Annotated in this window: 102 protein-coding genes and 2 pseudogenes; 38 read left to right on the top strand and 66 right to left on the bottom strand. The window is 72.3% G+C overall.

From position 1 onward, the window contains the following. Nucleotides 1–23: 23 nt before the first annotated feature. Nucleotides 24–821, bottom strand: coding sequence for a trypsin-like serine protease (locus tag M5362_RS18615; protein WP_260228706.1), 798 nt, complete (start codon nucleotides 819–821; stop codon nucleotides 24–26). Between the two features lie 142 nt (nucleotides 822–963). On the opposite strand from M5362_RS18615, the gene M5362_RS18620 reads away from it, so the two are divergent. Further along, nucleotides 964–1,848: a hypothetical protein gene (locus M5362_RS18620; RefSeq protein ID WP_260228707.1), complete on the top strand. Its 885-nt coding sequence runs from the start codon at nucleotides 964–966 to the stop codon at nucleotides 1,846–1,848. A gap of 71 nt (nucleotides 1,849–1,919) precedes the next feature. Next, nucleotides 1,920–3,389: an ankyrin repeat domain-containing protein gene (locus M5362_RS18625; RefSeq protein WP_260228708.1), complete on the top strand. Its 1,470-nt coding sequence runs from the start codon at nucleotides 1,920–1,922 to the stop codon at nucleotides 3,387–3,389. 105 nt (nucleotides 3,390–3,494) lie between these two features. On the opposite strand, the gene M5362_RS18630 is transcribed toward M5362_RS18625, so the two are convergent. Together M5362_RS18630 and M5362_RS18635 are read right to left on the bottom strand one after the other, a co-directional pair. Next, entirely contained in the window at nucleotides 3,495–4,376 is an 882-nt protein-coding gene (locus tag M5362_RS18630) for an SDR family oxidoreductase (protein WP_260228709.1), read from the bottom strand. A 1-nt stretch (nucleotide 4,377) separates the two neighbouring features. Beyond that, on the bottom strand, nucleotides 4,378–5,142 hold the full coding sequence (locus M5362_RS18635) for an SDR family oxidoreductase (protein WP_260228710.1): 765 nt from the start codon (nucleotides 5,140–5,142) through the stop codon (nucleotides 4,378–4,380). Nucleotides 5,143–5,210: 68 nt separating this feature from the next. Between M5362_RS18635 and M5362_RS18640 the strand changes: the two genes are divergently transcribed. The 5 genes from M5362_RS18640 to M5362_RS18660 are packed head-to-tail and all read left to right on the top strand — an operon-like array spanning nucleotide 5,211 to nucleotide 9,511. Beyond that, nucleotides 5,211–5,960 (top strand): enoyl-CoA hydratase family protein, encoded by a 750-nt coding sequence (locus tag M5362_RS18640; protein WP_260228711.1) that lies wholly within the window; start codon nucleotides 5,211–5,213, stop codon nucleotides 5,958–5,960. Then, nucleotides 5,957–6,802 (top strand): CoA transferase subunit A, encoded by an 846-nt coding sequence (locus tag M5362_RS18645; RefSeq protein WP_260228712.1) that lies wholly within the window; start codon nucleotides 5,957–5,959, stop codon nucleotides 6,800–6,802. Before M5362_RS18640 ends, M5362_RS18645 begins: the two co-directional genes overlap by 4 nt. Continuing rightward, complete coding sequence (locus tag M5362_RS18650) at nucleotides 6,799–7,536, top strand: CoA-transferase subunit beta (protein ID WP_260228713.1); 738 nt, start codon at nucleotides 6,799–6,801, stop codon at nucleotides 7,534–7,536. Before M5362_RS18645 ends, M5362_RS18650 begins: the two co-directional genes overlap by 4 nt. After that, the gene (locus M5362_RS18655; protein ID WP_260228714.1) at nucleotides 7,536–8,585 is read left to right on the top strand and encodes a nitronate monooxygenase family protein; all 1,050 of its coding nucleotides are present in this window, start codon (nucleotides 7,536–7,538) and stop codon (nucleotides 8,583–8,585) included. The genes M5362_RS18650 and M5362_RS18655 overlap by 1 nt, the downstream gene beginning before the upstream one ends. Nucleotides 8,586–8,614: 29 nt before the next feature. Then, on the top strand, nucleotides 8,615–9,511 hold the full coding sequence (locus M5362_RS18660; RefSeq protein ID WP_260228715.1) for a tyrosine-protein phosphatase: 897 nt from the start codon (nucleotides 8,615–8,617) through the stop codon (nucleotides 9,509–9,511). 2 nt (nucleotides 9,512–9,513) lie between these two features. On the opposite strand, the gene M5362_RS18665 is transcribed toward M5362_RS18660, so the two are convergent. The 6 genes from M5362_RS18665 to M5362_RS18690 all read right to left on the bottom strand — a co-directional run bounded on the left by M5362_RS18665 (nucleotide 9,514) and on the right by M5362_RS18690 (nucleotide 15,446). After that, complete coding sequence (locus M5362_RS18665; RefSeq protein ID WP_260228716.1) at nucleotides 9,514–11,199, bottom strand: DEAD/DEAH box helicase; 1,686 nt, start codon at nucleotides 11,197–11,199, stop codon at nucleotides 9,514–9,516. An 89-nt stretch (nucleotides 11,200–11,288) separates the two neighbouring features. Then, complete coding sequence (locus M5362_RS18670; RefSeq protein ID WP_005318814.1) at nucleotides 11,289–11,492, bottom strand: cold-shock protein; 204 nt, start codon at nucleotides 11,490–11,492, stop codon at nucleotides 11,289–11,291. Nucleotides 11,493–11,712: 220 nt separating this feature from the next. Then, nucleotides 11,713–12,870, bottom strand: a complete 1,158-nt coding sequence (locus tag M5362_RS18675) for an acetyl-CoA C-acetyltransferase (protein ID WP_260228717.1) — start codon at nucleotides 12,868–12,870, stop codon at nucleotides 11,713–11,715. Nucleotides 12,871–12,888: 18 nt separating this feature from the next. After that, entirely contained in the window at nucleotides 12,889–13,503 is a 615-nt protein-coding gene (locus M5362_RS18680) for a TetR/AcrR family transcriptional regulator (protein ID WP_260228718.1), read from the bottom strand. Nucleotides 13,504–13,518: 15 nt separating this feature from the next. After that, nucleotides 13,519–14,313, bottom strand: coding sequence for an SDR family oxidoreductase (locus tag M5362_RS18685; RefSeq protein WP_260228719.1), 795 nt, complete (start codon nucleotides 14,311–14,313; stop codon nucleotides 13,519–13,521). Next, on the bottom strand, nucleotides 14,310–15,446 hold the full coding sequence (locus M5362_RS18690) for an acyl-CoA dehydrogenase family protein (protein WP_374214494.1): 1,137 nt from the start codon (nucleotides 15,444–15,446) through the stop codon (nucleotides 14,310–14,312). Before M5362_RS18690 ends, M5362_RS18685 begins: the two co-directional genes overlap by 4 nt. A 56-nt stretch (nucleotides 15,447–15,502) precedes the next feature. Here M5362_RS18690 and M5362_RS18695 point away from each other — a divergent pair, with 56 nt between their 5' ends. From M5362_RS18695 to M5362_RS18705, 3 genes are read left to right on the top strand one after another with little or no spacing between them, the layout of a single operon-like run. Beyond that, entirely contained in the window at nucleotides 15,503–16,333 is an 831-nt protein-coding gene (locus tag M5362_RS18695; RefSeq protein ID WP_260228721.1) for an enoyl-CoA hydratase, read from the top strand. After that, a complete protein-coding gene (locus tag M5362_RS18700) occupies nucleotides 16,333–17,478 on the top strand; it encodes an acyl-CoA dehydrogenase family protein (RefSeq protein WP_260228722.1) in 1,146 nt (381 codons plus the stop codon). Before M5362_RS18695 ends, M5362_RS18700 begins: the two co-directional genes overlap by 1 nt. Next, complete coding sequence (locus M5362_RS18705; protein ID WP_260228723.1) at nucleotides 17,478–18,476, top strand: acyl-CoA dehydrogenase family protein; 999 nt, start codon at nucleotides 17,478–17,480, stop codon at nucleotides 18,474–18,476. The genes M5362_RS18700 and M5362_RS18705 overlap by 1 nt, the downstream gene beginning before the upstream one ends. Here the strand turns inward: M5362_RS18705 and M5362_RS18710 are convergent. The 5 genes and pseudogenes from M5362_RS18710 to M5362_RS33320 form a co-directional block, all read right to left on the bottom strand. Continuing rightward, nucleotides 18,471–18,986 carry a pyridoxamine 5'-phosphate oxidase family protein gene (locus M5362_RS18710; protein WP_260228724.1) on the bottom strand — a complete coding sequence of 172 codons (516 nt, stop codon included), beginning with the start codon at nucleotides 18,984–18,986 and terminating at the stop codon, nucleotides 18,471–18,473. The genes M5362_RS18705 and M5362_RS18710 overlap by 6 nt on opposite strands. A 41-nt stretch (nucleotides 18,987–19,027) precedes the next feature. Next, nucleotides 19,028–19,402, bottom strand: coding sequence for a VOC family protein (locus tag M5362_RS18715; protein WP_260228725.1), 375 nt, complete (start codon nucleotides 19,400–19,402; stop codon nucleotides 19,028–19,030). 51 nt (nucleotides 19,403–19,453) lie between these two features. Continuing rightward, on the bottom strand, nucleotides 19,454–20,170 hold the full coding sequence (locus tag M5362_RS18720) for a VWA domain-containing protein (RefSeq protein ID WP_260228726.1): 717 nt from the start codon (nucleotides 20,168–20,170) through the stop codon (nucleotides 19,454–19,456). Nucleotides 20,171–20,232: 62 nt separating this feature from the next. After that, on the bottom strand, nucleotides 20,233–21,294 hold the full coding sequence (locus M5362_RS18725) for an acyl-CoA dehydrogenase family protein (protein WP_260228727.1): 1,062 nt from the start codon (nucleotides 21,292–21,294) through the stop codon (nucleotides 20,233–20,235). A 55-nt stretch (nucleotides 21,295–21,349) separates the two neighbouring features. Next, nucleotides 21,350–21,682, bottom strand: a pseudogene (locus M5362_RS33320) (hypothetical protein); the annotation flags it as partial. Between the two features lie 50 nt (nucleotides 21,683–21,732). Between M5362_RS33320 and M5362_RS33325 the strand changes: the two are divergent. Continuing rightward, a pseudogene (locus tag M5362_RS33325) lies at nucleotides 21,733–21,921 on the top strand (flavin reductase family protein); the annotation flags it as partial. Between the two features lie 38 nt (nucleotides 21,922–21,959). Here M5362_RS33325 and M5362_RS18730 read toward each other — a convergent pair. Next, a complete protein-coding gene (locus M5362_RS18730) occupies nucleotides 21,960–22,676 on the bottom strand; it encodes a PadR family transcriptional regulator (RefSeq protein ID WP_308354887.1) in 717 nt (238 codons plus the stop codon). Between the two features lie 88 nt (nucleotides 22,677–22,764). Here M5362_RS18730 and M5362_RS18735 point away from each other — a divergent pair, with 88 nt between their 5' ends. The 3 genes from M5362_RS18735 to M5362_RS18745 are packed head-to-tail and all read left to right on the top strand — an operon-like array spanning nucleotide 22,765 to nucleotide 25,507. Next, nucleotides 22,765–23,889 (top strand): LLM class flavin-dependent oxidoreductase, encoded by a 1,125-nt coding sequence (locus M5362_RS18735; RefSeq protein WP_260228728.1) that lies wholly within the window; start codon nucleotides 22,765–22,767, stop codon nucleotides 23,887–23,889. Continuing rightward, the gene (locus M5362_RS18740; RefSeq protein WP_260228729.1) at nucleotides 23,886–24,611 is read left to right on the top strand and encodes an SDR family NAD(P)-dependent oxidoreductase; all 726 of its coding nucleotides are present in this window, start codon (nucleotides 23,886–23,888) and stop codon (nucleotides 24,609–24,611) included. The genes M5362_RS18735 and M5362_RS18740 overlap by 4 nt, the downstream gene beginning before the upstream one ends. Continuing rightward, nucleotides 24,608–25,507: an alpha/beta hydrolase gene (locus M5362_RS18745; RefSeq protein ID WP_260228730.1), complete on the top strand. Its 900-nt coding sequence runs from the start codon at nucleotides 24,608–24,610 to the stop codon at nucleotides 25,505–25,507. The genes M5362_RS18740 and M5362_RS18745 overlap by 4 nt, the downstream gene beginning before the upstream one ends. Before the next feature lie 139 nt (nucleotides 25,508–25,646). Here the strand turns inward: M5362_RS18745 and M5362_RS18750 are convergent, their stop codons facing one another. From M5362_RS18750 to M5362_RS18760, 3 genes are all read right to left on the bottom strand, one after another. Next, the gene (locus M5362_RS18750) at nucleotides 25,647–27,107 is read right to left on the bottom strand and encodes a glutamate synthase subunit beta (protein WP_260228731.1); all 1,461 of its coding nucleotides are present in this window, start codon (nucleotides 27,105–27,107) and stop codon (nucleotides 25,647–25,649) included. Beyond that, on the bottom strand, nucleotides 27,100–31,659 hold the full coding sequence (gene gltB, locus M5362_RS18755; RefSeq protein WP_260228732.1) for a glutamate synthase large subunit: 4,560 nt from the start codon (nucleotides 31,657–31,659) through the stop codon (nucleotides 27,100–27,102). The genes M5362_RS18750 and gltB overlap by 8 nt, the downstream gene beginning before the upstream one ends. A 407-nt stretch (nucleotides 31,660–32,066) precedes the next feature. Next, nucleotides 32,067–32,795 (bottom strand): VIT1/CCC1 transporter family protein, encoded by a 729-nt coding sequence (locus tag M5362_RS18760; protein ID WP_260228733.1) that lies wholly within the window; start codon nucleotides 32,793–32,795, stop codon nucleotides 32,067–32,069. 244 nt (nucleotides 32,796–33,039) lie between these two features. Here M5362_RS18760 and M5362_RS18765 point away from each other — a divergent pair, with 244 nt between their 5' ends. Genes M5362_RS18765 through M5362_RS18795 form a run of 7 tightly spaced genes read left to right on the top strand, consistent with a single transcriptional unit; the run spans nucleotide 33,040 to nucleotide 41,096 of the window. Continuing rightward, nucleotides 33,040–34,047, top strand: coding sequence for an ADP-ribosylglycohydrolase family protein (locus tag M5362_RS18765; protein ID WP_260228734.1), 1,008 nt, complete (start codon nucleotides 33,040–33,042; stop codon nucleotides 34,045–34,047). Next, nucleotides 34,044–35,528, top strand: a complete 1,485-nt coding sequence (locus tag M5362_RS18770) for an ADP-ribosylglycohydrolase family protein (RefSeq protein ID WP_260228735.1) — start codon at nucleotides 34,044–34,046, stop codon at nucleotides 35,526–35,528. The genes M5362_RS18765 and M5362_RS18770 overlap by 4 nt, the downstream gene beginning before the upstream one ends. Continuing rightward, nucleotides 35,509–36,663 (top strand): ADP-ribosylglycohydrolase family protein, encoded by a 1,155-nt coding sequence (locus M5362_RS18775; protein ID WP_260228736.1) that lies wholly within the window; start codon nucleotides 35,509–35,511, stop codon nucleotides 36,661–36,663. Before M5362_RS18770 ends, M5362_RS18775 begins: the two co-directional genes overlap by 20 nt. Next, entirely contained in the window at nucleotides 36,660–38,174 is a 1,515-nt protein-coding gene (locus tag M5362_RS18780) for an ADP-ribosylglycohydrolase family protein (protein WP_260228737.1), read from the top strand. Before M5362_RS18775 ends, M5362_RS18780 begins: the two co-directional genes overlap by 4 nt. Next, nucleotides 38,171–39,091 (top strand): ribokinase, encoded by a 921-nt coding sequence (gene rbsK, locus M5362_RS18785; RefSeq protein ID WP_260228738.1) that lies wholly within the window; start codon nucleotides 38,171–38,173, stop codon nucleotides 39,089–39,091. Before M5362_RS18780 ends, rbsK begins: the two co-directional genes overlap by 4 nt. After that, nucleotides 39,088–40,293 (top strand): CaiB/BaiF CoA-transferase family protein, encoded by a 1,206-nt coding sequence (locus tag M5362_RS18790; protein WP_260228739.1) that lies wholly within the window; start codon nucleotides 39,088–39,090, stop codon nucleotides 40,291–40,293. Before rbsK ends, M5362_RS18790 begins: the two co-directional genes overlap by 4 nt. Beyond that, nucleotides 40,290–41,096: a CoA ester lyase gene (locus tag M5362_RS18795; protein WP_260228740.1), complete on the top strand. Its 807-nt coding sequence runs from the start codon at nucleotides 40,290–40,292 to the stop codon at nucleotides 41,094–41,096. The genes M5362_RS18790 and M5362_RS18795 overlap by 4 nt, the downstream gene beginning before the upstream one ends. Before the next feature lie 99 nt (nucleotides 41,097–41,195). Here the strand turns inward: M5362_RS18795 and lgt are convergent, their stop codons facing one another. From lgt to hisI, 11 genes are all read right to left on the bottom strand, one after another. Next, complete coding sequence (gene lgt, locus M5362_RS18800; RefSeq protein WP_260228741.1) at nucleotides 41,196–42,209, bottom strand: prolipoprotein diacylglyceryl transferase; 1,014 nt, start codon at nucleotides 42,207–42,209, stop codon at nucleotides 41,196–41,198. Nucleotides 42,210–42,297: 88 nt separating this feature from the next. Continuing rightward, nucleotides 42,298–43,119 (bottom strand): DsbA family protein, encoded by an 822-nt coding sequence (locus M5362_RS18805; RefSeq protein ID WP_260228742.1) that lies wholly within the window; start codon nucleotides 43,117–43,119, stop codon nucleotides 42,298–42,300. A gap of 64 nt (nucleotides 43,120–43,183) precedes the next feature. After that, nucleotides 43,184–43,999: a tryptophan synthase subunit alpha gene (gene trpA, locus M5362_RS18810; RefSeq protein ID WP_260228743.1), complete on the bottom strand. Its 816-nt coding sequence runs from the start codon at nucleotides 43,997–43,999 to the stop codon at nucleotides 43,184–43,186. Beyond that, a complete protein-coding gene (trpB, locus tag M5362_RS18815) occupies nucleotides 43,996–45,291 on the bottom strand; it encodes a tryptophan synthase subunit beta (protein ID WP_260228744.1) in 1,296 nt (431 codons plus the stop codon). The genes trpA and trpB overlap by 4 nt, the downstream gene beginning before the upstream one ends. 323 nt (nucleotides 45,292–45,614) lie before the next feature. Beyond that, on the bottom strand, nucleotides 45,615–45,812 hold the full coding sequence (gene trpM / locus M5362_RS18820; protein ID WP_260228905.1) for a tryptophan biosynthesis modulator TrpM: 198 nt from the start codon (nucleotides 45,810–45,812) through the stop codon (nucleotides 45,615–45,617). Nucleotides 45,813–45,903: 91 nt separating this feature from the next. Then, on the bottom strand, nucleotides 45,904–46,713 hold the full coding sequence (gene trpC / locus M5362_RS18825) for an indole-3-glycerol phosphate synthase TrpC (protein WP_260228745.1): 810 nt from the start codon (nucleotides 46,711–46,713) through the stop codon (nucleotides 45,904–45,906). A gap of 141 nt (nucleotides 46,714–46,854) precedes the next feature. After that, nucleotides 46,855–47,244, bottom strand: a complete 390-nt coding sequence (locus tag M5362_RS18830; protein ID WP_260228746.1) for a DUF2752 domain-containing protein — start codon at nucleotides 47,242–47,244, stop codon at nucleotides 46,855–46,857. A gap of 506 nt (nucleotides 47,245–47,750) precedes the next feature. Then, nucleotides 47,751–47,999 carry an HGxxPAAW family protein gene (locus tag M5362_RS18835; RefSeq protein WP_260228747.1) on the bottom strand — a complete coding sequence of 83 codons (249 nt, stop codon included), beginning with the start codon at nucleotides 47,997–47,999 and terminating at the stop codon, nucleotides 47,751–47,753. 147 nt (nucleotides 48,000–48,146) lie between these two features. Beyond that, a complete protein-coding gene (locus tag M5362_RS18840; protein ID WP_260228748.1) occupies nucleotides 48,147–48,806 on the bottom strand; it encodes a TIGR02234 family membrane protein in 660 nt (219 codons plus the stop codon). A gap of 14 nt (nucleotides 48,807–48,820) precedes the next feature. Next, the gene (locus tag M5362_RS18845; RefSeq protein ID WP_260228749.1) at nucleotides 48,821–50,311 is read right to left on the bottom strand and encodes an anthranilate synthase component I; all 1,491 of its coding nucleotides are present in this window, start codon (nucleotides 50,309–50,311) and stop codon (nucleotides 48,821–48,823) included. Nucleotides 50,312–50,322: 11 nt separating this feature from the next. Continuing rightward, on the bottom strand, nucleotides 50,323–50,673 hold the full coding sequence (gene hisI / locus M5362_RS18850; RefSeq protein WP_260228750.1) for a phosphoribosyl-AMP cyclohydrolase: 351 nt from the start codon (nucleotides 50,671–50,673) through the stop codon (nucleotides 50,323–50,325). Between the two features lie 84 nt (nucleotides 50,674–50,757). On the opposite strand from hisI, the gene M5362_RS18855 reads away from it, so the two are divergent. Beyond that, nucleotides 50,758–51,393 (top strand): TIGR03085 family metal-binding protein, encoded by a 636-nt coding sequence (locus M5362_RS18855; RefSeq protein WP_260228751.1) that lies wholly within the window; start codon nucleotides 50,758–50,760, stop codon nucleotides 51,391–51,393. A gap of 106 nt (nucleotides 51,394–51,499) precedes the next feature. Here M5362_RS18855 and M5362_RS18860 read toward each other — a convergent pair whose 3' ends face one another. From M5362_RS18860 to hisD, 10 genes are all read right to left on the bottom strand, one after another. Beyond that, a complete protein-coding gene (locus tag M5362_RS18860; protein WP_260228752.1) occupies nucleotides 51,500–52,744 on the bottom strand; it encodes an MFS transporter in 1,245 nt (414 codons plus the stop codon). Next, nucleotides 52,741–53,328 carry a transcriptional regulator gene (locus M5362_RS18865; protein ID WP_260228753.1) on the bottom strand — a complete coding sequence of 196 codons (588 nt, stop codon included), beginning with the start codon at nucleotides 53,326–53,328 and terminating at the stop codon, nucleotides 52,741–52,743. The genes M5362_RS18860 and M5362_RS18865 overlap by 4 nt, the downstream gene beginning before the upstream one ends. Nucleotides 53,329–53,438: 110 nt before the next feature. Next, nucleotides 53,439–54,194: an imidazole glycerol phosphate synthase subunit HisF gene (hisF, locus tag M5362_RS18870; RefSeq protein WP_260228754.1), complete on the bottom strand. Its 756-nt coding sequence runs from the start codon at nucleotides 54,192–54,194 to the stop codon at nucleotides 53,439–53,441. Next, a complete protein-coding gene (locus M5362_RS18875) occupies nucleotides 54,191–54,589 on the bottom strand; it encodes a RidA family protein (RefSeq protein WP_260228755.1) in 399 nt (132 codons plus the stop codon). Before M5362_RS18875 ends, hisF begins: the two co-directional genes overlap by 4 nt. Continuing rightward, nucleotides 54,586–55,329: a bifunctional 1-(5-phosphoribosyl)-5-((5-phosphoribosylamino)methylideneamino)imidazole-4-carboxamide isomerase/phosphoribosylanthranilate isomerase PriA gene (gene priA / locus M5362_RS18880; protein WP_260228756.1), complete on the bottom strand. Its 744-nt coding sequence runs from the start codon at nucleotides 55,327–55,329 to the stop codon at nucleotides 54,586–54,588. Before priA ends, M5362_RS18875 begins: the two co-directional genes overlap by 4 nt. Beyond that, nucleotides 55,326–55,973, bottom strand: coding sequence for an imidazole glycerol phosphate synthase subunit HisH (gene hisH / locus M5362_RS18885; RefSeq protein ID WP_260228757.1), 648 nt, complete (start codon nucleotides 55,971–55,973; stop codon nucleotides 55,326–55,328). The genes priA and hisH overlap by 4 nt, the downstream gene beginning before the upstream one ends. Next, entirely contained in the window at nucleotides 55,970–56,137 is a 168-nt protein-coding gene (locus M5362_RS18890) for a hypothetical protein (RefSeq protein ID WP_260228758.1), read from the bottom strand. Before M5362_RS18890 ends, hisH begins: the two co-directional genes overlap by 4 nt. A 4-nt stretch (nucleotides 56,138–56,141) precedes the next feature. Continuing rightward, the gene (hisB, locus tag M5362_RS18895; RefSeq protein ID WP_058941846.1) at nucleotides 56,142–56,735 is read right to left on the bottom strand and encodes an imidazoleglycerol-phosphate dehydratase HisB; all 594 of its coding nucleotides are present in this window, start codon (nucleotides 56,733–56,735) and stop codon (nucleotides 56,142–56,144) included. Then, nucleotides 56,732–57,853, bottom strand: a complete 1,122-nt coding sequence (locus M5362_RS18900) for a histidinol-phosphate transaminase (protein ID WP_260228759.1) — start codon at nucleotides 57,851–57,853, stop codon at nucleotides 56,732–56,734. The genes hisB and M5362_RS18900 overlap by 4 nt, the downstream gene beginning before the upstream one ends. Continuing rightward, entirely contained in the window at nucleotides 57,850–59,172 is a 1,323-nt protein-coding gene (gene hisD, locus M5362_RS18905; protein ID WP_260228760.1) for a histidinol dehydrogenase, read from the bottom strand. The genes M5362_RS18900 and hisD overlap by 4 nt, the downstream gene beginning before the upstream one ends. Nucleotides 59,173–59,346: 174 nt before the next feature. Between hisD and M5362_RS18910 the strand changes: the two genes are divergently transcribed. The 4 genes from M5362_RS18910 (at nucleotide 59,347) to ybaK (ending at nucleotide 63,497) form a co-directional block, all read left to right on the top strand. Further along, nucleotides 59,347–60,948: an oxidoreductase gene (locus tag M5362_RS18910; RefSeq protein WP_260228761.1), complete on the top strand. Its 1,602-nt coding sequence runs from the start codon at nucleotides 59,347–59,349 to the stop codon at nucleotides 60,946–60,948. Between the two features lie 258 nt (nucleotides 60,949–61,206). After that, complete coding sequence (locus M5362_RS18915; protein WP_260228762.1) at nucleotides 61,207–62,244, top strand: hypothetical protein; 1,038 nt, start codon at nucleotides 61,207–61,209, stop codon at nucleotides 62,242–62,244. Between the two features lie 5 nt (nucleotides 62,245–62,249). Then, complete coding sequence (locus M5362_RS18920) at nucleotides 62,250–62,987, top strand: LON peptidase substrate-binding domain-containing protein (RefSeq protein ID WP_260228763.1); 738 nt, start codon at nucleotides 62,250–62,252, stop codon at nucleotides 62,985–62,987. A gap of 12 nt (nucleotides 62,988–62,999) precedes the next feature. Continuing rightward, nucleotides 63,000–63,497 (top strand): Cys-tRNA(Pro) deacylase, encoded by a 498-nt coding sequence (gene ybaK / locus M5362_RS18925; RefSeq protein ID WP_260228764.1) that lies wholly within the window; start codon nucleotides 63,000–63,002, stop codon nucleotides 63,495–63,497. 24 nt (nucleotides 63,498–63,521) lie between these two features. On the opposite strand, the gene M5362_RS18930 is transcribed toward ybaK, so the two are convergent. Genes M5362_RS18930 through M5362_RS18945 form a run of 4 tightly spaced genes read right to left on the bottom strand, consistent with a single transcriptional unit; the run spans nucleotide 63,522 to nucleotide 67,346 of the window. Further along, nucleotides 63,522–64,160, bottom strand: a complete 639-nt coding sequence (locus M5362_RS18930) for a DUF2567 domain-containing protein (RefSeq protein ID WP_260228765.1) — start codon at nucleotides 64,158–64,160, stop codon at nucleotides 63,522–63,524. Nucleotides 64,161–64,194: 34 nt separating this feature from the next. After that, nucleotides 64,195–65,043 (bottom strand): ABC transporter permease, encoded by an 849-nt coding sequence (locus tag M5362_RS18935; protein WP_260228766.1) that lies wholly within the window; start codon nucleotides 65,041–65,043, stop codon nucleotides 64,195–64,197. A 13-nt stretch (nucleotides 65,044–65,056) separates the two neighbouring features. Then, the gene (locus M5362_RS18940; RefSeq protein ID WP_260228906.1) at nucleotides 65,057–66,028 is read right to left on the bottom strand and encodes an ABC transporter ATP-binding protein; all 972 of its coding nucleotides are present in this window, start codon (nucleotides 66,026–66,028) and stop codon (nucleotides 65,057–65,059) included. 37 nt (nucleotides 66,029–66,065) lie between these two features. Further along, on the bottom strand, nucleotides 66,066–67,346 hold the full coding sequence (locus M5362_RS18945; RefSeq protein WP_260228767.1) for an NYN domain-containing protein: 1,281 nt from the start codon (nucleotides 67,344–67,346) through the stop codon (nucleotides 66,066–66,068). Nucleotides 67,347–67,561: 215 nt separating this feature from the next. Between M5362_RS18945 and M5362_RS18950 the strand changes: the two genes are divergently transcribed. Next, nucleotides 67,562–67,735 (top strand): hypothetical protein, encoded by a 174-nt coding sequence (locus M5362_RS18950; RefSeq protein ID WP_260228768.1) that lies wholly within the window; start codon nucleotides 67,562–67,564, stop codon nucleotides 67,733–67,735. Nucleotides 67,736–67,869: 134 nt separating this feature from the next. Here the strand turns inward: M5362_RS18950 and dnaE are convergent, their stop codons facing one another. Then, nucleotides 67,870–71,409 (bottom strand): DNA polymerase III subunit alpha, encoded by a 3,540-nt coding sequence (gene dnaE / locus M5362_RS18955; protein WP_260228769.1) that lies wholly within the window; start codon nucleotides 71,407–71,409, stop codon nucleotides 67,870–67,872. A 188-nt stretch (nucleotides 71,410–71,597) separates the two neighbouring features. Between dnaE and M5362_RS18960 the strand changes: the two genes are divergently transcribed. The 5 genes from M5362_RS18960 to M5362_RS18980 all read left to right on the top strand — a co-directional run bounded on the left by M5362_RS18960 (nucleotide 71,598) and on the right by M5362_RS18980 (nucleotide 77,680). Continuing rightward, the gene (locus M5362_RS18960) at nucleotides 71,598–72,947 is read left to right on the top strand and encodes a DUF2252 domain-containing protein (protein WP_260228770.1); all 1,350 of its coding nucleotides are present in this window, start codon (nucleotides 71,598–71,600) and stop codon (nucleotides 72,945–72,947) included. Between the two features lie 63 nt (nucleotides 72,948–73,010). Further along, a complete protein-coding gene (locus tag M5362_RS18965; protein WP_260228771.1) occupies nucleotides 73,011–73,697 on the top strand; it encodes a hypothetical protein in 687 nt (228 codons plus the stop codon). 62 nt (nucleotides 73,698–73,759) lie between these two features. Continuing rightward, the gene (locus M5362_RS18970; RefSeq protein WP_260228772.1) at nucleotides 73,760–74,575 is read left to right on the top strand and encodes a DsbA family protein; all 816 of its coding nucleotides are present in this window, start codon (nucleotides 73,760–73,762) and stop codon (nucleotides 74,573–74,575) included. Nucleotides 74,576–74,737: 162 nt separating this feature from the next. Next, complete coding sequence (locus tag M5362_RS18975; RefSeq protein WP_260228773.1) at nucleotides 74,738–76,387, top strand: alkaline phosphatase; 1,650 nt, start codon at nucleotides 74,738–74,740, stop codon at nucleotides 76,385–76,387. 327 nt (nucleotides 76,388–76,714) lie between these two features. Continuing rightward, a complete protein-coding gene (locus M5362_RS18980) occupies nucleotides 76,715–77,680 on the top strand; it encodes a zinc metalloprotease (protein ID WP_260228774.1) in 966 nt (321 codons plus the stop codon). Nucleotides 77,681–77,801: 121 nt separating this feature from the next. Here M5362_RS18980 and M5362_RS18985 read toward each other — a convergent pair whose 3' ends face one another. Then, nucleotides 77,802–78,380, bottom strand: a complete 579-nt coding sequence (locus tag M5362_RS18985) for a dienelactone hydrolase family protein (protein WP_260228775.1) — start codon at nucleotides 78,378–78,380, stop codon at nucleotides 77,802–77,804. A gap of 46 nt (nucleotides 78,381–78,426) precedes the next feature. Here M5362_RS18985 and M5362_RS18990 point away from each other — a divergent pair, with 46 nt between their 5' ends. Next, nucleotides 78,427–79,563 carry a mechanosensitive ion channel family protein gene (locus M5362_RS18990; protein ID WP_260228776.1) on the top strand — a complete coding sequence of 379 codons (1,137 nt, stop codon included), beginning with the start codon at nucleotides 78,427–78,429 and terminating at the stop codon, nucleotides 79,561–79,563. Nucleotides 79,564–79,698: 135 nt separating this feature from the next. Here the strand turns inward: M5362_RS18990 and M5362_RS18995 are convergent, their stop codons facing one another. The 5 genes from M5362_RS18995 to M5362_RS19015 all read right to left on the bottom strand — a co-directional run bounded on the left by M5362_RS18995 (nucleotide 79,699) and on the right by M5362_RS19015 (nucleotide 84,303). Continuing rightward, complete coding sequence (locus tag M5362_RS18995; RefSeq protein WP_260228777.1) at nucleotides 79,699–81,285, bottom strand: Na+/H+ antiporter; 1,587 nt, start codon at nucleotides 81,283–81,285, stop codon at nucleotides 79,699–79,701. A 152-nt stretch (nucleotides 81,286–81,437) separates the two neighbouring features. Next, nucleotides 81,438–81,905, bottom strand: coding sequence for a GNAT family N-acetyltransferase (locus M5362_RS19000; protein WP_260228778.1), 468 nt, complete (start codon nucleotides 81,903–81,905; stop codon nucleotides 81,438–81,440). Then, the gene (locus M5362_RS19005; RefSeq protein WP_260228779.1) at nucleotides 81,902–82,843 is read right to left on the bottom strand and encodes an RluA family pseudouridine synthase; all 942 of its coding nucleotides are present in this window, start codon (nucleotides 82,841–82,843) and stop codon (nucleotides 81,902–81,904) included. The genes M5362_RS19000 and M5362_RS19005 overlap by 4 nt, the downstream gene beginning before the upstream one ends. A 17-nt stretch (nucleotides 82,844–82,860) precedes the next feature. Next, entirely contained in the window at nucleotides 82,861–83,442 is a 582-nt protein-coding gene (gene lspA, locus M5362_RS19010; RefSeq protein ID WP_260228780.1) for a signal peptidase II, read from the bottom strand. Between the two features lie 63 nt (nucleotides 83,443–83,505). Then, a complete protein-coding gene (locus tag M5362_RS19015; RefSeq protein WP_260228781.1) occupies nucleotides 83,506–84,303 on the bottom strand; it encodes a TraR/DksA family transcriptional regulator in 798 nt (265 codons plus the stop codon). A gap of 560 nt (nucleotides 84,304–84,863) precedes the next feature. Between M5362_RS19015 and ileS the strand changes: the two genes are divergently transcribed. Further along, nucleotides 84,864–88,001, top strand: a complete 3,138-nt coding sequence (gene ileS / locus M5362_RS19020; RefSeq protein ID WP_260228782.1) for an isoleucine--tRNA ligase — start codon at nucleotides 84,864–84,866, stop codon at nucleotides 87,999–88,001. A gap of 174 nt (nucleotides 88,002–88,175) precedes the next feature. Here the strand turns inward: ileS and M5362_RS19025 are convergent, their stop codons facing one another. From M5362_RS19025 to rsmH, 16 genes are all read right to left on the bottom strand, one after another. Next, nucleotides 88,176–89,273 (bottom strand): DivIVA domain-containing protein, encoded by a 1,098-nt coding sequence (locus tag M5362_RS19025; RefSeq protein ID WP_260228783.1) that lies wholly within the window; start codon nucleotides 89,271–89,273, stop codon nucleotides 88,176–88,178. A gap of 55 nt (nucleotides 89,274–89,328) precedes the next feature. After that, nucleotides 89,329–89,619 carry a YggT family protein gene (locus tag M5362_RS19030; protein WP_260228784.1) on the bottom strand — a complete coding sequence of 97 codons (291 nt, stop codon included), beginning with the start codon at nucleotides 89,617–89,619 and terminating at the stop codon, nucleotides 89,329–89,331. Between the two features lie 77 nt (nucleotides 89,620–89,696). Continuing rightward, complete coding sequence (locus M5362_RS19035; RefSeq protein ID WP_260228785.1) at nucleotides 89,697–90,317, bottom strand: cell division protein SepF; 621 nt, start codon at nucleotides 90,315–90,317, stop codon at nucleotides 89,697–89,699. Nucleotides 90,318–90,441: 124 nt separating this feature from the next. Further along, the gene (locus M5362_RS19040) at nucleotides 90,442–91,161 is read right to left on the bottom strand and encodes a YggS family pyridoxal phosphate-dependent enzyme (protein ID WP_260228786.1); all 720 of its coding nucleotides are present in this window, start codon (nucleotides 91,159–91,161) and stop codon (nucleotides 90,442–90,444) included. A 1-nt stretch (nucleotide 91,162) separates the two neighbouring features. Further along, complete coding sequence (gene pgeF, locus M5362_RS19045) at nucleotides 91,163–91,891, bottom strand: peptidoglycan editing factor PgeF (protein ID WP_260228787.1); 729 nt, start codon at nucleotides 91,889–91,891, stop codon at nucleotides 91,163–91,165. Next, nucleotides 91,888–93,102: a cell division protein FtsZ gene (ftsZ, locus tag M5362_RS19050; RefSeq protein WP_260228788.1), complete on the bottom strand. Its 1,215-nt coding sequence runs from the start codon at nucleotides 93,100–93,102 to the stop codon at nucleotides 91,888–91,890. The genes pgeF and ftsZ overlap by 4 nt, the downstream gene beginning before the upstream one ends. Nucleotides 93,103–93,381: 279 nt before the next feature. After that, the gene (locus tag M5362_RS19055; protein WP_260228789.1) at nucleotides 93,382–94,182 is read right to left on the bottom strand and encodes an FtsQ-type POTRA domain-containing protein; all 801 of its coding nucleotides are present in this window, start codon (nucleotides 94,180–94,182) and stop codon (nucleotides 93,382–93,384) included. A gap of 26 nt (nucleotides 94,183–94,208) precedes the next feature. Then, on the bottom strand, nucleotides 94,209–95,294 hold the full coding sequence (gene murG / locus M5362_RS19060) for an undecaprenyldiphospho-muramoylpentapeptide beta-N-acetylglucosaminyltransferase (protein WP_260228790.1): 1,086 nt from the start codon (nucleotides 95,292–95,294) through the stop codon (nucleotides 94,209–94,211). Between the two features lie 6 nt (nucleotides 95,295–95,300). Further along, complete coding sequence (gene ftsW / locus M5362_RS19065) at nucleotides 95,301–96,641, bottom strand: putative lipid II flippase FtsW (protein WP_260228791.1); 1,341 nt, start codon at nucleotides 96,639–96,641, stop codon at nucleotides 95,301–95,303. Between the two features lie 55 nt (nucleotides 96,642–96,696). After that, complete coding sequence (gene murD / locus M5362_RS19070; RefSeq protein WP_260228792.1) at nucleotides 96,697–98,124, bottom strand: UDP-N-acetylmuramoyl-L-alanine--D-glutamate ligase; 1,428 nt, start codon at nucleotides 98,122–98,124, stop codon at nucleotides 96,697–96,699. Then, the gene (gene mraY, locus M5362_RS19075; protein ID WP_260228793.1) at nucleotides 98,106–99,176 is read right to left on the bottom strand and encodes a phospho-N-acetylmuramoyl-pentapeptide-transferase; all 1,071 of its coding nucleotides are present in this window, start codon (nucleotides 99,174–99,176) and stop codon (nucleotides 98,106–98,108) included. The genes murD and mraY overlap by 19 nt, the downstream gene beginning before the upstream one ends. Beyond that, on the bottom strand, nucleotides 99,173–100,597 hold the full coding sequence (gene murF, locus M5362_RS19080; RefSeq protein ID WP_260228794.1) for a UDP-N-acetylmuramoyl-tripeptide--D-alanyl-D-alanine ligase: 1,425 nt from the start codon (nucleotides 100,595–100,597) through the stop codon (nucleotides 99,173–99,175). Before murF ends, mraY begins: the two co-directional genes overlap by 4 nt. A gap of 3 nt (nucleotides 100,598–100,600) precedes the next feature. After that, nucleotides 100,601–102,250, bottom strand: a complete 1,650-nt coding sequence (locus tag M5362_RS19085) for a UDP-N-acetylmuramoyl-L-alanyl-D-glutamate--2,6-diaminopimelate ligase (RefSeq protein WP_260228795.1) — start codon at nucleotides 102,248–102,250, stop codon at nucleotides 100,601–100,603. A gap of 16 nt (nucleotides 102,251–102,266) precedes the next feature. Then, nucleotides 102,267–104,240, bottom strand: a complete 1,974-nt coding sequence (locus tag M5362_RS19090) for a penicillin-binding protein 2 (protein WP_308354888.1) — start codon at nucleotides 104,238–104,240, stop codon at nucleotides 102,267–102,269. A gap of 5 nt (nucleotides 104,241–104,245) precedes the next feature. After that, nucleotides 104,246–104,785 carry a septum formation initiator family protein gene (locus M5362_RS19095; RefSeq protein WP_260228797.1) on the bottom strand — a complete coding sequence of 180 codons (540 nt, stop codon included), beginning with the start codon at nucleotides 104,783–104,785 and terminating at the stop codon, nucleotides 104,246–104,248. Continuing rightward, complete coding sequence (gene rsmH / locus M5362_RS19100; RefSeq protein ID WP_260228798.1) at nucleotides 104,782–105,741, bottom strand: 16S rRNA (cytosine(1402)-N(4))-methyltransferase RsmH; 960 nt, start codon at nucleotides 105,739–105,741, stop codon at nucleotides 104,782–104,784. The genes M5362_RS19095 and rsmH overlap by 4 nt, the downstream gene beginning before the upstream one ends. Before the next feature lie 313 nt (nucleotides 105,742–106,054). On the opposite strand from rsmH, the gene M5362_RS19105 reads away from it, so the two are divergent. From M5362_RS19105 to M5362_RS19120, 4 genes are all read left to right on the top strand, one after another. Further along, nucleotides 106,055–106,594, top strand: a complete 540-nt coding sequence (locus M5362_RS19105) for a carbonic anhydrase (RefSeq protein WP_260228799.1) — start codon at nucleotides 106,055–106,057, stop codon at nucleotides 106,592–106,594. A gap of 159 nt (nucleotides 106,595–106,753) precedes the next feature. Beyond that, nucleotides 106,754–107,773: a MoxR family ATPase gene (locus M5362_RS19110; protein ID WP_260228800.1), complete on the top strand. Its 1,020-nt coding sequence runs from the start codon at nucleotides 106,754–106,756 to the stop codon at nucleotides 107,771–107,773. Continuing rightward, nucleotides 107,773–109,146, top strand: coding sequence for a DUF58 domain-containing protein (locus M5362_RS19115; RefSeq protein ID WP_260228801.1), 1,374 nt, complete (start codon nucleotides 107,773–107,775; stop codon nucleotides 109,144–109,146). The genes M5362_RS19110 and M5362_RS19115 overlap by 1 nt, the downstream gene beginning before the upstream one ends. Beyond that, nucleotides 109,143–111,563 (top strand): DUF3488 and transglutaminase-like domain-containing protein, encoded by a 2,421-nt coding sequence (locus M5362_RS19120; protein ID WP_260228802.1) that lies wholly within the window; start codon nucleotides 109,143–109,145, stop codon nucleotides 111,561–111,563. Before M5362_RS19115 ends, M5362_RS19120 begins: the two co-directional genes overlap by 4 nt. Nucleotides 111,564–111,843 lie beyond the last annotated feature (280 nt).

A 111,843-nucleotide genomic window follows, 5' to 3' on the forward strand; every position in this document is an offset into this window, starting at 1 on the left:
CCCCGTACACGCCCGGGGTCGTACTAGAGGGTCGCCGCGGCGGACTTGATCGCGGTGGCGAAGGTGGAGACCTCGGTGTAGACGCCGGGGTAGTTCGGGCGGGCGCAGCCCTGGCCCCAGCTCACGATGCCGACCTGGATCCAGGCGCCGGCGTTGTCGCGGCGGAACATCGGGCCGCCGGAGTCACCCTGGCAGGTGTCGACGCCGCCCTGGGGGAAGCCGGCGCAGATCTCCTCGCCGGCGATCAGGGAGCTGCCGTAGGCCTTCTTGCAGTCGGTGTCGGAGACGAAGGGGACGGTCGCCTTGAGGAGGTAGCGCTGCTGGCCCCCGCCTTCGCGGGCGGCGCCCCAGCCGGCGACGGTGAAGGTGCCGCTGTTGTACGCGGTGGTGTCGGCGATCTTGAGGGTGGGGACCGAGGTGATCGGCGACGCGAGCTTGATCAGGGCCCAGTCCTTGCCGTTGCCGTTGTAGCCCGGGGCCTGGAGCACCTTGGTGGAGCGGACCTTGACGGCGCTGCTGGACTGGAGGTCCACGACGCCGACGGTGGCGGTGATGCTGGTGTTGTTGCCGGAGCCGCTCACACAGTGGGCGGCGGTGAGGACGATCTGCGGGGTCAGCATGGAGCCGCCACAGCCCATGGAGAGGCGGACCATCCAGGGGAACTCGCCCTGGGCGGCGCGGGTTCCGCCGACGACGGGGGCGGGCGCGGCGGAGGCGCTGGTGGTCGGCTGGAGGCTGACGGCGGCGAGGACGACGGCGCCGGCGGCGGCGAGTCTCTGCAGGGCGCGAACGATGTTCTTCTTCAAGTGACTGCCTTTCATGGGGGGTTGAGCCTTGATGGCATGTGCCCGTCAAGGCTTGGTCCGGATTATGGACAGCGCCCGCAGGGGGCCACAAGGGCGCGTTTTCGGCCAGTGCCGCGCTCCCACACGGCCTCGTACAGTGGAGGAAAGGGGGTACTGCGTGCCGAACGGAAACGAAGCCGGCGGAGTCCTTCACGGCTTTCCGCACCTCGCCACGGTCCGGGCCGCGATCACCGCGCTGTACCGGCGGATGTCGGCGGACGGGGTGCGGCAGTACGCCGCGAGCGTGCCCGCGGCGGACGTCGCCTTCACCGACGAGGAGGACCTCCACCTCGGCGCGCAGCGCGTGGCCAAGGCCCTCGTGCACCACCTGAGGCTGCCGGAGGCCCGGGTGATCGTGAGCTTCCGGGAGATGGAGCACGCGGCGAGCGTCGAACTGGCGGCCGGTCCCGAGTACTTCGTCGAACTGAACGACCGCTTCCGCGGCCACCGGAAGGACGTGGGCGCGGCGCTCGCCCATGAGATCACCCACGTCCTGCTCCACCGCCTCGACCTCGGCTTTCCCGGCACCAGGGACAACGAGATCCTCACCGATGTGGTGACCGCCTATCTGGGGGCAGGCTGGCTGCTGCTCGACGCGTTCCGCGAGGACGGGATGTCCAGCCAGAAGCTGGGGTACCTGACGCCGGAGGAGTTCGGATACGTGCTGGCCAAGCGGGCCGCGGCGTTCGGGGAGGACCCCTCGCCGTGGTTCACCAGCCCGCGGGCGTACGACGCGTGGGTCCTGGGCCGGGGGGAGGCGGCGCGGGACGCCCGGCGGCCCCCGCTGACGGCGGCCGGCTGGGCCGCGCGGCACCGGTACGCGAAGGACCGCCGCTACGGGCGGGCCGCGGAGGGCGCTCCGTACGCGTTCGAGGGCAGCGGGGCCTCGGCCCGGGTCTCCTTCCCGTGCCCGGTGTGCCGCCAGCGGCTGCGGGTCCCGACGGGCCGGCGGGTGCGCGCCAGGTGCGGGGTGTGCGGGTCGGTCCTGGAGTGCGACGCATAGGCGCGGCTGGGAGGCTTGGGAGGGGTCTTACTCGTTTGCGCCGTCCGTGCCCCGCGGGTGAAGGTCGGTGGATGAGCACGTTGTTCGAGGCGATTCACGAAGGGGACGACGCCGTGGTGCGCGTCCTGCGGGGCGGGGTCTCCCCCGAGACCGACGACGAGGGAGAGACCCCGCTGTACCGGGCGGCTGTCGCGAACGAGCCCGGGATCGTACGGCTCCTGCTGGCCGCGGGGGCGGATCCCGGGCGGGGCAGCGGCGAGGAGGCGGGAGACCTGCCGCTGTGCGGGGCGGCCTGCGGCGGGCACGCGGAGGCGGTGCGGGCACTGCTCGCGGGCGGGGCGCGGGCCGACCAGGCCGAGGCGTACGGCTTCACGGCCCTGGACTGGGCGGTGCGGCTCGGCCACGCGGAGACCGTACGGATCCTGCTGGAACACGGGGCCGCACCCAGCCGGCCCGGGCCCGACGGGCTTCCGCCGCTGGTGGCGGCGGCGCGACGCGGCTCGGCCGCGAGCGTGCGGGCGCTCCTGGAGTACGGCGCGGGGCCGGCCGAGGACGCCCTGCGGGAGGCGCGGCGCTGGATCGGCGTCGACATCGCCGAGGAGCTGCGGCGCGGGCTGCTCGCCCCGGGCGGACCCGAGGGCTCCGAGGAGACCGTGGTGCGCCGGGTGCGCGAGGACGGCGGGGTGACCGTCGTCGTCGACGTGCTCCGCGCGGACGGCGCGCCGAGCCGGGGCAACGAGCAGCAGACCGGGCACGCGGCGATCGCCACGCTCCTGGAGGGCGCGCTGGGTGTGCGGGTGCCGCCCGAGGAGCTCGCCGGCCGGGCCCTGCGTTGCGGGGACCCCGACCTGGACGACTGGAAGGAGTCGGTCCGCGCCCTGGCCCACCGCGACGACGAGGAGACCTTCCGGACGGCGACTGCCTGGTGCGCGGGCGCGGACCCCTTGCGCCGGGCGCTGGGCGCCCGGGTCCTGGGCGCCCTCGGCCGTTTCACGGCGCAGGCCGTGCCGGTGCTGCGCCGGCTGGCGGCCCAGGCGGCGGCGGACGCCGCCCGGGAGCCCGCGCTCTCCGTCGTGATCGCGCTCGGGCGGTGCGGGGAGCCGCAGGCGCTGCCCGAACTGCTGGCGCTGGCCTCGCATCCCGATGCCGAGGTGCGGCGGGCGCTCGGGTCCGCGCTCACCGGGCCGGTGCCCGCCGGGCACTCCGAGGCCGTGGCGACGCTGATCGCGCTGAGCCGGGACCACGACCACGGCGTGCGGGACTGGGCGACGCTCGCGCTCGCGGAGGTGCCCGAGGACACCCCCGTCCTGCGGGAGGCGCTCGCCGCGCGGCTCGCGGACGACGACGAGGACGCGGTGGCCGAGGCGGCCCGTGGACTGGCGATGCGTCAGGATCCCCGCGCGGTGGAGGTGTTGGCGGGGCTCCTCGCCGACGGGGATCCGGAGGGGACCGCCCGCGACACCGCGCTGGCCGCCGTGGAGTACATCGCGGACCCCCGGGTCAGGACCCGGCTGGAGTGGACGACCCCGCGATGTCGTTGACCGCCGTCCTCCCGCAGCACGCGCGCGTCGCCGTCGGTGACCAGGCCGCCCTTGGTGCCGATGTCGCCGGGGTGCACCGGCACGGGTGTGCCGCGACGAGGAGGCTCAGCCCGTGGACCCGTACGCCGGTCGTGGTGTCTCCGCCTCGGCCAGTAGCTTCCTCGTCGTCTCCCCCGCCTCCCGTGGCGTCCATCGCGAGCCCTTGTCGGCCGTCGGACCCGGGCGCCATCCCTCCATGACGGTGATCCGGCCGCCCTCCGCCTCGAAGACGCGGCCGGACACCCCCTCGGAGTGCGCCGAGCCCAGCCAGACGACCAGCGGGGAGACGTCCTCCGGCGCGCCCTCCAGACCGGCGAAGGCCTGCTCCGTCATCCGGGTCCTGGCCGCCGGGGCGATCGCGTTGACCTGGACCCCGTAGCGGCCCATCTCCGCCGCCGCGACCAGGGTCAGACCGACGATCCCGGCCTTGGCCGCCGCGTAGTTCCCCTGCCCGACGCTCCCCAGCAGGCCCGCCCCCGACGTGGTGTTGACCACGCGGGCCACCGGCTCACGCCCCGCCTTCGCCTCCGCGCGCCAGTACGCGGCCGCGTGCCGCAGCGGCAGGAAGTGGCCCTTCACATGGACGCGCATCACGGCGTCCCAGTCGTCCTCGCCGAGGTTCACCAGCATCCGGTCCCGCAGGAAGCCCGCGTTGTTGACCAGGGTGTCGAGACTGCCGTAGGCGTCCAGGGCGGCCGCCACCAGCGAGGCCGCCCCCTCCTCCGTGGCGATGTCGCCGCCGTGCGCGACCGCCTCGCCGCCCGCCGAGCGGATCTCCTCCACCACCTGCCCGGCGGGCGAGCCCGACCCGGCGGAGCCGTCGAGGCCCACCCCGAGGTCGTTGACCACGACCCTCGCCCCCTCGGCGGCGAAGGCGCGCGCGTGCGCCCGCCCGAGCCCCCGTCCCGCGCCCGTCACGATCACGACCCGACCCTCGCACAGACCCATCTCAGCTCTCCTTGTTGGCAGTTGCGGCATCCAGGAACGCGGGGCGCTCTCCGCCCCCGTGCACCAGCAGCGAGGCCCCCGAGACGTACCCGGCCCGGTCGGAGGCGAGGAAGACGGCCGCCTCCCCCACGTCCGAGGGTTCGGCGAGCCGGCCGAGCGGCACGGTCCGGCCGACGGCCGCGATCCCGTCCTCGTCCCCGTAGTGCAGATGGGAGAGTTCGGTCCGCACCATCCCGAGGACCAGGGTGTTCACCCGTACGTACGGAGCCCACTCCACGGCCATCGAGCGCGCGAGGTTCTCCAGTCCGGCCTTCGCCGCGCCGTAGGCGGCCGTGCCCGGCGAGGGCCGGGTCGCGCTGACGCTGCCGATCATGACGACGGTGCCGCGCGAGGCGCGCAGCAGCCCGTGGGCGGCGAGCGACACCCTCAGCGGGACGGTCAGGTTCAGCTCGACGACCCGCGCGTGCCGTTCGGCGTCCCCCTCCCCCAGGAGCCGGTACGGCGTTCCGCCGGCGTTGTTGACCAGCGTGTCCAGCCGCCCGTACCGCTCGCCGACGTCGGCGAGGAAAGTGTCGACGGCGGCGGGATCCCGCAGGTCGAGGGAGACGAAGACGGCCTCGCGGCCCCCGTCCCGCACGGGTTCGTCGGGTGGTCTGCGCGCGCAGACGATCACCCGCGCCCCCGCCCCGAGGAAGGCGCGCGCGATGCCCGCCCCGACCCCTCGTGTGCCGCCGGTGACGACGGCGACCCTCCCGTCCAGCTCCATCGGCTGCTACCTTTCCTCACCAAGCAGTCACCTAACAAATGTTTGGTGGAAAGGTAGCTGATCCGCTCATGGGTGTCTCCACCGCAAGCCCCGGCAAGGGCATCGCCCTCGTCACCGTCGACTTCCCACCCGTCAACGCCCTTCCCGTACAGGGCTGGTACGACCTCGCCGACGCCGTCCGCGCGGCGGGCCGGGACCCCGGGACCCGCTGTGTCGTCCTGGCCGCCGCGGGCCGCGGCTTCAACGCCGGCGTCGACATCAAGGAGATGCAGCGGGACCCGGGGCACGGCAGCCTCATCGGCGCCAACCACGGCTGCGCGGAGGCGTTCGCGGCGGTCTACGACTGCGAGGTGCCGGTCGTCGCGGCCGTCGGCGGCTTCTGCCTGGGCGGCGGCATCGGGCTCGTGGGCAACGCGGACGCGATCGTCGCCTCCGAGGACGCGACCTTCGGCCTGCCCGAGCTGGACCGCGGTGCGCTCGGCGCCGCCACCCATCTCGCCCGCCTCGTCCCGCAGCATCTGATGCGGGCGCTGTACTACACCTCGCGCACCGCCACCGCCGCCGAACTGCACGCCCACGGATCGGTCTGGAAGGTCGTGCCACGCGGGGAACTCCTCGACGCGGCGCTCGATCTCGCGGGCGAGATCGCCCGCAAGGACGGCTCTCTGATCCGGCTCGCCAAGGCCGCCATCAACGGCATCGACCCCGTGGACGTGCGCCGCAGCTACCGCTTCGAGCAGGGCTTCACCTTCGAGGCCAACCTCAGCGGCGTCGCCGACCGCGTCCGCGACACCTTCGGCAAGGAGGGCACCTCGTGACCGACAAGACGATGACCCCCGACGAGGTGGTGGGCCGCCTCCGCTCCGGCATGACCCTCGGCATCGGCGGCTGGGGCTCGCGCCGCAAGCCCATGGCCCTGGTCAGAGCGCTGCTCCGGTCGGAGATCACCGATCTCACCGTGATCTCCTACGGCGGCCCCGACGTCGGCCTGCTGGCCGCCGCCGGCCGGATCCGCCGGCTCGTGGCCGCCTTCACCACCCTGGACTCCATCCCCCTCGAACCGCACTTCCGCGCCGCCCGCGAGCGCGGCGGACTCGCCATGACCGAGCTCGACGAGGCCATGTTCATGTGGGGCCTGCACGCCGCCGCCAACCGGCTGCCCTTCATGCCGGTCAGGGCCGGCCTCGGCTCGGACGTGATGACGGTCAACCCCGAGCTGCGGACGGTCACCTCGCCGTACGAGGACGGGGAGACCTTCGTCGCCGTGCCCGCCCTGCGCATGGACGCCGCCTTCGTCCACCTCAACCGCGCGGACCGGCTCGGCAACGGCCAGTACCTGGGCCCCGACCCGTACTTCGACGACCTCTTCTGCGAGGCCGCCGACACCGCGTACGTCTCGTGCGAACGGATCGTCGAGCGGTTCGACGCCGACACCGCCCCGCAGTCCCTGCTCGTCAGCCGGCACAGCGTCACCGGCGTCGTCGAGACCCCGAACGGCGCCCACTTCACCTCCTGCGTCCCCGACCACGGCCGCGACGAGCCCTTCCAGAAGCTGTACGCGACCACCCCCTGGCCCGAGTTCTCCGCACGCTTCCTCTCCGGCAAGAGCGAGGACGACTACCAGCAGGCCGTCCGCGCCTGGCACGAGGAGCAGCAGTGACCACGACCACGACCGTCACCCGCGCCGAGTACTGCGTCCTCGCCTGCGCCGAGGCCTGGCGGGACGGCGGCGAGGTCCTCGCCGCCGCCATGGCCCCGGTCTCCTCGTTCGGCGCCCGGCTCGCCAAGCGCTCCTTCGCCCCCGACCTGCTCCTGACCGACGGCGAGGCGATGCTCGTGGGCCTCGACGGGGAGCCCGAGGGCTGGCTGCCGTACCGCCGCCATCTGACGATGGTCACCGGCGGCAGGCGGCACGTCATGATGGGCGCGAGCCAGATCGACCGGTACGGCAACCAGAACATCTCCTGCATCGGCGACTGGTCCCGGCCCGCCCGCCAGCTCCTCGGCGTACGCGGCGCTCCCGTCAACACCCTCAACAACCCGGTCAGTTACTGGATCCCCAAGCACTCGCCCCGGGTCTTCGTCGAGCGCGTCGACATGGTCAGCGGTGTCGGCTACGACCGGGCGGCCGCCGTCGGTGCCGAGCGTTTCCACCGGATCCCCCGGGTCGTCTCCGACCTCGGCGTCTTCGACTTCGAGACACCCGACCGCTCGATGCGGCTCGCCTCCCTGCACCCGGGCGTCACCGTGGACCAGGTCCGGCAGGCCACCGGCTTCGGCCTCGTGATCGGCGGCGAAGTCCCGTACACCCGCGAGCCGAGCGCCGAGGAGCTGCGGCTGATCCGCGAGGTGATCGACCCCGACGGGCTGCGGAACCGGGAGGTCCGGGGCTGATGGAGACGGCGCTCACCCAGCTCACCGGCGTCCGCCACCCGATCGTCCAGACCGGCATGGGCTGGGTCGCCGGTCCCCGGCTCGTCTCGGCCACCGCGAACGCGGGCGCCCTCGGCATCCTCGCCTCGGCGACGATGACCGTGGACGAGCTGCGTGCGGCGGTCCGCGAGGTGAAGTCCCGTACGGACCGGCCGTTCGGCGTCAATCTGCGCGCGGACGCGGGCGACGCCCGCGAACGGGTCCGGATCATCATCGACGAGGGCGTACGGGTCGCCTCCTTCGCGCTCGCCCCCTCCCGCGAGCTGATGGCGGAGCTGAAGGACGCGGGCGTGGTCGTCGTCCCCTCGGTCGGGGCCCGGCGGCACGCCGAGAAGGTCGCGGCCTGGGGCGCGGACGCGGTGATCGTGCAGGGCGGCGAGGGCGGCGGGCACACCGGCGAGGTGGCCACGACGGTCCTGTTGCCGCAGGTCGTCGACGCGGTCGACGTCCCGGTGGTCGCGGCCGGCGGCTTCCACGACGGGCGCGGTCTGGTGGCCGCGCTCTCGTACGGCGCGGCGGGCATCGCCATGGGCACCCGCTTCCTCCTCACCTCCGACTCCACCGTCCCCGACGCCGTGAAGGCGAAGTACCTCGCCGCCACGGTCAAGGACGTGACGGTGACGACCGCCGTCGACGGGCTGCCGCACCGGATGCTCCGTACGGAGATGGTCGACGCCCTCGAACGGGCGGGCCGGGTACGGGCGTTGGCGCAGGCGGTCCGCCGCGCGAGAGGCTTCCGGAGGATCTCGGGGCTCTCGTGGCCGCGGATGGTCCGTGACGGCCTCGCGATGAAGCACGGCAAGGACCTGTCGTGGAGCCAGGTCCTGCTCGCCGCGAACACCCCCATGCTCCTCAAGGCGTCCATGGTCGAGGGCCGCACCGACCTCGGCGTCATGGCGTCCGGACAGGTCGCGGGGATCATCGAGGACCTCCCGAGCTGCGAGGAACTCGTCCTGCGGGTCATGTCCGAGGCCGAGCACGTGCTCCGCGCCCTGCCATCCGCAGGGTGAAACCCTCATCCCCTCACGGGAGTTCAGTCATGCCTCTGTCGAGACGCGCCCTGCTGAGCACCGCCACCGCCGCGGCCTTCGCGGCGGTCACCTCCCCGGCCGTCGCGGCGCCCCGAAGCCGCCCCCGCGCCACGGGCGTCCGCCACATCCCGCTCCAGGGCGCGGTCAACGTACGCGACCTGGGCGGATACCGGACCTACACGGGCGGACGGGTCCGGCACGGCCTGGTCTACCGGGCCGACGCCCTGAACAAACTGACGGACGCCGATGTGTCGACCCTCGCGGGGCTGCGTCTGGGGCGGGCCGTCGACTTCCGGATCCCGCTGGAGGTCCAGTACGACGGCGCCGACCGGCTCCCGGCCGGGGTGGTCCCGGTGGCGCGGCCGGTCACCGACAACGGCCTCTTCGGGCAGCTGCTCGCGGCCATCGGCTCGCGCGACCCGGTGCGCCAGGAGGAGATGCTCGGCGGCGGGCGGGCGGCCGCCTTCATGCGCGAGGTGTACCGCTCGTTCGTCACGAGCCCGGCGAACCGCGCCCAGCTCGGCCTCACCCTCCGCGAGCTGGCGGGCCTCGGCCCGACGCCCTCGCTCTACCACTGCACCTCGGGCAAGGACCGTACGGGCTGGACGAGTTATCTCCTGCTGACGGTCCTGGGCGTGCCGGAGACGACGGCCGTCGGCGACTACCTGGCCTCCAACACCTTCCGGGCCGCGTACGACGCGAAGGTGCGCGAGGGGCTGAAGCAGGGTGGGCTGATGCAGAACCCGGATCTGATCATCCCCCTCCAGGAGGTGCGGACCGAGTATCTGCGGACCGCGCTGGCCGAGACCGAGGCGGCGTACGGAAGTCTCTTCCGCTATCTGACCGACGGCTTGGGCCTGGAGCTGCGCACACTGGCGAAACTCCAGGACCGGCTCGTCGACTAGCTCTACGCCTGCGCCGAGGCTCCGCCGCCACGGCGGCCGCCACGGCCGCCGCCGGAGCCGTTGCCGCCGTTGCGGGTGCGGGTGGCCGAACCGCCCGTGCCCGTGCGGGCCGCGCCGGCTCCCGAGCCCGTCCGGGCTCCGCTCGTACCCGTACGCGCGCCGGTTCCCGAACCCGTGCGGGCGCCGGCTCCCGTACCCGTACCCGTGCGGGCCGCGCCGGCTCCCGCGCGGGAACGGCCGGTGCCGCCACCGCCACCGCCGCGGCGCGAGCGCTGTCCGCCGTTGCGGGCGCTCGCGGGCGGGGTCGGCTGCGGGACCTCGATGACGACCGGGACGCCGGAGGGCTCGCGGGCGCCGGTGAGGCGGGTCAGCTCCTCGTCGCTGGACTTGATCTGCGCCGTGCGCGGGCTGATGCCGGCGTTCGTCATCAGCCGGCCCATATCGCGCTTCTGCTCGGGCAGGACGAGGGTGACGACGCTGCCGGACTCGCCGGCCCGGGCGGTGCGGCCGCCGCGGTGCAGGTAGTCCTTGTGGTCGATCGGCGGGTCGACGTTCACGACCAGGTCGAGGTCGTCGACGTGGATGCCGCGGGCCGCCACGTTGGTCGCCACGAGCGCGGTGACCTGTCCGTTCTTGAACTGGTCCAGGGTCCGGTTGCGCTGCGGCTGCGAGCGGCCGCCGTGCAGGCCCGAGGCCCGTACGCCGCTGGCGAGCAGCCGCTTGACCAGCCGGTCCACGGCGCGCTTGGTGTCGAGGAAGAGGATCGTGCGGCCGTCGCGGGCGGCGATCCGCAGGGTGACGGCCTTCTTGTCGGTCTCGTCGGCGATGTAGAGCAGGTGGTGCTCCATCGTCGTGACGGCGCCGGCGGAGGGGTCGACGGAGTGCACGACCGGGTCGTCGAGGAACATCTTCACGAGCCGGTCGATGTTCTGGTCGAGGGTGGCCGAGAACAGCATCCGCTGGCCGTTCGGCTCGACCTGCTTGAGCAGCGCCGTGACCTGGGGCATGAAGCCCATGTCGGCCATCTGGTCGGCCTCGTCCAGGACCGTGATCGCGACCTGGTCGAGCCGGCAGTCGCCCCGCTCGATGAGGTCCTTCAGGCGGCCGGGCGTGGCGACGACGACCTCGGCGCCACGGCGCAGGGAGTTCGCCTGCTTGGTGATCGACAGTCCGCCGACGACGGTCGCGAGCCGCAGCTGCACCGAGGTGGCGTACGGGGCGAGGGCGTCGGTGACCTGCTGGGCGAGCTCGCGCGTGGGCACCAGGACCAGGGCGAGCGGCGCCTTGGGCTCGGCGCGGCGGCCCGCGGTGCGGGCGAGCAGGGCGAGGCCGAAGGCGAGGGTCTTGCCGGAGCCGGTACGGCCGCGGCCGAGGATGTCCCGGCCGGCGAGCGAGTTCGGGAGGGTCGCGCCCTGGATCGGGAAGGGCTCGGTCACGCCCTGGGCGTTGAGCGTCTTCACCAGGGCCGCGGGCATGTCGAGCGCGTCGAAGGACTCGACGGAGGGAAGCGCGGGCGTCAGCGTCTCGGGCAGGGTGAACTCACGCGGCGGCGGAGGCGTGGCGGGGCCACGGCCGCGGCCGGCGCCCTTGCCCCTGGGGGCGGCGGCGGAGCCACGGCGGGTATTTCCGGACGGGTTTCCGGAGCGGGATTCCGCGGCCCGGCGGGGCCGCCTTTCGGAGCGGGTCATGGGAAATGCCTTCCTGGCCTGAGCACAGCACAAGCCGGGACCCGCACCTGCGCGGTGCGGGTCCCGGCTGCGAGAAACGCGTCCGGCAATTAGGCCGGGAGGATGTTCTCCGCCTGCGGGCCCTTCTGGCCCTGCGTGACGTCGAAGGTGACCTTCTGGCCTTCCTGCAGCTCACGGAAGCCGGAGGTCGCGATGTTGGAGTAGTGGGCGAAGACGTCGGCGCCGCCGCCGTCCTGCTCGATGAAGCCGAAGCCCTTTTCCGAGTTGAACCACTTCACGGTTCCGGTAGCCATAATTTTCTCCTGAATAGGTAAGGGTCCCATCCCGGAGAGTCCGGAAAACAAAATTGCGCCTGAGGAACATTCCCGTCAGGCGCACATAAAGTTCATGGGTACCAACTAGCAACACTGGAACCTTAGCACGCCGCCCCACCCGAAGGGCGGGACGGCGACGAGCATCACACCAAGGCCGCTACGAAGATCAGAGTCGCGTTCGTCGTGCGCGTGCTGCCCGTCAGAGCCGCTCGATGATCGTCACGTTGGCCTGGCCTCCGCCTTCGCACATCGTCTGGAGGCCGAAGCGGCCGCCCGTGCGTTCCAGTTCGTGGAGGAGGGTCGTCATCAGCTTCACGCCCGTCGCGCCCAGCGGGTGGCCCAGGGCGATCGCGCCGCCGTTGACGTTCACCCGCTCCGGGTCGGCGCCCGTCTCCTTCAGCCAGGCGAGGACGACCGGGGCGAAGGCCTCGTTGATCTCGACGAGGTCCATGTCGTCGATGGACATGCCGGTCTTCTTGAGGGCGTACGCGGTCGCCGGTATCGGGGCGGAGAGCATCCGGATCGGGTCCTCGCCCCGCACCGAGAGGTGGTGGACGCGGGCGCGCGGGGTGAGCCCGTGCTCCCGTACGGCCCGCTCGCTCGCCAGCAGCATGGCCGCGGCGCCGTCGGAGACCTGGGAGGAGCAGGCGGCCGTGATCGTGCCGCCCTCGACGACGGGCTTCAGGCCGGCCATCTTCTCCAGGCTGGTGTCCCGGCGCGGGCCCTCGTCCATGGTCACGTCCCCGTAGGCCACGGTCTCCCGCTCGAAGCGGCCCTCGTCGATCGCGCGCAGGGCCCGCTCGTGGGAGCGGAGGGCGAACTCCTCCTGGTCACGGCGGGTGATGCCCCACTTCTCGGCGATCAGTTCAGCGCCGTGGAACTGGTTGACGGGCGCGTCGCCGTACCGGGCCCGCCAGCCCTCGGAGCCGGCGTAGGGGCCCTCGGTGAGGCCGAGGGGTTCGGCGGCCTGCCGGGAGGCGAAGGCGATCGGGATCATCGACATGTTCTGGGTGCCGCCGGCCACGACCAGGTCCTGGGTGCCGGACAGGACGCCCTGGGCGGCGAAGTGCACGGCCTGCTGGGAGGAGCCGCACTGGCGGTCGATCGTGACGCCGGGGACCTCCTCGGGGAGGCCGGCCGCCAGCCAGGCCGTACGGGCGATGTCGCCGGCCTGCGGGCCCACGGTGTCGAGGCAGCCGAAGACGACGTCCTCGACGGCGGAGGGGTCGATGCCCGACCGCGCGACGAGGGCCTTCAGGACGTGTGCGCCGAGGTCCGCCGGGTGGGCGGAGGCCAGGCCTCCCTTGCGGCGGCCCACCGGGGTGCGGACCGCTTCGACGATGTAGGCCTCGGCCATGACAACTCCTCCAGACGTCTATGTACGTACGGCGATACCGTCCAGGACCATCGACAGGTACTGGCGGGCGATCTCGTCCGGGCTGTGCTGTCCGCCCGGCCGGTACCAGGACGCGGCGACCCAGACGGTGTCGCGCACGAAGCGGTAGGTGAGCCGGATGTCGAGGTCGGCACGGAACGTGCCGGCCTCCACCCCGCGCTCCAGCGTGCCCAGCCACGCCTTCTCGAACTTCTGCTGCGAGTCCGAGAGGTAGTGGAAGCGGGGCTGGTCGGTGAGGTGCCTGGACTCCTTCTGGTAGATGGCGACGGCGGCGCGGTGCCGGTCGATCTCCCGGAAGGACTCGGTGACGAGGGCCTCGATGGTCTCCCTGGGTCCGAGTCCGGCGGCGAGGACGGCGTCGTACCCCTCCCACAGCTCGGTCAGGAAGGTGGAGAGGATCTCGTCGAGCATCGATTCCTTGGAATCGAAGTGGTAGTAGAGGCTGCCGGCGAGCATGCCGGCGGCGTCGGCGATCTTGCGTACGGTCGTGGCGTTGTACCCCTGGGCGGCGAACACCTCGGCCGCGGTGTCCAGGAGTTCTCGGCGCCGCTCGGGCGAGGCGGTCACCTGGGTCTTCTTCTTGGTGGTCGGCACACGTCCATTCTGGTCCTACGCGTGCTGGCTGCTGACCGAGACGGTCTCGCCGGTCATGTAGGAGGAGTAGCCGCTGGTGAGGAAGACGATGACGTTGGCGATCTCCCAGGGTTCGGCGTACCGCCCGAAGGCCTCGCGTTCGGTGAGGTCGGCGAGCAGCTCGGCGGAGGTGACCTTGACCAGGTGCGGGTGCATGGCGAGGGACGGGGAGACGGCGTTGACCCGGACGCCGTGCTCCGCCGCCTCGACGGCGGCGCAGCGGGTGAGCGCCATGACGCCGGCCTTGGCGGCGGCGTAGTGGGCCTGGCCGGCCTGGGCGCGCCAGCCGACGACGGAGGCGTTGTTGACGATGACGCCTCCGTGGCCGGCTTCCGCGAAGTGGCGCAGGGCGGCGCGGGTGCAGCGGAAGGTGCCGTTCAGGGTGACGTCGAGGACGCGGGTCCACTGGGCGTCGGTCATGTCGACGAGCGTGGCGGTGCCGCCGAGGCCGGCGTTGTTGACGACGGCGTCGAGGCGGCCGTGGAGCCGTACGGCGGTGTCGAAGAGGGCCTGGACCTGGGTCTCGTCGGTGACGTCGCAGGGGAGGGCGTCGACCCGGTCCGCTCCGAACTCGGCGGCGAGGGCGGCCTCGGTCTCCTTGAGGCGGCGCGCGTGGGCGTCGCTGACGAGGACGCGGGCACCCTCCTCCAGGAAGCGGCGGGCGGTGGCCCCGCCGATGCCCGCTCCGGCGGCGGCGGTGACGACGGCGGTACGACCGGTCAGCAGACCGTGCCCGGGGACGTACGCGGGCGGGGTCGCGGGGGTGGTCATGGGCGCGGCTCCTTGGGGAGGCCGAGCACCCGCTCGGCGATGACGTTGCGCTGGATCTCGCTCGATCCGGCGTAGATGGTGTCGGCGCGGGAGAAGAGGAACAGCCGCTGCCACTCGTCGAGTTCGTACGGTTCGGCGGCGACGAGGGTGGAGGCGGCGCCGCAGATGTCCATGGCGAGTTCGCCGAGGTCGCGGTGCCAGTGCGACCAGTAGAGCTTGGCCACGGAGGGGTCGGTGGAGCGCAGGGCGTTGGCCCGCATGGCCTGGAGTCCGGTCCACGCCCGGACGAGCCGGTCGCGGATCAGCGGGTCGGCGAGGGCTCCGTTGCGCCGGGCGAGCGCGATGAGGCCGTCCAGCTCGCGCCGGAATCCGACCTGCTGGCCGAGGGTGGAGACACCGCGTTCGTAGCCGAGGGTGGCCATGGCGATCCGCCATCCGTCGCCGGGTGCGCCGACGACGTTCGTGGCGGCGGTCCTGGCCCCGTCGAAGAAGACCTCGTTGAACTCGCTGGTGCCGGTGAGCTGGACGATCGGCCGGACCTCGACGCCGGGCCGGTCCAGTGGGACGAGCAGGTACGAGAGTCCGGCGTGCCGCCGCGATCCGGGCTCGGTGCGGGCGACGACGAAGCACCACTGCGACTCGTGGGCGAGCGAGGTCCAGATCTTCTGGCCGGTGACCACCCACTCGTCGCCCTCGCGGAAGGCGCGGGTGCGGACGGCGGCGAGGTCGGAGCCGGCGTCGGGTTCGCTGTAGCCCTGGCACCACAGCTCCTCGACGGCGCGGATCGGCGGCAGGAAGCGGGCCTTCTGCTCCTCCGTGCCGTGGTCGATGAGGGTGGGGCCGAGGAGCTGTTCTCCGATGTGGTTGACGCGGGCGGGGGCGTCGGCGAGGGCGTACTCCTCGTGGAAGGCGATCTGCTCCTCGATGCTCGCGCCGCGACCGCCGTACTCCTTCGGCCAGCCGACGCAGGTCCAGCCGTGGGCCGCCAGGTGCCGTTCCCAGGCGAGGCGTTCGGCGAACGCCTCGTGTTCGCGGCCCGGTCCGCCGAGGCCCTTCAGGCCGGCGAACTCACCCCCGAGGTGGGCCTGCAGCCAGGTGCGTATCTCGGCGCGGAACTCCTCGACGCTGCTCATGGCGCTGCTCATGGCCGTACGTTAACCTACCAAACACTTGTTAGGGAAGGAGCGAGATGCCCGTGCTGTACGAGCGTCGCGGCCCGGTCGCGTACGTGACGATGAACCGCCCCCGCTACCGCAACGCCCAGAACTCCGCGATGACCTACGCCCTGGACGAGGCCTTCTACCGGGCGGCGGACGACTCCGAGGTCAAGGTGATCGTGCTCGCCGGAGCGGGCGGGCACTTCTCCGCGGGCCACGACATCGGCACTCCGGAACGCGACGCCCATCTCCCCTTCGCCCGCCGCGCCGGACTCTGGTGGGACCACTCCGACAAGCCGGGGGCCGAGTCCCGCTTCGCCCGCGAGTCCGAGGTCCATCTGGGCATGTGCCGGCGCTGGCGCGAACTACCGAAGCCGGTCGTCGCCTCCGTCCAGGGCGCCTGTGTGGCGGGCGGGTTGATGCTGGCCTGGATCTGCGACCTGATCGTGGCGAGCGAGGACGCCTTCTTCGCCGACCCGGTGGTGCGGATGGGGATCCCCGGCGTCGAGTACTTCGCGCACCCCTGGGTCATGCCGCCGCGGATCGCCAAGGAGTTCCTCTACACCGGTGACCGGATGACCGCCCGGCGGGCGTACGAGATCGGCATGGTCAACCGCGTCGTGGCGCGCGAGGAACTCTCCCGCGCGACGGAGGAGCTGGCGCTGCGGATCTCCGAGATGCCCCGGCTCGGCCTCGCCCTGACCAAGCGGGCGGTGAACCAGGCGGAGGACCTCCAGGGTCTGCACGCCGGCATGGACTCCGTCTTCGGACTCCACCATCTCGCCCACGCGCACAACGCGGAGACCGCCGCGGACGCGCTCGGCGGGATGGACGTGGCCGCGATGAAGGAGGCGGGGGTCTGATGGACCTCTCGTACACGCCCGAGGAGCGGGCCTTCCGCGCGGAGGCCCGGGAGTGGCTGCGGGCCCACGTCCCCGCCGAGCCGCTGCCGTCCCTGGAGACCGAGGAGGGCTTCGCCGCGCACCGCGACTGGGAGGCCGAGCTGGCCGCCGGCCGCTGGTCGGTGGTCTCGTGGCCCGAGCGGTACGGGGGCCGGGGCGCCGACATCTTCCGGTGGCTGCTCTTCGAGGAGGAGTACTACGCGGCGGGGGCGCCCGGCCGGGTCTCGCAGAACGGCATCAACCTGCTCGCCCCGACGCTCTTCGACCACGCGACCGAGGAGCAGCGGGCCCGGGTGCTGCCGTCGATGGCGACCGGTGAGGTGATCTGGGCACAGGCCTGGTCGGAGCCCGGGTCCGGCTCCGACCTCGCCTCGCTGACCTCGCGCGCGGTACGGACGTCAGGGGGCTGGCTGCTGTCCGGGCAGAAGACCTGGTCCTCGCGGGCGGCCTTCGCGGACCGGGCCTTCGGCATCTTCCGCACCGGCCCGGAGACGGACCCCGCGCGGCCGCACCGGGGGCTGACGTATCTGATGTTCGACCTGCGGGCGCCCGGGGTGACGGTCCGGCCGATCGGACGGCTCGACGGGAAGCCGGCGTTCGCGGAGCTCTTCCTGGACGAGGTCTTCGTGCCGGACGAGGACGTGATCGGGGAGCCCGGCCAGGGCTGGCGGATCGCGATGTCCACGACCGGCAACGAGCGCGGTCTGATGCTCCGCTCCCCCGGCCGCTTCCTGGCCGCCGCCGACCGGCTCGTCCGGCTGTGGCGCGCGGGCGGCGAGGACCGCGGACTGCGGGACCGGGTCGCGGACGCGGTGGTCGGGGCGCGGGCGTACCAGCTCTTCACGGCGGGCGGCGCCGCGCGGTTCGCGTCGGGGGCGGCGATCGGGGCGGAGTCGAGCCTGAACAAGGTCTTCTGGTCGGAGTACGACATCGCGCTGCACGAGACGGCGCTCGATCTGCTGGGCGACGAGGCGGAGTCGGCGGACGGCGAGTGGGGCGAGGGGTACGTCTTCTCGCTCGCGGGCCCGATCTACGCGGGCACCAACGAGATCCAGCGCGACATCATCGCCGAGCGGCTGCTCGGCCTGCCGAAGGGGCGGCGCTGATGCGATTCCTGGCGACGCGGGAGCAGCGCGACTTCGCGCGCTCGCTGGACGCGATGCTGACGGCGGCGCGGACGCCGACGGCGATACGGGCGTGGGCGGCGGGCGACCCGTCCCCGGGCCGCGCCCTGTGGTCCCGGCTCGCGGAGGTGGGCGTCTTCGCCCTCGCCGTCCCGGAGCCGTACGAGGGCATGGGCCCGCTCCCGGTCGAACTGGCCACGGCGTTCGTGGAGTTGGGCAGGCACGGGATGCCCGGTCCGGTGGTCGAGACGGTGGCGGCGTCGGCGCTCCTCGCGGAGCTGGCGCGCCGGGGCGAGGACGGCCCGGCGAAGCGGCTGCTCCCGGGCATCGCCATGGGAGGGACGATCGCGACACTGCCCCCCGCCGTGGGCGGTCCCGGGTACGCGCTGGACGCCGACGTCGCCGACCTGGTCCTCGCCGTCCGGGGCGACGAGCTGTGGCTCGCGCCCGGGCACGAGGGCGTACGGGCCTCCGCCGATCCGGCGCGACGGCTCGCGCTCCCCGCGCCCGGCGGGGAGCTGCTGGCCGCCGGGCCCGCCGTGACGGCGGCCGTCGCGCAGGCCGGGGGATGGGCGGTGCTCGCCACCGCCGCGCAGTCGCTCGGCGTCGGCCTCACCCTGCTCGACCGGACCGTGGCGTATGCCAAGGAGCGCCGGCAGTTCGGTACGGAGATCGGCTCCTTCCAGGCGGTCAAGCACCGGCTGGCCGACACCCTGATCGCCCTGGAGTTCGCCCGGCCCCTCCTCTTCGGAGCGGCGCTCACCTTCGAGAGCGCCGATCTCGCCGCGGCCAAGGTCACCGCGGGCGAGGCCGCCTGCACCGCCGCCCGCACGGCTCTCCAGATCCACGGCGCCATCGGCTACACCGAGGAGCTGGACCTCTCGCTCTGGCTCCGCAAGGCCCGCCCGCTCCGGGACGCCTGGGGCACCCCGTCCTGGTGCCGGGCCCGTGTCCTCGACGCGTACGACGGGGGTTCATGACTCCTCGCGCGGCGGGCTGTCACCCGTACCGCGCCGGATCGTCCGCACCCGCCGCCCCGGCGTCCAGGTGCGGACGACCAGGTCGTCCCCCTCGACGAAGGTGCGGACCACGTCCGTCAGCTCCACCCGGAAGACGTGGAACGGCAGCGGCATGCCCACCGCCTCCGCGTACCGCTCCAGCGCGGCCGTGTCCGTGACCTCGACGGCCCGGCCCGAGATCCGGACGTCGCCGCCGCCCATGTCCGTCCCCGCGCCCGGGTTGGCCAGCAGCGAGAAGCGGCCGTCGCGGCGCAGGTCCAGCGCCTTGCGGGAGTTCGGCATCATGCCGAGCCACAGCTCGTCCCAGCGGAAGTCCGCCTCGATGCCGCTGAGTCGCGGCGAGCCGTCCTTCCGCAGGGTGGCGAGCGCGTGGTGGGTGTACTGCCCGAAGCGCTCGCGCACGGTCGCGGCGAGTACGGGCTCGGCGGCCTCGAAGGCCGCCCAGGTGGTTCCGGTTCCGGTGTCTCCCATGACTCCAGGAAACACCGGATTCCCGACACCTTCTGTCTGGATTACTCCGCGCGCTCGGCGGACGCCCGCTCGACGCAGAACTCGTTGCCCTCCGGGTCGGCCAGCGTCGCCCATCCCGTCCCGTCCGCGTTCCGGTGGTCGCCGACGAGCGTGGCGCCGAGGGCCAGGAGCCGTTCGACCTCCTCGTCCCGGCCGCGGTCCTGCGGCTGGAGGTCGAGGTGCACCCGGTTCTTGGCCGACTTCGGCTCCGGCACCCTGACGAAGAGCAGGCCGCTGCCGGCCGTCTCGACCAGCGCCTCCTCGTCACCGGGCCGGTCCTCGTCCGAGACCTTGGAGTCCAAGGCGGCCGCCCAGAAGGTCGCCAGGGTGTACGGGTCGGAACAGTCGATCGTCACATGTCGCACGAGAGATGCCATGGAGCCACCCTCGCCCACCCGGCGTGGGCCCCGCCAGCCATTACTTCCGGCCTAGCGGACGATGGCCTGTCCCCGGGCAGCGGCGAGCCAGGCGGGGAACTCGGAGACGATCCGGTCGTACAGCTCCGCGTCCGGGACCGTGCGCGGGTCCGCCCCGGCGTGGAAGAAGCCGGCGTTGTCGACGGGCCGCTTGCCGGGGACCGCCAACTCGTCCAGCTTGCGCAGGAACTCGAACTGACGGCTGCCCGGGTCGCCGAAGCCGATGAACTGCCAGAAGAGCGGCAGCTTCGCCGCCTTGCACAGATACCGCTCGGCGGCGAGCTTGTTGATCGGTCCGCCGTCCGTCTGGAAGACGACGAGCGCGGGCGCGGTGGCGCCGCTGTCGAGGTAGTGGTCGATGACCGCGTCCATCGCCAGGTGGTAGCTGGTCTTGCCCATGTGGCCGAGCCCGGTGACGATCCGGTCGATCCGCCCCTGGTGGTCGGCGAGTTCGATGTCGGTCTCGGCGTCGACGTCGGTGGAGAAGAACACCACGGGCACCCGGCCGTCGTCGTCCAGGTTGGCCGAGAGCCCCAACACCCGGTCGGCCAGCGCCTGGACACTGCCATTCTGGTAGTACGGCTTCATCGAACCCGAGTAGTCGAGCACCAGATAGACGGCGACGCGCTGCCCGTCCATCCCGTGCTTCCGCAGGGAGACCCCCGCCGACTTGTAGAGACTCACCAGCGCCGGTGCGGCTTCCTCGACCTTGCGCAGACTCAGGGCCACGGACGGCTCCCCCTCCCCATGTCCGTACGGACTCTCCCGTACGGACTCCCGAGCGTACGTGATCAGCCGGCGTCGACGGCGAGTCCGAGCGCCGTCGCGATACGGCTGCGGTGCGCGGCGGGAGGGCCGAGGAGGCGGGCGGATCCGTGGGCGCGCTTGAGGTGCTCGTGCGCCGGGTGTTCCCAGGTCACGCCGATTCCGCCGTGGAGCTGGATCATCTCGCCCGCCACCGTCTCGTACGTCTCCGAGCAGACCGCGGCGGCCGCGGCGGCCAGGGGTTCGGCGTCCGCGTGCGCGGCGGCCAGGGCGAGGGAACGCGCGGACTCGACGGCGGTGTACAGATCGGCCAGGCGGTGCTTGACGGCCTGGAAGGAGCCGACCGGCCGGCCGAACTGGACGCGCCCGCCGACGTACCGGCCCGTGTCCTCCAGGGCGCGCTCGGCGCCCCCGACCTGCTCGGCGGCGAGCACGGTCGCGGCCACGTCGCGTACGCGCGCGAGGACGCCCTCCCCGTCTGCGGCGAGGAGACGGGCCGGGGCCCGGTCGAGCACCAGCCGGGCGAGGGGGCGCGTGCGGTCGAGGGTGGGGACGGGGGTGAACGTGCCCTCGCGGTGCTTGAGTTCGTACAGGCCGAGGCGGCCACGGTCGTCGCGGGCGAAGACCAGGCACACGTCCGGCCGTCCGGGCCCGGCGAGGACGAACTCCTTGCGGCCGGAGAGGACGTCCTCGTCCGCTGCCGGTCGCCGGGGCTCCGCCCTCGTCGTGATCGCTCCCGCGTCCCAGCCGCCGTCCTCGGCCCATGCCAGCGCCCCGGTCCGCGTCCCCTCGGCGAGGCCGGGCAGGAGCCGGGCGCAGGCGTCCCAGTCGCCCGAGGCGAGGAGAGCCGTGACGGGCAGGACGGCCGATCCGAGGTACGGGACCGAGCTGAGCGCCCGGCCCAGCTCCTCGGCCACCACGCCGACGTCCGGGAGCCCGCAGCCCAGTCCGCCGTACGCCATCGGCACGGATGGCGCGGCGACACCGATCTGCCGGGTGAGCGGCTCCCAGGCCGCCCCGCCCTCGTGGCGGGCGAGGACGGACCGTACCGACGCCCGCAGTTCGTCCTGTTCGCGCGTCGGCCTCACGCGACTCCCCTCTCGCGGCGCGCCGCAGTTCGTCCTTGAGGAGCTTGCCGCCCGCGTTGCGCGGCAGCCGCGGTACGGCGACGAAGCGGCGCGGGACCTTGAAGTTGGCGAGCCGCTCGCGGGCCCAGGCGGTCAACTCGCCCCCGTCGAGGGCGCGGTCGGTCACCACGAACGCGACGCCGACCTCGCCGAGGCGGGCGTCCGGCGTACCGACCACGGCGGCGTCGAGCACGGACTCGTGGCGCAGCAGGACGCGCTCGACCTCGGCCGGGTAGGCGTTGAAGCCGCCGACCACGGACCTGGATCTCGCCCGGCTCCCCCGGGCCGAGCACCTCGCCGAGCGGCTCGTCGAGGACCCGCCGCTGGTCTGCTTCTGCCCCGCGCACACCTCGACGAGCTGGCCGAGGATCCGCGCGGCGGGGCAGGTTCGCGGTCAACGTGCTCGCCGCCGATCAGGAGGAGCTCTGCCGGCGCTTCGCGGTGACGGGCGGCGACAAGTTCACCGGCACGCCCTGGCGGCCCGGCACCGGCGGGGCCCCGCTGATCGAGGGGTCGCTCGCGACGGTCGAGTGCACCCTGGAGGCGGTACTGGACGGCGGTGACCACGCCATCGCGCTGGCCCGGGTCGACGCGCTGACCGCGCACCGGGACACCGGCCCGCTGCTCTACTTCCGGCGCGCCTCCGGGCGCTTGCCATCCCCCGCACCCGACTCGGAGGCCGGGTCAGGAGCCGGGTCCGCCGCCCCGGACGCCGGGTCCGGAGCCGGGTCCGCCGTCCCGGACGCCTTGGCCGCGCGGGCCTTCTCCAGCTCCTCGATGTCGGCGAGCATGGCGTCCGCCAGGTCCCGCTCGGAGGCGTAGTACCGCTCGGCCCACTTGAGGGTGAGCGTGGGGTACGCCCACGCCTCCTCGGCCTTCGACCCGTCCACGTCGGTCTGCGCGCGCAGGCGCATGGTCTCGGCGAACTCCCGGTGGCGGGCGAGGACGTCCCGCATCTGCTCGGGTTCGAGGAGATGCCCGAGCCAGAGCCGCAGCATCGGCCCGTGCTTGAGCACGGGCGGGTCGACGGGCGCCGTACGGGCCCAGGTGCGGACGGCGGCCATCCCCTCGTCCGTGATCCGGTAGACCCGCTTGTCGCGGCTCCCCGTCTCCTGGGCGACCATCCGCGAGGTGGCGAAGCCCGCCTTCTCCAGGCGCTTCAGCTCGCTGTAGATCTGACTGAACGACGGGCTCCAGTAGAAGAAGCGCAGCGACCAGTCGGACCACTTCTTGAGGTCGTAGCCGGACAGCTCCTCGCCGAAGGAGAGCAGTCCGAGCACCGCCCAGCTCGTCGCCGGGAGCCCCGGGATCTCCGGAAGCTCTTCCCGCCCCGCCGTCGTCATGTCCGCCACGGGGCGAAGTCTACGACTCCCCTTCCCCACCCCCGTATGCCTGCTAGAAGTATTCCTATTCGAAATAGAGGAGTTCACCGTGAAGTTCTCGATGATCTTCGAGGCCCAGCTCGTCGACCCGACCCCCGAACGTGAGCGGCAGGTCCTCCACGACTGCGTCGAACAGGCCGTCCACGCGGAGCAGATGGGCTTCGACCGGATCTGGGCCGTCGAGCACCACTCCCTCACCCAGTACGCGCACATGAGCGCGTCCGAGATCTTCCTGACCTGGGTCGCCGCCCGCACCGAGCGCATCCGGATCGGCCACGGCGTCGTCACCATGCCCTTCGGCTACCAGCACCCGGTGCGGGTGGCCGAGCGCGCCGCCATGCTCGACGTCCTCAGCGGCGGCCGCGTGGACATCGGCGCCGGCCGGGGCGCCACCCGCCAGGAGATGCGGATGTACGGGGTGCGCCCCGAGGACACGTATCCGCAGATGGAGGAGGCGCTGCGGATCTTCTCGCACGCCTGGCGCGAGGAGCTGTTCGAGTGGCACGGCTCGATCGACATCGGCCCCGGCGCGATCCTGCCCCGCCCCGTGCAGGACCCGCACCCGCCGCTCTTCATGGCCTGCTCGAAGCACGACACCCTCAAGCTCGCCGCGGAACTCGGCATCGGCGCCCTGGTGATGGGCTTCGCGGGCGCCGACGACGTGCGCGCGATGCGCAAGGTCTACGACGAGGCCATCGCCGTACGCGACGGCTCCCGGCTCGTCTCCTCCGAGGTCAACGACCACTTCTCGGCGCTCTGCCCGACCATCGTCCTCGACGACGCCGAGCGCGCGCTGCGCCTCGGCACGCGCGGTCAGCGCTTCTTCGCCGAGTCGATCGCCCACTGGTACGGCAACTCCCCCGCCCCGACCGGCTACGCGGAGGACGAGGACCACACGGGGGCGCTGGAACGGCGCCGCGAGGAACTGGTCGCCCGGCTCCACGAGGCGAACATCCCGGCCCGCCCGGTCGACACCGGCACGTACAACACCGACCACGCCTACGGGGACGCCGACACCGCCATCGCCTATGTCGAGCGGCTGCGCGAGATCGGCGTCGACGAGGTGATGTGCCTCATCCAGATGGGCACCGTCCCCCAGGAGGTCTGCATGGAGACCATCCGGCAGTGGGGCGAGAAGGTCATCCCGCACTTCCGCGCGCTGGAGGCCAGGTGAGCTCCCTCGCCGGCAAGGTCGTGATCGTCACCGGCGCGGCACGCGGCCAGGGCGCGGCGGAGGCCCGCCTCCTGGTGGCGGCGGGCGCGCGGGTCGTCTGCACGGACGTACGGGAGGAGGAGGGCCGGGCGGTCGCGGCGGAGCTCGGCGACGCGGGCCTGTTCGTCCGCCACGACGTGACCTCGGCGGAGGACTGGCGGGAGGTCGCCTCGGCCGCCGCCACGGCGTACGGGCGGATCGACGCACTCGTCAACAACGCGGCCCTGTGGCGGACGGCCCCGGTGGAGTCGGAGACGTACGAGACCTTCGAACTCCTGCTCAGGGTCAACCTGTTGGGGCCCTTCCTCGGGATCCAGGCCGTGGTGCCGGCGCTGCGCGAGGCGGGCGGGGGCTCGATCGTGAACGTGTCGTCGACGGCCGGTCTCGTCGGGATCCCCGGGCACGCGGCCTACGGCTCGGCCAAGTTCGGGCTGCGCGGGCTGACCCGCTCCTCGGCGCTCGACCTCGCGCGGTACGGGATCCGCGTCAACTCGGTGCATCCCGGGGCCGTCGACACCCCGATGACGGCCGCGGTGACGGACAGGGACTGGTCGCACGTCCCGCTCGGCCGGATGGGCCGGGCGGAGGAGGTCGGGGGCCTGATCGGCTTCCTGGTCTCGGACGCCTCGTCCTATGTCACGGGGGCGGAGTTCACGGTGGACGGGGGGCTGACGACCGGATGACGGATCCACTGACACCGGCGGCCCGGGCCCTGTGCGAGGCGATGTCGGCGGGCTTCCCGGGGCCCGGCTCCCCGGAGGCGCTGCGGGCGGCGGCCCGGGCGGGGGTACGGGACGTGCCGCCCTCCCGGGAGACGACGGCGAACGGCGTACGGGTACGGCTGTACGGCGGCGGCCCGGGCGGCGCCGGGCCCGTCGTCGTCTTTGCGCACGGCGGCGGCTGGGTCCTGTGCGACCTGGACACGCACGACGGGCTGTGCCGTCGGCTGGCGGACCGGGCGGGGGTCTCGGTGGTCTCCGTGGACTACCGGCGCGCCCCCGAGCACCGCTTCCCGGCCGCCGAGGACGACGTGTACGCGGTCCTGGAGTGGGCCGCCGGCCGCTCCGAAGGCCCGGTGTTCCTGGCGGGCGACTCCAGCGGCGGCAACCTCGTGGCGGGCGCGGCCCTGCGCGCCCGGGACGCGGGCAGCCCGCCGGTCGCCGGCCAGCTGCTGTTCTACCCGGCCCTGGACCACCGTATGGGCTCCGTCTCGGCGGAGGCGTACGCCGAGGGCTTCTTCCACACGACGGCGCACATGCGCTGGTACTGGGAGCAGTATCTGGGCCCGGACGGCGACCCGGTCCGTGCCTCCCCCGGTCTCGCGCCCGATCTCGCCGGGCTGCCGCCCACGCTGGTGGTCCTCGCCGACTGCGACCCGCTGCGGGACGAGGGGCTGGCCTACGCCCGCCGGCTCTCCTCGGCGGGTGTCCGCGCCGAAGTACGCCTGCACACCGGCGTCTTCCACGGCTTCCTCGGGGCGCGGGGCCTCCTGCCGGAGGCGGACGCGGCCCTGACCGGCGCGGCGGCCTGGCTCGCCGCCCTCCACGGAGAGAAGGGACCAGACCGCACGGCCCCCTGAGCACCCCGACGAGGCGGACGCACCGCGGCACGAGGCGGACGCACCGCGGCGCCCTCCCAGTCGTCCGGTCGGGGACATTCGGGGGGCGCCGCGCTCAGTTCCGTACGTCGTTGTACGGGACGTCTTGGGGACGGGACGGTCAGACCGTCAGGGCTCGGTCCGTCGGGCGGATCGGGGCCGGGAGGTCGCTCGCGCCGGTCAGGAAGCGGTCGACTCCGCGCGCCGCCGACCGGCCCTCGGCGATCGCCCAGACGATCAGCGACTGGCCGCGGCCAGCGTCACCGGCCACGAACACACCACCGACGTTGGTGGCGAAGTCCGCGTCACGGGCGATGTTACCCCGCTCGTCCAGGTCCAGACCAAACTGCCCGACCAGGCCGTTCTCGACGTCCGTGCCCGTGAAGCCCATCGCGAGCGTCACCAGCTGCGCCGGGATCTTCCGCTCCGTGCCGGGCTTCTGCGTCAGCCTGCCCTCGACGAACTCGACCTCGACCAGGTGCAGGAACTGGACGTTGCCCTCCTCGTCGCCCTCGAAGTGGGTGGTGGAGACGGAGTAGACCCGCTCGCCGCCCTCCTCGTGCGCCGAGGTGACCTTGTACAGCATCGGGAAGGTCGGCCACGGCTGGCCGGCCGCCCGCTCCTCGCCCGGACGCGGCATGATCTCCAGCTGCGTGACCGAGGCCGCGCCCTGGCGGTGGGCGGTGCCCACGCAGTCCGCGCCCGTGTCGCCGCCGCCGATGACGACGACGTGCTTGCCCTCGGCCGTGATCGGCGGGGCCACGAAGTCGCCCTCGACGACCTTGTTGGCGAGCGGCAGGTACTCCATCGCCTGGTGGATGCCGCTCAGCTCCCGGCCCGGGACGGGCAGGTCGCGGGCGGTCGTCGCACCGGCGGCGATGACGACGGCGTCGTACCGCTTGCGCAGGTCGGTCGCCGTGATGTCGCGGCCGATCTCCACGCCCGTGCGGAACTTCGTACCCTCCGCGCGCATCTGCTCGATACGGCGGTTGATGTGCCGCTTCTCCATCTTGAACTCGGGGATGCCGTACCGCAGCAGTCCACCGATCCGGTCGGCGCGCTCGAAGACGGCGACCGTGTGACCGGCCCGGGTCAGCTGCTGCGCGGCGGCGAGACCCGCCGGGCCCGAGCCGACGACGGCGACGGTCTTGCCGGAGAGCCGCTCGGGCGCCTGCGGCCTGACGTCGTTGCTGTCCCACGCCTTGTCGATGATGGAGACTTCGACGTTCTTGATGGTGACGGCCGGCTGGTTGATGCCGAGCACGCACGCCGCCTCGCACGGAGCCGGGCACAGACGGCCGGTGAACTCCGGGAAGTTGTTCGTGGCGTGCAGCCGCTCGGACGCCTGCGACCAGTCCTCGCGGTAGGCGTAGTCGTTCCACTCGGGGATGAGGTTCCCGAGCGGGCAGCCGTTGTGGCAGAACGGGATGCCGCAGTCCATGCAGCGGCCGGCCTGCTTGCTGATGATCGGCAGCAGGGAGCCGGGAACGTAGACCTCGTTGAAGTCCTTGACTCGCTCGCCCACCGGACGGGTCTTGGCGACCTCGCGGCCGGTGGTCAGGAAGCCCTTGGGGTCAGCCATTGGTCGCCGCCTCCATCATCTTCTCGGTGGTCTCGGCCTCGGAGAGACCGGCGAGCTCAGCGGCGTCCTTGGCGGCGAGCACTGCCTTGTACGTGGACGGGATGATCTTGCTGAAGCGCTCCGCGTTCGCGGGCCAGTCGGCAAGGAGCTTCTCGGCGACCGTCGAGCCGGTCTCCTCGTGGTGGCGGCGCACGACGTCGTGCAGCCACTGCTTGTCCGCGTCGTCGAGCGACTCGACGGCGGAGAGGTTGCCGGAGTTGACGTTGTCCCGGTCGAGGTCGACGACGTACGCGACGCCGCCCGACATGCCGGCCGCGAAGTTGCGGCCCGTCTCGCCGAGGACGACCGCGGTGCCGCCGGTCATGTACTCGCAGCCGTGGTCGCCCACGCCCTCCGAGACGACCAGCGCGCCGGAGTTGCGGACGCAGAAGCGCTCACCGGTGCGGCCGCGCAGGAACAGCTCGCCGCCGGTCGCGCCGTAGCCGATGGTGTTGCCGGCGATGGTCGAGTACTCGGCCAGGTGGTCGGCGCCACGGTCCGGGCGGACGATGACGCGGCCGCCGGAGAGGCCCTTGCCCACGTAGTCGTTGGCGTCGCCCTCCAGGCGGAGCGTGACTCCGCTCGGCAGGAAGGCGCCGAACGACTGGCCCGCGGAGCCGGTGAAGGTGATGTCGATGGTGTCGGCCGGCAGACCCGCACCGCCGAACTTCTTCGTCACCTCGTGGCCGAGCATGGTGCCGACCGTCCGGTTGATGTTGCGGATGGCGACCTGGGCCCGGACCGGCTGGGCGTCCTCGGCCGTCGCCGCGCCCAGCGCCTCGGCGGCGAGCTCGATCAGCTCGTTGTCGAGGGCCTTCTCCAGACCGTGGTCCTGCTCGATCAGGGCATGGCGGACCGCGCCCTCGGGCAGCTCGGGCACGTGGAAGAGCGGGGCCAGGTCCAGGCCCTGTGCCTTCCAGTGCGTCACGGCGCGGCTGGTGTCCAGCAGCTCGGCGTGGCCGACGGCCTCTTCGAGCGTACGGAAGCCCAGCTCGGCGAGGATCTCGCGGACCTCCTCGGCGATGAACTCGAAGAAGTTGACGACGAACTCGGCCTTGCCGGAGAAGCGGTCGCGCAGGACCGGGTTCTGGGTGGCGATGCCGACGGGGCAGGTGTCCAGGTGGCAGACGCGCATCATGACGCAGCCGGAGACGACGAGCGGCGCGGTCGCGAAACCGAACTCCTCGGCGCCGAGCAGCGCGGCGATGACGACGTCACGGCCGGTCTTGAGCTGGCCGTCGGTCTGGACGACGATCCGGTCGCGCAGGCCGTTGAGCAGCAGCGTCTGCTGGGTCTCGGCGAGGCCGAGCTCCCAGGGACCGCCCGCGTGCTTCAGCGAGGTGAGCGGGGAGGCGCCCGTACCGCCGTCGTGGCCGGAGATGAGGACGACGTCCGCGTGCGCCTTGGAGACACCGGCGGCGACCGTGCCGACACCGACCTCCGACACCAGCTTCACGTGGATACGCGCGGCCGGGTTGGCGTTCTTGAGGTCGTGGATCAGCTGAGCCAGGTCCTCGATGGAGTAGATGTCGTGGTGCGGCGGCGGGGAGATCAGACCGACACCGGGCGTGCTGTGCCGGGTCTTGGCCACCCACGGGTAGACCTTGTGGCCGGGCAGCTGACCGCCCTCGCCGGGCTTGGCGCCCTGCGCCATCTTGATCTGGATGTCGTCCGCGTTGACCAGGTACTCGCTCGTCACGCCGAAGCGGCCGGAGGCGACCTGCTTGATCGCGGAGCGGCGCGCCGGGTCGTAGAGACGGTCCGGGTCCTCGCCGCCCTCACCGGTGTTGGACTTGCCGCCCAGCTGGTTCATGGCGATGGCGAGGGTCTCGTGCGCCTCGCGGGAGATGGAGCCGTACGACATGGCACCCGTCGAGAACCGCTTGACGATCTCGGAGACCGGCTCGACCTCGTCGACGGAGATCGCCTCGCGGTCCGAGGTGAAGCCGAAGAGGCCGCGGAGCGTCATCAGGCGCTCGGACTGCTCGTTCACCCGGTCCGTGTACTTCTTGAAGACGTCGTACCGCTTGTTGCGCGTGGCGTGCTGGAGGCGGAAGACCGTCTCCGGGTCGAAGAGGTGCGGCTCGCCCTCGCGGCGCCACTGGTACTCGCCGCCGATGTCCAGCGCGCGGTGCGCGGAGGGGACGCCGGAGGCGGGGTACGCCTTGGCGTGCCGGGCGGCGACCTCCTTGGCGACGACGTCGAGACCGGCGCCGCCGATCTTGGTGGCCGTGCCGTTGAAGTACTTCTCGACGAAGGCGGTGTCGAGGCCGACGGCCTCGAAGACCTGGGCGCCGCGGTAGGAGGCGACGGTCGAGATGCCCATCTTGGACATGACCTTGAGGACGCCCTTGCCGAGCGCGTAGATCAGGTTGCGGATCGCCTGCTCGGGCTCCAGGCCCTCGATGAAGGTGCCGGCGCGGACCAGGTCCTCGACCGACTCCATCGCCAGGTACGGGTTGACGGCGGCGGCGCCGTAGCCGATGAGCAGGGCCACGTGGTGGACCTCGCGGACGTCGCCGGCCTCGACCAGCAGACCCACCTGGGTGCGCTGCTTGGTACGGATGAGGTGGTGGTGGACGGCCGCGGTGAGCAGCAGCGACGGGATCGGCGCGTGCTCGGCGTCGGAGTGCCGGTCGGAGAGGACGAGGAGGTGGGCACCGGCCTCGATCGCCGCGTCGGTCTCGGCGCAGATCTCCTCGATGCGGGCGGCGAGCGCGTCGCCGCCGCCGGAGACCCGGTACAGGCCGGACAGGGTCGCGGCCTTCATGCCGGGCATGTCGCCGTCGGCGTTGATGTGGATGAGCTTGGCCAGCTCGTCGTTGTCGATCACCGGGAAGGGCAGGGTGACCGAGCGGCAGGAGGCCGAGGTCGGCTCCAGGAGGTTGCCCTGCGGGCCCAGCGAGGAGAGCAGGCTCGTCACCAGCTCCTCGCGGATCGCGTCCAGCGGCGGGTTGGTGACCTGCGCGAAGAGCTGGGTGAAGTAGTCGAAGAGCAGCCGGGGGCGCTCGGAGAGGGCCGCGATCGGCGAGTCCGTGCCCATGGAGCCGAGCGGCTCACCGCCGGTGCGGGCCATCGGGGCGAGGATGACGCGGAGCTCTTCCTCGGTGTAGCCGAAGGTCTGCTGGCGGCGGGTGACCGAGGCGTGGGTGTGGACGATGTGCTCGCGCTCGGGGAGGTCCTCGAGCTCGATCTCGCCGGTCTCCAGCCATTCGGCGTACGGGTTCTCGGCGGCGAGGCCGGCCTTGATCTCGTCGTCCTCGATGATCCGGTGCTCGGCGGTGTCGACGAGGAACATCTTGCCGGGCTGCAGGCGGCCCTTGCGGACGACCTTGGCGGGGTCGATGTCGAGGACGCCGACCTCGGAGGAGAGGACGACGAGGCCCTCGTCGGTGACCCAGTAGCGGCCGGGGCGCAGACCGTTGCGGTCGAGCACCGCGCCGACCTGGACGCCGTCGGTGAAGGTGACGCAGGCCGGGCCGTCCCAGGGCTCCATCATCGTGGAGTGGAACTGGTAGAAGGCGCGCCGGGCCGGGTCCATGGAGTCGTGGTTCTCCCACGCCTCGGGGACCATCATCAGGACGCTGTGCGGGAGCGAGCGGCCGCCGAGGTGGAGCAGCTCCAGGACCTCGTCGAAGGAGGCGGAGTCGGAGGCGTCCGGCGTACAGATCGGGAAGATCCGCTCCAGGCTTCCCTCACCGAAGAGGTCGGAGGCGAGCTGGGACTCGCGGGCGACCATCCAGTTGCGGTTGCCCTTGACCGTGTTGATCTCACCGTTGTGCGCGACGAAGCGGTACGGGTGGGCCAGCGGCCAGCTCGGGAAGGTGTTGGTGGAGAACCGGGAGTGGACCAGGGCCACGGCGGTGGCGCAGCGGCGGTCCGACAGGTCCGGGAAGAAGGGCTCCAGCTGGCCGGTGGTCAGCATGCCCTTGTAGACGATCGTGCGGGCGGAGAGCGACGGGAAGTACGTCCCGGCCTCGCGCTCGGCGCGCTTGCGCAGCACGAACGCCTTGCGGTCGAGCGCGATGTCCGTGCTCGTCCCGTCGGCGACGAAGAGCTGGCGGAAGACCGGCATGGTGGCACGGGCGGAGGCGCCGAGCAGCTCGGGGGCGACGGGGACGTCGCGCCAGCCGAGGACGGTCAGACCCTCCTCGGACGCGAGCGTCTCGATCTGCGAGACGGCCTGTGCGGAGCCGTCGGCAGGGAGGAAGGCGATGCCGACGGCGTAGGCGCCGGCGGCGGGGAGGTCGAAGTCGGTGACCTCGCGCAGGAAGGCGTCCGGAACCTGGAGCAGGATGCCGGCGCCGTCTCCGGAGTCGGGCTCGGAGCCGGTGGCGCCGCGGTGCTCGAGGTTGCGCAGTACGGTCAGCGCCTGCTCGACCAGCGCGTGGCTGGCAACACCGGTCAGGGTGGCCACGAACCCGACACCACAGGCGTCGTGTTCGTTACGGGGGTCGTACATCCCCTGCGGAGCAGGGCGACCGTCCATGGGCGACCAGGCGTCGGAACGCATCGGCTCTCCCGTCGTCGTCGTGGCATATGCAGCTGCCGAGGGACGACGTTGGCCCTCCGCGAAATTTCGTGCAGGTTACATGATGGCTGGCTTCTCGCGAAGTGGATAGCTCATTCCAGCATGCGGACACCGCTGACACGGAGCGGTGACGGTGGTTCACGCGTGAACACGTTGATCTCAGAGGGTCGGACGACCCGTCGCAGAGCGAGCCTCATTGCCCGCGGCGCTTACGCCTCATGCCCGGTGGTTAGACGTTCGAAACCGCCGGGTAACGGCTACATATGTCGCGCTATGCATAGTGTCTCACTGGCCGGCCGATCCGCCCAGGGGATATACGTCACAGCCAGCATGCACGGAGAAGGCCCCCGCCGCAGGGCGAGGGCCTTCGGGAGCGGGTGGGAACCGGCTCAGAGCGCGGCGCCGAAGAGCATGCCGAGCCCGTACGTGAGGGCTGCGGCCGCCCCGCCCAGGACGAGCTGGCGCAGTCCGCTGAACCACCAGCTGCGCGCCGTCACCCGGGCCACCAGCGCGCCGCAGGCGAAGAGCCCGAGGAGGGCGAGGAGCACCGCCGGCCACAGCGCGCTCGCGCCGAGCAGATAGGGCAGTACGGGCAGCAGGGCGCCGAGCGCGAACGAGGCGAACGACGACACGGCGGCGGTCAAGGGCGAGGGCAGGTCGTCGGGGTCGATGCCCAGCTCCTCGCGGGCGTGGATCTCCAGCGCCTGCTCCGGGTCCCGGGAGAGCTGCATCGCGACCTCGCGGGCGAGCGCGGGCTCGACGCCGCGGGACACGTAGAGCGCGGCGAGCTCCTCCATCTCGTCGACCGGGTGCTTGCGCAGCTGACGGCGCTCGACATCCAGTTCCGCCTGGACGAGTTCGCGCTGCGAGGCGACGGAGGTGTATTCGCCGGCCGCCATGGAGAAGGCGCCCGCCGCGAGTCCGGCGAGGCCGGTGATGACGATGGTCTGCTGCGAGACCGCGCCGCCCGCGACCCCGGTCATCAGGGCGAGGTTGGAGACCAGTCCGTCCATCGCGCCGAAGACCGCCGGGCGCAGCCAGCCGCCGTTCACGTCGCGGTGCGTGTGGTTGTCGCGGTGGGCTTCGTGCAGTGGTGCGTGGATTTCGATGATGGACATGGTTCTCCCCTGGTCTCCGGCGGGCCGGGCTGCACCCGCCACCCCCAACACCCTCGAAAATACGCGCGATGTAAGGGTCTCGCCAGCAAGGCAGGCCGTACTTAGTAAGGCTGACCTGCCCTTCTGGCGGAGTGTCAGCCAGGGTGTCGACCGGGGTGTCAGCCGGGTGACAGAGACGTTTCTGCGACGTCATCGCCTCCCCCGCGTGGCACAGATCCAGGAACCGTGAAAGGGGTGCGAGATGGTGAGCGAGACGGCAACGACGGCATGCGACACGCGTGAGCGCGCCAGGGGCGCGCTGCTCGGCCTCGCGGTCGGCGACGCGCTCGGCGCACCCGCCGAGAACATGCGCCCGTCGGAGATCCGCCGCCGGTGGGGCCGGATCGAGGGCTTCGTGACGGACAGTCCGGCCGGCACGGACGACACGGAGTACGCGATCTTCTCGGGGCTGCTGCTGGCCCGGCACGGCTCGGCGCTGACCGTCCAGCATGTGGAACGGGCCTGGCACCACTGGATCGCCGACCTGGACGAGGGCCCGTTCCGCGGGGCGGGCTTCAGCGAGCGGGGCACGCTGGAGAACCTCCGGCGGGGCCTCGCGGCGCCCATCTCGGCCCAGCACCGGCACGCGTGGTCGGACGGCCTGGCGATGCGGGCCGCACCCTTCGGGGTCTTCGCGGCGGGCCGCCCGTCGGAGGCGGCCCGGCTGGTCGCCATCGACGGCAGCGTGAGCCACGACGGGGAGGGCATCTACGGGGGCCAGGCGGTGGCGGCGGGTGTCGCGGCGGCGATGGGCGGGGCCTCGGTGACCTCGGTCATCGCGGCGGCCCTCTCGGTGGTCCCGATGGACTCCTGGACGGCGCGCTCGATGCGCCGCGCGGTGGTCGCGGCGCAGCGCGTGGACCCGGACCCGTTGGGCCGCGAGCGGACGGTCCGCTCGGCGGTCGTCATCGGCGGCTATCCGTGGACGGACCTGGCCCCGGAGGCGGTGGGCCTCGCCTTCGGCGCCTTCGCGGCGGCCCGCGGCGACTTCCGTACGGCGGTCCTCATGGCGGTCAACATGGGCCGTGACGCCGACACGACGGCGGCGGTGGCGGGCGCGCTCGCGGGCGCCGCCTCGGGCGTCTCGGCGATCCCGGAGGAGTGGGCGACGGCGATCGCCCCGGTGACGGGCAGCTGCCTGCCGTCGATGCGGGGCTACCACGTCCTGGACATCGCGGACCTGCTGACGACGGACGAGGAGGAGGCGGCATGACGACGACGGACCCCACGCACCGCGCCTACGGCTCGGCGAGACCGAGCCTGGAGGACGCCCCCGCCAAGACCGTTGCGGGCCATCGTTCCCCCGGGCTGGAGGCACCTCCCGGAAGCCGCTCCGGGGAAGGCTGGGCACAGCCCACGGGACCGGGCGCTCCGGACGAGGACGGCGCGCTCGGGGGCCCGGGGGCCGCCGACGGCGCCCACGGAGCCCGCGACGCGAGCGGGGGCCTGGGCGACGCGAGCGGGGCCCGGGGTGGCACGGGCCCGGGGGCGGCCCACGGCGCCCGCGACGCGAGCGGGGCCCGGGGTGCCACTCCACGCACCGGCGCTTCCGCCCGCCGCGAGGCGATCGCCGGTCTTCTCCTCGGCCTCGCCGCGGGAGACGCCGCCGGCTGGCCGGCGGCCAGGCACCGGGCCGCCCGTATGCCCGAGTGGACCCGCCGCCTCACGCGCGAACTCGACACGTTCGCCGAGCAGAACGCCACCACCACCCTCCCCGTCCCCATCGCCCTCAACCAGCCGCCCGAGCCCCTCCGTCTCGGCCCCTCCGACGACGCCGAATGGGCGGTCTTCACCGCCGAAGCGGTGCTCGCCGCGAGCGGCCCGCTCTTCGCCACCCTTCCCCCGGAGCGCCGCCTCCGCGCCGCCGTCGACCTCGCCTGGAACTCCCTCGCGAGCCAGGTCGCCGCAGCAGCCGACCGCGCCCCCGAGGTCGAGTCCGCCGTCCTCCCGCTCCGCGCCCGGATCTCCGTCCGCGCCGGCCTCGGCAACCTCGCCACCGGACTGCGTCCCCCCGCCACCGGCCACGACAACCCCCACTACTTCGACGACGCGGCCTGCGTCCGTGCCGCCGTGCTCGCCCTCGTCCACCCCGGCGACCCGGCCGCCGCCGCCGAACTGGCCGAGTTCGACGCCCGGTACACCCAGGACGGCGACGGCGTCCACGGCGCCCGCGCCATGGCCGCCGCCGTCGCGGCGGCCCTCGGCGGCGCGGGCGTCGACGAGGCCGTGGAGGCGGCCCTCGGCCAACTCCCCTCCACCACCGAGATCGGCCGCAACGCCCGGCAGGCGGTGAAGATGGCCCAGGACGCCACCAGCGCCTTCGAACTGGTCCCCCTCCTGGAGCACCAGATCGTCGACCACGTCTACAGCTACGGCATCGCCGCCGCCGAGACCGTCCCCGTCGCCCTGGCACTCGCCCTCGCGGCGCGCGGCGAGGCGTCCGGGGCCGTGCCGGCCGCCGCCTGCCTCTCGCGTGTCGCGGACTCCGCCCCGGCGCTCGCGGGCGCGCTCACCGGCGCGCTCGGCGGCGCCGGTTCCCTCCCCGCCACCTGGCGCGACGCCTGCCGCCGGCTCGCCGGCTGCGCGCTCCCCCGCCTCGCGGGCACGGATCTCGTCGAACTCGCCGGGCTCCTCGGAGACACGGAACTGGCCACCCCGGGTGGACAATTCCGACATGACACCCACACTGGATGACCGGATCACCGGAAGTCTCCTCGGGGCCGCCGTCGGCGACGCCCTCGGCGGCCCCGTCGAGGGGTACACCCCCGAACAGATCCTGGAACGCCACGGCGGCCGGGTCACCGGCATCGTCGGCCCCTGGAACGGCGACGCCTGGCGCACGGCACGTCCCATCGCGCCGTACCACAAGGGCGACGGGCACGTCACCGACGACACCTTGATGACCCACGCCCTGATCAGGGTGTACGAGAAGGTCCGCGACCACCTCGACGCGTACGCGGTGGCGGACCACCTCGTCCCCGAACTCATCGGCGCCCCGGTCTGGATCCCCGAGCTGGAAGCGGAGGCCCTGCCCCTCCAGCGGATCTTCCTGGCGGAGAAGTGGCTCGTCGCGCGCCTCCACTACGGTCATGTCGATCCGCGCGAGGCGGGCAGCGGAAACATCGTCAACTGCGGTGCGGCGATGTACATGGCGCCGGTCGGCCTGATCAACGCGGCCCACCCGGAGGCGGCGTACGCGGAGGCGCTGGACATCGCGGCGCCGCACCAGTCGTCGTACGGGCGGGAGGCGGCGGGGGTGTTCGCGGCGGCGGTGGCGGCCGCGTGCGCGCCGGGCGCCACCCCGGAGTCGGTCGTGAGCGCCGCCCTGTCCCTGGCCAAGGACGGCACCCGGGCGGCGATCGAGGCGGTGGGCGAAGTCGCTTCCGGGCACACGGACTTCGAGACCGCGGTCGTCCCCCTCCGGCAGGCGGTGGCGCCGTTCGACACGGTGGGCACGGACTACCGCGCGCCGTCGCTGGGGGCGCGCCGCCCGTCGCGGCTCCATGCGATCGAGGAACTCCCGATCGCGCTGGGAATGCTCCTCGTCGGCCGCGGCGACTACCGGCGCACGGTCCTGGGCGCGGTCAACTACGGCCGTGACTGCGACTCGATCGCGACCATGGCGGGGGCGGTCGTGGGCGCGCTCGGCGGCGAGTCCGCGATCCCGTCCGCCTGGGCGAAGCAGGTCGCGGAGGCGAGCCGGCTCGACCTGCACGCTCCGGCGCGGGCGCTGACGGAGGTCGCGCGCGAGGTCTTCGCCCGCGACACCGCCCGCCGCCGGGCGCACGAGTCGGCGTACGCGACCCTGACGAGCGCGGCCGTCCGATGAACCTGCGCGTCACCTGGGTCCAGCCGGAGGACCTCGTCGGCCATGAGCTCCGCCAGGCGCGGGAGGACGGCCGCGACGCCTCCGCGCTCGCCGCCCGATGGCACGCCGCGGGCGGCCCGCCCGCCCCGCAGACGGCGGGCGCCTCCCCGACACCGCGCCCGGAGCTGCGCGCCCTGGCCGAAGCCCTCCTCGACGACCTGTCCACGCTCCCCAGCCCCCTGAGCGCACAGGAACCGACCGCCCTGCCGGCCATCCGGGCGCTGGCCCCCGCGACCGCACCTCCCGAGCCCGAAGCGCGGCGCGCGGCGACCGGGACGCGGACGGCCGCCCCCCTCAACGCCCCCCTCAACGCCCCCCTCAACGCCCCCCTCGACGACCCCCTTCGCGACCGAGTCCGGGGTCGCGACCCCCTTCGCGACGCCCTGCTCAACCCCGTGCGCGCCCCCCTCGACGACCCTTTGCGCGACCGCCTGCACGCCGCGTGGCTCGGGCGCGCCATCGGCTGTCTCCTCGGCAAGCCCGTCGAGAAGCTCCCCCTCCCCGCCATCCGCGCCCTCGCCCGCGCCGCGGGCAACTGGCCCCTCACCCGCTGGTTCACCGAGACCGGCGTCCCCGCGGAGCTCCTCGCCGCCCACCCCTGGAACCGCCGCTCCGCGACCACCTCCCTCGCCGAGAACATCGACGGGATGCCCGAGGACGACGACCTCAACTACCCTCTTCTCAACCTGCTGCTCCTCCAGCGGTACGGCCGCGGCTTCTCCACCGCGGACGTCGCCCGGCTCTGGCTCGACGAACTCCCCGCCGGCCGCACCTTCACCGCCGAGCGCGTCGCCTACCGCAACCTCCTCGACGGCGTCGAACCCCCGCTGACCGCCGTCCACCGCAACCCCTTCCGCGAGTGGATCGGCGCCCAGATCCGCGCCGACGTCCACGGCTGGACGAACCCCGGCGACCCCGGGGCCGCCGCCGGGCAGGCGTACCGGGACGCGGCGCTCACCCACACCGCGAACGGCGTCCACGGCGCCCTGTTCGTCGCCGCGACGATCGCCACCGCCGCGAGTGGCACCGCCGACGTCCACCAGGCCCTCGCCGCCGGCCTGGCCGTGGTCCCGCCCCGCGCGCGGCTCGCCGAAGCAGTCCGCCTCGGCATCGCGACCGCCCGCTCCACCCCCGACTTCGACGCCGTCGTGGACCGGCTCCACACCGCCCTCGGCGGGTATCACTGGGTCCATGCCGTCCCCAACGCCGCCCTCCTCGCCGCCGCCCTCACCCACGGGGACGGCGACTTCTCGCGCACCATCTGCGCGGCGGTCTCCGGCGGCTGGGACACCGACTCCAACGGCGCCACCGCCGGCTCCGTCGCCGGTCTCCTCGCCGGTCACCCCGGCCGGCTGCCCGAGCGCTGGACCTCCCCCCTCAAGAACCGGCTCTCCACCTCGATCCCGTCCTTCGACGGCATCGGCTTCGACACCCTCGCCGAACTGACGTATCTGGAGGCAGTACGCCCATGACCAGCATCGTGGTGCTCGGCAGCACCAACATGGACCTCGTCGCCTTCGTCCCCCGGGCCCCCGCGCGCGGGGAGACCGTCACCGGACGGGAGTTCCGTACGATCCCGGGCGGCAAGGGCGCCAACCAGGCCGTCGCCGCCGCCCACGCCGGCGGCGACGTGTCGATGATCGGCTCGGTCGGCAACGACGACTTCGGCGTACGGCTCCGGGCCGCTCTCGAGGCCTCCGGTGTCGAGACCGACCTGCTGCGCACCGTCGAAGGCCCCTCCGGCACCGCGCACATCGTGGTCGACGACGAGGGCGGCAACGCGATCGTCGTCATCCCCGGCGCCAACGGCACCGTCACCTCACTCGACCACGGCGACGAGGCCCTGATCGCCACCGCCGGCACACTGCTCCTCCAGCTCGAACTCCCCCTCTCCGTGGTCGTCGAGGGCGCCGCCACCGCCCGGCGCCTGGGCGTCCGCACCGTCCTCACCCCCGCCCCGGCCCAGCAACTCCCTCCCGAACTCCTCGCCGTCACCGACCTCCTGGTCCCCAACGAGCACGAGGCCGCCTCGCTCACCGGCGTCGCCGACCCGCGCGCCGCCGCCTCCGCCCTGCTCGCCCACGTCCCCGAGGTGATCATCACGCTCGGCGCGGCCGGCAGCCTGCACGCGGCCCGCGACAGCGAGCCGTTCACGGTCCCCGCTCCCCGCGTCCGCGCCGTGGACACCACCGCCGCGGGGGACACGTTCGTCGGTGCCCTCGCCGTCGCCCTCGGCGAAGGCCGGCCCGTCCGGGAGGCGATGGCCTGGGCCTCGACCGCCGCGGCGCTCTCCGTCCAGCGCCCGGGAGCCTCGTCCTCGATGCCGTACCGCTCCGAGATCGACGCGGCCCACGCTTCCCTCACCGGCCAGGAGGTCGACTCCGTATGACCCGGACCCCCGACACCACGCCTCCCCTGCACGGACTGCGCGTCCTCGATCTCGCCACGCTCTTCGCCGGCCCGCTCGCGGCGATGATGCTGGGTGACTTCGGCGCCGATGTCATCAAGGTCGAGCACCCCCGCAAGCCCGATCCGTCCCGCGGGCACGGCCCCGCCAAGGACGGCGTCGGTCTCTGGTGGAAGGTCCTCGGCCGCAACAAGCGCACGATCACCCTGGACCTCTCCGCCCCCGGCGGCCGGAACACCCTCCTGCGGATGGCCGCCGAGGCCGACGTGATCGTGGAGAACTTCCGCCCCGGCACCCTGGAACGCTGGGGTCTGGGCTGGGAGGAACTGTCCACCGTCAACCCCGAGCTGGTCCTCGCCCGGGTCACCGGGTTCGGCCAGTTCGGCCCGTACTCCCACCGTCCGGGCTTCGGCACCCTCGCCGAGGCGATGAGCGGCTTCGCCGCGATCACCGGCGAGCCGGACGGCCCGCCCACCCTTCCCCCCTTCGGTCTGGCCGACTCGATCGCCGCCCTGGCCACGGCGTACGCGGTGATGACCGCGCTCACCGCCAGGACGACCACCGGCCGCGGCCAGGTCGTCGACATGGCCATCATCGAACCGATGCTCTCCGTCATCGGCCCCCACCCCCTCTGGTACGACCAGCTCGGCTATGTCCAGCCCCGAACCGGAAACCGCTCCCGCAACAACGCCCCCCGCAACACGTACCGCACCTCCGACGGCTCCTGGGTCGCCGTGTCCACCTCCGCGCAGTCGATCGCCGAGCGCGTGCTGCGGCTGGTCGGCCGCCCCGAGCTGATCGACGAGCCGTGGTTCGCCGACGGCACGAGCCGGGCCGCCCACGCGGACGAACTCGACGAGGCGGTCGGAACCTGGATCGCGCGCCACACCCGGGACGAGGCGATGACCGCCTTCGAGAAGGCCGAGGCGGCGATCGCACCCGTCTACGACGTCCGGGACGTGATGGAGGACCCGCAGTTCCGCGCCCTCGACACCGTCACCGAGGTCCCGGATCCCGAGCTGGGGCCGATCCGGATGCAGAACGTCCTCTTCCGGCTATCCGAGACCCCCGGCGCGATCCGCTGGGCCGGGCGGCCGCACGGGGCGGACACGGCCGAGGTCCTCGCCGAGCTCGGTCTCACTCCGGCCGAGATCGGGGCCCTGCGCGGCGAAGGAGCCGTATGACTGGTACGCACTTCCCCCTCACCTGGCTGTACGCCCCCGGGGACCGCCCCGCCGTCGTCCAGAAGGCCCTGGTCTCGGGCGCGGACGTGGTCATCGTCGACCTCGAGGACGCGGTGGCCCCGGACCGCAAGGCGTACGCGCTGGCCGCGACGGCCGATCTGCTCTCCGATCCCCACCCCGTACCGATCCATGTCCGCGTCCACACCCCACGCGACATCCCTCCACTGGTCCCCCTCCCCGGGCTCCGCGGTCTCCGTGTTCCCAAGGTGACACACGCCACTGACATCCAGCGGATCGCCGAGGTCACCTCCGGGCTTCCCCTCTACGCCCTGCTGGAGAACGCCCTCGCCGTCGAGCGGGCGTACACCATCGCCACCGCCCACCCCTCCGTCCACGGCATCGCCCTCGGCGAGGCGGACCTCCGCGCCGATCTGGGGGTACGGGAGGACTGCGGCCTCGACTGGTCGCGCGGCCGCCTCGTGGTCGCCGCCCGCGCGGCGGCCCTCCCTCCGCCGGTGCAGTCGGTCCACCCCGACATCCGCGACCTGGACTCGCTGGCGGCCGGCTGCGCGCGCGGACGGGCCATGGGCTTCCTCGGCCGGGCGGCGATCCACCCCCGCCAGCTCCCGGTCATCGAGCAGGCCTATCTCCCGAGCCCCGACGAGGTCGCCGCGGCCGAGGAGGTCGTGAAGGCGTCCCAGACGGAGGAGGGCGCCCTGGCCCTCCCGGACGGCCGCTTCGTCGACGCGGCGGTCGTCGAAGGCGCCCGCCGGGTCCTGACCCTGGCGGCGAGAGCCGCCTGACCGCCGGTGCGAGCGGGCCGGAGGACCCGTCCATACGCCACAGGGCCGCCGGGACCCTTCGGTCCCTGGCGGCCCTGTGGTGTGCCGTGTGTCCGGTCGTCAGCCCTTGGCGGCGGACTCCGTGCCGTTCGCGGGCGCGTCGGCCGGCTCGTCGGTCACGGCCTCGCGCCGAGCGGTCCCGCCCGCGCCCTCACCGTCCCCGTCGTCCTCGGTCCGCGCGTCCCCGGCCTCGTCCTCGGTCTCGTCCTTGGCCTCGTCCTTGCGCTCGGCGGCCGCCTTGGTTCCGCCGGCCGCCTTGTCCTTCTCCGGCTCCACGATCTCCTCCCGGCCCGGGCGAAGGCGCGAGGAGATCACGATGTACACGACGGCCAGGACGAAGACGACGATCGCCGTCCAGACGTTCAGCCGCAGGCCGAGCACGTGGTGCGCCTCGTCGACGCGCATGTACTCGATCCAGCCCCGGCCCGCGCAGTACGCGGCGACGTACAGCGCGAACGCCCGGCCGTGGCCCAGCCTGAAGCGACGGTCGGCCCAGATGACCAGGAGCGCGACACCGATGCACCACAGCGACTCGTACAGGAAGGTCGGGTGGTAGATCCCTTCCTCGCGGTTCGCGCCCGCGGAGATCTCCAGACCCCACGGCAGCGTGGTCGGCTTGCCGTAGAGCTCCTGGTTGAACCAGTTGCCCCAGCGGCCGATGGCCTGGGCGAGGGCGATGCCGGGCGCGATGGCGTCCGCGTACGCCGGCAGCGGGATCCCGCGTCGGCGGGCACCGATCCAGGCGCCCACCGCGCCGAGCGCGATGGCGCCCCAGATGCCGAGGCCGCCCTCCCAGATCTTGAAGGCGTCGACCCAGTTCTCGCCCTCGCTGAAGTACAGCTGGTAGTCGGTGATGACGTGGTAGAGCCGACCGCCGACGAGGCCGAAGGGCACGGCCCACACGGCGATGTCGGCCACGGTGCCGGCTTTGCCGCCCCGGGCGATCCAGCGCTTGTTGCCGATCCAGACGGCGACGAAGACACCGATGATGATGCAGAAGGCGTAGGCGCGCAGCGGAACCGGTCCGAGGTGGAGGACACCGGTCGACGGGCTGGGAATGTAGGCAAGGTCCATGGCAGGACCGACGCTACCTTGCCGGGCGGGCGTCACGGCAGCCCACCCGGCAACGTCTGCGTAACTAAGAGGATCATCCAGGTGGACGTCAGCCCGCGGCCGGGGAGGCGGTGCCGGGCTTCTTGCCCTTGTTGGCCTCGGCGACCCACTTCTTCAGGTTCTCCGGGGAGATCTGCTCGCCGCCCTTCGTCGGGAAGATCGATTCTCCGTTGAGCAGCACGGACGGTGTGCCCTGGAAGTCGCCCTTCTGGAAGGCCTCGTTCGACTTCCCGACCCAGCTGTCGTGCGTGCCGTCCTCGACACAGCTGCGGAAGGCCGGCGTGTCGAGCCCCGGCACCTTCGCCGCGAGCTCGATCAGCTTGGCGTTGTCCCCGAAGGCGTCGTCCGGCTCCGGCGGCTGGTTCATGTACAGCGTGTCGTGGTACGCCGTGAACTTCCCGGAGTCCTGGGCGCACGCGGCCGCGTTCGCCGCGCGCAGCGAGCCCTGACCGCCCATGTTCCGGTCGATGAGGGTGGCGAGGTGGTACTCGGCCTTGAGGGCTCCGGAGGCCTCCAGCTCGTGGATCGTGTCGCGGAACGCGTTCTCGAAGGAGGCGCAGGCCGGGCAGCGGAAGTCCTCCCAGATCGCGAGCGTCGACGGGGCGTCCGCCTTCCCCGTGGGGATCGCCGGCTTGTCCCCCTCGATCGAGCCGGTCGGGGCGACGACCGGGCCCGCCTTGTCCGAGCCGCCGTCGTCGCCGCCGGTGTTCGCGGCGATCACTCCGACGACCGCGGCCAGGCCGAGGACGCCCACGACCGCGGCCGACACGATGAGGACGCGCCGCTGCTTCTCCCTGGCCTTCTCGCGCTCACGCTGCTGCTGGAGGCGCTCCCGCGCGCTCCGATTACCGTCACTGTTCTTCTGGCTCACGCCCTCAGCAACGAACCGGGGAGGCGCGTCCGCGCCTCCCCGGTCACAGATCCACCCGTTCGGGTTACGAAACGCGCCGCACGCCCTCGGCGAGTTCGCCCGCCAGTTCCCTTACGGCGGCGAGTCCGGCGGCCTCGTCGTCGGCGTCGAGCATCCGCTTGACGAAGGCGGAGCCGACGATGACGCCGTCGGCGAAGCCCGCGACCTCCTTGGCCTGCTCGGCGTTGGAGACGCCGAGCCCGACGCAGACCGGCAGGTCGGAGGTGGCCCGGGTGCGGCGGACGAGCTCGGCCGCCTCCGCGCCGACGGACGCGCGGGTGCCGGTGACGCCCATCAGGGAGGCGGCGTAGACGAAGCCGGAGCCGGCGGCCGTGATGGTGGCGAGCCGTGCGTCCTGGCTGCTCGGCGCGACGACGAAGACGGTCGCGAGGCCGTGCTTCTCGGCGTGCTCGCGCCACAGCGCGGACTCCTGGACCGGGAGGTCCGGGAGGATGCAGCCGGCGCCGCCGGCGGCGGCCAGCTCCTCGGTGAACCGCTCGACGCCGTAGCGGTCGATCGGGTTCCAGTACGTCATGACCAGGACCGGCTTGCCGGTGGCCTCGAAGGCCTCGCGGACCGTGCGCATCACGTCGGCGATCCTGACGCCGCCGCGCAGGGCGATGTCGTCGGCGGTCTGGATGACGGGGCCGTCGAGGACCGGGTCGCTGTGCGGCAGACCGACCTCGACGATGTCGGCGCCGCCGTCGAAGACCGCCTTGATCGCCTCGATGCCGCCGTCCACGGTCGGGAAGCCGGCCGGGAGGTAGGCGATGAGAGCGGCCCGGTGGTCGGCCCTGGCCTTGGCCAGGGTGTCGCTGAGGAGCTGGATGTTGCCGCTCACTTGGTGTCCCTCCGGATCTCGCCCGCGCCGTCCTCGGCGGCGGCGTCGGCCTCGACGGGGGCCGCGTCGGTGTCGTACAGCCCGAAGTAGCGGGCGGCCGTGTCCATGTCCTTGTCGCCGCGCCCGGAGAGGTTGACCACGAGCAGCCCCTCGGGGCCGAGCTCCTTGCCGACCTCCAGCGCCCCGGCGAGCGCGTGGGCGGACTCGATGGCCGGGATGATGCCCTCGCTGCGGGAGAGCAGCCGCAGGGCCTGCATGGCCGCGTCGTCGGTGACGGCGCGGTACTCGCCCCGGCCGCTGTCCTTGAGGTACGCGTGCTCCGGGCCGATGCCCGGGTAGTCGAGGCCGGCCGAGATGGAGTACGGCTCGGTGATCTGGCCCTCGTCGTCCTGGAGGACGTACGACCGCGAGCCGTGCAGGATGCCGGGCTCGCCGGCGGTGAGGGTGGCGGCGTGCTCGCCGGTCTCGACGCCGTGGCCGGCCGGCTCGCAGCCGATGAGGCGCACGTCGGTGTCGGGGATGAAGGCGTGGAAGAGGCCGATGGCGTTGGATCCGCCGCCGACGCAGGCGATGGCCGCGTCGGGGAGGCGGCCCGCGCGCTCAAGGATCTGGCGGCGGGCCTCGACGCCGATGACGCGGTGGAAGTCGCGGACCATGGCGGGGAAGGGGTGCGGTCCCGCGACGGTTCCGAAGAGGTAGTGCGTGCGGTCGACGTTGGCGACCCAGTCGCGGAACGCCTCGTTGATGGCGTCCTTGAGGGTGCGGCTGCCGGACTTCACCGGGACGACCTCGGCGCCGAGCATGCGCATCCGGGCGACGTTCAGCGCCTGGCGCTGGGTGTCGATCTCACCCATGTAGATGGTGCACTCGAGCCCGAAGAGGGCGCAGGCGGTGGCGGTGGCGACACCGTGCTGGCCGGCGCCGGTCTCGGCGATGACCCGGGTCTTGCCCATGCGCTTGGTGAGCAGGGCCTGGCCGAGGACGTTGTTGATCTTGTGCGAGCCGGTGTGGTTGAGGTCCTCGCGCTTGAGGAACACCCGGGCGCCGCCCGCGTGTTCGGCGAACCGGGGGACCTCGGTGAGGGAGCTGGGGCGGCCGGTGTAGTGGACCATGAGGTCGTTGAGCTCGCGTGCGAACTCGGGGTCGGTCTTGGCCTTGTCGTACTCGACGGCGACCTCGTCCACGGCGGCGACGAGGGCCTCCGGGATGAACTTGCCGCCGTAGGCACCGAAGTAACCCTCGGTGGTGGGAACCTGACCCTCCGGGTCCGGAATGAAGAACTCGCTGGACATGCGGCTGCTCCTCGCGGGGCGGATGCCCCGTGTGACATGCGGTTGGTGGTCACGTTATGCGCGCACCCGTGGCCGCCGTCGCACCTCCGTTGTGGGCACCCGCTCCGCGGGGCGGAACGGGTGGGCACAACGGACGGCGCCCCTGCCGGGCCCAGGCTCCCGGTGCGTATCGGTGCACACAGGTGCGGGGCCCCGTCGTGGCGGGGCACAGGGAGCGGACGCGCCCGTAAGGGCGCCGTCCCGTGTGCCCACCCGTCCCCCTAGGACTTCGTCCTGGGGGACCCCCAAGCGGGACGATCGCCCACACGGGGGTCAGGGGGGTGTCAGACGGCGGTCGTGAAGGTGCGCGCGGGGCGCGGGCGCCATCGCATGCCGTTGACCTGGCCCGGCTCGTCGCCGATCACGTAGCGGACCCGGCGGCCGTGGACACGGCGGGCGGGGGCGCGGCAGCCGCGCGGGCGGCAGCCGCGGGCGAGCGGGGCGTGCGCGGGCGCGGCGGCGGTACGGAGCCGGGTGCGCATCGCGCGGGTCACCGCGGCCGCGCCGAACGCGCCCGGGGCGGCGAGGCCCTGGGTGGTCGGCGTGGTGACGCGGTGCGGGGTCATGGCGGGGTCAGCTCCGCCCGTGGCGCAGGGCCGGGTGGGCGCCGGCGGCGACGAGGTCGGCGACGGCGGCCTTCGGGTCGCGGCCGGTCACGAGGGACTCGCCGACCAGGACCGCGTCGGCGCCGGCGTTGGCGTACGCGATGAGGTCGTGCGGCCCGCGGACGCCGGACTCGGCGACCTTGACGATGCCGGCCGGGATCTCCGGGGCGACGCGCTCGAAGGTGGTGCGGTCGACCTTGAGGGTCTTGAGGTTCCGGGCGTTCACGCCGATGATCCGGGCGCCCGCGTCGACCGCGCGCTCGACCTCGTCCTCGTCGTGGACCTCGACAAGCGGCGTCAGGCCGATGGACTCGGCGCGCTCGATGAGGGAGACGAGGGCCTCCTGCTCGAGGGCGGCGACGATCAGGAGCGCGAGGTCGGCGCCGTAGGCCCGGGCCTCCCACAGCTGGTACGCCGTGACGATGAAGTCCTTGCGCAGGACCGGGATGTCGACCCGGGCGCGGACGGCCTCCAGGTCGGCGAGCGAGCCGCCGAAGCGGCGCTCCTCGGTGAGCACGGAGATGACGGCCGCGCCGCCCGCCTCGTAGTCGGCGGCGAGACCGGCCGGGTCGGCGATCGCGGCGAGCGCGCCCTTGGACGGGCTGGAGCGCTTGACCTCGCAGATCACGGTGACGCCCTCGCCGCGCAGTGCGGCGACGCCGTCCTTGGCCTGCGGCGCCTTGCCGGCGCGCTCCTTGAGCTCGTCGAGGGAGACCCGCGCCTGCCGCTCTGCGAGGTCGGCGCGCACGCCTTCGATGATCTCGTCGAGCACACTCACGCGAGAGGCCCCCTTCCGGGACGGTGATGGTGACGGTGGTGCAGAAGAACCAGGTTCAGCCATCTCGATGGTATCCGCACCGAGGCTCCGGACTCGCATCCGGCCGACGTGCGTCCCATCTGCTGGGACTTCCCGGCGGGGTCACGGGGCGAGCGCGGAGCCGAACGGAAGGTTCCGCACCAGGGTGAACAGGGCGAGGACGGCGCCGATCACCCACCACCAGGCGGGGGCGATCGTGACCCTCATCGGCACCCCGCGTACGGCGCGAATCAGCCACAGGGCCATGACGAGGGCGAAGACGCCGTAGCCGACGACGGCCAGGGCGTTGGCCCCGAACGCGGTGCCGAGCTCGCCGTGGACGAAGGCGTGGGCACTGCGCAGACCGCCGCAGCCGGGGCAGTACAGGCCGGTGAAGCGGAGCAGCGGGCAGACGGGGTAGTGCCCGGGCTCGTTGGGGTCGACGGCCCCGACGTACGCGAACGCGGCGGCGACCCCGCCGAGCGCCCCGAGGGGCGCCGCGAGCCGCCGCACGAGCGCCCGCGACGGACGGCCGGACCCGTACGCCGTCCCGTGGTGCCCGGACGCCTCAGGGGCCCCTAGGGGAGTCCCGTGGCTCCCGGGCACCCCCGGGGCCTCTAGGGGTGTCCCGTGGTGCCCGGGCACCCCCGGGGCCGCTTGGGCCGTCCCGTGGTGCACGGGCGCCTCAGGGACCCCGTACGCCGTCCCGTGGTTCCCGGGCGCCTCAGGGATCCCGTACGCCGTCCCGTGGTGCCCGGGAGTCCCAGGGGCCCCGTATGCCGTCCCATGGTTCCCCGGCTCCCCAGCGGCCCCTTGGGCGCCCCTACGGGGGTCACCCGGCGCCCCCCGGACGTCCGGGGCGGGGCGTGGTGGGGGGCCGGGGGTGGCCCCGGGGGGTTCGTCGGTTGCGGCGGGGGCCGTCGGCTTCGCGTCCACGCGGTGATTCTCGCCCCTCACGCGCGAAGGCGCAGCCCGGCCCCGCCGGACTGCGCCTTCGCGCGTGTCGTGTGCCGCGTGCGTCAGGCGCGGGCCTTCAGCGTCGCCGCCTCGCGGGCCGCGACGACCGCCGCCGACTCCTTCGGCATGCCCATGCCCGCCACCCTCATCGCCAGGCCGATCACGCCGCCCAGGACGACGACGGCCATGCCGGCCCAGAAGCCGGCCGTGTTGGCGGCCACCATGAAGACGCCGGCGATGCAGAAGCCGATGAAGGAGATGATGACACCGGTCCAGGCGGCCGGGGTGTGTCCGTGGGCGCTGCCCGCCATGAGTTGCTCCTCGTTGCTGTTGCTCGGTGGTGGCTCGAAGGTGAGGTCTCGCGTGCGCGGACACTCGTCGTTCATTGTCCCGCACACAGGGGCGCGACGATGAATCGGGGTGGCGCGGCGATCACGATTCGCGTCCGCCCTCCCCGCTCAGCCCTCGCGCGTCGGGTCCTCGCCACGGTCCAGGGCCTTCCACAGGTCCTCCGGCCGGTCCGTCGCGGGGGCGGGTGCCCGGCTCGCGGCGCGAGGCGTGCCGGCCCGCTCGTAGCGACCGCCCATCGTCGGCCAGGTCGTGCCGAACCGCAGCGCGAGGAGCCCCGCCACCAGGATCAGCAGCGCTCCGCCGGCGGCGACGTACGGCCAGGCGGTGTGGGTGAGGTCCGAGACCGTCGCGGCGGTGTCGCCGGAGATCCGGGCGGCCTCGGCGTCCAGCGCGTCGCTGTCGGACGCGCCGAGGAACGCGGCCGCCGCCGCGCCCGCGCCGCTGAGCGCGAGCAGGCCGGAGACCAGGGTGCGCCCGGTCCGGCGGACGGCGAAGACGGCGACGAGCGCGGCGAGGCCGACGATCGCGAGCGCCGTCGGCACGCCGGTGACGGCGCCGCCGTCGGCCTCGACGGGCACCGTGCCGCCGCCGACCGACGCCGTGCCCTCGGCCCAGATCTGGCCGGCGGACAGCAGGACGACGGTGGCGCCGAGGGCGCCGAGCAGGAGAGCCGCGGCCAGGCTGCGGCGGCCGCCGGGCGCGGCGGCCGCGCCGCCCGCGCGAGCGGCTCGGGGCTGGGGTACGGGAACAGCACTCACGCACCCCACTATCCCTTACGCCGTCATGCGCCGTTCATCCGGTTGGCGGTGTGGACGGCGCGGAGGACGGCGGCGGCCTTGTTCCGGCACTCGTTGTCCTCGGCGACCGGGTCGGAATCGGCGACGACACCCGCTCCGGCCTGCACGTACGCGGTTCCGTCGCGCAGCAGGGCCGTACGGATGGCGATGGCCGTGTCGGAGTCGCCGGCGAAGTCGAGGTAGCCGACGCACCCGCCGTACAGTCCGCGCCGGGAGGGCTCCAGCTCCTCGATGATCTGCATGGCGCGCGGCTTCGGCGCCCCGGAGAGCGTGCCGGCCGGGAAGCAGGCCGTGAGCACGTCGAACGCGGTCCTGCCCTCGGCGACGCGGCCGGTCACCGTCGACACGATGTGCATGACGTGCGAGTACCGCTCGATCGACATGAAGTCGACGACCTCCACCGAACCCGGCTCGCAGACCCGTCCGAGGTCGTTGCGGCCGAGGTCGACGAGCATGAGGTGCTCGGCGCGCTCCTTGGGGTCGGCGAGCAGCTCCTCGGCGAGGTCGTGGTCCTCCTGCGGGGTCGCGCCGCGGTGCCGGGTGCCGGCGATGGGGTGGACCATCGCGTGTCCGTCCTCGACCTTGACCAGGGCCTCGGGGCTGGATCCGACGACGTCGAAGCCGTTCTCGAAGCGGAAGAGGTACATGTACGGCGACGGGTTGGTGGCGCGCAGGACCCGGTAGACGTCGAGCGCCGAGGCGTGGCAGGGGGTCTCGAAGCGCTGTGAGGGCACGACCTGGAAGGCCTCGCCGGCCCGGATCCGCTCCTTGATGTCCTCCACGGCGTCCTGGTAGGCCGGACCGCCCCAGAGCGCGGAGAACTCCGGCAGTTCGGAGGGCGGGAGCGCGGCGGGGACGGTGGCGACGGGGCGGGCCAGGTCGGCCTGCATGGCGTCGAGCCGGGCGACGGCGTCCGCGTACGCCTCGTCGACGCCGGTCTCCAGGTCGTTGTGGTTGATCGCGTTGGCGATCAGGAGGACGCTGCCGTCCCAGTGGTCCAGGACGGCGAGGTCGCTGGTGAGCAGCATGGTCAGCTCGGGGAGTTCCAGGTCGTCACGGGTGGAGTTCCCGATGCGCTCCAGGCGGCGGACGATGTCGTAGCCGAGGTAGCCGACCATGCCGCCGGTGAAGGGCGGCATCCCGGAGGACAGGTCGCGCGGGGTGTGCAGGGCCTCGACGGTGGCGCGCAGCGCGGCGAGCGGGTCGCCGTCGGTGGGGACGCCGACGGGCGGGGTGCCGAGCCAGTGGGCCTGGCCGTCGCGGACGGTGAGGGTGGCGTCGCTGCGGACGCCGATGAAGGAGTAGCGGGACCAGGAGCGGCCGTTCTCGGCGGATTCGAGGAGGAAGGTGCCGGGGCGCTCGGCGGCGAGCTTGCGGTAGAGCGCGACCGGGGTGTCGCCGTCCACGAGGAGCCGGCGGCTGACGGGAATCACACGGCGGTCGGCCGCCAGCTTGCGGAAGGTCTCGAGATCCATGGCGCCAGACCCTACTTGCCCAGGGGCAGGACGTCGGCGTCGAAGCAGGTCCGCGCGCCGGTGTGGCATGCGGCCCCGACCTGGTCGACCTTGACGAGCACGGTGTCGGCGTCGCAGTCGAGGGCGACGGACTTGACGTGCTGGATGTGGCCGGAGGTGTCGCCCTTGACCCAGTACTCCTGGCGGCTGCGCGACCAGTAGGTGCAGCGCCCGGTGGTGAGGGTGCGGTGCAGGGCCTCGTCGTCCATCCAGCCGAGCATGAGCACCTCGCCGGTGTCGTACTGCTGGGCGATGGCCGGGACGAGTCCGTCCGGGCTGCGCTTGAGGCGGGCGGCGATGACCGGGTCGAGATTGCTGCTCATGCGGCCATTGTGCCGTGACCGGGAGGGGTGTCCGGAGCGGTGTCCACTGGGCGGACCACCGGCCGCAGTCGTACGCTGGCAATCATGTCGACCCATGCGAAGCGTGAACGCCTTCTGCTCGCCGATCTGTTGGAGGCGGCGGGCCCCGACGCCCCGACGCTCTGCGAGGGCTGGCTGACCCGCGACCTCGCGGCCCACGTGGTGGTGCGCGAGCGCCGCCCCGACGCGGCCGCCGGGACGGTCGTACCGCCGCTGAAGGCGCGGCTGGACCGGGTCCAGGCGGAGTTCGCCGAGAAGCCGTACGAGGAGCTGATCCAGCTCATCCGGACGGGGCCGCCGCGGATGTCCCCGTTCACGCTCAAGCTGGTGGACGAGGGCGCGAACACGGTCGAGTTCTACGTCCACGCGGAGGACGTCCGGCGCGCCCAGCCGGACTGGTCGGCGCGCGAGCTGGATCCGGTCTTCTCGGACGCCCTCTGGTCGCGCCTGGAGAAGGGCGCCAAGCTGCTGGGCCGCCGGGCGCCGGTCGGTCTGGTGCTGCGCCGCCCGAACGGCCAGACGGCGGTGGCGCACCGCGGCACGCCGGTGGTGACGGTCTCCGGGGATCCGGGCGAGCTGACGATGTTCGTCTTCGGCCGCCAGGACCAGGCGAAGGTGGAGCTGGACGGGGATCAGGACGCGATCGATCGGCTGCACCAGGCGAAGCAGCTGGGGATCTAGCCTCTCCTCTCGTTCGGATCATGCGAGCCCGGCATGATCCGAACGAACGGGCCCAGCCCCTCACCCCGGGCAGCTCCGCGCGCCTCGGCTGCGCGAACGGAGGGGCTCAGCCCTTCGCCACGGGCAGCTCCGCGCGCCTCAGGCTGCGTACGGAGAGTCCGTACATCCCGCCGGCCGCGCAGATCGCCGCGCTCGCCACGAACACCGGTCCGAGGCCCCACAGGCCCACCGCCGCGCCGGTGAGGGGGAAGCTCAGCGGGGCGAGGCCGAGGCTGACGAAGCTGGTCACGGCGGTCACCCGGCCGAGGTACGCGGGGTCGCACTCGGTCTGCGTGAGCGCCCCGCACAGGGCGCCGCTGAGGCCCGCGAGCAGGCCCACGGAGAGTGCCAGGGCCACGGCGACCGGCAGCTGCGGTACGTACGCGAGGGCGCCCACCGAGCCGGCGCTGAGGGCGATCGTCGCGCCGAGGACGGCGCCCGCGCGGGGTATCCGGCCGCGCACGGTGAGCAGCAGGGAGGCGGCGCCCGCTCCCGTCCCGAATCCCGCGAGGACCCAGCCGATGCCCGACGCGCCCCAGCCGCGCTCGTCGGCGAGGAGGGCGAGACCCACGTTGGCGGGGCCGACGAAGCCGAGGTCGCTGAGGGCGACGACGATCGTCAGGGGGCCGAGGACGCGGTGCCGGCGGAGGTAGCGCAGGCCGTCGGCGAGGTCGCGCAGGGCCGTGCCCTCCCGGGTCGCCCCGCCGCCCGGCAGTGGGGCGAGGCGGACTGCCAGGAGCAGCGGCAGGGAGACCGCGAAGAGGAGTCCGGCCGCCCCGAAGGCGGCGGCCGGTCCCCCGAGGGCGACGGCGAGGCCGCCGAGCGGGGCGCCGAGGACGAGTCCGGCGCGCTGGGCGAGACCGCGCATGCCCTGGACCCGGGCGAGCTGGTCCCGGGCGGCGATCCGGGGCGGCAGGGCGCCCACGGCGGGCAGGAAGAGGGCGTCGACGGTGCCGAAGACCAGGGCGACGCCGGCGAGCACCCAGAGGCCGGGGCTGCTGAGCAGGAGCGCCCCGGCCACGCCGAGGACGACGAGGCAGCGGACGGTGTCGGAGAGGACGACGACCCGGTGCGGGCCGAAGCGGTCGGCGATCACTCCCCCGCCGAGCATGAGCAGGGCGCGCGGCACGGCGCTGACGGCCATGACGAGCCCGGCCTCGGCGGGCGTGCCGCTGCGGACGGCGGTCCAGGAGAGGGCGAGGTAGTAGAGGCTGTCGCCGACGGCGGAGGCGGAGTACGCCCCGAGCCAGCGCAGCACGTTGGGGTCGCGGTGGGCGGGCCGGGCGGGAGGGGCCTCGACGAGCGCCGTCACGGGCGGTAGGGGAAGCCGTAGAGGTGGATGGCGACGTTCTCGCGGCCCTCGGTGTCGCCGGCCTCCTCGGCGGCGCGGGCCTGGGTGTCGTACTTCTTGAGCAGCGCGTCGAGCTCCTCGCCGAGCGCGGCGAGTTCGGCCGCGGTCAGTCGGGGGAGCCACTCGGAGCTGATCGAGGCGGAGCGCCACTCGCCCGACCACGTCAGCCGTTCGTCGAGGAAGCGGCGGTGGAGTTCGGACCGCTGGTCGTTGAGGGTGCGGCCGAGGGCGTCGCTCGCGGCGACCAGCTCGGGTGTGCCCCGGACGTCCTCGTCCCGGATGGAGACGCCGTACGAGCTGGGCTGCCACCAGCGTTCGCGGCCGTCGGCGGAGTACCCCCGCGCCTCTTCGATGAGGTCGTGCTCGGCCAGCTTGCGCAGGTGGTAGCTGACGAGGGAGACCGCCTCGTCGACCTGGTCGGCGAGCTGGGACGCGGTGGCGGTGCGGGCGACGAAGAGGGCGCGGTAGAGGCGCATCCGCAGCGGGTGCGAGAGCGCCTTGAGGGTGCCGAGATCGGTGATCCGGCGGTTCTCCTGCGAGGTCATGTCCACGACCGTAGATGCGAAAGAAGTCTTGCGCAACAGAAATTGCACAAATAATCCTGCCCATATGACCAGCAGAAAGGCCCCCGTCCGGGGGCCTTTCGGAGCCTCGCTCAGCGGACCGGGTGGCCCGCCTCCCGCAGCGCGCCCTTGACCTCGGAGATCCGCAGGTCGCCGAAGTGGAAGACCGAGGCGGCGAGCACCGCGTCCGCCCCCGCCTCGATCGCCGGCGGGAAGTCGGACAGCCTGCCCGCTCCGCCGGAGGCGATCACCGGCACGGTCACGTGCTTGCGCACGGCCGCGATCATCTCGGTGTCGTAGCCGTCCTTCGTGCCGTCCGCGTCCATCGAGTTGAGCAGGATCTCGCCCGCGCCCAGCTCGGCGGCCCGGTGGGCCCACTCGACGGCGTCGATGCCGGTGCCCTTGCGGCCGCCGTGCGTCGTCACCTCGAACGACCCCGAGGCCGTGCGCCGGGCGTCCACGGAGAGCACGAGCACCTGGCGGCCGAAGCGCTCCGCGATCTCACGGATCAGCTCCGGCCGGGCGATGGCGGCCGTGTTCACGCCCACCTTGTCGGCACCGGCACGCAGCAGCTTGTCGACGTCCTCCGCCGCGCGCACCCCGCCGCCCACGGTCAGCGGGATGAAGACCTGCTCGGCGGTGCGGCGCACCACGTCGTAGGTCGTCTCCCGGTTGCCGGACGAGGCGGTGATGTCGAGGAAGGTCAGCTCGTCGGCGCCCTCGGCGTCGTACAGCTTCGCCATCTCGACGGGGTCGCCCGCGTCGCGCAGGTTCTGGAAGTTGACGCCCTTCACGACGCGGCCGTTGTCCACGTCCAGGCAGGGGATCACGCGTACGGCCAGACTCATGCCGTCTTCCCCCGGTACGCCTCGACCTCGACCTCGACGACCAGGCTCGGGTCGACGAAGCCGGAGACGATGATCATCGAGGCCGCCGGGCGGACGGCGTCGAAGAGCTCCTTGTGGGCGCGGCCGACCTCGTCCACGTCCCGGGCGTGGGTGATGTACATCCGGGTCCGTACGACGTCCTCAGGGCCCAGACCGAGCTTCTTGAGCGCGTCGAAGGCCACGTTGAAGGAGTTGACCGCCTGCTCGTACGGGCCTCCGCCGGCGATCTGGCCGCCGACCACCGAGGTGCAGCCGGAGACGAGGACGAGGCCGTTAGGCAGCTGCACCGCGCGGGAGTAGCCGAACTGCTCCTCCCAGGGAGCGCCGGTGACGACCCTCTTCACACCGTCGGTCATACGGAAGCCACCGCCTCCAGCGCCTCCTCCAGGGTGAACGCCTCGGCGTACAGCGCCTTGCCGACGATCGCGCCCTCGACGCCCAGCGGGACGAGCCCGGACAGGGCCCGCAGGTCGTCCAGGGACGACACGCCGCCGGAGGCGACGACGGGCTTGTCGGTGGCGGCGCAGACGTTCTTCAGGAGCTCCAGGTTCGGGCCCTGGAGCGTGCCGTCCTTGGCGATGTCGGTGACGACGTAGCGGGAGCAGCCCTCGGAGTCGAGGCGGGCGAGCGTCTCGTAGAGGTCGCCGCCGTCGCGGGTCCAGCCGCGGCCGCGCAGGGTGGTGCCGCGGACGTCCAGGCCGACGGCGATCTTGTCGCCGTGCTCGGCGATGACCTTGGCGACCCACTCCGGGGTCTCCAGGGCGGCGGTGCCCAGGTTGACGCGGGTGCAGCCGGTGGCGAGCGCGGCGGCGAGCGAGGCGTCGTCGCGGATGCCGCCGGAGAGCTCGACCTTGATGTCCATGGCCCGGGCGACCTCGGCGATCAGCTCACGGTTGTCACCGGTGCCGAAGGCCGCGTCGAGGTCGACCAGGTGCAGCCACTCGGCGCCGGAGCGCTGCCACGCGAGGGCGGCCTCCAGCGGGGAGCCGTAGGAGGTCTCCGTACCGGACTCCCCGTGCACGAGGCGGACGGCCTGGCCGTCGCGGACGTCGACGGCGGGGAGGAGTTCGAGCACGCTGTTAGAAGGCACAGTCACAGTGTTCCGATCCAGTTGGTGAGCAGCTGCGCTCCGGCGTCGCCGGACTTCTCGGGGTGGAACTGGGTCGCCCACAGGGCGCCGTTCTCGACGGCCGCGACGAACGGCTCGCCGTGGGTGGCCCAGGTGACCTTGGGGGCGCGCATGTTCGGGTTGCCGACCTCCAGGGTCCACTCCCGCACTCCGTAGGAGTGCACGAAGTAGTACCGGGCGTCGGCGTCGAGGCCCGCGAACAGCTCGCTGTCCTCGGGCGCCTCGACGGTGTTCCAGCCCATGTGGGGCACGACCGGGGCCTTCAGCGGCTCGACCGTACCGGGCCACTCGTCGAGACCCTCGGTCTCCACGCCGTGCTCGATGCCGCGGGCGAAGAGGATCTGCATGCCGACGCAGATGCCCATGACGGGGCGGCCGCCGGAGAGCCTGCGGTCGACGATCCACTCGCCGCGCGCCTCCCTGAGGCCCTGCATGCAGGCGGAGAAGGCGCCGACGCCGGGGACGAGGAGCCCGTCGGCGTTCATGGCCCTGTCGTAGTCGCGGGTGATCTCGACGTCGGCGCCGACGTGGGCGAGAGCCCGCTCGGCGGAGCGGACGTTGCCGAAGCCGTAGTCGAAGACGACGACCTTCTTGGGGGTGCTCGTGCTCATTCCCAGATTCCCTGGATCCGCAGGACGCCCGCGACCAGGCACATCACGGAGGCGATGGCGAGGACGACGATCACGCCCTTGGGCAGCTTCTGCTTGGAGAAGGAGTACACACCGCCGGCGAGGAAGAGCCCGACGACGATGAGGATGGTGGAGAGGCCGGTCATGGAGTTAGAGGGCGCCCTTCGTGGAAGGCAGGATGCCGGCCGCGCGCGGGTCGCGCTCGGAGGCGTAGCGCAGCGCCCGGGCCAGCGCCTTGAACTGACACTCCACGATGTGGTGGGCGTTGCGCCCGTACGGCACGTGGACGTGCAGCGCGATCTGCGCCTGCGCGACGAAGGACTCCAGGATGTGCCGGGTCATCGTCGTGTCGTAGGAGCCGATCATCGGCGCCATGTTCTCGGGCTCGGTGTGCACCAGGTAGGGGCGGCCGGAGAGGTCGACGGTCACCTGGGCGAGCGACTCGTCCAGGGGGACGGTGCAGTTGCCGAAGCGGTAGATGCCGACCTTGTCGCCGAGCGCCTGCTTGAAGGCGGCGCCGAGGGCGAGCGCGGTGTCCTCGATGGTGTGGTGCGAGTCGATGTGCAGGTCGCCGTCGGTCTTGACGGTGAGGTCGAACAGACCGTGGCGGCCGAGCTGGTCGAGCATGTGGTCGTAGAACCCGACGCCGGTGGCGACGTCGACCTTGCCCGTGCCGTCGAGGTCGATCTCGACGACGACGGAGGTCTCCTTGGTGGTGCGCTCGACTCTTCCAACGCGGCTCATGCGCTCTGCTCCTTCTTGACTTCACGGACCGCGTCGAGGAACGCGTCGTTCTCTTCAGGGGTGCCGGCGGTGACCCGGAGCCAGCCCGGTACGCCGTTGTCCCGGACCAGGACGCCCAGGTCGAGGATCTTCCGCCAGGCCTCGTGGGAGCCCTGGGCCCCGTCGAACCGGCCGAACTGGACGAAGTTGGCGTCGGACTCGGTGACCTCGTAGCCGGTCGCCCGCAGCTCGGCGACCAGCCGGTCCCGCTCGGTCTTGAGCTGTTCGACGTACCCGAGGAGCGTATCGGTGTGCTCCAGGGCGGCCAGCGCGGTGGCCTGCGTGACGGCGGACAGGTGGTACGGGAGCCGTACGAGCTGCACGGCGTCGACCACGGCCGGGTGCGCGGCCAGGTAGCCCAGGCGCAGGCCGGCCGCGCCGAAGGCCTTGGACATGGTGCGGGAGACGACCAGGTTCGGCCGCCCCTCGATCAGCGGCAGGAGGGAGTCCCGGTGGCTGAACTCGACGTACGCCTCGTCGACCACGACCAGTGAGGGCTTGGCGGCCTGGGCGGCCTCGTACAGCGCGAGGACCGTCGCGGCCTCGACCGCCGTGCCGGTGGGGTTGTTGGGCGAGGTGATGAAGACGACGTCCGGCCGGTTCTCGGCGATGGCCGTCCCGGCCGCCTCCACGTCGATGGTGAAGTCGTCGCGACGCGGCCCGGAGATCCAGGCCGTGCCGGTGCCGCGCGCGATGAGCGCGTGCATCGAGTACGAGGGCTCGAAGCCGATGGCCGTACGGCCGGGGCCGCCGAAGGTCTGCAGCAGCTGCTGGAGGACCTCGTTGGAGCCGTTGGCGGCCCAGACGTTCTCGACGGCGACCGGGTGCTTGCCGGTGCGGGTGAGGTAGCGGGCGAGCTCGGTGCGCAGCTCGATCGCGTCCCGGTCCGGGTAGCGGTTGAGGCCGCGGGCGGCCTCGGCGACCCGCTCCGCGATCCGGGCCACGAGGGGCTCGGGCAGCGGGTAGGGGTTCTCATTGGTGTTCAGCTGGACGGGGACGTCGAGCTGGGGGGCGCCGTACGGGGACTTGCCCCGCAGCTCGTCCCGGATGGGCAGGTCGTCGATTCCGATGGCGGTCATGCCTGCGGCACCTTCCAGCCGAAGCGCGCCTTGAGGGCGGCGCCGTGGGCGGGCAGGTCCTCGGCCTCGGCGAGGGTGACCACGTGGTGGGTGACCTCGGCGAGGGCGTCCCGGGTGTAGTCGACGATGTGGACGCCGCGCAGGAAGGACTGCACGGACAGGCCCGAGGAGTGGCAGGCGCAGCCGCCGGTGGGCAGGACGTGGTTGGAGCCGGCGCAGTAGTCGCCGAGGGAGACCGGCGCCCAGGGGCCGACGAAGATCGCGCCCGCGTTGCGGACCCGCTCGGCGCGGGCGGCGGCGTCGGCCGTCTGGATCTCCAGGTGCTCGGCGCCGTACGCGTCGACGACCTTGAGGCCGTCCTCCAGGTCGCTGACGAGGACGATCGCGGACTGCCGTCCGGCCAGGGCCGGGACGATCCGGTCGCCGACGTGCTTGGTGGCGGCGACCTGGGTCTTCAGCTCGGCCTCGGTGGCCTCGGCCAGCTCCTCGGAGTCGGTGACGAGGACGGCGGCGGCCATCGGGTCGTGCTCGGCCTGGCTGATGAGGTCGGCGGCGACGTGCACGGGGTCGGCGGTGGAGTCCGCGAGGATCGCGATCTCCGTCGGGCCGGCCTCGGCGTCGATGCCGATGCGGCCGGTGAAGTACCGCTTGGCGGCGGCGACCCAGATGTTGCCGGGGCCCGTGACCATGTTGGCGGGGGCGCAGGACTCGGTGCCGTACGCGAACATCGCGACGGCCGTGGCGCCGCCCGCGGCGTACACCTCGTCGATGCCCAGCAGGGCGCACGCGGCGAGGATCGTCGGGTGGGGGAGCCCACCGAACTCGGCCTGCGCGGGGGAGGCGAGCGCGATGGACTCGACACCGGCCTCCTGCGCCGGAACGACGTTCATGATCACGGAGGAGGGGTAGACCGACCGGCCGCCGGGCGCGTAGAGCCCCACGCGCTGGACGGGGATCCACTTCTCGGTGACGGTGCCGCCGGGCACGACCTGGGTGGTGTGCGTCGAGCGGCGCTGGGCGCGGTGGACGATCCTGGCGCGCCGGATGGACTCCTCGAGGGCCGCCCGGACGGCGGGGTCGAGCCGCTCCAGCGCCTCGTCGAGCGCCTCGGCCGGCACACGCACGTGCTCCAGCTTCACACCGTCGAACTTCTCCGCGTACTCGACCAGCGCCGCGTCGCCCCGATGATGGACGTCCTCGCAGATGGGCCGCACCTTCTCCAGGGCGGCTTCCACGTCGAACTCGGCACGGGGCAGCAGGTCGCGCAGCGCGCCACCCTCGGGGAGGGTGTCGCCGCGCAGGTCGATACGAGAGATCACGGGTCAATTCTCGCAGACGCCCCACAAGCGCCGGACGCCTGTATCACTGGCTGATACGAGCCACAGTGGCGTCTTGTCGCCACAGCTGACCGTTAGCGTTCAGCCCGTCACTCAGCGGGAAGAACGGCTGTACGAATCCAGGGAAGCGGATTCGTGGAAAGCGAGGGGGCGGCAGTGACCGAGCCGCACGAGGACGGAATGCCGGACGGTCTGACGGGCCCGGAGAGGGCCATGTGGAGGGCGTTCCGGATCGGCAGGAGCTGCGATCTGAGCGAGGGGGACGCGGCGCGGGACGACCCCTTCGGGGCGGAGGCGTGGGGAGAGGCGCGCAGTGTGCGCGCGGAGGTGGTGGCGCTGCTGCTGCTCGACGGCCCGGCGGCGCGGGCCGGGCGGGTCGCGGCGCTGAAGCTGCGCGGGGTGCGGATCACCGGCGTGCTCAATCTGGCCGGCGGGACCATCGATCCGTACGTGGAGTGGAACCGCTGCCGTTTCGACCAGGAGATCGTGCTGCCCGAGGCGCGCTTCGGCACGGTGCGGATGGTGGAGTGCGCGATACCGCGGCTGGAGGCGGCGCGGCTGCACACCGAGGGGGACCTGCATCTGCCGAGGTGCCGGGTGCAGCGGGGCATCCGGCTGACGGACGCGCAGATAGGCACCGATCTGCTGATCAACCAGATCCGGGTGTGGCCGGACCGGCGTGGCCGGGCGATCACGGCGGACGGTCTGGCGGTGGCACAGGACCTCCAGGCCGAGCTGATCGAGACGTACGGGGAGGTGAGCCTGCGCGGGGCGAAGATCGGCGTGTCGCTGAGCCTGCGGGGCAGCGTCCTGCGCGGGGCGCAGCAGCGCCGCGCGCTGAACGCGCCGCAGCTGACGGTGGAGCGCTCGCTCTATCTGAACGCGGCGTGGGTGTACGAGGGCTCGGGCCACTCGACGGCCACTCCCCCGTACGGAATCGGGTACACCCCGCTGCGCGGGGCGCGGCGCAAGCCGGTGGAGTGCCACGGCGGGGTGCGCCTCGACGACGGGCGTTTCGGCGACGCGGTGGACCTGCACTACGCGCGGTTCGTGCTGAACGGCGCGACCCGGGAGGAGGTGTCGCTGCGCCGGATCGCCACCCCTGAGCTGCGGTTCAACGGGGAGCGCCCGGAGGAGGGGCGGGTGGTGCTCAACGGCGCGCGGGTGGTGACGCTGATCGACCTGTCCACGAGCTGGCCGGGCCCCGGCGGCCTTTCGATGAACGGCTTCGTCTACGAGAACCTCGTGCCGTACGGACACTTTCCGCTGACCCGCCGCCTGGAGTGGGTGTCGGCGGCCACCCCGGAGTACGCCCCGGAGCCGTACGAACGTCTGGCGACCGTGCTGCGCAACAGCGGGGAGGACGCGGACGCCCGGGTGGTGCTGCTCGCCAAGCAGCGCCGGCGCCGGGAGACGCTGCCGGTGGCCGGGAAGCTCTGGGGCTACCTCCAGGACTGGACGGTGGCGTACGGCTACCGGCCGGGACGGGCGGCGCTGTGGATGGCGGTGCTCTGGGCGGCGGGGGCGCTGGCGTTCTCCCGCTACGACCCGGTACCGCTCAAGGCGGAGGAGTCGCCGAACTGGAACGCCACGCTGTACGCGCTGGATCTGCTGCTTCCGGTGATCAATCTCGGCCAGGACGGCTACTGGCGGCTGGAAGGCCTGTGGCAGTGGGCCGCGACGATGCTGATCCTGCTGGGCTGGGTGCTGGCGACGACGGTCGCGGCGGGAGCGTCGAGGCTGCTGCGCCGGGGATGAGCGGGGCGCCGGGGAGGCGCGACGGGACGAGCAGGGACATCGAGGGCGTTACGCGGGGACCAGCGGGGGCGCTGCGCCGGGGATGAGCGGGGCCTCCGAGGGCGTTGTGACGAGTGTGACGGGAGGTGCCAGAGGGGCGGATTCTGCCGACCCTCACCTCTTTCTTTACGCTGTCTTGACCTCCCGCAGGACAACTTTCCCGCCGCTACCAAAGCTTCACAGTCCCCCACTGGCGCCGCCCCCACCTGCGGTTTTTGAATGGTCCGCACGATGTCTCTGCTCCGCGCCCTGATCGGCACCGCCCGTACGCTCCGGCTCGCTCCGCGGCTCCACTCCGCGCTGCCGCCGGACGACGACGTGCTGCTCGACGCGCCGGACGACAGGCTCGCCCCGGCGCTGGTGGCGGCCGCGCTCGCCGATCCCGAGCCCGCCGCCAAGCTGCTCGCGACGACCCGGGACGCCGCCGAGTGGGAGAAGCGGGACCGGTACGTGGCGCGGCTCGCGACCTTCGCGTACAGCCGTGAGGAGTGGCTGGCCCACTGGCTGGCCGTCTCGCCCCGCGACCCGGACGCCCTGCTCGTCAAGGCGGAGCTCGCGGTGCGCAGGGCCTGGGAGTCGCCGGCCCGCTCCGAGCGGCTGCGGGAGCTCGGACCGCTGATCGACGCGGCCGCGGAGGCCTCGCCCCGCGACCCGGTGCCGTGGCGGCTCGCCCTGGACCACGCCCGCGGCACCCACGCCGGGCACACGGCCTTCGAGGCGCTGTGGGAGCAGGCCGTGCGCCGTGCCCCGCACCACTACGGCTGCCACGTCGCCGCACTGCGGTATCTGTCGGCCCAGTGGTACGGCTCGCACCACGAGTGCTTCGACTTCGCCGAGGAGGCCGCCGCCGACGCGCCCCCGGGCTCCCTGGCCCGGGCGCTCCCGGTCAACGCCGCCTTCGCGCAGCTCCTCGCCGGCACCGGACCCGTCCAGGTGGACCGGATCGACGCCGCCGCGGACCGGGGCGTCGCGCTGTCGGCGGAGTATCCGGAGGGCGACCCGTGGGCCGCGGAGGTCCGTAATCTGCTGGTGTACGTGCTGGTCAGGCGGGCGCGCTGGGCGGAGGCACTGGAGGAGTTCCGAAAGATCGGACCGTACGCCACGTCGTTTCCGTGGGCCCTCGTGGAGGACGATCCACTGGCCGGTTTCCTGGAGACGAGGGACCTGGTGCGGGCCGAGGCGGGCCGCACGGTCCCCCCGCGCGGGACCGGAGTCGGACGGGCCGGCCGGGCCGCGCCCGGCGGCCATTACTCTTGACCGCTGTGACCACCGCTCGCCTGCCACTCTTCCCGCTCAACGCGGTGCTGTTCCCGGGCCTCGTGCTGCCCCTCAACGTCTTCGAGGAGCGCTATCGCGCCATGATGCGCGAGCTGCTCAAGACCGACGAGTCGGAGCCGCGCCGCTTCGCCGTCGTCGCGATCCGCGACGGCCGTGAGGTGGCGCCGACGGCGCCGGGGATGCCGGACCAGACGGCTCTGCCGGAGAAGGGGCCCGCCGCGGGCTTCGGCCCGGACCCGATCCAGGCGTTCCACCGGGTGGGCTGCATCGCCGACGCGGCGACGATCCGGGAACGCTCGAACGGCAGCTTCGAGGTGATGGCCACGGGGACGACCCGGGTGAAGCTGCTCTCCGTGGATGCGAGCGGGCCGTTCCTGATGGCCGAGATCGAGGAGATCCCGGAGGAGCAGGGCGACGAGGCGGGCACCCTCGCGGAGGTCGTGCTGCGGGCGTTCCGGAGCTACCAGAAGCGGCTGGCGGGGGCGCGGGAGCGGTCGCTGACGACGAGCGACCTGCCGGACGACCCGTCGGTGGTGTCGTACCTGGTCGCGGCTGCGGCGGTGCTCGACACACCGGCGAAGCAGCGGCTGCTGCAGGCGCCGGACACGGCGACCCGGCTGCGGGAGGAACTGGCGCTGCTGCGGTCGGAGACGGCGGTGCTGCGGCATCTGCCGTCCCTGCCGGCGGTGGAGCTGACCCGGGCGCCGACAAGCCCGAACTGACCGAGGAGTCCGGTGGCGAAGAAGCAGAAGAAGTCCCAGGGCGGAACCCCGGCGACCGTCGCCCTGACGGCGTCCGGGACCCCGTTCACGCTCCATGCCTACGAGCACGACCCGGCGTCGGCCTCGTACGGCGAGGAGGCGGCGGAGGCGCTCGGCGTCTCCCCCGACCGGGTCTTCAAGACGCTGGTCGCGGACGTCGACGGCGAGCTGACGGTCGCGGTCGTCCCGGTCGCCGGCCAGCTCGACCTGAAGGCCCTGGCCTCGGCGGTGGGCGGCAAGCGCGCGTCGATGGCGGACCCGGCCCTGGCCGAACGCACGACGGGCTACGTCCGGGGCGGCATCTCCCCCCTGGGCCAGCGCAAGCGCCTCCGCACGGTCCTGGACGCCTCGGCCTCCGCCCACGAGACGATCTGCATCTCGGCGGGCCGCCGCGGCCTGGAGGTGGAGCTCACCCCCACGGCCCTGACCACCCTCACCTCGGCGGTCCTGGCCCCGATCGGCCGCGGCTGACACCAGAGGTCCGGGGCCGCAGGCTCAGGCCTCGTCGCCCGTCTCCTTCTGCGGGGGCCATTCGTCTTCCGGGTCCCTCGGGCCGAAGAGCGCCGTCAGGGCGAGGTGGACGATCATGGCCGCGAGCGGCCAGGCCAGCATCGCGCCCGCCCACATCTCCAGCTTCAGCGGCGCGTCGAACTCCACGCCCGCCCCGACCTCCTTGGCATGGGCGACGACGTCGTGCGTCGGTCCCAGGAACGTCCCCACGCCCCACCCGAGCAGCGAGCCGAGGACACCGCCCGCGGCCAGCGCGATCACCAGCGCCACGCCGCCGTACCGGTGGAAGAGGAAGACGAGCGCCGCGGCCAGCGCGCCGAACCCGAGCGCCAGCAGGACGAACGTTCCGTCCGCCCCGACGGCCGCCTCCCCCTCGCTGTTCCGCAGGAACACCGCCTTGCCGTCCGAGATCAGCGGAACCCGGGGCGCCAGCCACAGCCACAGCAGTCCCAGCAGCGCACCCGCGACCGTCGAGACGGCTGCCACGACCGCGGCCTGCCGGAGCTCCGTGGCCACACTCGGGGCACCGTCGTCCGGCGACAGCGGAGGGTAGGGCGACGGCCGTCCGTGCGGCGGCACGGCATCGTTCGGCGGCTGGTGAGGCGGTGTCAGAGGTGCGGTCACCCCGCCATCGTGCCAGGTACGGGAGCGACCCGCCTCAGCGGACCGCCGCCCGCCGGTACGCCCAGGTCGCCACCGCGAGCGAGACCACCCCGACCGCCCCGCACACCACGAGGTCGAGCCCGACCGCCGCCCAGTCCGGGTGCGCGCCGAAGGTGCGGGCCAGCGCCTCCACCCCGTACGTCGACGGCAGCAGGTCCCGCGCCCAGCCGATCGGCCCGGGCAGCCGGTCCGCCGGCAGCACGCCGAGCAGCAGCGCCGCCGACATGCCCAGCTGCCCGAGCAGCGTCGCGAGCTCCGGACGCGGCGCGAGCAGCCCGAGCGCCGCGCCGAGACCGGCCAGCGCCGCCCCCGCCAGCGGCACCACCGCCGCGAGGATCCAGAGATGGCCGAGCGGCAGTCCGAAGAGCAGCGACCCGATGACCGCGGTCACCACCGTCCCCGGCACCGTGAAGGAGGCGTACGCCCCCGCCGCGCCGAGCACCACGGCGGCCGGCGGCACCGGCAGCGTGGCGTAGTGGTCGAGGCCGCCGGTCGCCCGCAGCTGTCCGAAGTACTGGGCGAGCAGATTGAGCGCGACGAAGGCGACGACGAGCACCGACGAGCCCGCCACCACGGCCCGCGCCTCCGCCCCGCCGTCGACGACGCCCCGCATCAGGACCATGATCCCGACGGACTGGAACGTCGCCACGAAGAGCAGCGGGATGCGGGAGACCCGGGCGCGCGAGAGCTGCGCGCGGTACACGGCGCCGAGCGCGGGCAGCAGCCGGGCGCGCGGCGCCAGCGGCGCGGCCGCGCCGTCGGCCGGTGCGCCGGAGGCGCGGGCCGACGCGACACCGGCCGGCACGACCTGGGCCGACGGGACCTGGGCGGGCACGATACTCACTCCGTACAGCTCCTCAAGCCTTGACCAACCCCTGCGTCTCGCCGCCCAGCGCCAGATACACGTCCTCCAGGCTCGGCGTCGCCAGTGTGAAGTCGTCCAGGGCCGCGAACGCCGCCCCTCCGGTCACCGCCGCGACCGTCGCCCGGGCCTCGTCCGGGGCGAGCCGGAGGGTCCAGCGCCGGCCCGACTCCTGCGCGAGTCCGCGCAGCGCGGCGACCTCGGGCACCTCCAGCGGGGCGCGCTCGCGCCACACCAGGTCGACCCGCACCTCGCCCGCGACCCTTTCCTTCAGCCCGGCCGGGGTGTCGCAGGCGATGACCTTGCCCCGCTCCAGGACGGCGACCCGGTCCAGTACGGTCTCGGCCTCGATCACGTTGTGGGTGACGAGCAGCACGGTGGTGCCGTGCTCGGCCCGCCGCCGGTCCACGGCGGACCAGACGGCCCGCCGGGCGATCGGGTCCATGCCGGTGGTGGGTTCGTCGAGGACCAGGACCTGCCGTTCGCCGACCAGGGCGGCCGCGACGCAGGCGAGCCGCCGCTGTCCGCCCGAGAGCTTCTTCAGCGGCCGGCCGGCGAGCTCGGTGAGGCCCAGCTCCTCCAGGACGGCGTCCTTCCCGGCGCGCGCGTCCCGGGCGGTGAGCCCGCGCAGCCGCCCGGTCGTCTCGGCGGCGAGCGCGACCGTCAGCTCGTCGAGCGCGGTGGACTCCTGCCCCAGGTAGGCGAGCAGGCGCGCGGCACGCTCCGGGTGGCGTACGAGATCGTGGCCGAGCAGCTCGACCGTTCCGGAGTCGGGGCGCATGAGGCCGGTCAGCTGGCGGACCAGTGTGGACTTCCCGGCGCCGTTGGGCCCGAGCAGGCCGAAGATCTCGCCGCCGTGGACATCGAGGCTGATGCCGTCGGTGGCGCGGATCTCGGGGGTCGCCGGCGTCCCTCGGCGGGCGCGCGCGGCGGGGTACGTCTTGACCAGATCCCGCACCACGCACACCGTACTCACGAGGGATGAGCCTACGGGGTCCTCCGGCCTACTCCCCCGCGGGGGCGCGTTCCGCGGCGGCCCGGACATCGATCTCCCGCCAGAAACCGGCCCGGATCGCGTATCGGTCGTGCTCGTCGATCTGGTCGTCCTTGTGGGCGAGCAGGCCGAACCTGGCCGCGTAACGGAGCAGTTCGCCGTCGATGCGGTGCGGGATCCGCGGGTACATCACCGACAGTTTCTGGACGTGGCTCTGCTCGGGGAGCCGCTCCATCCAGCGGCGGGCGAACACCTGTCCCACCTCGAAGGGGTCGCCGCCGACGGTGGTGATGTCCTCCTCGCGGTCCGCCCAGCGCTGCTCGGCGCTGGTGAGCTGGGCGAGGGTGGGCAGGGAGGCGGTCTCGGGCGGCTCGCCGAGCGCGCCGCCGGGGCGTTCGATCCAGCCCTTGTCGGAGGACCAGCGCAGCGTGGCGTTGGTGGCCGGCGGGGCGGGGTGGCCGCCGGGTCCGCGCAGGCCGGCGAGGTCCTTGGGGGTGGGGACGCCCTTGCCCCCGGCCGGGGCGGGGCCGGCCGACGCCGGGCCGCCCTCGTCGGTGGCGGGCGTGGAGGCCTCGGGGGACGACGCGCCGTTGTGTAGGGAGGCGGCTGCCGCGGCCGCCGCCTCCGCGGCCCGCTCGGCGGAGGCGGCGAGGGCCGACTCGGGCAGCGGGGCGGAGAGGATGGCGGCGATCTCGGGGCGCGGGGCGGGCGAGGGCGCGCAGAGTCCGCTGAGGTCCTTGGCGCGGACGGCGCGGGTGATCCAGGCCCGGTCGAGGACCCGGCGTTCGTCGGCCTCGGCGACGAGGTCCTCGGACTGGTTGTAGTCGCCGTCGGCGGCCTGGACGGCCCAGAGGTGGACGGCGACGCCGTGCTCCTTGGCGGACATCAGGCCGGGCAGCAGATCGCCGTCGCCGGTCACCAGGACCACGTCGGAGCAGGCCCGGTTCCTGGCCAGCTCGGTCAGCTCGGCGTGCATGGCCGCGTCGACGCCCTTCTGGGCCCAGCGGCCGTCGCTGCGGGTCAGGGCGCCGAGCCGGACGGTGACCCGGGGCATCACCCGCAGCCTGCGGTGCTCGGGCTGGGGCACCCGGTCGGGCGCGCCGTCGAACCAGTAGATGCGCAGCAGGGGCTGCTCGGTGTCGGCCTCGGCGCGTTCGCGGAGTCCCTGGATGAGGGCGGCGTGGTCGACGGTGATCCTGGAGCGGGCCGGTTCCCCGGCGAGAAGGCTCGCGGCGGCGCCCAGCAGATAGCCGGCGTCCACCAGAACGACGCAGCGGTCCACGTGTTCCACCCTCTTTCGGGAACCTCGGGATCGGAAGTTGCTTCGGATTTCCTTCGAGTCTGCCCGAACGTCGGGAGGTTGACGGTCGGAACTGGATCATCGGCGTGGCGAATGTCACGCCGGACCCCGCTCACTGACGGTAATGATCCAAAATGCGGCGTTTAACCCCATGTGTGAGGCTGACAGCGGCCCTGGCCCCGAGATCCCTTTGAGGAGGCATCACCATGGCCAAGAATCGAAAGCAGAACCGCAGCCCGCAGCAGTCCTCGCAGGCCGAGCGCGGCGCCCAGCAGGCGCAGCAGTCGTCGATGGAGTCCCAGGCCGAGCAGCGTGCCTCGCAGGTGACCCCGGGCGACATGGCCCGCAAGGGCCGGCAGAAGCGCTTCGGTCACAACTGACCGCGCGTAACCCCGGAAGGGGCGCACCCGTGACGACGGGCGCGCCCCTTCCGCGCGTGAGGACCCCGGCTTCCGTGCGCGTGCCCCCGGCTTCCGTGCGCGTGCCCCCGGCTTCCGTGCCCGGGGACCGGCCGTTATCCGGCCAGGCAGGACGGGCCGAGCAGCACCTTCAGGTCGCCGAAGAGCGCGGGATCGGGCTGGACCCGGTGCCGGTCGAGCCGCAGGACGGTCGTCTTGCGGGGGCCCTGGAGCTTGATCCGTACCTCGGTGTTGCCCTTGTGGTGCCCCAGGATCTCTCCCAGCCTGCTGACCATGGGCGGGGTGACCTTCACGGTCGGGATGGTCAGGACGACGGGCGCGTTGGTCCCGGCGTTCGACAGGTCGGGGACCATCAGCTCCATGGCGACCAGCCGGGGCACGTCCTCGCGCTTGTCGAGACGGCCCTTCACGAAGACGACCGTGTCCTCGACGAGCTGGGTCGAGACCAGCTGGTACGTGGCGGGGAAGAACATGCACTCGATGGAGCCGGCCAGGTCCTCGACGGTGGCGATGGCCCAGGCGTTGCCCTGCTTGGTCATCTTGCGCTGGAGGCCGGAGATGATGCCGCCGATGGTGACGACCGCGCCGTCGGAGTGCTCGCCGCCGGTCAGCTGGGAGATCGCCGCGTCCGTCTTGTCGGACAGGACGTGCTCGATGCCGAAGAGCGGGTGGTCGGAGACGTAGAGGCCGAGCATCTCGCGCTCCTGGGCGAGCAGGTAGGACTTCTCCCACTCGACGTCGGAGAACTCCACGTCCAGGCCGAAGCCGGGCTCGTCGCTCGTCTCGTCGCCCATGCCGCCGAAGAGGTCGAACTGTCCCTCGGCCTCCTTGCGCTTCACCGCGACCACGTTGTCGATCATCGGCTCGTGGTGGGCGACCAGGCTCTTGCGGGTGTGGCCCATCTCGTCGAAGGCGCCGGCCTTGATCAGCGACTCGATGGTCCGCTTGTTGCAGACGACGGCCTCGACCTTGTCGAGGAAGTCGGGGAAGGTCGAGTACTTCCCCTTGGCCTTGCGGGACTTGATGATCGACTCGACGACGTTGGTGCCGACGTTGCGGACGGCGGAGAGGCCGAAGAGGATCACGTCGTCGCCCTGGGCGGCGAAGTTCGACTCGGACTCGTTGACGTTCGGCGGCAGGACCTTGATGCCCATGCGGCGGCACTCGTTCAGATAGACCGCGGACTTGTCCTTGTCGTCCTTGACCGAGGTCAGCAGACCGGCCATGTACTCGGCCGGGTAGTTGGCCTTGAGATAGGCGGTCCAGTAGGAGACCAGGCCGTACGCGGCGGAGTGCGCCTTGTTGAAGGCGTAGCCGGCGAAGGGGACCAGCACGTCCCACAGGGCCTGGATGGCCTCGTCGCTGTAGCCCTTGTCCCGGGCGCCCTTCTGGAAGAGGACGAAGTTCTTCGCCAGCTCCTCGGGCTTCTTCTTGCCCATCACGCGGCGGAGGATGTCGGCCTCGCCGAGGGAGTACCCGGCGATGATCTGGGCGGCCTTCTGCACCTGCTCCTGGTAGACGATCAGGCCGTAGGTGACCGCGAGCACCTCTTCGAGCGGCTTCTCCAGCTCGGGGTGGATCGGGGTGATCTCCTGCTGCTTGTTCTTGCGCAGGGCGTAGTTCGTGTGGGAGTTCATTCCCATCGGGCCCGGCCGGTACAGGGCGGACACGGCGGAGATGTCTTCGAAGTTGTCGGGCTTCATCAGCCGCAGCAGCGAGCGCATGGGGCCGCCGTCGAACTGGAAGACGCCGAGGGTGTCTCCGCGCTGGAGCAGTTCGAAGGTCTTCGGGTCGTCCAGCGGCAGGGCCAGCAGGTCGAGGTCGAGCCCCTTGTTGGCCTTCACCATCTTGACGGCGTCGTCCATGATGGTCAGGTTCCGCAGGCCCAGGAAGTCCATCTTCAGCAGGCCGAGCGACTCGCACTGGGGGTAGTCCCACTGCGTGATGGTCACACCGTCCGTGTGCCGGACCCAGATCGGGGCGTGGTCGACGATGGGCTCGCTGGACATGATCACGCCGGCCGCGTGCACACCCATCTGCCGGACGAGGCCCTCCACGCCCTTGGCGGTGTCGATGACCTTCTTCACGTCGGGCTCGTTCTCGTACATCGCCCGGATCTCGCCCGCCTCGCTGTAGCGCGGGTGCGAGGGGTCGGTGATGCCGTTGAGGTCGATGCCCTTGCCGAGGACGTCGGCGGGCATCGCCTTGGTGAGCCGGTCGCCCATGGCGTACGGGTAGCCGAGGACACGGGCCGAGTCCTTGATGGCGTTCTTCGCCTTGATCTTGCCGTACGTGCCGATCATGGCGACCTTGTCGGAGCCGTACTTCTCCGTCACGTACCGGATCACCTCGACGCGCCGACGCTCGTCGAAGTCGATGTCGACATCGGGCATCGAGACGCGCTCGGGGTTGAGGAAGCGCTCGAAGATCAGTCCGTGCGGGATCGGGTCGAGGTCGGTGATGCCCATGGCGTAGGCGACGATCGAGCCGGCCGCGGAGCCACGGCCGGGGCCGACGGCGATGCCCTGCTTCTTCGCCCACATGATGAAGTCGGCGACGACGAGGAAGTAGCCGGGGAAGCCCATCGAGATGATCGTGTCCATCTCGTACTCGACCTGCTTCATACGGTCGTCGGGGATGCCGTCCGGGAAGCGGCGCGCCATGCCGCGCATGGTCTCCTCGCGGAACCAGGAGACCTCGGTGTACCCCTCGGGGATGTCGAACTTCGGCATGAGGTTCTTCTCGACGAACATGCCGTCGGTGCTGACCTGCTCGGCGACCAGCAGCGTGTTGCGGCAGCCCTCCTGCCAGGCGTCCGAGGAGTCGACGGCGTACATCTCGTCCGTGGACTTCAGGTAGTAGCCGGTGCCGTCGAACTTGAAGCGGTCCGGGTCGGAGAGGTTCTTGCCGGTCTGGATGCACAGCAGCGCGTCATGGGCGGTGGCCTCGTGCGCGTACGTGTAGTGCGAGTCGTTGGTGACCAGCGGCGGGATGCCGAGCTTCTTGCCGATCTCCAGGAGCCCGTCGCGGACCCGGCGCTCGATCTCGATGCCGTGGTCCATCAGCTCCAGGAAGTACCGGTCCTTGCCGAAGATGTCCTGGTACTCGGAGGCCGACTTCAGGGCCTCGTCGAACTGGCCGAGGCGCAGCCGGGTCTGCAGCTCGCCGGAGGGGCAGCCGGTGGAGGCGATGAGGCCCTCGGACCACTGGGAGATGGTCTCCTTGTCCATCCGGGGCCACTTCTGCAGCCAGCCCTCGGCGTAGGCGTCGGAGGAGAGCCGGAAGAGGTTGTGCAGTCCGGTGTTGTTCGCCGCCCAGATCGTCTTGTGGGTGTAACCACCGGAACCGGAGACGTCGTCCCGCTTCTGGTGCGGCTGGCCCCACTGGATCTTCCGCTTGTTGCGCCGGGACTCGGGGGCGACGTACGCCTCGATGCCGATGATCGGCGTCACACCGGCCTTCTTGGCCGAGTGGAAGAAGTCGTACGCCCCGTGGAGGTTGCCGTGGTCGGACATGGCGATATGGGTCATGCCCATCTCGTTGCACGCGTCGAACATGTCCTTGAGCCGCGCGGCACCGTCCAGCAGCGAGTACTGGGTGTGTACGTGAAGGTGCGTGAAGGGCGGCTTGGTCACGGCGGAAGGCCTCCGGGCTGCAGTCTTCTGGGGTGCGACCCCCAGATCCCCGCTTTGAGGGAACAGCGTGGAAGTCTACGTCTCCGCACTGACACAGGTGGGGCACTCGGGGGTACCGTCGCGCGTTGAGAGACTCGGAACGCCTGTCCCAATTGTCATGAACAGTCTTGCACCAGGAGGCACCCTCGATGTCGGTCCCCCAGCCCACCGCCGCCCAGCGCGGTGAGCAGATACTCACCGTCTTCGACACCGCCTTCGGGGAGCTCCTCGCCGCCGACCCCGCCGCCTTCCGCGTGAAGTTCCGGAAGATGGCCGGATCCGCCTTCGCCTTCTACCGGGGCACGGCATGCCTGTTCTACGCCGACCTGGAGCAGGAGAACGCGGGGCCGGCGGGCGGGAACACGCCCACCGGTCCGTACCTGGACGAGCGGACCGGCCGGGTGTGGATCCACGGCGATCTGCACGCCGAGAACTTCGGCACGTACATGGACGCCAACGGCCGGCTGATCTTCAACGTGAACGACTTCGACGAGGCGTACGTCGGGCCCTTCACCTGGGACCTGAAGCGGCTCTCGGCCTCGCTCGCGCTGATCGGCTACACGAAGGCGCTCAGTGACGAGCAGATCACGGAGCTGGTACGGATCTACGCGGTGGCCTACCGCGACCGGATCCACGCCCTTGCCACCGGCGCCAAGGACGACGAGGTGCCGTCCTTCACCCTGGACACGGCGGCGGGCCCGCTGCTCGACGCCCTGCGCGTCGCCCGCTCGCTGACCCGCTTCGGGCTGCTGGACTCGATGACCGAGATCCGCGAGTCGGAGCGGCGGTTCTCCTCCGGCGGCGGCGCCGTCGAGCTGGACGCGGCGACCCGCTACAAGGTGCTCGCGGCCTTCGACGGCTACCTGGAGACCCTGCCCGAGTCCTCGCTCGCGCGCCCCGACTCGTACCGGGTCAAGGACGTCGTCGGGCGGCGCGGGATCGGGATCGGCTCGGCCGGTCTCCCGTCGTACAACATCCTCCTGGAGGGCAACAGCGACGCCCTGGAGAACGACGTCGTGATCTACATGAAGCAGGCGCAGACGCCGGCGGTGTCGCGCCATGTGACGGACGCGGCGGTACGGGGGTACTTCCAGCACGAGGGCCACCGCACGGTCATCTCCCAGCGGGCCCTGCAGGCGCACGCGGACCCGTGGCTGGGCTGGACGGAGCTGGACGGCTCCGGGCAGCTGGTCGCGGAGGTCTCGCCGTACGCGGTGGACCTGGACTGGTCGGACATCGACGACCTGGACGAGATCGCGGCGACCGTGGCCGACCTGGGGCGGGCGACGGCGACGATGCACGCGGCGGCCGACGACTCCAGCGGGCACTCCCTGGTGCCGTTCTCGACGGAGCGGGCCATCGACGCGGCGATCGCGGCCGACGAGGAGGGCTTCGCGGAGCTCCTGGTCGACTTCGCCCACAGCTACGGGGCACGCGCGCGTGCCGACCACCAGATCTTCGTGGACCTCTTCCGCAACGGCCGGATCCCGGGTCTCTAGACCCTTCTCACAGGTCGCCCTTAAGGGGCTCTTACAGGAAGGCATGACACACTCTCCTCCGCTATGGACATATCAGGGACGCGGCTCAGAGGGCTGCGGGCGGCGCTCTTCACGGCACTGGTCGTGACGCTGTCCGTCGGCTCCCACGTGCTGCTCTCCCGGGTGCCGCTGCCCCTGATGACCGTGGGGCTGCTCTCGGCCGGTGTCTTCGCCGTGGCGTACGCGCTGGCCGGCCGGGAGCGGGGGTTCTGGCCGATCGCCGGGCTGCTCGTCCCGTTGGAGCTGGCGGCCGACACGCTCTTCACCGCCGGCCAGGCGGTCTGTTACGGCCCGTCCGGCGGGCCGATAGCCGGTTCGCTGCGCGCGGTGGGCGTGGACGTGCTGTGCGGCGGCGCCGTCGGCACCCCGCTGCCGGGCGTCGCCGCCCCCGAGAGCGGGACCGCGGCCGCCCTGCTGAGCTCACCCGCCCCGGCCCTGCCGTGGCTGCTGCTCGCCGCCCATGTGTCGGTCGGCCTCTTCGCGGCGGCCTGGCTGCGGCACGGTGAGCGTGCGCTCGCCCGACTGCTCACCGCAGTGGCGGCCCTGGCCTTCCGGCCCCTGATGCTCGTCGTCGCGCTCTTCGGCACCCCCCGCCGGGTGCCCGGGCGCCTCGGCCGCCCCTCGGACCGGCCGCGCCGGTCCCGTTCCCGCCTTCTCGTGCACTCCGTCGGACGGCGGGGACCGCCGCGCTCGGGCCTCGTACTCGCCTGAGCCCTCGCAGTCCCCACGTTTCCGCCCCTTCCGGGCTTTCGACTTTCACGGAGATCACGACCATGAGCGCACGCAACAGCCATGCCAACAAGGCGGCCGCCCGCGAGCGGCTGCGCGTCGAGCGCGAACGCCAGGCCAAGAAGGAGAAGGTCCGCCGGCAGGTGACCGTCGCCGTGTCGGCCGTCGCCGTCCTGGCGGTCGCCGGCGGTGTCGGCTACGCCGTCGTCCAGGCCAACAAGCCGTCCCACTGGGAGGCGGCGGCCGAGGCGTCGAACGTCACCGCTCCCAAGAACACCGAGGGCACGAACGGCACGACGGTCGTCGTCGGCAAGCCGTCCGCGAAGAAGACCCTGGAGATCTACGAGGACTCGCGCTGCCCGGTCTGCGCGCAGTTCGAGCAGCAGGTGGGCGCGACCGTCGACAAGGACGTGGAGGCCGGCAAGTACCGGCTCAAGTACGTCGGCGCGACCTTCATCGACAACTCCGACCAGGGCGAGGGCTCGAAGAACGCGCTCTCGGCGCTGGGCGCGGCGCTGGACGTGAGCCCCGAGGCGTTCATGAAGTACAAGGCGGCGCTGTACTCCACGCAGTTCCACCCGGAGGAGAGCAAGGACGAGTTCGCCAAGGACTCCTACCTCCTGAAGGTCGCGGACTCGGTCCCGGCGCTGAAGGGGAACGCCGCGTTCAAGAAGAACGTGGAGAACGGCACCTTCGACGCCTGGGCGATGAAGATGTCCGCGGCGTTCGACGACAGCGGGGTGACGGGGACGCCGACGCTGAAGATGGACGGCAAGGCGCTGACGGTCCAGGGGAGCCAGAACCCGCCGCTGACGGTCGAGGAGTTCAACGCGGCGCTCACGCCGGCGCTCAAGGGCTGACACACCGGCGAAGGCCGGTACGGGTCCGCGGGAGTTCACTCCCGCGGCCCCCGGGGCCGGTCGCCGCTCCCCCGGGCCGATCGCGACCGTGGGGCGACGAGTGCGCGAACTTTCCGGATTTCGCCTGCCTGTTCGGCATACTGGTCAGTAATCTGACTGCCCGTGACCAGTCGACACATATCCCCTGCCCCCACGCGCCGTACCGTCGTGAAGGCCGCCGCCGTCACGGCCGTCGCCACCCCGGTTCTCGTGGGCGCCGCCTCCCCCGCGCTCGCGGTCTCCGAGGCCCCCGCCTTCCTGCACGGTGTCGCCTCCGGCGACCCGCTGCCCGACGGCGTCCTGCTCTGGACGCGCGTCACCCCCACCTCCGAGGCCACGCCCGGTTCGGGCAGAGGCCCGGACGTCCCGGTCGGCTGGGAGGTCGCCGAGGACCGGGACTTCACCCGGACCGTCGCCCGCGGCTCCGTGACCGCGACCGCCGCCTCCGACCACACCGTGAAGGTGGACGTCCGGGGTCTGCGCCCGGCGACCGCCCACTGGTTCCGCTTCACCGCGGGCGACACCGTCTCCCCCGCGGGCCGCACCCGCACCACTCCGGCGACCGACGCGGCCACGCCCGGCGTCCGCTTCGGCGTGGTCTCCTGCGCCAACTGGGAGGCCGGCCACTTCTCCGCGTACCGCCACCTCGCGGACCGCGCGGACCTGGACGCGATCCTCCATCTCGGCGACTACATCTACGAGTACGCGGCCGGCACCTACCCGGACGCCCGGTATTCCGTACGGCAGCACGAGCCGAAGCACGAGATCGTCTCGCTCGCCGACTACCGCCTCCGCCACGCCACCTACAAGACGGACGCCGACCTCCAGGCGCTGCACGCCGCCCACCCCGTGATCGCCATCTGGGACGACCACGAGTTCGCCAACGACGCCTGGTCCGGCGGCGCGGAGAACCACACACCGGGCGCCGAGGGCGAGTGGGCGGCCCGGGTGGCCGCCGCCAAGCAGGCGTACTTCGAGTGGATGCCGGTGCGCGCCTCGACCGAGGGCACGGTCTACCGTCGGCTGCGCTTCGGCAGACTGGCCGATCTGCACCTGCTCGACCTGCGTTCGTTCCGTTCCGAGCAGACCGGGATCGGCAGCGGTTCGGTCGACGACCCGGAGCGTACGCTCACCGGCCGCGCGCAGCTGGACTGGCTGAAGTCGGGGCTCGCGGGCTCGGACGCGACGTGGAAGCTGGTCGGTACCTCGGTGATGATCTCTCCGGTCGCCTTCGGCTCGCTGCCGGCCCATCTCCTCGCTCCGCTGGCCGAGCTGCTCGGCCTGCCCCAGGGCGGGCTCGCGGTCAACGTCGACCAGTGGGACGGCTACACGGACGACCGCAAGGAGCTGCTCGCGCATCTGACCCAGCGGTCCGTCCGGAACACCGTCTTCCTGACCGGTGACATCCACATGGCCTGGGCCAACGACGTACCGGTGAAGGCGGCGACGTATCCGCTGTCGCAGTCGGCGGCGACCGAGTTCGTGGTGACCTCGGTGACCTCGGACAACATCGACGACCTGCTCCACGTGGCGCCGGGCACGCTCTCCGTCGTGGCGGCAGCGGCGATCAAGGCAGCCAACCGCCATGTGAAGTGGGTGGACATGGACAACCACGGCTACGGCGTGCTGGACGTGACCGCCGAGCAGGCGCAGATGGACTACTACACGGTCTCCGACAAGACGAAGGCGGACGCGACGACCGCGTGGGCGCGTTCCTACCGCACGCGGAACGGAACGCAGCACGTCGAGCGGGTGTACCAGCCGGTGCGATGAACTGACCGCATGGTTGATTTTCAGCCATGATCCGGCCTGTTAACAGAAGATCACATCGCCACGGCGGGTGGTGAGTTCGGGCGATCGAAACCGGACACACCACCCGCCTCCGTTCCCTGTCTCGTTACGTCCGCGTCTCAGACTCCGGAACCGTCGAAAGATTTTCTTCCCGATGCCCCGGATTGCCCTACGGATGATTGGGCTTGATCCATGCTCATCAACGTCTGACATGGACCCGTAATCTCCCCGCGGTGGCGAGGAATTACCTCTCCACAAACCCCCCGCGAGGAGTCACCTGTGCGTGCTCTTGTTCGTATATCGCCGCGTATGTCACGTCGTCTGCTCGGCACCGCGGTCATGGCCGGAACGCTGGCCCTGGCCCCGCTCTCCGCCCCGGCGGCCGCCCCCGCCACCACCACCTCGGCCGCCGGCCTCTCCGCCGAGGAGTGCGCGGAGCCGGCGGACGCCCACTCCGGCGCCCGCAAGGCCCGCGGCGCCGACACCCACGCCGGCGAGCCCAACGAGGTCTCCGCCGCCCAGGCCAAGGCCATGGACGCGGACCTCAAGAAGAGACTGGAGTCGGTCCGCGCGAGCGGCATGAACGCCACCGCCGCCGTGGTGAACATCCCCGTCCACTTCCACGTCGTCCACAGCGGCACCACGGGCAAGCTGACCGCCACCGACATCACCAAGCAGATCGCGGTCCTCAACGCGGCCTACGGCGGCCAGGGCAGCGGCAACGTGAACACCAACTTCCAGTTCACCCTCGCCTCGACCGACTACACGGACAATGCGTCCTGGTACAACCTGGCCTCCGGCTCCACCGCCGAGAAGCAGATGAAGCAGACGCTGCGCAAGGGCGGCGCCGGCGCGCTGAACTTCTACACGGCCAAGCTCAGCGGCGGTCTGCTCGGCTGGGCGACCTTCCCGTCCTCGTACAGCTCCAGCCCCTCCATGGACGGCGTGGTCGTCCTCGACTCCTCGCTGCCGGGCGGCTCCGCGGCCAACTACAACGAGGGCGACACCGCGACCCACGAGGTCGGCCACTGGCTGGGGCTGTACCACACGTTCCAGGGCGGCTGCAGCGGAGCGGGCGACTCGGTGAGCGACACCCCGGCCGAGAAGAGCCCGGCCTACGAGTGCCCGACCGGCCGTGACAGCTGCGCCAACAAGACCGGCGTGGACCCGATCCACAACTTCATGGACTACACGTACGACTCGTGCATGTACCAGTTCACCGCGGGCCAGGTCACGCGGATGAGCAGCATGTGGAGCGCGTACCGCGCCGGCTGACCGTCGGTGAGGTGAGGAAGGGCGCGACGGGAGAGCCCCCGTCGCGCCCTTCCGCGTACACCCCGCGGGCTGCCGTACGCCCTTCAGGCCCGTCGTACGTCCTACAAAGCTGTCGTACGTCCTACAGGCTGTCGAGGAACGACAGCGCGATCGCCCACGTCTGCTCGGCCGCGGCCTCGTCCCAGTCCGGCAGCTCCGGGTCGGTGAACAGGTGCCCGGCGCCCGGGTAGCGGTAGACCTCGACATCGGCCCCCGCCTTCCCCATCCCCAGGTACCAGGACGTCAGCCAGTCGTGCGACTCGAAGGGGTCGGGGTCGGCGATGTGCAGCTGTACGGGAAGGTCGTCGACGGCCGCGCTCTCGGCGATGTCCGAGGTGCCGTGGAGCAGCAGCAGCCCGCGCGCCTTCTCGTCGCCCAGGGCCAGGGTCTGCGCGACCGAGGCGCCGAAGGAGAACCCGGCGTAGACGAGCCCGCGGTCCGAGTAGGGCGCGGCGGCGAGAACGGCACGCTTCAGCAGCTCGTCCTTGCCGATCGACTCCTGGAGCTCCATCCCCTCCTCGACCGTCTCCGCGGTTTGGCCCTCGAAGAGGTCGGGCACCCGAACCTGATGCCCGGCGGCCCGCAGCCGCTCGGCCGCGGCCTCCACCGCCGGACGCAGGCCGTAGGTCGAGTGGAAAAGCATGATGTCCATGCGGTCCATCCTGCCAGCCGGGCACACCGAGACTGAGAACGGAGGCCTCGATCACATGGACACCGCGCTGCGCCCACTGCTCGTCGTCGGTGGGGCGGTCCTGCTCACCCTGCTGGCCGGCTGGGCCGTCGACGTACTGCTGCGCCGGGCCGACGACCACCACCACGAGACCCCGCTCTGGGGACTGCTGCGCCGCTGCCGACCACCGCTCCAGGCCGTCCTGCTCGTCTCCGTGCTCCGCGGCACCTATCGCGAGACAGGGTGGCGGATCGTCCAGGAGCATGCGGCGGGCATCGGTCAGACCCTGTCCCTCGTCCTCATCGGCTCCGGCGCGTGGCTGGTCATCGGCATCGCCTCGGCCGTGGTCGAGGCCACCTTCGCGCGGTACGCCTCCGCCACCCGCGACCCGGCCCGGGTCCGCCGGGTGCGCACCCAGGTGACGCTCATCACACGCATCGTGACGGCGGTCGTCGCCGTGGTCGCCGTGGCGGCGGCGCTGCTGACCTTCCCGGCGCTCAGTACCGTCGGCACCTCGATGCTGGCCTCCGCCGGCATCATCGGCATCGTGGCGGGCGTCGCCGCCCAGTCCACTCTCGGCAACCTCTTCGCCGGCTTCCAGATCGCCTTCGGCGACATGGTGCGCATCGGCGACACCGTGGTCGTCGACGGCGAGTGGGGCGTGGTCGAGGAGGTCACGCTGACGTTCCTGACGGTACGGACCTGGGACGAGCGCCGGATCACCATGCCGGTCTCGTACTTCACCGGCAAGCCGTTCGAGAACTGGTCCCGCGGCGGGGCGCAGATGACCGGATCGGTCATCCTCCACCTCGACCACTCCGCCCCCATCGACGCGATGCGCCAGAAGACCGAAAAGATCCTGGAGGCCTGTCCGGCCTGGGACCACCGCGACTGGAGCCTGGCCGTCACGGACACCACGCCCAGCACGATCCAGGTACGGGTGGTGGTCACCGCCAAGGACGCGGACGACCTGTGGACGGCGCGGTGCACCGTGCGGGAACAGCTCGTGGACTGGCTCTCGGAGCGGCATCCGCACGCCCTGCCGCGGATCACGACCTCGCAGGCGGTGCCGTCGCCCCGCGAGGCGGGGACCAACGGCCGCCCGCCCACACCTCGCCCGACCCGCGCCGTCGCCCCGGACGGCGACCGCCCGGCGCGCACCGGCCGCGGCTGAAGGGGCGACGGGACACAGGGGCGCGGGACAACAAGGGGGCGCGGGTCACAGGGGGCACGGGACACGGAGACGGGGACACACGGGGCACGGGACACAAGGAGGCACGGGCCGGCGAGGCCGTGACACGGGCGGCCGTCACCTCATGCTGCGCACGTCCAGCTGGCGCAGCACCCGGTCCACCACCTCGGGGTCGGCCCCCGGCTCGCTGCGTGCCGAGAGCACCTCGTGCCGGGCGGCCGACATCAGCTCCCGCTGGATGCGCTGGACGGCCTTGAGCCGCTCGGCCCGCTCGGTGAAGGCGGCCCGCCGCTCCTCGTCCAGCATGTCCGGGCTGATCCGCGCCCCGATGTCGAACACACCGCGCTGGAGCCGCTCCTGGACCTCCTCCGGCAGCTCCTCGACCTCTTCGATCTCCTTCAGCCGCCGCCTGGCCGCCTTGGCGGCGCGCAGCGCCAGCTCGCGCTCCAGGGCGCGCTCGGCGTCGGTGTCCGCCCGGACTCCGAGCCGTCTGACCAGCCAGGGCAGGGTGAGGCCCTGGAGGAGCAGTGTGGTCATGATCACACAGAAGGCGATGAAGACGATCTCGTCCCGGCCGGGGAAGGGCGCTCCGTCGTCCGTACGGAGCGGAATGGCGAGCGCGAGCGCCACCGACGCCACCCCGCGCATCCCGGCCCACCACATGACGACGGTCTCCCGCCAGCTGACCGGGATCTCCTCGTCGTAGTCGCGGCGGGTGTGCATCCGCTTCGCCAGCCAGGTGGCGGGCAGCAGCCACAGCAGCCGTACGCCGATCACCACACCGGCCACGGCCGCGCCCCAGCCGAGCATCTCGCCGAACCGGCCCTCGGCCGTACCGAAGACGTTGTGCAGTTCCAGGCCGATGAGCCCGAAGGCGATGCCGGTGACGAGGGTGTCGACGATCTGCCAGAACGTCTGACCGGCGAGCCGGCCCATCACGTCGTCGGCGTCGAGGGCGTTCTCGGCCAGGTAGAGGGCGACGATCAGGACGGCGAGGACACCGGAGCCCTTCAGCTCCTCGGCGAGGACGTAGGCGACGAAGGGGACGAGGAGGGTGAGCCCGGTCTGGAGGGTCGCCTCGCCGAGGATGCCCATGAGCTTGTTGGTGAGCCAGCCCAGGACGAGACCGACGACGACGGCGACGACGGCGGAGAGGACGAGGTCCAGGCCCGCGTCCTGCCAGCTGAAGCTGCCGCCGACGACCACGCCGATCGCCACGTGGTACAGGACGATCGCGGTGACGTCGTTGAAGAGCCCTTCGCCCTCGAGGATCGAGACGAGCCGGCGCGGCAGCCCGAGCGAACCGGCGACGGCGGTCGCGGCGACCGGGTCGGGCGGAGCGACGAGCGCGCCGAGCGCGACGGCGGCGGCGAGAGGGAGGCCTGGGACGAGCGCGTTCGCCATGGCGGCGACGGCGGCCGTGGTGACGAAGACCAGAGCGACGGCGAGCAGGAAGATGGGGCGCCTGTTGGCCGCGAACTGGCGCCAGGACGTGCGCTGCACGGAGGCGTAGAGCAGCGGCGGGAGGACGAGCGGAAGGATGTACTCGGGCGGGATCTCGACGTTCGGTACGAAGGGCAGGAAGGCCAGCACGATCCCGACGACGGTCATGAGCACCGGGGCCGGCAGTCCGAGCCGGTCCCCGAGCGGCACGGTGAGCACCGCACCCAGCAACAGCACGAACAACAGGGCCAACTGGTCCACGGGGCGCCCTCCCGGCCTGGCGGCAGGCACGGTCGATGATCGGGCCTCAACCCTGCCACGCGTGGGGCGAATCCCCCCGAACCCCCGTGCGTGCGCCGCTGCCACGGCGCCCCGCGAGCCTCAGGCCCTTGCGGCCAGGCCGGCCCTTGCGGCTAGAGCGCCCGGCGCATCGCGCGGTGCGGGATGCCCGCGTCCGGGAACTCGGGGCCGTACACCTCGTAGCCGAGCCGCTCGTAGAAGCCGAGCGCGTGGGTCTGGGCGTGCAGGTCCACGGCCGTGAGGCCGCGCTCGCGCGCGGCGTCCTCGATGGCGCGGACCAGCGCCGCGCCGACCCCGAGTCCGCGCGCGGCCTGGGAGACCGCGAGCCGTCCCAGCGAGCCGACGGAGGTGTCCGCGCCGGTCTTGCCGACCGCGTCGGCGCCGTGCAGCAGCCGGCCGGTGCCCAGCGGCAGCCCGTCCTCGCGCAGGGCGAGGACGTGGACGGCGGTCTCGTCGTAGCGGTCGTACTCGATGTCCTGCGGCACGTTCTGCTCGACGACGAAGACCTCGCGGCGGACCGCGAAGCAGGCCTCCCGGTCGTCCCGGCCGACCGCCTCGCGGACCTCGTAGCCGGTGCTCACGCGCTCTCCGCCTCGATCCGGTCCAGCGCCTGCCGCAGGTCCGCCGGGTACGTGCTCGCGAACTCGACCCAGCGCCCGTCCGACGGGTGCTCGAAGCCGAGCCGCACGGCGTGCAGCCACTGGCGGGTCAGCCCGAGGCGCTTGGCCACCGTCGGGTCCGCCCCGTAGGTGAGGTCGCCGACGCAGGGGTGGCGCTGGGCCGACATGTGCACGCGGATCTGGTGCGTACGGCCGGTCTCCAGCTTGATGTCGAGCAGCGAGGCCGCGCGGTACGCCTCGATCAGGTCGTAGTGCGTCACCGACGGCTTGCCCTCGGCGGTCACGGCCCACTTGTAGTCGTGGTTCGGGTGGCGCCCGATCGGCGCGTCGATCGTGCCGCTCATCGGGTCCGGGTGGCCCTGCACCAGCGCGTGGTAGCGCTTGTCCACGACCCGCTCCTTGAACTGCGCCTTGAGCAGGGTGTACGCCCGCTCGGACTTGGCGACGACCATGAGACCGGAGGTGCCGACGTCGAGCCGGTGCACGATCCCCTGGCGCTCGGCGGCGCCGGAGGTCGAGATGCGGTACCCGGCGGCGGCGAGGCCGCCGATCACGGTCGTCCCGGTCCAGCCGGGGCTCGGGTGCGCGGCTACCCCGACCGGCTTCATAATCACGACGATGTCGTCGTCGTCGTGGATGATCTCCATGCCCTCGACGGGCTCGGCGACGATCTGCACCGGCGCCGGGGCCCCGGGCATCTCGACCTCGAGCCACGCTCCGCCGCTCACCCGCTCGGACTTGCCGACGACGGCGCCGTCGACCAGGACCTTGCCGGAGGCGGCCAGCTCCGCCGCCTTCGTACGGGAGAACCCGAACATCCGGGCGATGGCGGCGTCGACGCGCTCGCCCTCCAGGCCATCGGGAACGGGCAGGGTTCGGATCTCGGGACTCGTACTCACCCGTCGAGTATGCCTTGTCAGTCCTTGTGGACGGTGCCGTCGGGGTCCAGGCCCCGGAAGGACAGGATCACGATCAGGAAGCCGCCGCAGACGATCGCCGAGTCGGCGAGGTTGAAGACGGCGAAGTGCGCGGGCGCGATGAAGTCGACGACCGCGCCCTCGAAGACGCCCGGGGAGCGGAAGATCCGGTCGGTCAGGTTGCCCAGCGCACCGCCGAGCAGCAGACCGAGCGCGATCGCCCACGACGTGCTGTAGAGCTTGCGCGCGAGCCGGATGATCACGACGATCACGGCGGCCGCGATACAGGTGAAGATGATCGTGAAGGCCTCACCCATGCCGAAGGCGGCGCCCGGGTTCCGGATCGCCTCGAACCGCAGCACGTCGCCGATCACCTGGATCGGCTCGTGGCCCTCCAGCTCGGCGACCACGAGCATCTTGCTGCCGAGGTCGAGCAGGTACGCCACGAGCGCCACCACCAGGAGCGCGACGATCTTGCGCCTGCCCTTCGGCCGCGCGTCCGGAGCCGGGGCGGCGGTCTCGCCGCCCGCGCCGTCCGCGTCTGATTCCGGCGTACCGATGATGCGCTCCGCCTCTGCCACGTGAGTCCCTCAACCTAGGTGCCCTGACTGTGCACGAGGGTACGGCACACCCCTTCGGCGCCGTCAGCCGCGGCGCTCCTGCTTCTGCTTGTCCTCGACGCAGAGCGTGGCCCGCGGGAACGCCTGCATGCGCGCCTTGCCGATCGGCTTGCCGCAGACCTCGCAGAGGCCGTACGTGCCCGCGTCGAGGCGTTCCAGGGCGTGCTCGGACTGCTCCAGCATCTCGCGGGCGTTGGCGGCCAGGGCGAGCTCGTGCTCGCGCGTGATGTTCTTGGTGCCGGTGTCCGCCTGGTCGTCGCCCGCGCCGTCCCCGGAGTCCCGCATGAGCCCGGTCAGCTCCTCCTGGGAGTGGAGCAGCTCCGCGCGGAGCCGGAGGACCTCGCTCTCCAGCCCGGCGCGGGCCTCGGTGACCTCCTCGGCCGTCCAGGGGTCCTCGCCGGGACGTACGGCGAGCTCACCGGCGCGCGCCTGGGGGACCGCGGCCTCCCCTTCGGCCGTCGTGACGCCACCCGCGGTCTTCTTCGCTGCCACTGTCCCGGCTCCTGTCTGCTCCACGTGCGCCGCGGATGCGGCCTTCTTCTTGACTGCGGTCCTCTTCGCGACGGCCTTCCCGGCGGGCGGGGCCTTCTTCGCCGGCGGAGCCTTCCTGACGGCCGCCTTCTTCGCCGGGGTGGCCTTCTTCGCCACGGCCTTGGCGGCCTTGGCGGTCTTCGCCGCCGCCTTGGCCGTGGTCTTCCGTGCCGGGGCCTTCTCGGCGGCCGCCTTCTTCGCGACCGTCGTCTTCCTGCCGGTGGCGTCCTTGGCCGCCCCGTCCGCACCGGCGGCCGAGGTCTTCTTCGCGGCGGTCTTCTTCGCCACCATGTCGCGGCCCCTTCACATTTTGTGATCTTGCTCGCGAATCGTGCTGGGACGATAAATCGGCCCAAGGCCCGCGGCAACGGGGCACGCCGCCGTTCGCACCCGCCCCATGCCGGTGGCACGGCGAGTCTGCATCCGTTGTGCCCAGCTCCCCGCCCGGTGAATCCGCCCCGCGACGGCCCGTGAAGTCCGGTCGCGGCCGTGTGGCCATTCGGGTCACGCGGGACCCCCTCGGCGAGCCGCCGGAAAAGCGGTCTGCCGACCCGCGCTCCGCCCCGTACACTGGCCGGAGCGAAAGGCTTGGATGGGGACGAGTAGCGTCGCAAGCAGCCATGAGCGACCCGGGGACGGTGAGAGCCCGGGGGCGAGCCCGATGTGAAGGATCACCCCGGAGCCGTCGGAAGAAAGCCGTCAGGCGAGTAGAACCGGCATCGCGACCCCAATGAGGGGGCCACGGGCACACGCGCCCGGGGCCAAGGAGGGTGGTACCGCGGGAGCCGCGCAGCACGGCGCTCTCGTCCCTCCGGACGGAAACGAAGCAGTCCGCCGGAGGAAGTTCGCCGATGAAACCGCCGCAGTACCGCCAGGTGCCCGCCCAGGTCGACCTGCCCGCGCTCGAGCACGCCGTGCTCGATTTCTGGCGCGAGAGCAAGGTCTTCGCCAAGACCCTGGAGCAGTCCGAGGGCCGCCCCGAGTGGGTGTTCTACGAGGGCCCGCCCACCGCCAACGGCATGCCCGGCGCCCACCACATCGAGGCGCGCGTCTTCAAGGACGTCTTCCCCCGCTTCCGGACCATGCGCGGCTACCACGTCGCCCGCAAGGCCGGCTGGGACTGCCACGGCCTGCCGGTCGAGCTCGCCGTCGAGAAGGAGCTCGGTTTCTCCGGCAAGAAGGACATCGAGGAATACGGCATCGCCGCGTTCAACGACAAGTGCCGCGAGTCCGTGACCCGCCACACCGACGCGTTCGCCGAGCTGACGACGCGCATGGGCTACTGGGTCGACCTCGACGACGCCTACCGGACGATGGACCCCGAGTACATCGAGTCCGTCTGGTGGTCGCTCAAGCAGATCTTCGACAAGGGCCTGCTCGTCCAGGACCACCGCGTCGCCCCCTGGTGCCCGCGCTGCGGCACCGGCCTCTCGGACCACGAGCTGGCGCAGGGGTACGAGACGGTCGTCGACCCCTCGGTCTTCGTCCGCTTCCCCCTGACCTCCGGCCCGCTGGCCGGCCAGGCCTCGCTCCTGGTCTGGACGACGACCCCGTGGACCCTGGTCTCCAACACGGCCGTCGCGGCCCACCCCGAGGTCACCTACGTCGTCGCGACCGACGGCGACGAGAAGCTCGTCGTCGCCGCGCCGCTGGTCGACAAGGCCCTCGGCGAGGGCTGGGTGACCACGGGCGAGTCCTTCACGGGCGCGGAGATGGAGCGCTGGACGTACCAGCGCCCCTTCGAGCTGGTCGAATTCCCCGCGGAGGCCCACTACGTGGTCAACGCGGAGTACGTCACGACCGAGGACGGTACGGGTCTGGTCCACCAGTCCCCCGCTTTCGGTGAGGACGACCTCAAGGTCTGCCGCTCCTACGGCCTGCCCGTCGTGAACCCGGTCCGCCCCGACGGCACCTTCGAGGAGGACGTGCCGCTGGTCGGCGGCGTCTTCTTCAAGAAGGCCGACGAGCAGCTGACCGCCGACCTGGACGCCCGCGGACTCCTCTTCCGCCACGTCCCGTACGAGCACAGCTACCCGCACTGCTGGCGCTGCCACACGGCGCTGCTCTACTACGCGCAGCCGTCCTGGTACATCCGTACGACCGCCGTGAAGGACCGCCTTCTCCAGGAGAACGAGAAGACGAACTGGTTCCCGGACTCGGTCAAGAACGGCCGCTTCGGCGACTGGCTGAACAACAACATCGACTGGGCGCTCTCCCGCAGCCGCTACTGGGGCACCCCGCTGCCGCTGTGGCGCTGTGAGGACGACCACCTGACGTGCGTGGGCTCTCGCGCCGAGCTGTCCGAGCTGACGGGCACGGACCAGGCGGAGCTCGACCCGCACCGCCCGTACATCGACGCGGTGACCTTCCCCTGCCCGAGCTGCTCGAAGACGGCGACGCGCGTGCCGGAGGTCATCGACGCCTGGTACGACTCGGGCTCGATGCCGTTCGCGCAGTGGGGCTACCCGCACAAGAACAAGGAGCTCTTCGAGTCCCGGTACCCGGCGCAGTTCATCTCCGAGGCGATCGACCAGACGCGCGGCTGGTTCTACACGCTGATGGCGGTCGGCACGCTGGTCTTCGACAGGTCGTCGTACGAGAACGTGGTCTGCCTGGGCCACATCCTCGCCGAGGACGGCCGCAAGATGTCCAAGCACCTGGGGAACACCCTGGAGCCGATCGCGCTGATGGACCAGCACGGCGCGGACGCGGTCCGCTGGTTCATGGCGGCCGGCGGCTCCCCGTGGGCGGCCCGCCGGGTCGGCCACGGCACGATCCAGGAGGTCGTCCGCAAGACGCTCCTCACGTACTGGAACACGGTGGCCTTCCAGGCGCTGTACGCCCGTACGTCCGGCTGGGCGCCGAGCGCGTCGGACCCGGCGCCGGCCGAGCGCTCGGTCCTCGACCGCTGGCTGCTGAGCGAGCTGAACGCGCTCGTGGACCAGGTGACGCAGGCGCTGGAGTCGTACGACACCCAGCGCGCGGGCAAGCTGATCTCCGGGTTCGTGGACGACCTGTCGAACTGGTACGTGCGTCGTTCGCGCCGCCGGTTCTGGCAGGGCGACGCGGCGGCGCTGCGGACGCTCCACGACGTGATCGAGACGGTCACCCGTCTGATGGCCCCGCTGACGCCGTTCATCACGGAGCGGGTCTGGCAGGACCTGGTGGCCCCGGTGACCCCGGGCGCCCCGGAGTCGGTCCACCTGTCGACCTGGCCGGAGCCCGACCTCGCGGCCGTCGACCCGGCGCTGTCCTCGCAGATGGCCCTGGTGCGCCGGCTGGTCGAGCTGGGCCGCGCGACGCGGGCCGAGTCGGGCGTCAAGACCCGTCAGCCGCTGTCCCGCGCGCTGGTGGCGGCGACGGGCTTCTCGGAGCTCTCCCCGGAGCTCCGGGCCCAGATCACGGAGGAGCTGAACGTCACGTCGGTGGCCTCCCTCTCCGAGGTCGGCGGCTCGCTGGTCGACACCACGGCGAAGGCCAACTTCCGCGCGCTGGGCAAGCGCTTCGGCAAGGGCGTCCAGGACGTGGCCAAGGCGGTCGCGGCGGCCGACGCGGCGGCGCTGTCGCTGGCGCTGCGGAGCGGCGAGGCGACGGTGGAGGTCAACGGCGAGACGATCGCGGTCGGCCCGGACGAGATCATCATCACGGAGACGCCGCGCGAGGGCTGGTCGGTCGCGTCGGACGCGGGCGCGACGGTGGCGCTGGACCTGGAGATCACTCCGGAGCTCCGCCAGGCGGGCCTGGCCCGTGACGCGATCCGCCTGATCCAGGAGGCCCGCAAGAACAGCGGCCTGGACGTGGCGGACCGGATCTCCCTGCGCTGGGCGACGGAGTCGGCGGAGACGGCGGAGGCCCTGGCGGCCCACGCGGAACTGATCGCGGACGAGGTCCTGGCGACGGACTTCACGACGGGCCCGGCGGACGACACGTTCGGCACGCCGTTCACGGACGAGGGCCTGGCCCTGACGTTCCAGCTCCGCAAGGCGTAGGCCCCGAGACGAAAAGGCCCGGCACCCCTGGGGTGCCGGGCCTTTTCGCTACCCCCACCGAGGCCGCGCCCCCGCGACGCCCCCACCCACGGCAAAGGGCCGGGCCCCTGGTTTCCCAGGGGCCCGGCCCTCAGCCTGCCGACGGCTACGCGCTCATCGCGCGACCCGCCGCCGTCAGTTGTCGTCCTCGTCGATCAGGAAGCCGCGCATCGGCGCCGGCGCCTGCTGCATCGGCTGCGGCGCCTGCGGACGGACCGGAGCCATCGGCTGGGTCATCGCCGGGGACATCTGCTGCTGACCGCCGTAGGACGGGGCACCGCCCATGGACGGACCGCCCATGGAGCCGTTGCCGCCGTACGACGGGGCGCTCGCGCCCGCCGAGGCCATCGAGGGCGACGGCGGCAGGGAGGCCGTGGCCGGCGTCCGCGGCGGAGCCAGCGAGTCGTCCGCCTGGGTCTCCAGCTGACGCAGCTGCGACTCCAGGTACGACTTCAGACGCGTGCGGTACTCGCGCTCGAAGCCGCGCAGGTCCTCGACCTTGCGCTCCAGCGTGGCGCGGGCGGACTCCAGGGAGCCCATCGCGACGCGGTGCTTCTCCTGCGCGTCCCGCTCCAGCGCGTCGGCCTTGGCGCGGGCGTCCCGCTCCAGGCCCTCGGCGCGCGAGCGCGCCTCGCCGACGATCTTGTTGGCCTCGGAACGGGCCTCCGCGATCGCCTGGTCGGCCGTCTGCTGGGCCAGCGAGAGCACACGGGCGGCGCTGTCGCCACCGGGGCCCTGCTGGGGCTGCTGCATCGGCTGCTGCATCTGCTGCTGCGGGTGCCCCATGGGGCCGCCCATCGGCTGACCCATCGGGCCACCCTGCATCTGACCGGGGCCGGGGCCCATCGGTCCACCCTGCATCGGGCCGGGGCCGTGGCCACCAGGACCGGCGGGAAGCTGCGGCGCACCGGACGGCAGCTGCGGCGGACCCATCTGCGGGGGCTGCTGCTGGACCGGCGGTCCGGATATGGCGGCGGGCACCGGGGCGCCGGGACCGACGGGACGATCCTGCTGCTCCGGGGGCTTGCGCATGCCCTGCTGCTGCTGGTTCTGCGCGGCGGCACGCGTCGCGGCGGCCAGCTTGGCGCGCAGGTCCTCGTTCTCGCGGAGCAGGCGGGTCAGTTCGGCTTCGACCTCGTCGAGGAAGGCATCGACCTCGTCCTCGTCATAGCCTTCTCGAAGGCGGACGGTCGTGAACTGCTTGTTCCGCACGTCCTCGGGGGTCAGCGGCATCTCTTCTTCACCTCTACGTAGTCGTCGGCAGTCGGCAAGACCGTATCGTCCACATTCACCTCGCGAAGCTGCTCACGATGGAGATCAGGATGTAGACGATGATCATCAGAACGAAGAAGGACAGGTCAAGTGCCACGCCCCCGAGACGCAACGGCGGGATGAACCGCCGAAGAAGCTTGAGCGGTGGATCGGTGACAGTGTAGGTGGCCTCCAGAACGACCACCATCGGCTTACCGGGTTGCCATGAACGTGCGAACTGAAAGACGTAGTCCATGACCAACCGGAAGATCAGCACGATGAGGAAGCACATCAGAGCGATGTAGACCACTTGTAGTGCGACGCCCATCCCGCGCTTCCCTCTCCCCTGGCTCTCGTGCTCTCACTTGTCCGGCCTTCCGGCCGGCCGTTCCGGTCTTCGTGTTCTCAGCTCTGGTTGAAGAATCCGCCCTCTGCGATCCGGGCCTTGTCCTCCGCCGTGACATCGACGTTAGCAGGCGACAACAGGAACACCTTCTGCGTCACGCGCTCAATGCTGCCATGGAGCCCGAAGACGAGTCCGGCGGCAAAGTCGACAAGTCGCTTCGCATCGGTGTCGTCCATCTCCGTGAGGTTCATGATCACCGGGGTGCCCTCACGGAAGTGTTCCCCGATGGTACGGGCTTCGTTGTAGGTCCTCGGGTGCAACGTGGTGATGCGGTAGGGCTCCCGCTCGGACACGACCTTGGGCATGATCACCGGCGCGTTCTTCTCCAGGCTCGGACGTTCGGGTGTGATGGACGCCACGGGGGCGATTCGCGCCGGACGTCCGCTTTCGGTGGATAGTGGGGCGGCGTGAGCGACCGGCTCGCGCGGCGCGATCTGCTGCACCACCCGCACCGGCTCCTCGCGCTCCACCTGGCGGGGGGGCTGATGGCGCCGCTCTCGCTCGGGTTCCGGTTCCAGCTCGGGTTCGAAGTCGTCGTCGGGGTCGAACCCCCGGCCGTCGTACCCATCGTCCTCCACGAGGCCGAGGTAGACCGCCATCTTGCGCATCGCGCCGGCCATTCTCTGAGTCCTCCGCTCTGTGGTGGATCGGCCTCGTCGCCAAGTGCCCGTGATCCACGCGGCCTGCCCGCCGACCGGCGGGGATGACCATATTTTCTGCTGTGGTCCGACTTGCTTCGCGACGTTACCCGAGCCTGGGGCGGACACCCAGTACCGCCGTACCGATGCGCACATGTGTCGCTCCGGCCGCCACCGCGTCCTCGAGGTCCGCACTCATCCCCGCGGACACCATGTTCGCAGCCGGACGGGTCACGCGCAGGAGAGTCGACAAATCCATCAGGCGGTCGAACGCCGCACGTTGGCGCCCCGCGAAGGGGCCGGCGAGCGGTGCGACGGTCATCAGTCCGTCGAGCCTCAGCCCGGGCGCGGCATCCACCGCGGCGGCCAACTCCTCGATGCCCTCCGGCGACACCCCGCCCCTGTCGCCCCGCGCGCCCGATTCGGCGTCGAGTGCGACCTGGACGAGGCAGCCCAGTTCGCGCCCGCCCTTCTCCGCCGCGGCCGAGAGGGCGGTGACGAGCTTCAGGCGGTCGACAGACTGCACGACATCCGCATAACTCGTCACAGAACGGACCTTGTTGGTCTGCAACTGACCGACGAAGTGCCAGCGGAGGTCCAGATCCGCACAGGCGGCGGCCTTGGGGGCCGCGTCCTGGTCGCGGTTCTCGGCGACGTCCCGTACACCGAGTTCGTGCAGGATGCGCACGTCGCTCGCGGGGTAGGTCTTGGTGACCACGATCAGGGTCACGTCCTCCCGCTCGCGCCCGGCGGCGGCACACGCGGCGGAGATACGTTCCTCCACCCGCGCCAGGTTCTCGGCGAGTTCGGCCTTACGGTCCGTCATATCAGTCCAACCAGACATATCCCGCGAGTCGCCCCGTGGTGCGATCGCGGCGGTACGAGTAGTGGTCACCCGACTCACGGGTGCAGACCTCGTCGGCCCGCCGGTCCCGGACCCCCAGCCGCTCCAGCTGCGCGTGGACTCCGGCGGTGACGTCCACGGCCGGGGTGCCCCAGCTCGTCTCGGCGAAGGCAGCCGGTTCGACCGCGGCCACCTCGGCGCGCATCGCCTCGGGTACCTCGTAGCAGCGCCCGCAGACGGCGGGGCCGGTACGGGCGGTGATACGGGCCGGGTCGGCGCCGAGTTCGATCATGGCCTTCACCGCGGCCGGTACGACTCCGGCGACCATCCCGGGCCGCCCGGCGTGGGCGGCCGCGGCGACCCCGGCGACGGGGTCGGCGAGAAGGACGGGGGTGCAGTCGGCGGTGAGGACCGCGAGAGCGAGTCCGCGCCGGGTGGTGACGATCGCGTCGACCGCCGGAACCGGCCGGTCGCCCCAGGGGCCGTCGACCACCGCGACATCGGGGCCGTGCACCTGGTTCATCCAGACGACCTGCCCGGGGTCGAGCCCCAGGGCCCCGGCGACCCGGGCCCGGTTGGTCCGGACGGCCTCGGGGTCGTCCCCCACGGCGCCGCCGAGATTGAGCTCCTCGTACGGAACGGCGCTCACCCCGCCCCACCTGTCGGTGAAGGCGAAATGCGCGCCGCTCACGGGTTCGAGCTTCTCTATCACTTCAAGAAGTCCGGAACGTCCAGCTCTTCGGCCTGGGTGTCCGGGTAGGGGCGGGCCGGCGGGACGACCGTCGGGGTGACCGGCGGCAGCGTGCTCTCGGCGGCGGCCACCGGGGCCGGCTCCTCGCGGGGAGCGGTCGGCTCCTCGCGCGGGGCGACGGTGCCGAGTCCACCGAGCGGACGCTCGGTGGCACGGGGAGCCGGGGCCGGCTCCTCGCGCTTGGCCGAGGCCGAGCTGAGGATGTTGTCCCGGCGGGCCGGCGGCTGGCCGCCGTCGAAGCCGGCCGCGATGACCGTGACCCGTACCTCGTCGCCCAGGGCGTCGTCGATGACGGCACCGAAGATGATGTTGGCCTCGGGGTGGGCGGCCTCGCTCACCAGCTGCGCGGCCTCGTTGATCTCGAAGAGACCGAGGTCCGAACCGCCGGAGATGGAGAGCAGCACGCCACGGGCGCCGTCGATGGACGCCTCCAGGAGCGGCGAGGAGATCGCCATCTCGGCCGCCGCGACCGCGCGGTCGTCGCCGCGGGCGGAGCCGATGCCCATGAGGGCCGAACCGGCCTCGGACATGACCGACTTGACGTCGGCGAAGTCGAGGTTGATCAGACCGGGGGTGGTGATGAGGTCGGTGATGCCCTGCACACCGCTCAGCAGCACCTGGTCGGCCGACTTGAAGGCGTCGAGCACGGAGACCTGGCGGTCCGAGATCGAGAGCAGCCGGTCGTTCGGGATGACGATGAGGGTGTCGACCTCTTCGCGGAGCTCGGCGATGCCGTCCTCCGCCTGGTTGGCCCGACGGCGTCCCTCGAAGGTGAACGGCCGGGTGACCACACCGATCGTCAGGGCGCCGAGCGAGCGCGCGATGTTGGCCACGACGGGTGCGCCGCCGGTGCCGGTGCCGCCACCTTCGCCGGCGGTGACGAAGACCATGTCGGCCCCCTTGAGGACCTCCTCGATCTCCTCACGGTGGTCCTCTGCCGCCTTGCGACCGACTGCCGGGTTGGCCCCGGCTCCGAGGCCACGGGTGAGTTCACGACCGACGTCGAGCTTGACGTCGGCGTCGCTCATCAACAGCGCTTGCGCGTCCGTGTTGATCGCGATGAACTCGACGCCCTTGAGACCGACCTCGATCATTCGGTTGATGGCATTGACACCACCGCCGCCGACACCGATGACCTTGATGACTGCGAGGTAGTTCTGCGGTGCTGCCACGTCGAAGGCCTCTCGCCTCGAGTTACGTGTCGCCGCTTCGCGGTGGTAGTCGCGCTGCGACGACGGATGCCGATGGGACGGTCCGAAACGCCGACCCAAACCCTAACGTTGAAGTTTAGGGTTACCAGTGTCTCTGTTCGCTGGACTCTTCCGAACAGGACACTAAGTCGACAAGTGGCGCACGTTCAACGAACACGCCGAACCTCCCGTTTTTCTTTTCACCCTATGTGATCACCCATAGCGCTGGCCAACCAGGGCGCTGGCCAGGGGTGATGCACGTCAACTCCCCGACGCCGCGGGCGCTGTGGGGGCGCTTACATCGAAGTGCCCCGCTTTGGGCATCGCCTTCATCAGGGCGGTGAGCACCCGGGCCTTGACGGGCCCGTCCTCACCACTGCCCCAGAAGACCGTGCGGCCCTCGCTGAGCTCCAGGGTGATGGAGTCGTACGAGGCGACCTTGACGACACGAGTGTCCCGGGCGATTTCCCGCGGGAGTTCGCCCGTCACGCCCACCGCCTCGACGAGCAGCCGGTCCTCGTCGAAGCGGCGAAGACTCGGTGCGGAGGCGGCGCCCAGGAGGAGTTCCGGTACGCCTGAGGGAGCCTTGTCCACGGTGGCGAATCGCGTTCCGGCGGAGTCCACTTCCGTGAACTTTCCGCCCTTTTCCACCACCAGAACCGGCTTCCGTTCCGTCACTTTCAGACCGATTCCATGCGGCCAGGACCGAACGACCTCGATCGTGTCGATACGGGGCAGTTCCCGCACCAGACGCGCCTCGATGGCGTCCATGTCGACGGACACCAGCGGTGAACCGATCGGCACCGCGGCGACCTCCTCGACCTCACGAGTGGTCAGAACCCGCGTTCCGGAGGTCTCCACGCGCTCCACCCGGAACCAGGTGGAGCCGTAGAGCGCCCAGACTCCGCCCGCCACGATCAGGACGAGGGCGGACACGATCAGCAGGACCCGCGGCCCGGGCACCCGGAATCCAGCATTCCGGGCGTCCGTCCGCGCCGGCCGTTCCGACGACCCCTTCGGCTCGCGTGTGCCTCGCTTCTCGGCGGTCGTCGGTCCCGACACGTTCCCTCTTTCCCTTCGAGGCTCGCTCAGCGTCCGGCGATCGCCTCGTAGACCATGCCGACGAGCAGGTCGTCGGCGTCCCTGCGGCCGAACTCGGCGGCGGCGCGGGACATCTCGTACAGCCGGTGCGGATCGGCCAGTACGGGCAGGACGTTGCCCTGCACCCACTGCGGCGACAGCTCCGCGTCGTCGACGAGCAGTCCGCCGCCCGCCTTGACCACCGGCTGGGCGTTGAGCCGCTGTTCGCCGTTGCCGATCGGCAGCGGTACGTACGCGGCGGGCAGCCCGACGGCGGAGAGTTCGGCGACGGTCATCGCGCCCGCGCGGCAGAGCATCATGTCCGCCGCCGCGTACGCGAGATCCATCCGGTCCACGTACGGTACCGGGACGTACGGCGGCATCCCGGGCATGTTGTCGACACGCGGCATCTCGTTCTTCGGGCCGACCGCGTGCAGGATCTGGATACCGGAGCGCTGGAGCACCGGCGCGATCTGCTGGATGACCTCGTTGAGCCGGCGTGCGCCCTGCGAGCCGCCGGAGACCAGCAGCGTCGGCAGGTTCGGGTCGAGACCGAAGGCGGCACGCGCCTCGGGCCGGACCCGGGCCCGGTCGAGGGTGGCGATGGTGTGCCGCAGCGGGATGCCGATGTAACGGGCGTTGCGGAGCTTGGAGTCCGGGGTGGCCACGGCGACCCCGGCCGCGTACCGCGAGCCGATCTTGTTGGCCAGGCCGGGCCGGGCGTTGGCCTCGTGGACCACGATCGGCACCCCGAGGCGCTTGGCCGCGAGATAGCCGGGCAGGGCCACGTAGCCGCCGAAGCCGACCACACAGTCGGCCTTGGTGCGCTCCAGGATCTGCTCGGCCGCCTTGATGGTGCCGCGCAGCCGCCCGGGGACGGTGATCAGCTCAGGGGTGGGCTTGCGCGGCAGCGGCACGGCGGGGATGAGCGCCAGCTCGTAGCCCCGCTCGGGTACGAGCCGGGTCTCCAGGCCCTTCTCCGTGCCGAGCGCCGTGATTCCCACGCTCGGGTCCTGCCTGCGCAGGGCGTCCGCGAGGGCGAGCGCGGGCTCGATGTGGCCGGCGGTCCCCCCACCGGCGAGTACGACATGCACCGAAATTCACCGCTCTCCGGACGGACGCTTCTTGACGCGCCGTCGCATCGACTTCCATCTCACCCCGGCCCGCCTACCCCAGCCGGGGCGCCGCATGGCCAGGGCCGCTTTCGCGGCGGGTTCCTGTCGCGCGAAGGCGATGAGGAGCCCGACGGCGAACATGGTCGGCAGCAGGGCCGACCCCCCGTAGGAGAACAGCGGGAGCGGGACCCCGGCGATCGGCAGCAGACCGAGCACCGCACCGATGTTGATCACGGCCTGCGCCGTGATCCACGTGGTCACGCCTCCCGCGGCGTACCTCACGAAGGGGTCCTCCGTGCGTCCGGCCACGCGGATACCCGCATAGCCTAGAGCCGCGAACAGGGCGAGTACCGACAGCGTCCCCGCCAGACCCAGTTCCTCCCCGGTGACGGCGAAGATGAAGTCGGTGTGCGCTTCGGGTAGTTGGCCCCATTTTTCCACACTGGCACCCAGGCCGGATCCGAACCATCCGCCCGAGGCCAGAGCATAGATCCCGTGGGCCGCCTGGAGGCAGGGGGCGCCCTCTCCCCCGGGGTCGGTGGCGCCGATGCAGGCGAACCGCTTCAGCCGGTTGTCGCTGGTCCTGATCAGCAGGAAGCCGATCGCCCCCGCCACCGCGAGCACCCCGACGAAGAGCCTGGTGGGCGCTCCTGCCGTCCACAGCAGCCCGAAGAGGATCGCGGTGAGCACGATCGCCGTGCCCATGTCCCCGCCGAGCATGATCAGTCCGAGCAGGAGGAACGCCGCCGGCACCAGCGGCACGAGCATGTGCTTCCACTGGGTGAGCAGTTTCATGTCCTGCTTGCGGGCCAGCAGGTCGGCGCCCCACAGGATGAGCGCCAGCTTGCCGAACTCGCTGGGCTGCAGCATGAACGGGCCGCCCAGCGAGATCCAGTTCTGGTTGCCGCCGACCGCGCGCCCTATCCCCGGGATCTGCACGAGCACCATCAGGAAGACGGCGCCGACGAGGATCGGGTACGCGAGTGCCCGGTGCAGCTTCACGGGCATCCGGGAGGCGACCAGCAGCAGCACGGCGCCGAGGACCGCGGCGAAGAACTGCTTGCGGAAGAAGTACGAGGGCACCAGGTCGTAGCGGAGCGCCGTGATCATCGAGGCGCTGTAGACCATCACCAGGCCGAGCGTGGTGATGAGCAGCGCGGCACCGAGGATGACGTAGTACGCGGTGAGCGGCCGGTCCCAGGCCCGCCGCGCCCGCTCGTACGTCCGCCGTACGCCGCCGGCGCGGGAGGCGCGCGGCGACGCGGGAGCGCGGCCTCCGCCGCGGACGGCGGAGGGCCGACGGGTCCCGGCGGTTCTGCTCGGCATGGTCGCTGTCCCCTCCAGTCGTGCCCGGCGCGGCCGGACCTCCTTGCTGGTCAGGTCAGACGCGCCCGGTGGTGGCGAGGGCGCGGACCGCGTCCGCGAAGGCCTCGCCCCGCTTGTTGTAGTTGGCGAACATGTCCATCGAGGCGCAGGCCGGGGCCAGCAGGACCGTGTCACCCGGCCGGGCGAGCCGGGCCGCCTCCTGGACCGCCGCGGACATCGCCCCAGTGTCGGTCCGGTCGAGGTCCACGACCGGGACCTCGGGGGCGTGTCGCGCGAGGGCTTCGCGGATCAGCGCACGGTCGGCGCCGATCAGGACGACGCCCCGCAGACGCTTCGCCGAGGCGGCCACGATCTCGTCGAAGGTCGCGCCCTTGGCGAGGCCGCCGGCGATCCAGACGATCGGGTCGTAGGCCGCCAACGAGGCTTCCGCGGCATGGGTGTTGGTGGCCTTGGAGTCGTCGACGTAGACGACGCCCTCGATCTCCTCGACCAGCTCGATGCGGTGCGGGTCGGGCCGGAAGGCCCGCAGTCCGTCCCGTACGGCCTTCGGCTCCACCCCGTAGGCGCGGGCGAGGGCGGCCGCGGCGAGCGCGTTGGCGATGTTGTGCGGGGCCGGCGGCTGGACGTCCGCGACCTCGGCGAGCTCCTGGGCCTGCTTCTGCCGGTTCTCGACGAAGGCCCGGTCGACGAGGATGCCCTCGACGACGCCGAGCTGCGAGGGGCCGGGGGTGCCGAGGGTGAAGCCGATGGCCCGGCAGCCCTCCTCGACGTCCGCCTCGCGCACCAGGTCCTCGGTGGCCTTGTCGGCGACGTTGTAGACGCAGGCGACGGTGTTGCCCTCGTAGACACGGCCCTTGTCGGCGGCGTACGCCTCCATCGAGCCGTGCCAGTCGAGGTGGTCGGGCGCCAGGTTGAGCACGACGGCCGAGTGGGCGCGCAGGCTCGGGGCCCAGTGGAGCTGGTAGCTGGAGAGTTCGACGGCGAGGACGTCGTACGTCTCCTCGCCGAGCACCGCGTCGAGGAGCGAGACGCCGATGTTCCCGACGGCCGCGGTCCGCAGGCCCGCGGCCTCCAGGATCGAGGCGAGCATCCGTACGGTCGTGGTCTTGCCGTTGGTGCCGGTCACGGCGAGCCAGGGGGCGGCGTCGGGGCCGCGGAGGCGCCAGGCGAGCTCGACATCGCCCCAGACCTCCACGCCCGCCTCGGCGGCGGCCGTGAAGAGCGGCTTGTCGGGCCGCCAGCCGGGGGCGGTGACGACCAGTTCGGTGCCCTCGGGCAGGGTGTCGCCGTCGCCGAGGCGGACGGTGATCCCCTCGGCCCGCAGCTCGTCGGCCTGCGCCCGGGAGCGCTCGTCGTCGCCGTCGTTGACGACGGTCACGACGGCGCCGAGGCCGTGCAGGACGCGGGCGGCCGGGATCCCGGAGACCCCGAGCCCCGCGACGGTGACCCTCTTGCCGTTCCAGCTCACTTTTCGGATGCCCATCCCGCGTAGAAGAGGCCCAGGCCCACGATCACGCACATGCCCTGGATGATCCAGAACCGGACGACGACCAGGACTTCCGACCACCCCTTGAGTTCGAAGTGGTGCTGGAGCGGGGCCATCCGGAAGACGCGCTTGCCGGTCATCTTGAACGAGCCGACCTGGATGACCACCGACATGGTGATCAGTACGAACAGGCCGCCGAGCAGGGCGAGCAGCAGCTCGGTACGGGAGCAGATGGCGAGACCGGCGAGCGCGCCGCCGAGGGCCAGCGAGCCGGTGTCACCCATGAAGATCTTGGCCGGCGAGGTGTTCCACCACAGGAAGCCGAAACAGGCACCCATGAGGGCGGAGGCGACGACCGCGAGGTCGAGCGGGTCGCGGACCTCGAAGCAGGCGTTGGGGTTGGTCAGGGTGATCGCGTTGGCGCAGGACTCCTGGAACTGCCACAGGCCGATGAAGGTGTACGCGCCGAAGACCATCACCGACGCGCCGGTGGCCAGGCCGTCCAGACCGTCCGTCAGGTTCACGCCGTTGGACATGGCCAGGATCATGAAGAGCGCCCAGACCACGAACAGCACGGGCCCGATGGCCCAGCCGAAGTCGGTGATGAAGGAGAGCTTCGTGGAGGCCGGGGTGAGCCCGCGCAGGTCCGCGAACTGGAGCGAGAGCACCGCGAAGGCGATGCCGACGATCAGCTGGCCGGCCATCTTCGCCTTGGCCCGCAGACCCAGCGAGCGCTGCTTGACGATCTTGATGTAGTCGTCGAGGAAGCCGACGAGACCCATGCCGGCCATCAGGAAGAGGACGAGGACACCGGAGTACGTCGGGTCCTCGCCGGTGATGACCTTGGCCAGCGCGTACGCGATGAGCGTGGCCAGGATGAAGGAGATACCGCCCATGGTGGGCGTGCCCTTCTTGCCGGCGTGGCCGCGCGGGCCGTCGTCGCGGATGAACTGCCCGTACCCCTTGCGGGCAAGGAGCTTGATGAGCAGCGGGGTGCCGATCAGGGTCAGGAAGAGCCCGATGGCTCCCGCGAAGAGGATCTGCCTCATCGGCCCGTGACCTCGCTCTCGGAGTCGAGGAGGGCCAGGGCGACCTGCTCCAGACCGACCGACCTGGAAGCCTTCACAAGGACGACGTCCCCCGGGCGCAGCTCACTGCGCAACAGGTCGACCGCCGCCTGCGCGTCGGACACGTGCACCGACTCCTCACCCCACGAACCCTCGTTATATGCGCCCAGTTGCAGCCAGGACGCTTCCCTGTCCCCGACCGCCACGAGCTTGCTGACGTTGAGCCGGACGGCGAGCCGTCCGACCGCGTCGTGCTCGGCGAGCGATGCGTCTCCGAGCTCGGCCATCTTGCCGAGCACCGCCCACGTACGGCCCCCCTGGGCCTGTGCGGCCCGGCCCATGGACGCGAGCGCGCGCAGAGCGGCTCGCATGGACTCGGGGTTCGCGTTGTAGGCGTCGTTGACGATCGTCACGCCGTCCGGACGCTCGGTGACCTCCATGCGCCAGCGCGACAGGGTGCCCGCCTCCGAGAGCGCGGTGGCGATCTCCTCGACGGGCATGCCCAGCTCATGGGCGACGGCGGCCGCGGCGAGCGCGTTCGACACGTGGTGCTCACCGTACAGGCGCAAGGTCACGTCACTGCACCCGGTGGGTGTGTGAAGCTTGAAAGAGGGCTGTCCGTTCGCTGTGAGACGGACGTTCTCGGCACGTACGACCGCTTCGTCCGACTCTCCGAAGAGCGTCACGCGCGCCCGGGTCCGCTCGGCCATGGCCCGCACGAGCGGGTCGTCGGCGTTGAGGACCGCCACGCCTCCCTCGTCGGCCGGCGGAAGCGCCTCCACGAGCTCGCCCTTGGCCTGGGCGATCTGCTCGCGGCCGCCGAACTCGCCGATGTGGGCGGTGCCCACGTTGAGTACGAGTCCGATGCGCGGCGGGGTCAGTCCGGTGAGGTAGCGGATGTGACCGATGCCGCGGGCGCCCATCTCGAGGACGAGGTGCTGGGTCTCGTCGCTCGCGCGCAGCGCCGTCAGCGGGAGCCCGATCTCGTTGTTGAGCGAGCCGGGCGTCCACACGGTGGGTGCGTGACGTTCGAGGACCTGGGCGATCAGGTCCTTGGTGGAGGTCTTGCCGGCCGAGCCGGTCAGCGCGACGACATCGGTACCGAGGCGTTCGACGACGGCGCGGGCGAGGGCGCCGAGCGCCGCCTGGACGTCGTCCACGACGATGGCGGGCACGCCGACGGGCCGGGCGGCCAGCACGGCTGCCGCGCCCGCCTCGACGGCGCGGGCCGCGTAGTCGTGGCCGTCGACCTGTTCGCCGGTGAAGGCGGCGAACAGGCTGCCGGGCTTCACCTCACGGGAGTCGATGACGACGGGACCGGTGATCCGGACGGCCGGATCCGGTATGTCGTACGACTGCCCGCCGACGATTTCGGTGATCTCGGCGAGGGAGAGGGCGATCACAACTTATCCCTGACTGTTCTTGAGGCTGCGTTCAATCGCTTCGCGCAGGACCTGGCGGTCGTCGAAGGGGCGGACCACACCCGCGATGTCCTGGCCCTGCTCGTGGCCCTTGCCGGCGACGAGCACGGTGTCGCCCGACTGCGCGCGGGCCACGACGGCGGCGATGGCGGAGGCGCGGTCGGCGTCGACCAGGACGTCGCCGCGCTCGTGGGCGGGCACCTCGGCGGCGCCCGCCAGCATCGCCGCCAGGATCGCGAGGGGGTCCTCGGAGCGGGGGTTGTCGGAGGTCAGTACGGCGGTGTCGGCGAGACGGGCCGCCGCGGCGCCCATCGGGCCGCGCTTGGTGGTGTCCCGGTCGCCGCCGCAGCCGAGGACGATGTGCAGCTTCCCCTCGGTGACCTTGCGCAGCGAGCGCAGGACCGATTCGACGGCGTCCGTCTTGTGGGCGTAGTCGACGACCGCGAGGTACGGCTGGCCGGCGTCGACGCGCTCCAGCCGGCCGGGGACGCCGGGCACGGCCGCGACACCGTCGGCGGCGGTCTGCGGGTCGAGCCCGGCGACGGCCAGGGTGACGATCGCGGCGAGGGTGTTGGCGACGTTGAACGGACCGGGCAGCGGGGCGGTGGCGGAGATCCGCGCCCCCTGGGGGCCGACGACCGTGAAGGTGGAGCCGTGGGAGCCGATCTCGACGTCCTCGGCGCGCCAGTCGGCGTCCGGGTGGCCCTCGGCGGAGAAGGTGACGACCGGGACGCCGGCCTCGTCGACCAGCCGGCGGCCGTAGGCGTCGTCGAGGTTCACGACGCCGAGCCTGCTGCGCTCCGGGGTGAAGAGCTGTGCCTTCGCCCCGAAGTAGTCCTCCATGTCGGAGTGGAACTCCATGTGCTCCGGGCTGAGGTTGTTGAAGACGGCGACGTCGAAGACGCAGCCGTCGACCCGGCCGAGCACGAGGGCGTGGCTGGAGACCTCCATGGCGACCGCCTCGACCCCGCGTTCGCGCATCACGGCGAACAGGGCCTGGAGGTCGGTGGCTTCGGGGGTCGTACGTTCCGACTTGATGCGCTCCTCGCCGATCCGCATCTCCACGGTGCCGATGAGGCCGCTCTTCCGGCCGGCCGCCTTGAGGCCGCCCTCCACCAGGTAGGCCGTGGTGGTCTTGCCGGAGGTGCCGGTGATTCCGATCTGGAGGAGGTCCTCACCCGGCCGGCCGTAGATCACGGCGGCGAGCTCGCCCATCCGTCCGCGCGGGTTCTCCACGACCAGGACCGGCAGGCCGGTCGCGGCGGCGCGTCCGGCGCCCGTCGGGTCGGTGAGGATCGCGGCGGCGCCGAGTCCGGCGGCCTGGGCGGCGAAGTCGGCGCCGTGCAGCCGGGCGCCGGGGAGGGCCGCGTAGACGTCGCCGGGGCGTACCGCCCGCGAGTCGTGGGTGATGCCCGTGACGTCGGTGTCGCCGGGCGTCTCGACGTCGAGCCGGGCGGCCAGGTCGCCCAGGGGTGTCGGGCGGGCCTGCTCCGGGCGGGGCGGGGTGGTTCGGTACTGATCAGCGTGTGGCACGGCGGTGAGCGTACCGGGCCCACCCGTCGCGGGGCCAAAAGAGGCCGGGGCGTCGCCGGAGTTCGATTTCCGGTTCCCGGAATCGGGGGTGATCGTGCTCACTGGTACTCCCGGGGTGTCACTCGCTGTCCTTGAACATGACCGGCAGTCGGGCCGGCTCGTTGCCCGTCGGGGCCACATGGAGGGTCTTGAGGGCGAACTCCATGACCTTCTTGTAGATGGGTCCGCAGATCTGACCGCCGAAGTAGCTGCCCTTGGTGGGGTTCTGGATGGCGCAGTAGACCGTGATCTGCGGGTCGTCGGCGGGCGCGAACCCGGCGAAGGAGGCGGTGTACCCCTTGTAGCGGCCGAGTTCGGGGTCGACGCGGTTGGCGGTTCCGGTCTTGCCCGCGACCCGGTAGCCGGGGATCCGGGCCTTGGTGCCGGTGCCCTCCTCGTCGCCGACGACGGACTCCAGCATCTGCGCGAGGGTCTTGGCGGTCTTGTCGCTGACCACCCGGGTCTGCTTCGGGGCGGGCGCCGGGGTGAACCGGCCGTCGGGTCCCTTGGTGCCGCGGACGAGGGTGGGCTCGATCCGTACGCCGCCGTTGGCGATGGTCGAGAAGACCGAGGTGGCCTGCATGGCGTTGACCGACAGCCCCTGGCCGAAGGGGATCGTGTACTGCTGCGAGGTCGACCAGTTCGCGGGCTTGGCGAGGATGCCCGGGGTCTCGCCCGGGTAGCCGAGCCCGGTGGGGCTGCCGATGCCGAACTTGCGCAGGTAGGAGTGGAGGACCCGGTTGGACTCGGCCTGGTTCCTGCCGAGCTGGCCGGTCGCCAGGATCGTGCCGATGTTGCTGGACTTGGCGAGAACGCCGTTGAGCGTCAGGTACCAGGTCGGGTGGTCGATGTCGTCCTTGAAGAGCCGGTCGCCGCGGTGCAGCCGGTTGGGGACGGTGACGTGCGTGTCGGGGGTCGCCGCGCCCTCCTCCAGGACGGCGGCCATGGACATGACCTTGCTGGTGGAGCCGGGCTCGTAGGCGTCCTGGAGGGCCGCGTTGCCCATCGCGGCGGAGTTGGCCGCGGACAGGTCGTTGGGGTCGAAGCCGGGGGCGTTGGCCATGGCCAGGACCTCGCCGGTCCTCGTGTTCTGCACTATGACGTAGCCGCGGTCGGCCTTGGACTTCCTCACCTGGTCGGTGATGGCCTGCTGGGCGGCCCACTGGATGTCCCGGTCGATCGTCAGCTCGATGTCGGAGCCGGGCACGGCCGGGGTCCCGCGGGAGCCCGCGGTGGGCACCTGGCGGCCGCCGGACTCGGCGAACCGGATCTTTCCCTCCTGGCCCGCGAGCTCCTTGTCGAGCATGGACTCCAGACCGCCGGCGCCGCGGCCCTCGGCGTTGACGTAGCCCAGTATCCCGGCGGCGAGCTCCCCGTTGGGGTACACGCGCTTGCTGCTGGGCTCGCTCAGGATGCCGCCGAGGAGGTTGATGCCGTTGCCGCCCTCGGAGGGCCTGGACTTGTTCGCGTAGACCTTCTTGAGGTCCTTGATCTGGTTCCAGACCTGCGGCGTCTGCTTGCGGGCGAGCAGGGTGTAGCGGGACTTGGGGGTGCGGAGCTTCTTGGCGAGGCCCGCGGGCTCCTTGCCCAGCAACGGCGCGAGGAGCGCGGCGGCCTGCTCGGGGGCGTCCGGGACCTTGCTCTCCTCGGGGGTGAAGAGCTTGGGGTCGGCCGTGATGTCGTACGCGTCGACGCTGGCGGCCAGGGCGATCCCGGAGCGGTCGGTGATCTCGCCCCGTTCCGCGGAGAGCGTGTACTCCTGGTAGCGGTGTGCCTCGGCCTTGGCGGCCAGCACGCTCGCGTCGACGGCCTGGACCTGGAGCAGGCGGACGACGAACGCCAGCATGACGAGGGTCAGGCCGAGGGAGACGAGCCTCAGCCGCGGCTTCGGGCTGCCGAGCCGGATGGTGCGCACCTTCGGCCGCGCGGGGGGCCGGGGCGCGGGCCTGCGCGGGGCAGCGGCCGGGCGTGCGGCGGCGGGCCGGGGCCTGACGGGGCGCGCGGGCCCGGCGGGGCCGGGGACCCGGCGGCGCGGGGGCTCCTTGGGGGGCACTGCGGTCACCTGCCGGAGTTCGTCGGGGCGGGCGCTGTCGTCTTCGCCGTCGTCCCGGGGGGCGTCGCGGGCGCCGCGCCCTGGGAGGTCCCGGACCCGGGCTCCGCGCTCGGCGGGGCGGAGCCGGTGGGGGTGGAGACAGGGAGCGGGGCGGGCCTCACGGTCCGGTCGGGCTTCGGGGCGGAGGCCTTCGAGGGCTCGCCGAGGACCTTGCCGTCCGGGTCGAGGAAGGCGGGGCTGCCGCCGGGGACCATGCCGAGCTCCCGGGCCCTGCGCTCCAGCGCGTCAGGGGCCGAGTAGTCGTCCACGTCCCGCTGGAGGGCCTGCTCCTCGTCGGTGAGCTCGGTGGTGCGGTTCTTGAGGTCACGCAGCTTGAAGGAGCCCTGGTTGAGGGCGGAGTTCAGCAGCAGGAGCGTGATGAGACCGCCGCCGAGGAGTACGACGACGAGCAGGACGAAGGGGGTCCGGGCGGCGGTACTGGGCCCCGAGGGCATGAGCCGCCCGAGCCGCGCCGCCCGCCCTTTGAGCGGCCCCTTCGTGGTCATGCGGGCACATCCTCCCGGATGCGCTGCGCTCCTCTGAGCCTGGCCGGGGCCGCGCGGCGGTTCTCGGCGATCTCCTCCTCGGTGGGGAGCTCGGCGCCGCGGGTGAGGAGCTTCAGACGGGGCTGGTACTGCTCGGGGACCACCGGAAGGCCGGGCGGGGCCGTGTTCGCCGCGCCCGCCGCGAAGACCCGCTTGACCAGCCGGTCCTCCAGGGAGTGGTACGACAGGACCGCGATCCGGCCGCCCACCGCGAGCGCCTTCACCGCGGCCGGGATCGCCCGCTCCAGGACCGTCAGCTCGCCGTTGACCTCGATGCGCAGGGCCTGGAAGGTCCGCTTGGCCGGGTTGCCGCCGGTGCGCTTGGCGGCCTGCGGCAGCGCGTCGCGGATCAGCTCGACCAGCCGGGCGCTGTTGGTGAACGGCTCCTTGTCGCGCTCGCGCACGACCGCGGAGACGATCCGCTTGGCCTGCTTCTCCTCGCCGTACGCCCGCAGGATCCGGACCAGCTCACCGGCCGGGTAGGTGTTGAGGACCTCCGCCGCGCTGACTCCGGTCGTCTGGTCCATCCGCATGTCGAGCGGGGCGTCCTGCGCGTACGCGAAGCCGCGGTCGGCCTCGTCGAGCTGCATGGAGGAGACGCCGAGGTCGAAGAGGATGCCGTCGACGCGCGGAACGCCGAGCCGGTCGAGGACCTCGGGCAGCTCGTCGTAGACCGCGTGGACGAGCGTCGCGCGCTCCCCGAACGGGGCGAGCCGCTCGCCGGAGAGCCGCAGCGCCTCCTTGTCCCGGTCGAGGGCGACGAGACGCGCCTCGGGGAACCGTTCGAGCAGCGCCTCGCTGTGGCCGCCGAGGCCGAGGGTGCAGTCGACGACGACGGCGCCGGGGCGTTCCAGAGCGGGGGCCAACATGTCCAGGCACCGCTGGAGCATCACCGGGACGTGTCGGTCGTTGCTCAATGCGCCCTCTCAGAAATTCGACTCAAGATTCGGCGCGGCCGCTACGCATCCGCCGCACACGCGGGGGAGAAAGCGCGGAAATCGCTCAATGTCTCCGTGAACTTCGCGTCACTTTAGTCCACTGGCCGCGACGGTCAATCAACCGGCTGGCGCGTCGCGCGGGGCGTCGGGCGGAGCGGGGCATTCACGGCGACTCACCCGATCGGACCTCCTCTCCTCCTTCCTGTGGGTTACCTCACAACAAGGCTCATTGATGTTCTTTGTCCACTCTCACAGCGGGCCTTGAGCGTGCGTGACCACTAACGTCGTAGACATGTCGACCTCTGCGCACTCTTCTACCGACGTGATGGGCACCGCCGGCACGGTCACCGACCGGCTCGTCGAGGCCAACGGGCGGTACGCCGCCGGCTTCACCGACCCGGGCATGGACGCGCGACCCGTGTTGAACGTAGCCGTGGTCGCCTGCATGGACGCCCGCCTCGACCTCCACGCCGCACTCGGCCTGAAGCTGGGCGACTGCCACACCATCCGCAACGCGGGCGGTGTGGTGACCGACGACGTGATCCGCTCGCTCACCATCAGCCAGCGCGCCCTCGGGACCCGCAGCGTGGTGCTCATCCACCACACCGGTTGCGGTCTGGAGTCCCTCACCGAGGAGTTCCGGCACGAGCTGGAGATGGAGGTCGGCCAGCGGCCGGCCTGGGCCGTGGAGGCCTTCCGCGATGTCGAGCAGGACGTCCGGCAGTCGATGCAGCGCGTGCGGACCTCGCCGTTCCTGCTGCACACCGACGACGTCCGCGGCTTTGTCTTCGACGTGACCACCGGGCTGGTCCGCGAGATCGATCCCACCTGATCCGCCGGGCGCAACACGGCAAACCCCGGCATATCGCTCCCACTTGTCCACAGGCAAGTGACACAACCCGGCAAGGACAACAAGAATGCTCGGGTGACACCCCCCGAATGAACCGCGGGGGCAGGTGTCGGTGTTTTCGGAGGGGCCGAGGAGGGCCGGGTGACGACCTATGACGATCGAGCGAGCCTCACAGATCTGACCACCACAGCGGAGCGTGTCCGCAGGTCGGTGGAGGGTGTGATCGAGGGCAAGCCTGAGGTCGTACGGCTTTCGCTGACCGTGCTGCTCGCCGAGGGACATCTTCTGATCGAGGATGTCCCCGGCGTCGGCAAGACGATGCTGGCCAAGACGCTGGCGCGGTCCATCGACTGTTCGGTGCGCCGTATCCAGTTCACTCCCGACCTGCTGCCGTCGGACATCACCGGCGTGTCGATCTTCGACCAGCAGCGGCGGGACTTCGAGTTCAAGCCGGGCGCGATCTTCGCCCAGATCGTGATCGGCGACGAGATCAACCGCGCTTCGCCGAAGACGCAGTCCGCGCTCCTGGAGTCCATGGAGGAGCGGCAGGTCACGGTGGACGGGCAGACCTACGAGCTGCCGAGCCCCTTCATGGTGGTGGCCACGCAGAACCCGGTGGAGATGGAGGGCACCTACCCGCTCCCCGAGGCCCAGCGCGACCGCTTCATGGCGCGCGTCTCGATCGGGTACCCCAGCCCCGAGGCCGAGCTCCAGATGCTCGACGTCCACGGCTCGGTCAGCCCCCTGGACGATCTCCAGCCGGTGGCGCACGCCCACGACATCGTCAAGCTGATCGACGCGGTACGGGGCGTCCACGTCGCCGACTCCGTGCGCCGGTACGCCGTGGACGTCGTCGCCGCGACCCGCAGCCACCCGGACCTGAGACTCGGCGCCTCCCCGCGCGCGACGCTGCACCTGCTGCGCGCCGCCAAGGCGTCCGCCGCGCTCAGCGGCCGCGAGTACGTCCTGCCGGACGACCTCCAGGCGCTGGCCGTGCCGGTCCTCGCCCACCGGCTGCTGCCGACGGCGCAGGCCCAGCTGAACCGCCGTACGTCGGAGCAGGTCGTCCTCGACATCCTGCAGCGCACGCCCGTCCCGGCCACGGCGCCGCCCGCCGGCCCGCACTACGGCCAGCAGCAGCCCGGCGTTCGGCCGCTGTGATGACGACCGCTGCCGCGCCGGAGGGGCAGCGGGGCGAGGACCGGGGCGGCCGTCCCGGTGACGACCCGGTCGGCCTGTGGGCCGCCCTGGGCGGTCTCACCACGCGCGGCCGGTCCTTCCTCGCCGCCGGTGTCGCCGCCGCGATCTGCGCCTTCGTCCTCGGCCAGAGCGACCTGCTGCGCGTCGGGCTGCTGCTCGCCCTGCTGCCGCTGCTCTGCGTCGGCGTGCTCTACCGCACCCGCTACCGGGTCGCGGGCAGCCGGCGGCTCTCCCCGCAGCGGGTTCCGGTCGGCTCGGAGGCGCGGGTCCATCTGCGGATGGACAACGTCTCCCGGCTGCCCACCGGGCTGCTCATGCTCCAGGACCACGTCCCGTACATGCTCGGGCCGCGGCCCCGGTTCGTCCTGGACCGGGTCGAGGCGGGCGGGCGGCGCGAGGTGTCGTACCGGGTCCGCTCCGATCTGCGCGGCCGCTTCCCCCTGGGCCCCCTCCAGCTGCGGCTGAACGACCCGTTCGGCCTGTGCGAGCTGACCCGGTCGTTCAGCGCGTACGACACCCTGACCGTGATTCCCCGGACCGAACCGCTGCCGCCGGTGAAGCTGAGCGGCGAGGCGGCGGGGTACGGCGACGGCAGCCTGCGCTCGCTGGCGCTGGCCGGCGATGACGACGTGATCCCGCGGACCTACCGCCACGGCGACGATCTGCGCCGCGTCCACTGGCGCTCCACCGCGCGCTACGGCGAGCTGATGGTGCGTCGCGAGGAGCAGCCGCAGCGGGCCCGCTGCACGGTGCTGCTCGACACGCGCCGGATCGCCTACCAGGGGGCGGGGCCCGACTCCGCCTTCGAGTGGGCGGTCTCGGGCGCGGCCTCCGCCCTGGTGCACATGCTGGAGCGTGGTTTCTCCGTACGGCTCCTCACCGACACGGGCGCCGCGGTGCCCGGCGAGGGCGCCGAGGGCTTCGCCGGTACGTCCCAGGACTCCGCCGAGGCGGCCGGACTGATGATGGACACCCTCGCCGTCGTGGACCACTCCGACGGGGCCGGTCTCTCCCGCGCGTACGACGTGCTGAGGGGCGGGAGCGAGGGCCTGCTGATCGCCTTCGTCGGCGACATCGACGAGGAGCAGGCGGCGGTCGCCGCCCGGATGCGGCAGCGCAGCGGCGCGGCCGTGGCCTTCGTCCTGGACTCCGGCGCATGGCTGACCGGGGGCGCGGTGGCCGGGGCGGTCGACAAGCGGCTGCGGCAGCTGCGGGAGTCCGGGTGGACGGCGCTGGCCGTGCCTCCGGGGGCGAGGCTCGCCGACCTGTGGCAGCGGGCGGCCGGGATGCGCGCGGAGAGCACCGCGGGCGACACGTACGGAGGTTGGTCATGAGCGGCCGCGGGCGGCTGACACTGGGCGCCTACGCCGCCACGCTGATGGCGGCGGGCGCGCTCCTTCCGCTGGTGAAGCCGGCGACCTGGATCTTCACGGCCGCGATCCTGCTCGCGTTGCAGAGCGGGGCCGGCGCGCTGACCCGGCGGGTGCCGCTGGCCAGGCCGCTGACGATCGCGGCGCAGGTCGTCGTGAGCCTGCTGACGCTGACCCTGGTCTTCGCCCGTGAGCAGGCGCTGCTCGGTCTGCTGCCCGGGCCGCAGGCCTTCGGGCGGTTCGCCGAGCTGTTCCGGTCGGGCGCGGACGACGTCGGGACCTACGCGACCCCCGCGCCGGACACCCTGGGCATCCGGCTGATGGTGGTCGCCGGCGTGCTCGTGATCGGCCTCCTGGTGGACACGCTCGCGGTGACCTTCCGCAGCGCGGCCCCGGCCGGTCTGCCGCTGCTCGCCCTCTACTCGGTGGCCGCGGGGCTCTCCGAGGGCGGCGCGAGCTGGATGTGGTTCCTGCTTGCGGCCTCCGGCTATCTCCTGCTGCTCCTCGCGGAGGGCCGGGACCGGCTCTCGCAGTGGGGTCGGGTCTTCGGCGCGGCGCCACGGGCCGCCCGCCCGGGGGCGGTCGGGTCCGGTGGCGGGCAGCCGCTCGCCCCGGTGCGGACCGGCCGGCGGATCGGTGCGGTCGCCATGGGCCTCGCGCTGGCCGTGCCGGCCGTGCTGCCGACGCTCTCCGGGGGCCTGTTCGGCGGTCCGGGCTCCGGACCGGGCGAGAGCGGCAAGGGCGGGACCATCTCGGCGGTGAACCCGCTGGTCTCCCTCCAGGACAACCTCCGGCAGCCCGAGGACCGCGAGGTGCTCCGGTACCGGACCAACGCCACCGACACCAGCGGCCTGTATCTGCGGCTCGTGGCGCTCGACCAGTTCGACGGCACGTCGTGGAAGTCCTCGGTCCGCCCGATCGAGGACGTCCCCAAGCCGCTGCCGCGGCCGGACGGCCTGAGCGGTCAGGTCGCCACGACCGAGGTGACGGGCAACTTCGTCGCCTCCTCGACGTACGAGCAGAAGTGGCTGCCGATGCCGTACCCGGCGTCCCGGGTGGAGATCGGCGGGCGCTGGCGGTACGAACCGGCCGGACGGATGCTCGTCGGCGACGACGGGCAGAACACCCGCGGCGCCCGGTACACGGTGGCCAGCCTGGACGTGCGGCCGACGGCCGCGCAGCTGGCGTCGGCCCCGCCGGCCTCGGCCCAGCTCCGTGCCGAGTACACCAAGGTCCCCGACTCACTGCCGCTCGACGTGCGGGCGACGGCGCTCCAGGTCACGAAGGGCGCCCGGAACGACTACGAGCGGGCCGTGAAGCTCCAGGACTGGTTCGCGACGGACGGCGGCTTCCGCTACGACGTCGAGGTCGAGTCCGGCACCGGAGTGCAGGCGATCTCGCGCTTCCTGGAGCGGCGGGAGGGCTTCTGCGTCCACTTCTCGTTCTCGATGGCGGCGATGGCGCGGACCCTGGGCATCCCGGCGCGGGTCGCGGTCGGCTTCATGCCGGGCAGGCCGCAGGCCGACGGCGCGATGTCGGTGGGCATCCGGGACGCCCACGCCTGGCCGGAGCTGTACTTCGAGGGCGCGGGGTGGACCCGCTTCGAGCCGACGCCGACGCGCGGCTCCACCCCGGAGTACACGCGGCAGCAGTCCCCGACGGACACGCCGAGCGAGTCGGCGCAGCCGTCGGCCGGTGCGACGGCCGCGCCGTCCGCGGCGCCGAGCCGTTCGGAGAGCTGCCCGCCGCAGCTCCGCCGCCTCGGCGAGTGCGGCCCGGACGCGGCGGTGGCCGGTGACTTGTCGGACGGCGGCGGAGTGGATCCGCTGACGGTCGTCCTGGTCTGCCTGGGTGTGGCGGTGGTGGTTCTGCTGCCGCTGACGCCCCTGCTGTGGCGTACACGGGCCCGCACGGCGCGGCTCGGTTCCTCGGGGCGCACCGCGGAGGACGCGGTGGCCAGGACCCTGGCGGCCTGGCGGGAGATCATCGACACGGCCTGGGACCACGGAGTGGCTCCGGACGAGTCGGCGACACCTCGGAAGACGGCGGCGCGGATCGTCCGGCTGGGCGCCCTGGAGGGCGAGCCGGCCAACGCGGTGCACCGGGTGGCGCGGGCGGTCGAGCAGGTCCTCTACGCCCCGGAGCCCCGGCCGGGCACGGGTCTCGTGGACGAGGTGTCCCTGGTCAGGTCGGGCTTCGCGGCGGTGTCCTCGCGGAAGGTCCGGCTGCGGGCGCTGCTGGCTCCGCGCTCGGCCGTCCGGGTGCTGTGGACGGCCTCGTCCCGCTGGGCGGTGCTGTCGGACCGCTGGGGCGCGCGCCGCGAGGCGGTGACGCTCCGTGCGACGGGCGCCCTCCGCCGCCTGACCCGCCAGCAGGGCTGACGCAGACGCGAGTGTCGGAAGGGGCGGGGGTCAAGACCCCCGCCCCGGCCCGGCCGCCCACCCGGCCGCACCGCACCACCGGGCCGCACCCGCAGCCGGGCCCGACGCCCAGCCGTAACGGACCCTCCATCGGACCGGACGCCCCGTCGGCCCGGACGCCCGTCGGACCGGACGCCCCGTCGGCCCGGATGCCCGTCGGACCGCGCGGGCACACCGACCACGGGTCTCGCGTAGCCGCACCGACGAAGAGCCCCGCGGGGCCGCGCTGTAGCGCGGCCCC

The organism is Streptomyces sp. Je 1-79 (assembly GCF_025195125.1).
GTDB lineage: Bacteria > Actinomycetota > Actinomycetes > Streptomycetales > Streptomycetaceae > Streptomyces.

Excerpts from the sequence above, each read along its gene's own strand:
- M5362_RS18900 (WP_260228759.1), bottom strand. The coding sequence starts at position 57,853 with ATGACCGCCATCGGAATCGACGACCTGCCCATCCGGGACGAGCTGCGG.
- M5362_RS18980 (WP_260228774.1), top strand. The coding sequence starts at position 76,715 with ATGTCACGTCGTCTGCTCGGCACCGCGGTCATGGCCGGAACGCTGGCC.
- M5362_RS18685 (WP_260228719.1), bottom strand. The coding sequence starts at position 14,313 with ATGACCACCCCCGCGACCCCGCCCGCGTACGTCCCCGGGCACGGTCTG.
- M5362_RS18990 (WP_260228776.1), top strand. The coding sequence starts at position 78,427 with ATGGACACCGCGCTGCGCCCACTGCTCGTCGTCGGTGGGGCGGTCCTG.
- M5362_RS18655 (WP_260228714.1), top strand. The coding sequence starts at position 7,536 with ATGGAGACGGCGCTCACCCAGCTCACCGGCGTCCGCCACCCGATCGTC.
- M5362_RS18615 (WP_260228706.1), bottom strand. The coding sequence starts at position 821 with ATGAAAGGCAGTCACTTGAAGAAGAACATCGTTCGCGCCCTGCAGAGA.
- M5362_RS19015 (WP_260228781.1), bottom strand. The coding sequence starts at position 84,303 with ATGGTGGCGAAGAAGACCGCCGCGAAGAAGACCTCGGCCGCCGGTGCG.
- M5362_RS18795 (WP_260228740.1), top strand. The coding sequence starts at position 40,290 with ATGACTGGTACGCACTTCCCCCTCACCTGGCTGTACGCCCCCGGGGAC.
- trpB (WP_260228744.1), bottom strand. The coding sequence starts at position 45,291 with ATGTCCAGCGAGTTCTTCATTCCGGACCCGGAGGGTCAGGTTCCCACC.
- M5362_RS18745 (WP_260228730.1), top strand. The coding sequence starts at position 24,608 with ATGACGGATCCACTGACACCGGCGGCCCGGGCCCTGTGCGAGGCGATG.
- M5362_RS18875 (WP_260228755.1), bottom strand. The coding sequence starts at position 54,589 with ATGACCGACGGTGTGAAGAGGGTCGTCACCGGCGCTCCCTGGGAGGAG.
- hisH (WP_260228757.1), bottom strand. The coding sequence starts at position 55,973 with ATGAGCACGAGCACCCCCAAGAAGGTCGTCGTCTTCGACTACGGCTTC.
- M5362_RS18985 (WP_260228775.1), bottom strand. The coding sequence starts at position 78,380 with ATGGACCGCATGGACATCATGCTTTTCCACTCGACCTACGGCCTGCGT.
- M5362_RS18665 (WP_260228716.1), bottom strand. The coding sequence starts at position 11,199 with ATGACCCGCTCCGAAAGGCGGCCCCGCCGGGCCGCGGAATCCCGCTCC.
- M5362_RS18675 (WP_260228717.1), bottom strand. The coding sequence starts at position 12,870 with ATGGCCGAGGCCTACATCGTCGAAGCGGTCCGCACCCCGGTGGGCCGC.
- M5362_RS18960 (WP_260228770.1), top strand. The coding sequence starts at position 71,598 with ATGTCGGTCCCCCAGCCCACCGCCGCCCAGCGCGGTGAGCAGATACTC.
- M5362_RS18775 (WP_260228736.1), top strand. The coding sequence starts at position 35,509 with ATGACACCCACACTGGATGACCGGATCACCGGAAGTCTCCTCGGGGCC.
- gltB (WP_260228732.1), bottom strand. The coding sequence starts at position 31,659 with ATGCGTTCCGACGCCTGGTCGCCCATGGACGGTCGCCCTGCTCCGCAG.
- M5362_RS18705 (WP_260228723.1), top strand. The coding sequence starts at position 17,478 with ATGCGATTCCTGGCGACGCGGGAGCAGCGCGACTTCGCGCGCTCGCTG.
- hisI (WP_260228750.1), bottom strand. The coding sequence starts at position 50,673 with ATGAGCAGCAATCTCGACCCGGTCATCGCCGCCCGCCTCAAGCGCAGC.
- M5362_RS18965 (WP_260228771.1), top strand. The coding sequence starts at position 73,011 with ATGGACATATCAGGGACGCGGCTCAGAGGGCTGCGGGCGGCGCTCTTC.
- M5362_RS18695 (WP_260228721.1), top strand. The coding sequence starts at position 15,503 with ATGCCCGTGCTGTACGAGCGTCGCGGCCCGGTCGCGTACGTGACGATG.
- murD (WP_260228792.1), bottom strand. The coding sequence starts at position 98,124 with ATGGGCATCCGAAAAGTGAGCTGGAACGGCAAGAGGGTCACCGTCGCG.
- M5362_RS19095 (WP_260228797.1), bottom strand. The coding sequence starts at position 104,785 with ATGACCACGAAGGGGCCGCTCAAAGGGCGGGCGGCGCGGCTCGGGCGG.
- M5362_RS18630 (WP_260228709.1), bottom strand. The coding sequence starts at position 4,376 with ATGGGTCTGTGCGAGGGTCGGGTCGTGATCGTGACGGGCGCGGGACGG.
- M5362_RS18845 (WP_260228749.1), bottom strand. The coding sequence starts at position 50,311 with ATGGATCTCGAGACCTTCCGCAAGCTGGCGGCCGACCGCCGTGTGATT.
- M5362_RS18715 (WP_260228725.1), bottom strand. The coding sequence starts at position 19,402 with ATGGCATCTCTCGTGCGACATGTGACGATCGACTGTTCCGACCCGTAC.
- M5362_RS18865 (WP_260228753.1), bottom strand. The coding sequence starts at position 53,328 with ATGACCTCGCAGGAGAACCGCCGGATCACCGATCTCGGCACCCTCAAG.
- ftsW (WP_260228791.1), bottom strand. The coding sequence starts at position 96,641 with ATGCCGAGCAGAACCGCCGGGACCCGTCGGCCCTCCGCCGTCCGCGGC.
- M5362_RS18950 (WP_260228768.1), top strand. The coding sequence starts at position 67,562 with ATGGCCAAGAATCGAAAGCAGAACCGCAGCCCGCAGCAGTCCTCGCAG.
- M5362_RS18635 (WP_260228710.1), bottom strand. The coding sequence starts at position 5,142 with ATGGAGCTGGACGGGAGGGTCGCCGTCGTCACCGGCGGCACACGAGGG.
- M5362_RS18835 (WP_260228747.1), bottom strand. The coding sequence starts at position 47,999 with ATGGCGGGCAGCGCCCACGGACACACCCCGGCCGCCTGGACCGGTGTC.
- M5362_RS18640 (WP_260228711.1), top strand. The coding sequence starts at position 5,211 with ATGGGTGTCTCCACCGCAAGCCCCGGCAAGGGCATCGCCCTCGTCACC.
- M5362_RS18660 (WP_260228715.1), top strand. The coding sequence starts at position 8,615 with ATGCCTCTGTCGAGACGCGCCCTGCTGAGCACCGCCACCGCCGCGGCC.
- M5362_RS18760 (WP_260228733.1), bottom strand. The coding sequence starts at position 32,795 with ATGTCCATCATCGAAATCCACGCACCACTGCACGAAGCCCACCGCGAC.
- M5362_RS18855 (WP_260228751.1), top strand. The coding sequence starts at position 50,758 with ATGTCGACCCATGCGAAGCGTGAACGCCTTCTGCTCGCCGATCTGTTG.
- hisB (WP_058941846.1), bottom strand. The coding sequence starts at position 56,735 with ATGAGCCGCGTTGGAAGAGTCGAGCGCACCACCAAGGAGACCTCCGTC.
- M5362_RS18625 (WP_260228708.1), top strand. The coding sequence starts at position 1,920 with ATGAGCACGTTGTTCGAGGCGATTCACGAAGGGGACGACGCCGTGGTG.
- M5362_RS19115 (WP_260228801.1), top strand. The coding sequence starts at position 107,773 with ATGACGACCGCTGCCGCGCCGGAGGGGCAGCGGGGCGAGGACCGGGGC.
- M5362_RS18690 (WP_374214494.1), bottom strand. The coding sequence starts at position 15,446 with ATGAGCAGCGTCGAGGAGTTCCGCGCCGAGATACGCACCTGGCTGCAG.
- mraY (WP_260228793.1), bottom strand. The coding sequence starts at position 99,176 with ATGAGGCAGATCCTCTTCGCGGGAGCCATCGGGCTCTTCCTGACCCTG.
- M5362_RS18700 (WP_260228722.1), top strand. The coding sequence starts at position 16,333 with ATGGACCTCTCGTACACGCCCGAGGAGCGGGCCTTCCGCGCGGAGGCC.
- M5362_RS19105 (WP_260228799.1), top strand. The coding sequence starts at position 106,055 with ATGTCGACCTCTGCGCACTCTTCTACCGACGTGATGGGCACCGCCGGC.
- M5362_RS18750 (WP_260228731.1), bottom strand. The coding sequence starts at position 27,107 with ATGGCTGACCCCAAGGGCTTCCTGACCACCGGCCGCGAGGTCGCCAAG.
- M5362_RS19030 (WP_260228784.1), bottom strand. The coding sequence starts at position 89,619 with ATGGGCGTCGCACTACAAGTGGTCTACATCGCTCTGATGTGCTTCCTC.
- lgt (WP_260228741.1), bottom strand. The coding sequence starts at position 42,209 with ATGGACCTTGCCTACATTCCCAGCCCGTCGACCGGTGTCCTCCACCTC.
- M5362_RS18730 (WP_308354887.1), bottom strand. The coding sequence starts at position 22,676 with ATGACGACGGCGGGGCGGGAAGAGCTTCCGGAGATCCCGGGGCTCCCG.
- hisF (WP_260228754.1), bottom strand. The coding sequence starts at position 54,194 with ATGAGTCTGGCCGTACGCGTGATCCCCTGCCTGGACGTGGACAACGGC.
- ileS (WP_260228782.1), top strand. The coding sequence starts at position 84,864 with ATGAAACCGCCGCAGTACCGCCAGGTGCCCGCCCAGGTCGACCTGCCC.
- M5362_RS18710 (WP_260228724.1), bottom strand. The coding sequence starts at position 18,986 with ATGGGAGACACCGGAACCGGAACCACCTGGGCGGCCTTCGAGGCCGCC.
- M5362_RS18770 (WP_260228735.1), top strand. The coding sequence starts at position 34,044 with ATGACGACGACGGACCCCACGCACCGCGCCTACGGCTCGGCGAGACCG.
- M5362_RS19025 (WP_260228783.1), bottom strand. The coding sequence starts at position 89,273 with ATGCCGCTGACCCCCGAGGACGTGCGGAACAAGCAGTTCACGACCGTC.
- trpM (WP_260228905.1), bottom strand. The coding sequence starts at position 45,812 with ATGCGCACCCGGCTCCGTACCGCCGCCGCGCCCGCGCACGCCCCGCTC.
- M5362_RS18890 (WP_260228758.1), bottom strand. The coding sequence starts at position 56,137 with ATGACCGGCCTCTCCACCATCCTCATCGTCGTCGGGCTCTTCCTCGCC.
- M5362_RS18670 (WP_005318814.1), bottom strand. The coding sequence starts at position 11,492 with ATGGCTACCGGAACCGTGAAGTGGTTCAACTCGGAAAAGGGCTTCGGC.
- rbsK (WP_260228738.1), top strand. The coding sequence starts at position 38,171 with ATGACCAGCATCGTGGTGCTCGGCAGCACCAACATGGACCTCGTCGCC.
- M5362_RS19120 (WP_260228802.1), top strand. The coding sequence starts at position 109,143 with ATGAGCGGCCGCGGGCGGCTGACACTGGGCGCCTACGCCGCCACGCTG.
- M5362_RS18970 (WP_260228772.1), top strand. The coding sequence starts at position 73,760 with ATGAGCGCACGCAACAGCCATGCCAACAAGGCGGCCGCCCGCGAGCGG.
- M5362_RS18790 (WP_260228739.1), top strand. The coding sequence starts at position 39,088 with ATGACCCGGACCCCCGACACCACGCCTCCCCTGCACGGACTGCGCGTC.
- M5362_RS18915 (WP_260228762.1), top strand. The coding sequence starts at position 61,207 with ATGGTCCGCACGATGTCTCTGCTCCGCGCCCTGATCGGCACCGCCCGT.
- M5362_RS19040 (WP_260228786.1), bottom strand. The coding sequence starts at position 91,161 with ATGACGGACCGTAAGGCCGAACTCGCCGAGAACCTGGCGCGGGTGGAG.
- M5362_RS18780 (WP_260228737.1), top strand. The coding sequence starts at position 36,660 with ATGAACCTGCGCGTCACCTGGGTCCAGCCGGAGGACCTCGTCGGCCAT.
- M5362_RS19035 (WP_260228785.1), bottom strand. The coding sequence starts at position 90,317 with ATGGCCGGCGCGATGCGCAAGATGGCGGTCTACCTCGGCCTCGTGGAG.